Below are 115,343 nucleotides of genomic sequence, written 5' to 3' on the forward strand. Positions count from 1 at the left end.
AAATTCTGCGTTCAGCGAAAAAAACTTCTTCGTTGTAACCTAATATATGCATAAAACCATAGTTCATGCGGTATAAACCAGGAGCGCGGTTGGTTGCCATCAGGGCGGCTTCAATAGCTAAGGTTCCTGATCCGCACATGGGATTGATAAATGCCGATTTTTTATCCCACTTGGTTGCTAAAATAACCCCTGCTGCCAATGCTTCTAACATAGGGGCTTTTCCTGGGATTTTACGATAACCGTGTTTGGCAAGGGTTTCGCCTGAAGTATCCATAAAAACATCTGCATCAGCATCTTTCCAATATAAATGCACTACCGTTTTATTTGCGTCTGATCCAGAGTTAGGGCGGATGCCTTTTTTCTCTTTCATGCGGTCTACTATCGCATCCTTTACCTTTAAGTTGGCAAAAAGGGGTGTGGTAATATTGGGGTTATCAACATTTGAAGTTACAGAGAAATAACCCGAAAAATCAATCAATTCTTCCCATTCAATGGCTGCAATTTCATGATACAGATCATCTGGTGTAACGGCTTTGAAACTTTTTATGGCATATAGAATTTGACTGGCACAGCGTAGGTTCAGGTTTAGCTTAATGCACTCTGTAAGGGTAATATTGAGTTCAACGCCCGTAGCAAAAGACCGTTCGATGGTATAGCCTAAAGCTGTAACTTCTTCTTGTAGGTAGGGCGAAAGGCGCTTATTGCAGGTAATAATTACCTTGCTTTTATTGTGGAAAACTTGCATCATAATATATGCGAAGTTATCAATAAAATTATAGAGATTTGATGTTTATAGTACATTAAGTAGTATTAGTTATGGAAATTAAAGGAAAAGTACACGAAGTAGGTGCCACGCAACAAGTAAGTGAAACGTTTAAAAAACGTGATTTAATAGTAGAATACGCAGAAAATCCAACATACCCAGAATATATCCGTTTTGAGGCTTTACAAGATAAAACTGCATTATTAGATACATTTAAAGCAGGCGATGAGGTTGAGGTTTTCTTTAATTTACGTGGTCGCCCATGGACAGATAAAACGGGTAAAACATCATATTTTAACAGCTTGGTTATTTGGCGCATCAATGCCGTTGCAGCAGGTGCTCCGGCAGCTACGCCTGCTTATGCAGCGCCGGTTGATGTAAGCAATGCGCCGGGTGAAGATGATGATTTGCCTTTCTAAATAAAGAGTCTTTTTTAAGCAAACAATTTTGAACCATGCCGAGGCCTAGCCTCGGCATTTTTTTTGCCTCTCCGCCAGATTACCGAAGTTTCGCCGGGGCGCGGACCTGGTCAACTACAGAAGTCTGCTGTGGGCTGTTAAAATATGTTAAAAACAAATACTTCACTTAGCTAATCAGTATTTTTGGTATCTGTTTAAATTTAAGAAGATTATGCCCGGTTTTTTTAGTTTTAAAAACCAATCTAATTCATGAAAAAAAGAAGTTTTTGGTTAATTACGGTTTTAATGACGGTGGCGCTACTGGGCGTATTTGTAATGCAATTGTATTACATACGGGAATCGTACAAACTAAAATCCCAGCTTTTTGATGAACAGGTAAATCAAACACTTACATCGGTGGTAAATAAGTTGCAACGTAGAAATGTTGCCGATCACTTAAACCGGAAAGATGCTGAAAATAAGTTAAAACAGTTACAGGACTCCAGGCAGCGTGCATTGGATATTAAGGATTTAAGGCAGCAATATGTACAGGAAGCAGAGCTGCGGCAGGCCGAGCGCGAAAATCAGATTGAGCGCTACCTGAATCAACAGGATAGTATTATCCGGGTATCTTACCGGGCGCCAAATGTAATTTCTGAACGGGAATATACTTCATTAAGTTCGGAAAATGGTGATAAACTGGATTTGCAGATGGATGCCATTATTGATATTAAAAGTCTTATTTTAAAAGGTTATAGCATGCGCAGCAAACCTTTTACCGCACCACCCAAAACATTCGAATTTAAAAGTTTACAGAGTTTGCCGGATACATTAAGATATCTCGTTTTTGACCCCCGGGATGGTAGTCCGGGTTTTGCAAATGTTCCAAAGATTCCGAACGATTTACAGAAAAAATTTCAACGGGAGGATGAAATTGAACGGAAAAAATTGGCCCTTAAAATTGCTGCGCTCGGTAAAGATACTTTTTCCTATACCCGATCAAGCGTGGTTGAGGATGTATCTAAAGAATTGCAGGAAACCAATGTACCTATATATAAACGCATTAATTTTAGCTCTTTGGGGCGCTTATTGGAACAAGAACTCCTGGCCAATAACATTTCATTAGTGCCCTCTTACCGGATTTCGTTGGCCCGGAAAGATTCGACCATTTTCATGATGGCATCTCATGTTAAAGGAGCATTTTTACCGGAAAACACCTATAAAACACCTTTATTCGGAAATGATATTTTTCGCGATCCCGGAATGCTCTTTGTTAGTTTTCCAGATAAAAATTCGGCTATCATAGCTAATCTTAGTGCTACACTTGCATCTTCGATTGGTTTATTACTGGTGCTTGTTTTCATCTTCTCTTATACACTTTATGCTATTTTAAAACAGAAAAAGCTGTCGGAAATGAAAACCGATTTCATCAATAACATGACACATGAGTTTAAAACGCCGGTGGCCACAATCATGATTGCCAGCGAAGCGCTAAAGGATCCGGAGGTGACCGCAGATAAAGCCCGGTTAAAACGTTTGGCAGGAATCATTTATGATGAAAATGTTCGCCTGGGAAGCCATATTGAACGGGTCTTAAGTATCGCCCGCTTAGAGAAGGGAGAACTTAAAATGGAGAACACAGAGGTTGATGTGAACGATTTGATTGTGATTGTGCTGGATAGCATGGAATTGCAGCTGCAGAAAAGAAATGCCATAATCAATGTGCATACCGATGCAGAAAATGCTGTTATATATGGCGACGAACTTCACTTGTCTAATGTAATTTATAACCTGATTGATAATGCGAATAAATACAGCAGTGATACGCCTGAAATTACCATTACTACCCGAAATGCCGGTAAAAATTTAATTATTGAAATAGCGGATAAGGGTATAGGCATGACCAAAGAGCAATCTAAAAGGATTTTCGACCAGTTTTATAGGGTACCCACTGGTAATTTACATGATGTTAAAGGCTTTGGTCTTGGCTTAAATTATGTTCAGGATATTATTAAAAAACTGAACGGAACGGTAAAGGTAAGCAGCGAAAAAGATAAAGGAACAACATTCGAAATATCGTTACCTTTATAAAGGCTTAAACATTGCTACAAAAAGCTCGCTTATCGATGTGTTATTAAATTGAACGGTTTAATTGGCTCCTGATAGAATTAATTAATCTACAGCATGAATTAAACCGTCATATATATTCAGAATCAAAAGCTAATGTGGCTAAAGCCACCTATTGATAAAAACAAGAAAATGAAAAAAATACTTCTGGTAGAAGACGACCCAAATTTAGGTTTACTGTTACAAGACTATCTGCAGCTGAAAGGCAAGTTTGATGTGGTGCTTTGTAATGATGGGGAAGATGGATTAAAAGCATTTAACAAACAAAACTTCGATTTATGTATTTTAGATGTGATGATGCCCAAAAAAGATGGCTTTACCTTAGGTAAAGATATTAGAAAGGTAAACACACAGGTGCCCATTATTTTTGCAACGGCTAAAACCATGTTAGAAGATAAATCTGCTGCCTATGATTTAGGTGGAGATGATTATATTACCAAACCATTTCGTATAGAAGAGCTTTTACTGCGTATTAATGCCATGTTTAAGCGGATAGCGAATAAAACAGATAAAAATGATGAGGTTGCCGAAACGCAGTTTTCTATTGGCCGGTATCATTTCGACTATACTACCCAGATTATTACCGATAACGATCATCAGCAAAAACTATCGACCAAAGAAGCCGAACTGTTAAGGTTATTGTGTTTGAAAAAGAATACTGTTTTAACCCGAGAGGAGGCATTGTTAAGCATCTGGCATGATGATAATTACTTTAACGGAAGAAGTATGGATGTATTTTTAAGCAAGTTACGCAAGTACCTTAAGGCTGATCCTGCTGTTGAAATTATTAATGTGCACGGAAAAGGTTATAAGTTGTTGGTGGGGTAATGTTTTGAGTCAGAATGTTCTGCCGTATCATTCTTAAACTTATGATTTTCTGTAATTGTTAAAAGTTGCACTGTTATAAAGTTGAATGTTTTATGCGCCAAAATCAATATTTAAGTCTTTGCTTTAAAAGATGTCCATACGATTCGGAACTCCGCTACGGAGAAGACGGGGCGAATTAAATATACAGGTTCTCCTGGATAGCCGGAATAATTCCGCGCTCCCGGGCAAGTTTAAATAAAGTATCAACGGCTTTACGGCCTTCTTCGCCAAGGTTGAGGCTATATTTATTTACATATAATTCGATGTGTTTGTACATTACGCTTTCTTCCATGGCCTGCGCATGCTGGCGGATAAAATCAATCCCCGATTTTGGATGGGCAAAAGCAAATTCAACAGATTGGCGGATTAATCGGTTCACCTTTAACTGCACCTCCCGATCTAAATTACGGTTAATTACGATTCCCCCTAATGGAATGGCACATCCGGTGAGTTTTTCCCAATAATCGCCTAAATCAATAATTTTGGTTAAACCTTTATCCTGATAGGTAAACCTGTTTTCATGAATGATCAGGCCTAAATCAATCTCCTCATTAAGTAGGGCCGTTTCAATTTCCGAAAAAACCAGTTCTTGTTTGTTTAGTAAGTGCGGATAAGCGATTCCCAATAAAAAATTCGCAGTAGTGTATTTTCCGGGTATCCCAATTTTCAGATTAGCGTTGGGGGCTTGGAGTTGATGGTCATCCGGACCTTCAAAATGATTTTTGCTGATCAATAACGGGCCCACACCAAAGCCCAGGGCACTGCCTGCATCCAATAATGCATATTGATCGGCTACGTAGGCAAATGCGTGAAAACTTAACTTGGTAATGTCTAATTCACCCCTAAGTGCCTTTTGGTTTAAGGTCTCAACATCATCATATGAAACCTCAAATGTTAATCCTTCCGTATCAATTTTATGGTGAATAAGTGCGTCGAAAATAAAGGTATCGTTAGGGCAGGGAGAAAATCCTAGGGTAAGTTTCATCTATTTATTTTTTGTTTTCAGTTGTTAGATGGAGCCTTTGATAATTAAAATAATTATTTTAATTGTGCCGGGTTCATAAATCAAAATTAAGTACTGCCGCAAATTAATTGGTCATAATCAGTTCATTTCTCCAATAAAGGCAATGGCCCAATCGTTTAAGTTTTTAATGGCCAGTCCAATTTTCCAATTGTCCTTATTCCTCGGTTCTACATAATTAGAGATACTTCTGATCTGTAAACTAGCTATGTTTAGCTGTTTGCAGGCATAAAAAACAGCAGCGCCTTCCATGCTTTCGGTGGTTGGATTTAACCTGCTGATTAAATTTTTGATGCTTTTCTCGCTTCCAGTTACACAGTTCACCGTTATGCCTTTTGCTTTGGGGAGGTTAATACTTTTGTTTGTTTGCGAGGTATAATGGTTTTCGCCAAAACCTAAATCTCTTATGGTTAAAAATTCATCTCCGTTTTCGGCACCCAATTCGGCAAAAGTATCTTCAGTAATATTTAATACCGTACCCAGGGCCATATTCCGATCAAAGCATCCGGCGATGCCGAAATTTACCACAAGACTGTATTTAGATGAAAGATGTTTGCCCAGGGCAAAGGCTGTTGCTACCATTCCAACCCCGGTAATCAGTAGGTCGAAATTTTTACTTTCCACAAAATCGCTGTCAGGTAAATTAAAGTGCTGATAAAAGAAGGTAAGTTCGGCTTTTGTAGCCGCAACAACTAATATTTTCATTAAGTAAAGTTAAGAAAATAGGCGTAATGTAGGATAGCATATGAATGAGTAAAGCAGGATGAATATAAGCTATGAGAAAGCATGAAGCAACCTGATGTAAAATGGAATATGGATTGGGCATTTACATCATCCATTATCCCTCTTCCATCATCCATTTTATCCGTATATTTGCATTTTATTTTATAGTAATGATTTACATAACGAGAAAAGCATCGTTTAATGCGGCGCACAAACTGGCGCGTACCGATTGGGATGATGATAAAAACAATGAAGTTTATGGTAAATGTGCCAACCCCAACTGGCATGGCCATAACTATTGGTTATATGTTACCGTTAAGGGCGAAGTAAATCCGGAAACAGGTTTTCTGGTTGATCTGAAATGGCTTAAAGACGTCATGAATGACTATGTGGTGGATAAGGTTGATCATAAAAATTTAAATCTTGATGTAGATTTTATGAAAGGCAAACTGGCTTCTACCGAAAACCTGGCCATCGAAATCTGGAAACAACTTTGGGCTCCGATTGCAGAGAGCGGTGCAATTTTACACTGTGTAAAAATATACGAAACCGAAAATAATTTTGTTGAATACTTTGGTTAAAATTCTAAATTAATGAGCGATAAAGACGTATTAAAAGACGAATCAAGAGACGGTTACGTAAAAATAGATCGTTACAACGAAGATAAAATTGAAGCTGTAGCGGCACATTATAAAGATATTCTTGGTCAATTAGGTGAAAATCCAGCGCGAGAAGGTTTATTAAAAACACCAGAACGTGTGGCTAAAGCATTGCAGTATTTAACACATGGCTACGACTTAAAACCTGATGAAATCCTTAAGTCGGCCATGTTTGAAGAAGATTACAGCCAAATGGTGGTGGTTAAAGATATTGAAGTATATTCGATGTGCGAGCACCACATGCTGCCATTTTTTGGTAAAGCTCATATAGCCTATATTCCAAACGGGCATATTGTGGGTTTAAGTAAAATTCCGCGTGTAGTTGATGCTTTTGCCCGTCGTTTACAGGTACAGGAGCGTTTAACAAACGAAATCAGGGATTGTATCCAAAATACCCTGAGCCCCATGGGCGTTGCAGTAGTAATGGAGTGCAGGCACTTGTGCATGTCTATGCGAGGTGTGCAGAAACAAAATTCGGTAACCACAACATCAGCCTTCACAGGAACTTTTTTAAGTAATGATAAAACAAGAGCGGAGTTTTTAAGGTTGATTACCGCGAGTTTGGATTAATAGTATCAAGTAGAAAGTATTGAGGTAAGTGGTAGGATATGAAACGCTAACCGCCAGACCGGATACGCTAAACTAATTATAATGAAAGCATATATTTTTCCCGGACAGGGAGCGCAGTTTGTAGGCATGGGTAAGGATCTTTACGAAAACCCAAAAGCTGCAGCATTATTTGAACAAGCCAATGAAATTATCGGTTTCCGCATTAGCGATATTATGTTTAGCGGAACAGATGAAGAACTGAAACAAACCAATGTAACCCAACCGGCAATTTTTTTGCATTCGGTTATATTAGCGAAGGTTTTGGGAGATGATTTTAAACCAGATATGGTTGCGGGACACTCTTTAGGAGAGTTTTCGGCTTTAGTAGCAGCAAACGCATTAAGTTTTGAAGATGGTTTAAAGCTGGTTATTGCCCGGGCAAATGCCATGCAAAAGGCATGTGAGGCACAACCATCAACCATGGCGGCTATTTTAGGCCTGGCTGATGATGTTGTTGAAAAAATCTGTTCAGAAATTGATGCCATAGTGGTACCTGCAAACTACAACTGCCCGGGGCAACTGGTTATTTCGGGAAGTATAGAAGGTATTGATCTGGCTTGTGCCAAATTAACTGAAGCTGGAGCAAAAAGAGCATTAAAATTAAACGTGGGCGGTGCATTTCACTCCCCTTTAATGGAACCGGCAAAAATCGAATTGCAGGCAGCCATTGAAGCGACCAATATTGCATCGCCAATTTGTCCTGTTTATCAAAATGTTGATGCTAAGCCATATACAGATCCGGCTGAAATAAAAGCCAATTTAATTAAACAATTAACCGGTGCTGTGCGTTGGACACAGACAGTAGGTAATATGCTTGCAGATGGTGCAACTGAATTTGTAGAGGTTGGTCCGGGCAATGTGTTACAGGGATTGGTTAAAAAAGTGAGTCGTGAGGTACAGACAGGTAGTGCAGCTATAGCGTAATTTATTTAAATAGAATATTTAGTGCCAACGCCATAAACGCAAAGTTTATGGCGTTGTTTTTTATCAATATTTAATATCTTTATCCGTAGATGAAAATGAGCTTTGGTATAAAAATAAGATTTCTATTGCTTGTTTTGGGCTGCTGCCTTATTGCAACTTCTATTTCGTTGAGCAGGTTTACCACCAAAAGTGAACTGTTAGAACACGATGCAGCAGAAATCCAACAGAACCTTTTGCTGAAAGAAAAAGCCGTTCAAACATTTTTGGCCAATAAGAAGGAAGTGGCCAAAGCCAAGCAGTTTCATCTAAATCCTAAAGATGCCATCGATTTTATTACCGCCTATCGCGAGAGCAATGGGATAAACCTGTTAACCTTTCAAAATAATCAGCTTAAGTTTTGGAGCACTTATAAGGTTTCTGAAATAGATCCGACTACCATAAAAGAAGGTAGTTCGGTACTGTTCTTTTATAACGGCTGGTACGAGGTAATTAAAAGTACGCAGGGTAATTTCAGTCTTGTTTTCCTGATCTCCATTCAATCTCAATATCCTTTTAAAGAAACAAAGTACTTTAAGAATGATATTGACCCTATTTTATCCAAAACAAAAATATTAACCTTTGCCTCTTTTACAGATAAGGACGTTTATGTAATAAAAAACCTCGAAAATAAGTTTTTATTCGGGCTAAAAGTAAAACCTGGTTATGCAGAAACCCATTATTCGGGGACGCAATTATGGCTGTTTGTGGCTGGCATGTTGTGCATATGCATGTTTTTTAATTCCTTAAGTTCGTTTATTGCCAGGCGCGGACACATTGCCTGGGGTACTTTTTTGCTGTTGTTTTTCTTTTTAACGTTTCGGTTAACCGATCTGTATTATGGTTGGTTTAATCACAGGTTCATTTTAGATCTGTTTGATCCGAGGATATATGCAGATAATTTCCTGATGCCTTCTTTAGGCGATTTTCTGCTAAATGTAATCGCACTTACCTGGTTACTCCTGTTTATGTATAACCACAAGGAACAATATAAATTTCCTGAATGGATTAAGCGGAGTAAAATAATCGGTATGGTTATTCAGGCTGTCTTATTGGTGTTGATAGGCCGCATAGTTTGGGATACAGATGATATCTTCTTTGGATTGATCTTTAACTCAAAAATTAATTTCGATATTATTAATATCATTAAGCTTAGCGGAACCAGTTGGGTGGGGATTGTGATTTTATGTTTGGCCTGGTTCCAGATATACCTGATAACCACGATCTCTGCTACCGTAAGCAGTCAACTAAATGTAAGCAATAAAGAGCGGGTAATTATTTTCTTAATCGGCTTCGCAGGTGTTTTTGTTTACAAGTTAATGGTCGGGTTTAATGCTTTTTTTATCGTTTTTGCACTGGTATTATTTATAGTAGGAAGGGCTGTTTATTTAAAAGAGAAGAATTTTTCAATCGGCATGTTTGCCATCGTATTTTTCTGTTTGGCTTTTAATACTTCTATTAAGTACACCAAGTATAAAGATATTAAAGAAAGAAGTTTGCGCGAGCCTTTGGCCAGAAAAGTGCAATCATCAGAAGATCCGAATGCGATTGTTGCTTTAGGTGCTTTGGGTGATGAAATTGTTAAAGATAGATTCCTCACCAGCTATTTTAGTCAAAACCGGAAAGGTAGTTATGCAGTACTTAAAAATCATATCAAAGATTATGTGGATGGATATTTAAGCCGATATGATTATCAGATTTATCCCTATGATAAAATGGGCATTGCGATAGAAAATGCTGATACGCCGCCAATTAGTAAATATAAAAATCTGGTAGAAGCTGGCTCCGTAAAAATAGATGGATCTAACTTTTTTTATCAGGTAAACAATACATTCGGTTATCAGGATTACTTTGGGATCATTTCGGTAGTGGGTAATGGCAGTTTACTCGGTACCTTGGTTCTCGAACTCCGGTCTAAGCCATATAATTATAACAATCGGCTACCTGACCTTCTGGGTGATCAGAAATTGATCAAAGACGAAGATTTTAAGGGGTATTCCATCGCTTTATACAGCAACAATAAACTGCTTAATCAATCTGGAAATTATACTTATCCTTTAGATGGAAGTATGTTTAAGGGTAAAAAAGATGATTTTATAACCAGTAATGATGATGAACTTCATTACAGCCATTTAATTTACAAACCCACTAACAGCAAAATGGTTGTCATTAGCAAAGAAAAAGTGGGTTATGTAGAACGCCTGGCTGCGCTATCTTTTTTCTTTCTGATATTTATCATTTTCTCCCTATTGCTATACGGGTTGATATGGTTGATCAAAAACCTTGATGATGACAAGGTAGGCTGGTTTAGTATCAACAGGTCTTTAATGATCAATGCCAATAAGATTTTGTATAAAACGAGGATACAGGTATCTATTGTATTGGTGGTGGTAGCTACACTGGTTATTGTAGGTTGGGGAACATATTATTATATGAACTATGAGTACCGCGGGCAGCAAGATGCGATATTAAAAGATAAAATCAGGAAAGTACAGCAGAATTTTGAAAAGCAGGTTTTCAGGGATGGCATTATTGAAAACGATGAGAATGCGGTAGCAGATTTTAACAATTTTGCCGATATCAATAACGCTGACTTAAATTTATACGACCTGAGCGGCAACCTGGTCATGACGACCTATCCCAAGCTTTATAATTATAAAATTATAGGCAAAAAAATGGGTCCTAAAGCTTTCTTCTCATTAGATGGTTTGCACCGCTCAGAATATATTAACCTTAAAGAGAACATTGGGAGTTTAATTTATGCAGCTGCTTATGCTCCCATCAGAAATGCCCAGAACAAAACGATTGCCTATATTGGTTTGCCTAACTATTCTAACGAGGAGGAGTATAGCGATAAACTTGCACTTTTTGTAAGTAACCTGATCAATCTTTACGCACTGGTATTTGTGGCTGTTGGGGTATTAGCTGTATTTTTGGCCAACCAGATTACCAACCCTTTAACTTTTATTCAGGAAAGTATCAGTAAAACTAAAATAGGGCAAAAGAATGAACCTATTGTATGGCGCAGACATGATGAGATCGGTTCTTTAATCAGGGAATATAACCACATGATTTCGGCCCTGGAAGATAGTGCAATAAAACTGGCCAGGTCTGAACGGGAGAGTGCATGGCGCGAAATGGCAAAACAAGTGGCGCACGAAATCAAGAATCCGCTAACCCCTTTAAAGTTAGGCGTTCAGTTATTAGAAAAATCATGGAAAGAGAAAGATCCCAATTTCGAGCTCAAGTTTAACAAGTTCAGCAAATCATTTATAGAACAGATTGATAGCCTTTCGAAAATTGCTTCTGAGTTTTCTAATTTCGCTAAAATGCCTGATACCAACCTGGAACGACTTTCTTTACTTCCAATTATCGAACAGGCAAGAGAGGTATTTAAAAGTACCGAAAATGTGACCATTGATATACTGGACAAGAGCGGGAAAGATATCACCATCCTGGCAGACCATGATCAGCTGTTAAGGACATTTAATAACCTGCTTAAAAATGCCATAGAAGCTATAGATGAGGAATCGTTGTGCTGTATTACCATTATTGTTTATGCAGATGTGAAAAATGCCTATATAGAAATAAAAGATAATGGTAAAGGTATACCGCCTGCCCTTCAGGATAAAATATTCGTGCCCAATTTTACTACCAAAACATCAGGTACAGGTTTAGGTCTGGCTTTTGTTAAACAGGCTGTAGAAAATGCCGGGGGGTCAGTTAAGTTTACCTCAATAAGCGGTTTGGGAACAACATTCTATCTGGACTTTCCTCTGGCTTAGATTAAAATAAGGGTTATACGGATTGATCAGATGGCGGGTATTATCTCAACTCCACCTGTGCCTTGCCCAAGGTACTACCATCCGCATATAAAATTACAGTATATATGCCCTTAATAAATGGCTTAGGGTTTGCCCAGTCGATAACATAGGTACTGTCATCGTTATTGTAATTAATAAAAATAGAATGGCTAAACTGCATATCCTGCCCGTCAGCCTCAAAATGGTTTCCCTCATTAGCAAGCAGGTTTCCCGCCGGATCGAATACCCGGAGGTAAATGTTATGATGACCTTTTTCTGCTAACTGATTGGGTACAATGTTAAAACGTACGCTTAACTTTTCGGCAGTAGATGATTTGGTAACTTCAATTTTTTTACCGCTAGATTTTGTTCTGAAAGCAATAATTTCGGCCGATTGTAACTTTAGTGCTGCAGCCGTTTTAACTTTCGCATTTAAATTGGAATTTTCACTCTCCAGATTGGAGGCCTTATTACTTATATTTCTAAGTGTATTTTGTAAACTATCGCGGCTATTTTTTAGAAAAATATTGTCTTTCTGCAGTTGAATAATCTGATCATTGTAATTTTTTACAAATGTTTTCAGTTCATTGATCTTAGCATTAGCCTTATCGATTTCAGCCTGTGTAATCTGGTTTTTTTCTAAAGCCTTTTTTAGCTCTTCGATTTTTGTCCGGGCAACCCGCTGTTCTTCAGCAAGTTTATCATTTAAATCCAGGTTTAGTGCATTAACCTTATCCAGTTCAACCTCAATTTTTTCTACTTCAAGCCTTAGCTTATCCTTCTCCGCACTAACGGTAACAAATCTATCACTTTGCTTTCGATCTTTAAAAAACAAATAGGCATTTGTGCCAATTAATGCGGCAATAACGATGACCAGGAAGTAAATTTTGTTTCTATCACCCTTATTAATCTTTTGTGGTTCCATTTAATAACACTGTATCTTCTATAAATTAATATACTTTTGTTTTCCATAGGTAAATGGGGTACACAATTAATTTAGCAGGGCGTAAATTAAAATTTTTAAGAAACTTATAAGAGTTTTTAAAAAAAATCGTTTACTTGCTGATGTTCGATTTGTATTCAAATCTACACAAGCACACAACCTGAATAAAAAATAAGACAAGAAATAATGCTTAAAAACTTCCTATACGCACTTTTATTGCTAACTGTAATACCTAATATATTAAATGCACAACCTTTATCAAAAATTGCACCAAAAAGGGAGTTTAGAGGTGTTTGGGTAGCTACCGTTACCAATATAGACTGGCCATCGAGGCCGGGTTTAAGCATTGATCAGCAAAAGCAGGAGCTGATTGGTATTTTAGAACGGCACAAAAGCCAGGGGATGAATGCCATTATTTTGCAGGTTAGGCCTGCAGCTGATGCATTTTATGCAAAATCCAGGGAGCCCTGGAGCCAATGGTTAATGGGCAGGCAGGGTTTGGCACCAGCACCCGGTTATGATCCGCTGGCCTTTGCCATAAAAGAGGCCCATTTCAGGGGAATGGAACTGCATGCCTGGTTTAATCCTTATAGAGCCAGTATGAGCAGCTCGGCCGTATTAAGCGAAAACCATGCTTATCGTAAACACCCTGATTGGTTTTTTACTTATGGTGGTAAAAAGCAGTTTGATCCGGGCATTCCGGAGGTGAGGGAATATATTGTTCAGGTAATTTTAGATGTAGTCAAAGGCTATGATGTTGACGGGATCCACTTCGACGATTATTTTTATCCTTATAAATTAGAAGGGCAAACCATTAATGACAGTAATACTTTTAGCAAATACCCTAATAATTTTTCAGACATCAGGGACTGGAGGCGCAATAATGTTGATCTGCTCATCAAACAGCTTGACGACAGCATCCACCACTATAAAAAATGGGTTAAATTTGGTATCAGTCCTTTTGGTATCTGGAAAAATAAAAATGAAGATCCGGAAGGTTCTGCAACCAGTGGGCTATCTAATTATGCAGAACTTTTTGCCGATAGCCGTAAATGGGTTAGAGAAGGCTGGGTAGATTATATCAATCCTCAAATATATTTTACGTTTACCAGAAGAGTAGCGCCATACGGTGTTTTGGTTGATTGGTGGAGCAATAATAATTTTGGCAGACATGTTTACATTGGGCAAGGTGCTTACCTGGTCAATTCAAGGGCTGAAGCCGCCTGGAAAAACCTGAGCGAGATACCCAGGCAGATTAGATACCTCAGGGATAATAACCGGATTCAGGGGAGTGTATTTTTTAGTTCCAAATCATTAAGTACGGTTGCTAAAGCGGTTGGCGATTCGCTAAAAAACGATCTTTATAAATACCCTGCTTTGCCACCGCAGATGCCCTGGCTGGATGAAGTGCCGCCAAACGAGCCTCAGGCATTAACAGCTGATGCATTAAAAGATGGTGTACATTTAAAATGGCAGCTTCCTTTAAAAGCTAAAGATGGAGAAACCGCTTCGGGATTTGTCATTTACAGATTTAATGAAGGAGACAAAATTTCGATACTTGATCCTAAAAACATTGTGAAAATAAGCTTTGAAGATTATCTCTCGTTCATTGATACCAGTGTGGAAAGTGGAAAACGATACAGCTATCTGGTAACGGCATTAGATCGGTTAAAAAATGAAAGCGAGCCCAGTGGACCTGTTGGTGTTGAAGTTCCTTTAGCAAAGGAATAAAAGGTTTTAACTTTTTTTATTGGTCGATTCTCTTTCTACAACACCCGGATCAAGCACAATATGTTCCATGTTGGCATATGGGCTTTCCTGATTAATCATTTTCAAGAACATTTTGGCGCACTCTTGTCCCATTTGTGAGGCGTGTTGATCAATTGTAGATAGGTTAGGCGTAATGTAAGCAGAGAAGGCCTCATTCGCAAAACCGATTACACCTATTTCAGGTGGTGTTTCGTTGATCTCTTTTAACTTTTTAATTACGCCTAATGCGGTAAAATCATCACCGGCAATAATTGCATCCGGTTTATTGCTGCTGCGCATTAATTTGCCTGCACCAAATCGGCCATCTTTAATGGATAAGCCACCAAAAATAATATGATCCTCTATTACCGGAAAGCCATGATCTGCTAAAGCCGCTTTGTATCCTTCTAACCGATCGTTAAATATTTTAATCTGGTGAACAGTGGTTACAAATGCAATTTTTTGGTAACCCTGATCGATTAAGTGTTTTGTAGCAATATAACCGGCCTTAAAGTCATCAAGTGTAATGGTCGGGACTTTTAAATCTGTATTTACACGGTCAAATAAGATCAGGGGCTTATTTTGCTTAATAATTTCAGAAAAATGCGAAATATCTTCTGTTTCTAAAGACATTGAAGCCATAATCCCATCAACCTGTGCTTCTAACAAGGTTCTTACACCATTAATTTCATTTTCAACTGATTCATTGGATTGATAAATAATCACGCGGTAACCACTATCTTTCAGGCCATCTTCTATACAGTGGATAATAGATGCAAAAAAATGTGCCTGTACGCTTGGCACAATTACACCAATGATATGGGTTTTGCCAGATTTTAATGCTGATGCGAGTTTATTTGGGCTATAGTTTAATTTCTTCGCCATTTCAACAACAGCCTTTCTGGTGGTGTCGCTTATTGCCGGAAAGCCGCTAAGTGCCCTGGAAACAGTTGATACTGTAATGTTGAGCGCCTTGGCTATATCATATATGGTAGTTTTCTTTTTCAATTGTGAAGAGAGGGAATCAAGTATAGCATTTTTTTACTAAACCTTAATAATAATGTTTTTTTTGTACATAAAATATAATAATACATAAAAACCAAGTACATAGGTGATGGCCCAAACCAGTGATGCATTTATTGGGCTAAAAAATGGCGTATAACAGGTTTCGTAAAAACGAACCAGGAGTCCTGTTTTGGTGCTATCTGCTTTGGTAATCTGAATGAGGTTTAAGACCCTTGGCATTAATCCCGCCAGAAAGAAAACTGTAATGGCATTTACGCCATATACCACAAAAGGAGTTGTAAATTTTTTGTAGCCCTGTACATCAATAATCCAGTAGCAGAGTGCCAATCCGATGGATGCCAGGCCACCTGCATATAACACATAAGAGCTGGTCCATAGCGATTTATTAATCGGGAACTGCAAGTCCCACAACAGGCCCAAAATAACTGCTGTAATGCCTGTGGTAAATAACCAGGCTACCTTGGTGGGCTGGTCTACGTCTTTTCTGCGCATCCAAATGCCAACCAGAATACCGAATAAGCAGGTGCCTATTGCCGGTAAAGTGCTTAAAACTCCTTCAGGGTCCCAGGTTTTTGATGACGCCCAGGTATGGGCTTCTGTTAAAATTCCACGATCAATCCAGGCTGCTAAATTGGTTTCTTTTTCCATATTGGGATACCCAACTCCGGGAACTGGCACAAAGGTCATAAGCGCCCAGTAAACGGCGAGTATCACAATTAATGTCTTAAATATGGTTTTGGTTGAAAACTTAATGAAAATGATGCTGCTAATGATGAAAACAATGCCAATTCTTTGCAAAACACCTAGTAATCTAACAGTCTGAAAAGCTTCAATAATGGTACTACCGGTTGTTAATGCACTAATCATTTTCCCGAAAATAGCCAGAAAGAAACCGAGTAAATAAAGTATAATACCACGTTTAATAGCTTTAATGATTGTTTTTTGATGTGTAGCGGGATCTGCTTTACTGCTACTCATTGCAAAAGCTATAGAAACGCCAACAATCCATAAAAAGAACGGGAAAATTAAGTCGGTAGGTGTGCAGCCGTTCCATTCTGCGTGCTCCAAAGGCGCATAAATATGCCCCCAACTGCCCGGATTATTCACTAATATCATCGCCGCAACGGTTAATCCTCTAAAAAAATCGAGAGATAGCAAGCGTTGTTTAGGTTCGGTCATGATTAGCTGGGTTTGGGTTTAGCAAACTAATTTAAGCTATTGTTCTTAGAATGAGAAATTACCTGCTTACGAAGTTTGGGAAAAATGATTTGTCATCCTTGAATAAGGTGAAGAATTTTTAGTAGACATAATCTTTATTGTTCTTCTTTAAAGATGCTTCGCTGCGCTTAGCATGACAGTTTTGGGGAGATATTTATTTTTTGCCACGGAAGCTCAGCAACACGGAAACTACGGAAATCTATGGAAAAACCGGCCTTTAAGACTTCGCAGGTTGGCCAAAAAAAATCCTGCTTTGCGCTAACAAAGCAGGATTCGGTTATATTTTTAGTTAGTCTTCAAACTTCCAGCGAACAAAAGCTTCCATCGCTTCGTATTCTGCAAGCCCAAGCTCATCATAAGCTTTCGCCGTATCACGGTTACGGTCTTCAGCCCGCTGCCAGAATTCCCTGGAGTCATCACCCGGGAAAACCGCCCTGTCTTTCTGGCTCTGGTGTTTAAAGATGGCGTTTCTCTTGCGTTCCAGTTCTTGTGGAGAAATTGGCACCGCCATTTCAATTTCATAGGTTTCAAATTCGTGCCATGCGCCTCTGTACATCCATAACCAACAATCTTGTGCCCAGGCTTCAGTTTTACGTAAGCGTTTTAACGCTTCTAAAATAATTTTAAAACAAACAATATGCGTTCCATGAGGATCTTCAAAATCGCCGGCAGCATAAACCTGTTGAGGTTTTACTTGCTGTAACAGGGCTATTGTAAGTTCGATATCTGCATCAGTTACCGGATTTTTCTGAACCTTGCCGCTTTCGTAGAATGGAAGTGCCTGGAAATGGATATGATCATCTGCTAAACCGCAATATCTTGCACCGGCAATCGCTTCGCCTTTTCTGATAAGCCCTTTAACCGTTTGGATCTCAGGTGTATCGACCTGGTTTGGTTTTTTCTGCTCGATAAAGGCTCTCATCTTGTCGTAAAGATCCTTCAGGTGAGTATTATCCATCCCCATTTTCTCTGTAAAATCTACATTAAATTCTACAAAACGAAGGGCATCGTCATCCCACACCGCAGTATTGCCTGAGGTTTGATAAGCGACATGTACATTGTGTCCCTGATCAACCAACCGAAGGAAAGTACCGCCCATAGAAATCACATCATCATCCGGATGTGGAGAGAAGATAATCACATTTTTTTGAGCTGGTTCGGCTCTTTCCGGACGTTGAGAATCGTCAGCATTGGGTTTGCCGCCAGGCCAGCCAGTTATGGTATGTTGTAATTTATTAAAGATATGGATGTTGATATTGTAAACCGGTCCTTTTTCAGTAGCCAGTTGCGCCATACCGTTATTGTTGTAATCGTCTTCTGTTAATTTTAAGATCGGTTTTTTTAATGTATTGGCCAGCCAGATCACTGCCTTGCGGATCAGCGCTTCTGTCCAAACGCAATCTTTAACCAGCCATGGTGTATCGAAACGGGTAAGTTCTGAGGCTGCGGGTGCATCAAGGATAAATTCTACATGATCAGAAAGCTGAAGGTATGTTGCCGGAACCTCGCCTGAAATTTCACCTTCAACGGCTTTTTTAATAATGGAAGCTTTTTTACGGCTCCAGGCCATTAATATAATTTCTCTTGCTTTGAAAATTGTACCGATGCCCATGGTAATGGCCTTTGTTGGCACAAAAGTTTTTCCGCCGAAATCGCGTGCCGCATCACGGCGTGTCAAATCATCTAAAGTAACTAAACGGGTACCGGAATTTGGTGCGGAGCCCGGCTCGTTAAACCCGATGTGACCGGTACGGCCAATCCCTAAAATCTGGATGTCAAGACCACCAAGATCGCCGATTTTCTTTTCATATTCCACGCAGAAGGCCGGAATATCTTCCAGTGCAAGCGTACCATCAGGGATGTGGACATTTTTTTTGTCAATATCGATATGATTGAAAAGGTTTTCGTTCATAAACGTCACATAACTCTGTGCCGCAGTTGGCGCCATTGGATAATATTCATCCAGGTTAAAAGTAATTACGTTTTTAAAACTTAAGCCCTCTTCTTTGTGCAGTCTAACCAGTTCGGCATAAACGGCAATTGGGGTAACACCTGTTGCTAAGCCCAGTACTGCAGGTGCGTTGTTTGCTTGTTTTGATTTAATGAGCCCGGCAATGCGATGTGCCACATTAATTGAAGCAATTTTTGGATTTTCGAACACGCTTACGGGTAATTTCTCGAAACGTGTCTCCTCCAGTAGATTTAATCTAGCCATTTTTTTTATATGGATTTTAATGTACGGAGCAGTAAATATAGAGAGTTATGCCCAATTTCTAACAAAGGTTATTTACATTTATTGCAAGTATTTACATAAAATTCACCAAAAGGGGTAAACAAACGTTTGATCTTTTTAAGATAAAATTAATATGAACAGGCAAATCCAAGAGTTATATTCCAAAGCAGGCAAGTCAGAACGGTTGATTATCGGGTTGATGAGCGGAACTTCTATGGATGGACTGGATATTGCCCTGTGTGCGGTTAAGAAAAGTGGTGCCGAAACTGATATCAGGGTTTTAAAATTCAAAACCGGCGATTATACAGTTGATTTCAGGACCAAAATAAAAGCCGTATTCTCTAAAAAGGATGTTGATTTACAATTGGTTTGCGTCATGAACGAGCATATTGCAAACATTCATGCTCAATTGATTAACGAAGCCCTGAAAGAATGGGGATATAAAAACGATGAAATCGATTTTATTGCCAGCCACGGACAAACCATTTTTCATGCGCCAAAATCTTTGCACCAACTGGCCGATTACCCTAATGGAACACTCCAGATTGGCGATGGCGACCATATAGCTACTAAGACCGGGATTATTACGCTTTCCGATTTTAGGCAGAAACATTTGGCTGCAGGGGGCGAAGGCGCTCCTTTGGCCGTTTATGGAGATTATCTGATGTTTTCTAAGGCTGGAGAAGACCGGGTAATGTTGAATATTGGCGGCATAGCCAATTTTACCTACTTGCCAGGCAGTAAAAAAGCCAGCGAAATTTTTTCAACGGATGTTGGACCAGGTAATACCTTGATGGACCAGTACATGCAACAACATTTTAATCAATTCTATGATAAAAATGCAGCTGTTGCACTGAGCGGTCATTTAAATTCCAAACTATTGGCAGCCTTGCTTGACTGTGATTTCCTTACACTGGATTTTCCTAAAACCACAGGACCAGAATTATTTAACCTGGAATATTTATTAAAGGCACAGGAAAAATCTTCAACAGTTCATCTAAAAAAAGAAGATGTAATGGCCAGTTTGTGCCACTTTTCTGCAGAAACCATTGCCAGCGCGGTAAAACGTTGTTTTGGTCAGGATGCCAGGGTACAGGTATTTATGAGTGGTGGTGGCATGCACAATCCGTTGCTAGTTCAGCTTCTGCAAGCCAGACTACCTTCTTGTAAGTTCCTGAGTACCGCAGATCTCAATATTAATCCCGATGCCAAAGAAGCAGTTTTATTTGCTGTTTTAGCCAATGAAACGTTATGTGGTGAGCCGATTCATTTTGGCAACCGGCAAGGTGTGCCATCGGTTTGTATGGGTAAAATCAGTTTGCCGAAATAAGTTGTAGCTGAGCCCAGCCGAAAGTTTAGCACCGGAAGTTAAATTCCGGCAGAGCAAAAAAGATGAAATAGGAATTTATAAAATATTCAGTTCCTTTTCGCGGTAGTGCGAAAGCGATTCATGGTCCACGTCCAGTTCAGTAATCAAATAACTAATACTTTCTATCGGGCAAACCCTTAAACGTAAAGCAATATTTAATTTTTCAGAAATACAGAGTACTGCTGTTTTTTTTGCACAGGCCAACATGGCTTTTTTAAGCTGGTTAATTTCCCAATAGGTATCTGTCAAACCTTCTTCAGGGTGGATGGCGCTGGTTCCCATCAGGCATAAGTCGGCCTTAATTTCTGATAACTGCGTAATGACCTGCCCACCATAAGTAACCTGCGAATTTTTAGAAAATAAGCCGCCGATCAAAATCACTTCAATGTTGTTATATTTGGCCAATTCTACCGCCACCAGCGGACTAATGGTAAAAAAAGTTGCTGATAAGCCCTGGGGGAGCAGTTTTACAAATTCCAAAATCGTAGTTCCGCCACCAGTTAAAATAACCATGCCATCCTTTATTAGCCGAACAGCTTTTTTGCCAATGGCGATTTTACTGTCGCGCGCATATACCGTGCTGTCATCAAAAGAACTGTGATACGATTTGGATAAAGCACCTCCATGTACCTTATAAAGCAGGTTTTCATCAACAAGTTCCTGTAAATCTCTTCGGATGGTATCTTCCGAGACGTTAAGTAACTGCACCAGATCCGACGTTAACACGCGGTTGTGCAGATTAATCTGTCGCATGATGAATTCGTGGCGTTCTTTTTTCAGCATAGTAGATGTTTTGATTTCAACGAAAGTATAAAAGTTTTTCAGATTTTCGATAAGCTGCGCGTTTTTGCGTGTTGATGCGGTTTAATGTTGTTAGTCGCTGGTAAATAGTTTGTTAAAATGTTTTTTTATTCCAAAACATTTATGATATTAGCATTAAAATGCGTTATTGTGCGTGTTTTGGCAAACAACTATTAACTAACAACAATCATTTCCTTAACCAGGCAGTTTATGAAAAAAAAAATACTACTAATTTTTATTGGTACGTTTTTGTTGCTGGCTCATGCCTTTGCGCAACAAATAACGGTTACCGGTAAGGTAACCTCGGCCGATGGACCTATTCCCGGCGTATCTATCCGTGTAAAAGGGAGTACTGTGGTTGCACAAACCAATGCAGATGGAAATTATTCCATCAAAGCTTCACAGGCAGATGTGCTCATCTTTTCTTATGTTGGCTATATAACCAATGAAAGAACCATCGGTACAAATATGACCATTAATGTGATATTAAAGTCTGATGCAAAAGGCCTGGACGAAGTAGTTATCACAGCGTTGGGTAATACGGTTAAGAAACGCGAATTGGGGACTTCACAACAGACTGTGAGCGGTGCTGCAATAGCTGAGACACAGCGTGAAAACTTTATCAATGCTTTACAGGGAAGGGTTGCAGGAGTGGAAGTAACCAGCTCTTCTGGTGTTCCTGGGGCGTCGTCTTCAATAACTATCCGTGGGGTAAGTTCCATAAGCGGGAGTAACCAACCCTTAATGATTGTGGATGGATTGCCGATCGACAATAAAACTTTGAGTACCTCTGCCTTTGTATCTGATGCGAGTTCAAATACCGCTTTCAGTAACAGGGGTGTAGATTTTACCAACCGTTCAGCCGACATCAATCCTGAGGATATTGAAAGCCTTGTAGTTCTGAAAGGTCCGGAAGCTGCTGCGTTATATGGGATTGACGCTGCAAATGGAGCAATTGTAATTACAACCAAGCGTGCAAAAGCCGGAGCCGGAGCCATCAATTATAGCAACAGCTTTAGGGTAGAAACCACGCGGGCTTATCCCGAAATTCAAAAACAATATGGTTTGGGGGGCAGTGGTGTACCTGGTTCGGTATCTACCCTCAATAATATTTATCAATATTTTGGCCCTGCTTATCCTGAAGGCACGCAATTTTATGATAATGTAAAAGATTTCTTCCAAACTGGTTTTACTCAAAAGCATAACCTTTCGTTCGAAGGGGGATCTGATAAGGTTAATTATCGTATTTCAAGTGCCTACACCGATCAGAGTGGTGTGGTGCCAAATTCTGACTATCAGCGGATCAACCTGACAGGGGCTTCTCAGGGGCAGGTAAACAGCTGGCTGAAAACGGATCTATCAATGAATTACAGCTATGCTGTTAACGATCAGCCATTAAAAGGGAGCATTGGTCCTTTACTGGGTTTATTAGCTTGGCCACAAACAGATGATGCATCAAACTATTTAACGGCATCTGGAACCAGAAAGCTATTGGCTTTTGGATCGGCTGGTAATGCAGAGATTGATAACCCTTATTTTAACGTCAATAAGAATGTGATCAATTCTAAAACAAGCAGGATTATATCCAACCTGGGTTTAACCATTACACCTTTTAGCTGGGTGAACATTAAAACCAACATTGGAATGGATTCTTATACGAATCAGAACTTAATTGTGCGCCATCCGGAAAGCGCTGCCGCATTTAGCAGGGGCGGAACAATCGATGTTGCAAATGATATTACAAGAAATATTAACCTGCAGAACCTGATCAACTTTAATAAGCAAAAGCTTAGCCGCGATATCTCTTTCGATGCCACACTCGGTAATTCACTTCAGAATTTAAAATCGAATGTTGATGCCGGATATGGTGAAGGTTTCTTGGATCCTAACTTTAATTCGTTGAACAACGTGGCCACTAAACTGGTGCGTACAACAATAAGTCAGCGCCGTTTGGTCAGTTTCTTTGGTAGAGCTACTTTCGACTATAAAAACTATTTGTTTTTGACAGGAACCATTAGAAATGACCGTACTTCTACCATCCCGATAGACCGGTATTCTTTTTGGTACCCATCTGTTCAGGGAAGTTTTGTTTTTACAGACGTTCCAGCATTTAAAGGTCTTAAGAATATTTTCTATTACGGTAAGCTGAGGGCAGCTTATGCCAATGTCGGTAAAGATGCAAGACCTTATGCTTATGTGCCTACGCTAGAGAATAAAACAACCTCTGGCGGCGGGTATGGCTATGGGTTTACCGGACCTAATCCGGGTTTAAAACCAGAATTTGCAAAATCCTATGAATTTGGTGCTGAACTTGGTTTCTTAAATAATAGGTTAGGCCTTGATGTAACGGTTTACCGCAAAGAAACCACCGATCAGATCGTAAATGATATCAGGGGAAGTTATGCAACCGGCTTTATTTTACTGAATCTTAACGGTGGTTCTACAAGAAACCAGGGTATCGAATTAACGTTGCGAGGAAATCCTGTAAAGACTAAAGATTTTAACTGGGACGTTTTAGCTAATTTCGAATCAGCAAGAGGTAAAGTACTATCTCTTCCGAATGCTCTTCCTGAATCATATGTGTCTGATACTTGGTTATACGCTAATGTGCGTAATGGTAATACACCAGGAAATTCAACCAGATCGTTAACCGGATTGTTTTATTTGAGGAATAACCAGGGCCAGTTGTTAATCAACCCTACAACAGGAGTTCCGGTACGTTCTACAACCTTTATTGAAGGTGGTTATGACAGGCAACCTGATTTTACTATTGGTTTATCGAATACATTTACCTATAAAAACATGTCATTGTCATTCTTGCTTGATATTAGAAAAGGTGGTGATGTATTAAATGCAACCCAGCATTTCTTAACTACCATAGGTTTGGCCACCAATACCGTTGATAGGATGACACCACGGATTATTCCGGGGGTACTACAGGATGGTAAGGAGAATAGTGCAACTCCTACAACGAACAATATTGCTTTTGTTCCTTATTATCAGAATTCATTTTATTCTACAGCCAGTGAAGAGCTGTTTATCGAAAAGAATATCAATTGGATCAGGTTGAGGGACGTAACTTTTAGCTACAGATTGCCACAGAGCATGCTCAAGAAACAGAATTTTGTAAAAAGTGCAAGTGTTTTTGTTACCGGAACAGATCTGTTCCTGATTACAAACTATACCGGTTTAGATCCGGTTGTGAATGGAAATACCGCTGCTGTTGGTGGTTCTGGTGCTTCAGGCATCGACTATGGTAATTTTCCAATGCCTATTGGTTTAAACTTTGGAATTAAGATTGGATTATAATGGAAAAGATAATGAAAAATATATACATAATACTTTTGACAGGATTTTTATTTACCCTGAGCAGCTGTAAGAAATATCTGGATGTAAATACCAACCCCAATGCCCCGCAAACGGTGACAGCTAATTTATACCTGTCACCAATGCTGCACTGGATGGTAACGGCTCCACAATACGATGGAAGGTTTATTGGGCGATATACCCAAAACTGGACGTCAACATCATCCGGTACAACCTGGGATTTGCAGGGTTACGATCCGGCATCTGATAACGGTGCCGAGTTATGGAGGGATGTATATTGGAGTTTTGGCCAAAATTTAGTGGATATGAATACCAAAGCAGAAGCCGAACAGCGCTGGGATCTACTGGGCGTTGGCCAGATTTTGAAAGCCTGGGGGTGGCAATCCTTAACCGATGTACATGGAGAGATCATCATAAAAGAAGCAATAGATCCAACTAAATATGCGTTTAATTATGATAGCCAGGAATATGCTTATCAGGAAGTGCAACGCCTGCTTACCGCTGCAATAGCTAATTTAGCCAGGACGGATGGTGCAGTAGATGTAAATTTCCTGGCTAAAACAGATCTAATTTACAAAGGCGACAGGGCAAAATGGACTAAACTTGCCTATGCCATGCTGGCATTAAACTTAAACCATTATAGCAATAAAGCCAGTTACAGGCCTAATGATGTAATTGCTGCGGTTGATAAATCGTTTACCAGCAATGCAGATGATGCGCTGATGGCCTATCCGGGGGTTACAGGAAATGATGATCGGAATTTTTTGGGCCCAACCCGTGGAAACATGCAAACTTACAGGCAAACCCCTTTTATTGTTAACCTGATGAACGGAACACAATTTACAGGAGTAACCGACCCAAGGATGAGCCGCATGCTGGCTCCGGCACCAGATGGTGTTTATCGTGGAATTGTAACCGCTGCCGGAACAGGAGCGTTTACAGCAAGTCAGCTGCCTAATAACTTTTGGAACATAGCTTCTATTTCGGCTCCGCCAGCCAATACACAGGGAAGATACATTTTTTCTGATAAATGTAAACTTCCTGTAATGACCTATTCACAGCTGCAGTTTATTAAAGCAGAAGCTGCATACAAAAAAGGTGATAAGGAGACGGCTTTGGCTGCGTATAAAAATGGAATATCATCGCATATCGATTTCGTGAATGCCAGAAATTTAGAAGATAACCAATCTCCAACACAGATTACCAGTGCGGAAAAAACAACTTACATGAGTTCTACGGCAATTGTTCCGGCAGCAGCAGCAGATCTGACCTTAACGCAGATTATGTGCCAGAAATATATTGCACAGTGGGGCTGGGGCCATTTAGAAACGTGGATGGATATGAGAAGGTACCACTATACAGATGCAGACCCGGTAACAGGCAAACAGGTTTATTTAGGTTATGTTTTTCCGATAACCTTATATTCTGAAAATGCGGGCAAACCAGCTTACAGGATCCGTCCACGTTACAATTCAGAATATGTTTGGAACAGAGATGCCCTAAGTGTAATAGGTGGATTGGCTACTGATTACCACACAAAACAAACTTGGATTATTCAACCTTAATTAGCTCGTTATGAAAATAAAATATATAGGTTTACTCGCAGTTTTACTGGTAACGGCTTTTACCACTGCCTGTAAAAAAGATAAAAGCATACAGGTCATTGATGTACCTGTTGATGCGACAAATATTTCAAGGATTAAATACTTCAATTTTGCTGCAGGCGCACCTTCAGTAAATTTTTATGCTAATGGAGTAAAAGTTTCTGGTATATTAAGTTCAACCGGATCAGAAAGCGCAACAGGAACCGCTTATGGAGGGGTTTATCCGGCTTCTAACTACAGCATTATCAAACCGGGTACGTATAAGGTTAACGGAATTGTACCCTCAACAGCTGCTACTAATGCAAATGTTTCCATTTCGGAAATCAGTCAGAGTTTAACCAATGAGAAATATTATTCGCTGTACACCTGCGGCATATACAACAGTACCACTAAAACAGCAGAATCGTTTGTTCTAGAAGATGTACTGCCGGGACCAGCAGCCAGTAACGTGGTATCTTATGTCCGTTTTGTCAATACTATCCCAAACGGAACATCAGCAATGAACCTTATCATTAAAAACTCTGTATCTGGTTTAGAAACAGTTGTGGCAACAAATATCGCTTATAAAACAGGGTCTGCCTTTGTCGCAGTGCCTGTGGGCAGTTATGAATTATATGTGAGGTATCCTTCCTCATCCACCAATGTTATCTCCCGTAATGGAACTACAAACGGAGTGGTTAACTTTCTTGGTGGAAGGGCATTTACTGTAGGTGCCAGGGGCGATATGACAGTAACATCGGCTACAGCCTCCAACAGGCCTTTACTGGATAATACAGCCAATCAGTAATCTTGATATACAAATTTTTATTTAACAGGAAAAGCAGCTCTTGCGCAGCTTTTCCTGTTAATTAAGATAAACTACAAAATCTTAAAACCTAAACTCAATTGAAACAAATTAGGTTTTTGGCTGTATTTTTCACTTTTACTGATGTTTGATAAACCAGCTTCATAGCGTAAATCAACCGAAATGTTTCCCACATCTACACCTGCACCAGCCTGTAGGCCTAGCGCCTGGTTTTTGTAGTTATCGAAATCGGTAGCTTGTTGATAAGCAGAGCTAAACGAAGAATTTTCATCCAGAATAAATGAAATAACCGGACCGGCCATTAAGCGGAAGTTTAAATTTTTAGCACCAAATTTTGTTCCCAATAAAACAGGAACATCCAAGGTGGTGAACCTAACTTTTCCTTCAGCAGATACCTCATTGCCATTATCTTGTTGAATGCTGATAAATTTATTGCCTTTGCTGCCGATGTAAGCTTCTGGCTGCACATAAAAACTGGCACCGCCAATACGTGCCCATGCACCGATCTGATAACCCAAGCGGTTTTCTTCACTTGCAAAATCAGCATTTAACTTAGCCAGATTTACGCCTGCCTTAATCCCCAGGTTAAAAGTTTGTGCCTTTGATGTTGCCCAACCCAGGGTTAGGAAAACAATAGAGAAAATGATTTTTTTCATGTTGTTTAATTTGTTTTTTAGTGATGATACCAAAACAGCACTCAGGAGAATTTTATGTGTGTTTATGTTCTCTTGATTTCTTATTCAATACTTCTAGTGGTTTTCTGTTTCAGGATCTGGTTTAATAACGCGCATTTAACACAATTATCGTGCAAAAATTTTTTGCGAAAATCTACTTTTTTTATCCCATCGCATAAAAAGGCATCAACCTCAACAAATATTTTTTACTTTTGCATCAAATAAAATATGCCATGGCTAATTTTCAACTTACTTCTGAAACCGCATTTAAAGTTAAAACCAAGTTTTTAAGGAAATACCGCGATCTGGCAAATGAGCCTTTAGAATTTACGCCCGGCAAAGAAGATCAATTGGTTGAAGATTTAATGCGTTTGGTAAAACGCGACCGTACCTATATCGAATTTACGATCCAAAAAGCACTTGCCGATACTAAAGGAAACAGGCTTTAAGATATCTGTTTTTCAAAGCATATCATTTTTATTGGCAAGTTAAATACGCAAACCATCTCACATATTTCGCTCTGCTATGCAATGCACCGAGAGGAGCGAGCATTTATATTATGCCTTAAAAGGCAATCGCAATCTATTGTTTACCACTTATAATAAGCTTGATCATAACCTGATTACAATCTCGTTATTGCTTACACCTCAAATACCGGCCTGGTTGTTTTCCCGGCGTAAATAAAATCCAACTTTTCATGCTCAGCGCAGTGAAGCATCTATTAATGAAGAACTACTAAATTATAGCTGGTAAAAGATCCTTCATGTTATTCAGGATGACACTGCCTTAGGATTAAGCTAGTATTTAAATAGCCTATTGCGTAACGCTCAATTTACGCATGGCCTGCCAAAGGCCGTTTTTTATATTTACCGCTTTTTGTACATTTACATGGTATATAATCACTAAATAATTTTTCAAACAGCCGAAAATTTATTTTTCTGCAATTGGAATTAAAATAAAGGGTAATGAAGAAACTAAAATATAGTCTTTTAGCAGCAGGTTTTGGAGTGGCAGTTTTATCTTTTTCATTTAAAGAAGATTTATTCCTGGTATCTAAAAACCTCGATATTTTTGCTTCGCTCTATAAAGAAATTAATATCAACTACGTTGATGATACCAATGCCCCTCAATTGATGAAAACCGGTATCGATGCCATGTTGGATAGTTTAGATCCTTATACCGAATATGTTCCCGAATCTGAAATTGAAGATTATAAACTAAAATATGTAAGTACACAATACGGTGGTATTGGTGCCAGCACTGTTTTTATTGATGGAAAACTGTTTATTAACGATATCAGTGAAGGTTATCCGGCAAATAAAAGCGAACTTAAAGCAGGCGATCAGGTGGTGAGTATTAATGGAATCGCGGTAAAAGGAAAAAATCGCCAGGAAATTAGTCAGCTGCTGCGTGGCCCTAAAGGAACACCGGTAGATTTGCTGATGGTTAGAGATGGTAAGGAAATGACCAAAAAACTGGTGCGCGAGGAAATTAAACAACCAAATGTTTCTTATTCAGGAATGGTGGGCGATGGGATCGGGTATATTAAACTCGATAAATTTTTGGAAAACTCCGGGCAGGAGGTTAAAGATGCTTTGTTGGCCATTCAAAAAGAAAATCCAAAAGGTGTGGTTTTAGATTTAAGGAACAATGGCGGAGGCATTCTGCAGGAAGCAGTTAAAATTGTGAACCTTTTTGTGGATAAAGATCAGCTTATTGTAACCCAAAAAGGCAAAAATGCAGAGAAAACCATTGCTTATAAAACACTTTCAACCCCGGTTTCTACTTCAGTTCCTTTGGTGGTGCTTGTAAATGCTAATTCGGCTTCAGCATCAGAAATTGTGGCAGGTTCTCTGCAGGATTTAGACCGGGCTATTGTGATTGGTCAAAGGAGCTACGGTAAAGGCCTGGTTCAGCAAACCTTCAATCTGCCTTATAACAGCCTCGTTAAAGTAACCGTTGCCAAATATTATACACCTTCAGGTAGGTGCATCCAAAAACTGGACTATGCACACAAAAATGCAGACGGTGTAGCTGAGCGTTTTGCCGATTCTACCATGGTAATGTACCCCACCAAAGCAGGCCGGAATGTATATAGCGGTAACGGCGTTTACCCGGATATTGTAGTAGATGTGGCCAAGTTAAGCCCAATTACGATTTCGATGATCAATAAAAGCCTTTTCTTTAATTATGCAAATCAATACAGGAAAGAAAAACCAACATTATCTTCGGCCAAAACCTTCCAGTTGTCGGATGCAGATTATGCCGCATTTTCAAGTAGCCTTGCTGATAAAGACCTGTCCTATCAAAGCCGTACCGAGCGGCTACTTTCTGATCTGCGGGCAGAGGCTGAAAAGGAAAATAAATCTGCTGAAGTAAAAACCGACCTCGAAAACCTTAAATATAAACTTACTTCTTCCAAAAAAACCGACCTCGTTAGCCATAAAGCAGAAATTAAAAGGGTTTTGGAAACACAGATCGTAAGCCGTTATTTTTACGAAAAAGGAAGGATTGAGCAGAGCTTTCAATACGATAAAGAATTGGCTGCCGCAAAAAACCTTTTTGCCAATCAAACACAAATTTTGGCCATTTTAAAGGGGGATGGAAATTATAAAGTAATTGGAAAACCAACCAAAGCCACTGCATCAATAGACTAAAACCTAACCAAACAATACCATTATTCTTATGAAAAAACTCATCCTAATAGGCCTTGTGCTATTAATTGCTTTGCAATTAAAGGCGCAGGATTACACACCTACAGCCGCTAATTTAAAACAAAGAGCATGGTTTAATGATGCACGGTTTGGGTTATTTATCCACTGGGGACCTTTTAGCATACCAGGAAGTGGCGAATGGGTAATGAACGATAGAAAGCTGACTGTTCATAATTATACCAATCTTAAAGATTTTTTTAACCCTGTTGAGTTTAATGCGGAACAATGGGTAACTATGGCAAAGAATGCCGGTATGAAATACATTACGTTAATTACCAGGCACCATGATGGCTTTAGCATGTGGGACACTAAATATTCTGATTTCAACATTATGAATACCCCATATAAAAAAGATATTGTAAAAATGATGGCTGACGAATGCCATAAGCAAGGTATACCGTTATACTTATATTACTCCCTACTGGATTGGCGAAGGGAAGATTATCCGCATGAAACCGGGCGTACCGGGCAGCACTCAGGTCGGACAGGTAAAGGCGATTATGCCAGTTATTTGCAGTTTATGAAAAACCAGTTGACCGAGTTATTGACTAATTACGGCGAAATAGGCGGCATCTGGTTCGATGGACATTGGGATCAAACTGAACCGGAAGGATCAAAAGACAGAACCTCGCGGATAGATTGGAAATACAATGAGATTTATGGTTTGATCCACAAATTGCAACCACAGTGTATGATTGGTAATAACCACCACTTAACTCCATTTGCAGGTGAAGATTTCCAGATGTTTGAACGCGATCTTCCCGGAGAAAATAAGTCAGGTTTAAGTTTTCAGAAAGCATCAGATAAGCTCCCATTAGAAACGTGTGAAACCATTTCAAACTCCTGGGGATATAATCTGAGTGATACCGATTACAAATCGGATAAAGAACTGGTTCATATGCTGGTTAAAGCAGCAAGCCTGGGTTCCAATCTTTTACTGAACATTGGTCCGATGCCAAGTGGTAAAATCCAGCAGGAGTTTCAGGATCGTTTGGCGGGTTTGGGCAATTGGCTTAAAATTTACGGCGAAAGCATTTACGGTACAAAGGCAGGATTTATTAAACCACAGGCCTGGGGAAGCATTACCCAAAAAGATAATAGAATTTATATCCATATTGTAGATGGAAAAACGACATCTCTTGAGCTGGAGAATGTACCGGTAAAGAAAATTAAAAAGGCATATTTACTAAAAGACAATAGTGCAGTTAACTATACCCTTAAAAAATCGAAATTAACCATTACTACGACCTTAAATGGTATAGACCCCGATCAGGTGATTGTTTTGGAGATTGGATAGGTCAAGCTGTCATATTGATTACAGCGAAGGATTTTTTATCGTGTTTTAAGAAGGAAACATCTTATACTTTATCCGTTGAGTGAACATCATCCCGACTGGAACGCAGTGGAATACCCTCCTGTGCAGACAGGCCTGCCCGTACAGGCGGAGAGAGCTGAATTGATAGATCTCTCAACTACGCTGCACTTCGCTCGAGATAAGGGTACTTTTCCTTAATTTCACCAAAATTCTTCCCCTATTAAGAGAAAATACACATAAAACGTTTTACTTTTAGATTTTTAAATCTATTGTAGGAAATTATAAATACCATGCAGTTCAGGAAAACCTTTGTCGTTCTATTTTTAACAACTTCTCTTTTTATCAGTAATACCTTTGCACAGCAAAAGGCAAATTTAACCCAATATGTAGATCCGTTAATCGGATCGGCAAAACACGGTCACGTTTTTGTGGGCGCCAATGTTCCCTTTGGGGCGGTGCAACTTGGGCCTAACAATATTTTTGAGGGCTGGGACTGGTGCAGTGGTTACAATTATGCCAGTAATACCATTACCGGTTTTGCACATACCCATTTAAGTGGCACTGGTATTGGCGACTTAGGCGATATTTCCATTATGCCTGCAACCGGTAAATTGCTCCTGGAAAAACGTAAAAAGGCCGATGACCAGAATGGTTATCTTTCTACATTTTCTCATCAAAATGAAATTGCAAAAGCTGGTTATTACAGTGTATGGTTAGATAAATATAGCATTAAAGCCGAGTTAACGGCTACCGAAAGGGTAGGTTTTCATCAATACACTTTTAAAAAAGGTGCCGCAAATCCCCATATCATTATCGATTTAATTGAAGGCATTGGCTGGGATGCGCCAGTATCTGCTTCTTTCAAGCAGTTAGATGCCACAACCTTGGTAGGGCATCGTAACTCGACAGGCTGGGCCCACGATCAAAGATTATACTTTGTCATTAAGCTTTCGCAACCGCTTAAGAGCATTGCACTTTACGATAGTACCGTTGTTAAAAGCGGTACAACGTTATCCGGTAAAAAACTTAAGGCGGCGGTTAGTTTTGAGGCCATTTATAACAACAAACTGCAGATTAAAGTGGCCCTGTCTCCTGTAAGTATCGAAAATGCCATTTTAAACCTCAAAACAGAATTGCCAGGCTGGGATTTTGTATCGACCACTAAAAGTGCTGATGCAAAATGGGAGAAAGAACTATCAAAGGTTAAAATTGAAGCTTCTACCGTTACCAAAAAAGTTTTTTACACGGCTTTATACCATACCATGATTGCACCCTCTTTATTTAATGATGTAAATAAAGATTATTTGGGAACCGATAAAAAGATCTATAAAAAGGCTAATTTTAACAATTTAACTACCTTTTCACTTTGGGACACGTATCGTGCAGCAAATCCATTGTTCACTATTCTCCATTCAGATAAAGTAAGCGATGTAGTGAATACCATGTTGGCTATATACAAACAGCAAGGTAAATTACCTGTATGGCATTTAATGGGTAACGAAACCAATACCATGGTCGGCTACCATGCTGTTCCGGTTATTGTAGATGCCTATTTAAAAGGATACCGTGGCTTCGATGTAAACCTGGCTTACGAAGCCATAAAACAATCGGCCATGCAGAAAACAGATGGCATCGAATATATTCAGGAGCTTAAATATATTCCGGCCGATAAAATAAACGAATCAGTTGGTAAGGCTTTGGAGTATGCTATTGACGATTATTGTATTGCACAAATGGCGAAGGCCCTGAACAAAACAGCAGATTACACGTACTTTAGCAAAAGATCGAAGCTGTATATTTTATATTTCGATCCAAACGTTCAGTTTATGCGGGGTAAATTGGCCAATGGAAACTGGAGAAGTCCTTTCGATCCTTTTTCGTCTAAACACCGTGAAGATGATTACGTGGAAGGGAATGCCTGGCAGTATACCTGGTTAGTGCCCCAGGATGTTGAAGGATTGATTAAACTTTTCGGCGGCGATAAACCTTTTGCCAACAAACTCGATTCGCTATTTACCCTGCCTTTAGATTTGGGAACCAACGGTTCGCCGGATATTAGCGGCTTAATTGGTAATTATGCACAGGGAAATGAGCCTAACCACCATATTACCTATTTGTATACTTATGCTGGTCAGCCCTGGAAAACTGCCGATCTGATCCGTAAAATCGACAAAGATTTTTACTCAGCTAAGCCTGATGGTTTGTGTGGCAATGAGGATGTGGGCCAAATGAGCGCCTGGTATATTTTTACAGCAATGGGGTTTTATCCGGTAAATCCGGCAAACGGTGCCTATGTTTTCGGCACACCTTTAATTAACAGCGCTACCATCTCGTTGGCTGGGAATAAGAAATTCGATATCAGGGCTGTAAATAATAGTGCAGAGAATAAATATATCCAGAAAATTGTATTGAACGGCAAACCGTACACCAAATCGTATATTTTGCATAAAACCATCACTGCCGGAGGGAATATGCAGATTTACATGGGCAATAAACCATCGGCAAGCTGGGGTATAAAACCAGAAGACAGGCCTGTTTCAGATAAATAATTATAAAATATAAAAATGATTGAATGAGAGAATGATGAAATTTGTCACAATGACCAATATTTCATTCACTCATTCAATAAATCACTCATTCTATCACTCAATAATAATGAAGAAAATAATACTCATTTTGTTATGCTGTTCAGCCTTCTTCGTAAATGCGCAGCAACGATATGAACTAAACTCGGGCTGGGTTTGTACCAATATCAAAAACACACCAGCTAGCGGTCCGGAAATTTCTAAAACCGGTTTTTCGCTTAACAGCTGGATGCCCGCAACAGTGCCCGGAACGGTTTTAACCACTTTGCTGAACAATAAAAAAGTTCCCGATCCATTTTATGGAATGAATAACGAAAAAATTCCTGATGTATATAAAACGGGCAATGACTACTATACCTATTGGTTTGTGAAAGATTTTGAAGAACATGCTACAGGTAACGAACAGGTTTGGCTACAGTTTAGGGGGATAAATTATAAAGCCGAAATTTATTTAAACGGGAAAAAGGTTAATCCAAAAACGCAGGTGGGCATGCACCTAAGGGCGCAGTATAACGTTACGAAGTTATTATCTCCCAATGGGAAAAACAGATTGGCCGTAATTGTTTATCCGCCAGATTTTCCGGGAAACCCAAATGGTGGCCAGGGTGGCGATGGAACCATTGCCAAAGGTTTAACTACGCAATATACTGCCGGTTGGGACTGGATTCAGCCCACGCGCGACCGTAATACGGGTATCTGGGATAAAGTAACCATCGAGAAAACCAAAAGCATCAACATTCAAAATCCGCAGGTAATCACTTTGGTGCCGGGTAAACGTTTACCGGAAGGCAAGCAGAACCCAGCTACGGTTAAAGTTTCGGTCGAAGTAGAAAACCCGACCAATCAGCCTGTTTCAGGTGTTTTACAATATCAGATTGCCGGAAAGTTGGTTAAACAATCAACCACTATTGCCGCCCATAAAACCTCGACAGTTAAACTTCCCGATTTACAACTCGAAAACCCTAAATTATGGTGGCCAAGCGGTTATGGTGCGCAAAACCTGTATGACCTGAAAATTGAATTTGTAGCTGCCAACCAGGTATTAGATCAGGAGCAGCTTAAAGTAGGTGTGCGCCAGATCGATAACATCTGGAATGAGCATACCAAAAGTATGGGCGCTTTTGTGAACGGACAAAAGATTTTTATTAAAGGCGGTAACTGGATCATTTCTGATGCGATGTTACGCTTTAGTGATGCCCGCTATGATGCAGAAATCCGTTACCATAAAGATATGAACCTCAACCTGATCCGGATCTGGGGTGGGGCAATACTGGAAAGACCTGAGTTTTACAATGCCTGCGATAAATATGGTTTATTGGTGTTTCAGGATTTCTGGTTTAGTGGCGATTGTAATGGCCGTTGGGTAGACCCGATGAAGAAAGAAGACCAATGGACACGCAGAAATTATCCAGATGACCATAACCTTACTTTAATTGCCATTGAAGATCAGATCAAAATGATCAGAAACCACGCCTCACTGGCTTTTTGGTGCGGAGGAAATGAAATTACCCCGCCAGAAGATATTTTGGAGCCTTTAAAGAACGATATCCTGCCGCGTTTAGATGGTACCAGAAAATTTTTCGATTTTTCTAACAGTGATGAAATGTCGTATAATTCCATTGGCGGAAACGGTGATGGTCCATATGGCATTCAGGACATTAAAACTTTTTGGGGGACCAGAACATTTCCGTATAACTCGGAAGTGGGATCAGTAGGGGTAGGTGATTATGCTTCCTTGCTCCGTTTTATTCCGAAAGAAAACCTGGTTGCACCGCAATACAAATCAAAACCCGATTCCGTATGGGATTACCATAAATATATCTCTTACGAGCAATACCTGAATCCATACGGTAAACCAAAAAACGCGGAAGATTTTGCGATGAAGGCTCAACTGGCCAATTATGATCAGTACAGGGCATTGATGGAAGGTTTTTCTAATAAAATGTGGGATTGGTACACCGGCTCCATCATCTGGAAAACGCAAAACCCCTGGACAGCCATGCGTGGGCAGATGTATGATTATTATCTTGATCCTAATGCCTGTTTATATGGTTTAAGAAAGGGGAGTGAGCCGTTGCATGTGATGATGAATCCTTTGGATAGCATGGTTACCATTGTAAACAACGGATTTACCACCAAAAATAACCTGATGGTGCAGGCTAAGGCTTATGATATGGAGGGCAAAGATTATTTCTATTCTCAGGCATTCAATTCGGTTGGCCCATCTTCGGTGAGGAGACTTTTTCCTATGAATGAGTTTTTAACCAAACTGGATAAAAAAGAAGGGGTTTTTGTTTCGTTAAGAATTTTAGATCAGAAGCAAAACATTTTAAGCGAGAATTTATATTGGCTACCCGGAAAAGATGGCGAATATTCGGGGCTGAAAAACATTAAACAGATACCTTTAAAAGTTGAAGCTGTTGATCAGAAAAATGGAAAAGTTGCTGTGACCTTAAGTAATGCCGCCGGAAATCCTGTTGCATTTTTTAACCGTGTTGCTTTAATCAATGCGAATAGCAATGAGCGGATATTGCCAAGCTTTTATGATGATAATTATGTGAGTATTTTGCCTGGCGAAAGTAAAATGGTGACGGTAGAGTATACCGGTAAACAGAGCAATTTAGCCGTCGAAGTTTACGGCTGGAATGTAGCAAAGCAGAAGGTAAATATTAGATAGATAAATTTCCAGACCTCGCAGGTTTTAAAAACCTGCGAGGTCTGGAACAAAAGAAAGATACTCCGTTAGGCAGGATTTGTAATCCCGTCTTTACATCCAAGGATTTCAAACCTTTATAAAATAAATTATGCTGACACGAAGGTTTTGGAAATGTATGGTTCTGCTTCAATGGCGGGCTTAGTCCTGCTATCGCTGCAAGTCCTCGCTACGCTGTGGGCTTTACGCTTTATCAGGTTTAGGAACATGGGGCGTTGCATAAAATTCTAAAATCACCATAAATCCGCGTTAGGGATTGTAAGGGTTCAGTACCGATCCTTCATCGGTACCGGAGCGAAGCGAAGCCCTGAAAGGCCCGACCTTTGCGCAGCTTAGGGAACGCCCAAATTAGTTTGCAATTTTCGGTTAGCCGTTTGCAATTCAGATCTATGGGAGACAAAAAAAGGCGACACTTTACGTATCGCCTTTCTCCTTAATATGTTTTACCACCTAGCTTACACCGTGTAATTTTACTTTTAATCCATCCATATTGTTGTTTAACTGCAGTTGGCAGGCTAAACGCGAATTTGGTAAAAGATCAGGCAAAGTATCTAACATGGCATACTCATCGTCAGTCATTTCGTTAAGTTTTTCTTCGCCTTCCAGCACATCAACACAGCAGGTAGCACATAAAGCCATTCCGCCGCAAGTAGCCAGAATATCGTACTCTGATGCTTTTAAAAACTCCATCAGGCTTAAGCCCATGTCGGTTGGTGCAACGTGTTCCGTTACTGAGCCATCCGGCTCCTGCATATATATATTAATGTTGTTTTCCATTTTGCTCTCTTTATTATCGCAAATATAACAGAAAGCTTAAAATTCTGAAACTCCGTTTACCGTTGTATATTTCATGGTATATTTCACGCCAGGATTCATGTAAGAATAAGCGCTATGGCTCATTAATGCCGCCTCGTGGAAACCGCAAAGAATTAATTTCAGCTTGTTGGTGTAAGTATTGATATCGCCAATAGCATAAATGCCGGGGATGTTTGTTGAATAATCATCAACATTTACTTCAATTGCGCTTTTACTAATGTTTAAGTTCCAGTCTTCAATAGGGCCTAATTTAGGGCTCAAACCAAATAAGGGAATTAAATGATCAGCTTCAACAACTGTTTTTTCCATGGTACGGTTCTGAACAATTTCAACTTGCTCCAACTTATCCGTTCCGTGTACGGCCTGTAGATTGCTATTTAAAATCAAATTGATTTTTCCGCTTTCTGCCAATGCCATTACTTTTGCAACCGAATCAGGAGCACCACGGAAACTTTCGCTTCTGTGTACCAAAGTCAGTTCAGAGCAGACTTCTGCCAGGTAAATGGTCCAGTCTAAGGCAGAGTCACCACCACCGGCAATCACCATTTTCTGGTCGCGGTATTTCTCCGGATCAAGGATCATGTAGTTTACACCTTTACCATTTTCAAAGTTTTCTAAATTTTCTACAGCTGGTTTACGTGGCTCAAAACAGCCTAAACCACCTGCAATAACCACAACTTTAGCTTCGATAACGGTACCCATATTGGTGGTTAAAACGAAATCAGCTTCACCACGTTTTTCTAAACCTTCAATACGCTCGCCTAAAGTAAACGTTGGGTGGAAAGGTTTGGCCTGCTCCATTAAGTTATCAATAAGTTCCTGAGCCAATACAGAAGGATAACCAGGAATATCGTAAATCGGTTTTTTAGGGTAAATTTCAGACAGCTGACCACCAACCTGAGGAAGGTAATCAATTAAATGACAACGCATTTTTAATAAACCGGCTTCAAAAATGGCAAATAAACCAACCGGACCAGCGCCTATAACGGCTATATCAGTAGTGATCATTAAAGAAAAATTTGATGCAAAGTTACGAAATAAAGTCTTATCAAATCTGCTATTTAGAAATATTCTAGATAATTTTGCAATCTCATTATATTCAGTATATTGTATGTTATTTAGGGGTTAAAAACAAAAAATTGGCTTTTTAATGTCTTAAAAATAAAATATAATTGGTCTATAGGCTTAATAGTATTTATTTGTAATGGCTCATGCCGATAATTTTTATATAATTTACGCATCTGATTAACTCATGAATCTATTATGTTAGATGCAGATTATATATTGCTTCTTTTTGTTGTTTTAGCGGTGATTTGGGCTATAATCTTTATTATCGCAGGGCAAAGCTGGCAACTATTCGGAGCTTTTGCGCCAGCGGCAATAGTCGCTTATTTTTTCTTTGACTACCATCCCATGAACTGTTTGTTATTCCTTACCGTTCCCTCTGCTTTGGTATTTAATGTGAGTGCTGTATTAAGTAAACCTAAATTTAAGGGCTTTGTATTCTATTTGAATTATTTACTCATCCTGCCCCTTTTCGCTTTATATCTTTATTATGTGCCTGGTATGGGGAAAGAAGCAAGTTGGTTGGAATCAATTTTCTATGGTTTTTTGCAGTTGTTTTTCGTTTTCTTTGTTGGAAAACTTTGGATTTCGGATCCTTTACTGTTGCTGATTAATCAGTTAATGAGCAGAAAAAATGATCACTTTGAGACTCAAATCATTAACCGGGTTATTAAAGGAGCTGGCAAATCCAGATCATTTTATGTTAATATCCGATATTTAGGGGCAATCGAAGTATCGGGTTTCTTTTATTGGTACATCAGATTTAAAGATATAGGGCCTAATGATAAAGTGCTGGTCAGGGTAAAAACTGGTTGGCTGGGCACTGAGTATATTGCAGGTTTCCCTAAATTAATATCCAGAGGGTAAGACTTTCGTAATTCCTCTGCTAAGATATTTTCGTTAGCAGAGGAATTGTATTTACCAGCTCATCCCTAAATTCTGAAATACAAAGCTCCATACATCGGTTGCTTCTTCAATCACTTTGGTAGTGGGTTTACCGGCACCATGACCTGCATTAGTTTCTATTCGGATTAAAACCGGGTTTTCGCCTTTATATTTCTCCTGTAGTGTTGCTGCAAATTTAAATGAATGTGCCGGTACTACGCGGTCATCATGATCGGCAGTCGTAATTAAAGTAGCGGGATAATTAACACCACTTTTGATGTTATGGAGCGGTGAATATTTGATCAGGTAATCGAAATCTTCTTTTTTATCGCTGGTGCCGTATTCAACTGCCCATCCCCAGCCAACAGTAAATTTGTGGTAGCGGAGCATATCTAAAACGCCTACAGCTGGTAAGGCTACTTTAAATAAATCGGGACGTTGAGTCATGCAGGCACCTACCAGCAGACCACCATTTGAGCCGCCCGAAATCGCAATTTTAGCGGGACTGGTGTATTTTTCTTTAACCAGATACTCTGCTGCGGCAATAAAATCATCGAAAACATTTTGTTTTTTGGCTAACATGCCGCCTTTGTGCCAGGCTTCGCCATATTCGCTTCCACCGCGTAAGCTGGGTTGAACGTAGATGCCACCGCGTTCCAGAAACAGCATCCTGGAAAGACTGAATCCTGGCGTTAAACTCACCTGGAAACCGCCATATGCATAAAGGTAAACCGGGTTATTGCCATCCAGTTTGATTCCTTTTTTGTGTACGATAAACATGGGTACTTTGGTGCCATCTTTTGACGGATAAAATACCTGTTTAGTCTCATAATCGTCCGTATTGAGTTTCAATTCTGATTTTTTATACAAAATCGATTCGGCCTTGTCCACATCGTAGCGGTAGATGGTGCCCGGAGTGGTGAAATTGGAAAAGGTGTAAAAAAATTCTTTATCTTCTTTGTAGCCTCCAAAGCCTCCAACGGTTCCAATTGCCGGTAGTTTTACCTCGCCGATTTTCTTTCCTGTTAAATCAAACTGAATAATACTGGTGCTGGCATCTTTTAGATAGGTAGCCCAAAGAAATCCTCCGCCAGTCCCGATACCCTCTAAAGCCAATTTCGATTCAGGAATAATTTTCTGCCAGTTTTTCGGATCTGCATTTTTGGGATCGATTAAAACCACCTGTTTGTTTTCTGCTCCTAAATCAGTGTTCACCAATAATTTATCGCCTACATTATCAATAACACTGTGGTTGTGCTCAAAGCCTTTAATTAATAAGTCGATTTTGCTGCCCGGTACTTTTAAATCCTGGTAGTATAGCGCATTGCCCGAAGTGCCGGCACTGGCATAAACCACCAGAAAGCGTTCATCTTCTGTAACGGTGGCACCCAAATATAGATTCGGATTGGTTTTGTCTTCAAAAACTAACTGATCATGCTGTTGCTGATCGCCCAATTTGTGGAAATATACCTTTTGCGATTTGTTGGCTGCGGAAAGATCGGTTCCTTTGGCAGGCTCATCAAATTTACTGTAGTAAAAACCATCGCCTTTCCAGGCTGCGCCCGAAAATTTAGTCCATTTGAGCTCGTCGGCCAATTTCGTTTTGCTGGCAATATCCATTACGTAAATATTGCTCCAGTCTGATCCGGCCTGCGCCACAGAATACGCCAGATATTTTTTATCATGCGAGAAGCCGAGCAGCGAAACCGCCGCTGTTCCATCTGTGGTAAGCGTATTTGGATCGAGGAAAACCTCCTCTTTGCCATCAAGGCCTTTTTTTATAAACCAGATGCTTTGGTTTTGCAATCCATCATTTTTGGTAAAGAAATAATATTCGCCAACTTTAAACGGGGCACTTTCCTTTGGGTAATTCCATAATTCGGTCAGGCGTTTTTTAATAGCTGCGCGGTAGGGAATTTGTTCAAGATAATTCTGGGTAACTTTGTTTTCGGCTATCACCCAGGCTTTTGTCTCTGCAGAGGTGTCGTTTTCCAGCCATCGGTATGGGTCGGAAATGGTTGTACCGAAATAATTATCTTTTGTGCTGTCTTTTTTCGTTTCCGGGTATCTCATCAATGTTATTTTTGCTGCAGGTTTTTTGCCCTGGTTACAGGCAAAAAGGCTTAGTGCAAATAAGGATAATAGAATTTGTTTTTTCATAGTGAAACAGATTTATTTACTAATATATGTCTTTTTTTGCCTTCTGGTTGATTACACTGGTTTTAAGATTACACCGATTATCGATTAATAGATTGTGTTTAAAGTGATTTTGTTTGATGGTTTTTTGCCACGGAAACACAGATTTAAGCACGGAACATTAGTTTTCTCCTTCGGGTTGATTGCGCCGGTTTGTTAAGTGATTTTAGTTTTAATGGTTGTACTAAACAGCGTTCTTGCTTTAGTCTTTAAGCTTTAGTCTTTGTACTTTAGTCTTTAAGCTTTTTGAGTTACCTTTGAATCCCATGGCAAAAAATATTTACTTCGCTTCTGATTTTCATCTCGGTACACCGAATTATGCCGAAAGCCGTGCCCGTGAAGCGCGTATTGTAAGTTGGTTAGATTTAATAGAACCAAATTGTGGCGAATTGTTTTTGATGGGCGATATTTTCGATTTCTGGTTCGAGTATGCCAAAGTGATTCCCAAAGGGTTTATCCGTTTACAGGGCAAATTGGCTGCCATGGCCGATGCGGGAATAAAAATCTACTTTTTTAAAGGCAATCATGACATGTGGGTGCGCGATTATTTTACCAAGGAAATCGGAATGGAAATTATCAGTGATGAACTGATTATTGAACGCGGTGAAAAGAAATTTTACCTGCACCATGGCGATGGCTTGGGTCCGGGAGATCATAAGTACAAATTTTTAAGAAAGATTTTTAGAAGTAAAGTTTGCCAATGGTTGTTTGCGCGTTTACACCCTAACTTAGGTATTGGTATCGCGAATGGGTGGAGCCAGGGTAGCAGGGCTGCACAAACGGAGAAAGAGGTGTTTTTAGGGGAGGATAAAGAATGGCTGGCCATTTATGCCAAAGAGCAATTACAGAAAACACATTTCGATTATTTTATTTTCGGGCATAGACACCTGCCACTCAATATTGATTTAGGTAACGGTAGCCGATATATAAATATTGGTGAATGGCTTAATTATAATTCTTATGGGGTGTTTGATGGTGTAGATTTGAAATTGGAATATTATAAGCCAGATGCTTAATTTTTGAGTCTTTTAGCTATTTGAGGTTGCATTGCGCCTATTTGCGCCGCCCTTTGTTCCTAAACCCGATAAAACGAAAAGCCCGGAGCGCAGCGAGGACTTGGAGAGATAGCGGGACTGCCGGCTGCCATAGGATCGGGACTGCTCATTTCCAATGACCGCTAAAATAATACCTCATTGTTAAATCTATTGGAAGTCTGTTTTTAGGAAAGCAATGTCTGTTGCATTGTTTAATGTTCGTCTGGCTTTCCGTTATAGTCCCGATGAAAAATCGGGAGCTGCCACTACAATCCCGTTTAGTTAGGCAGGTTAGTGGTGCTATTTGGGGTTGCATGGTGCCTGGATGCACCGCCCTTTGTTCCTAAACCCGATAAAACGAAAAGCCCGGAGCGCAGCGAGGACTTGAAGAGATAGCGGGGCTGTTGGCCGCCATAGAATCGGAACCGTTCATTTCCTGGACCTTTTAATAGTAAAATAACTTTCATTTTTTCCTTATTCCCTTGCTTCATGCATGTACAATTAACCAATTTGAACAGTTGGCCAATTAACCATTCTCCAAACAAACTAATTCAGCTTTTTTCCTTATTTTTGCATTTCCTGAATTTTTGGGCCTATACCAACCGTCAGGAAATTTCAACAAGAATAAATATGTTAGATAAATTAGAAGCTATAAAGCTGCGTTGGGAAGATGTGGAAGAATCGTTGAGCAATCCGGATGTTATTCAGGATATGAAACGTTTTGCGGCTTTAAATAAAGAATATAAAGACTTGGGCAAGATTGTAGACGAATATAAAATCTACAAAAATGTGATGAGTAACATTGATGCCAATAAAGAGATATTAGCTACTGAAAAAGACCCCGAAATGCGTGAAATGGCAAAGGAGGAACTTGACCTGCTGTTGAAGCAGCAGGAAGAAATGGAAAGCAATATCCGTTTGATGTTGATTCCTAAAGATCCGGAAGATGCCAAAAATGCGGTTTTTGAGATCCGTGGTGGTACGGGTGGCGATGAAGCGGCTTTATTTGCAGGCGATTTGTACCGCATGTATACCCGTTACTTCGAAACCAAAGGCTGGAAGGTTGAAACGGTTGATGTAACCGAAGGTACTGCGGGAGGTTATAAAGAGGTAATTCTGAAAGTGAGCGGTGAGGATGTTTATGGGCAGTTGAAATACGAAAGTGGTGTACACCGTGTACAACGGGTACCAGATACCGAAACGCAGGGCCGTGTGCATACTTCAGCTGCATCTGTAGCAGTTTTGCCAGAAGCAGAAGAAATTGACCTTTATATTAATCCTGCTGATATTGAGCTGCAGACATCGCGATCGGGCGGTGCCGGCGGACAGAACGTAAACAAGGTAGAAACCAAAGTACAATTAACGCACAAGCCATCGGGTATTGTGGTGGTTTGTCAGCAGGAACGTTCGCAGTTGGGTAACCGTATAATTGCGATGGAAATGTTGCGGAGCAAACTTTATGATATCGAATTGCAGAAAAAAAACGGAGATATTGCCGCTAAGCGTAAAACCATGGTATCAACAGGAGATCGTTCTGCTAAGATCAGAACTTATAATTATCCTCAGGGCCGCGTAACAGAACATCGCATCGGCTTAACGATGTATAACCTGCCATCGATTATGGATGGAGATATCCAGGAAATTATTGATGCACTTCAATTTGCAGAAAATGCAGAGAAGATGCAGGAAGGTGCTGTGGGTTAAGGGGTTAAATATTTTTTAAAAAAAAGTTTGCGAATTAAGATATAGTCTCTATATTTGCAACCTCGAAAGAGACAAGAGGTTCGAACTTTAAAGAAGAACAAAAGGAGTGGTAGTTCAGCTGGTTAGAATGCCTGCCTGTCACGCAGGAGGTCGCGGGTTCGAGTCCCGTCCATTCCGCAACAAAAGCCTTAACTTGCAAAAGTTGAGGCTTTTGTTTGATCTATAAACTTCTCCACTCCCGGATCAAGTGGAAACTGTTTAAGGCTGCACGATAAGCAACTGCCAGGCGATGCCTTTAATCCTGAAGGATTATAGGCAGAAAAGGCTATGATGAAGCTTTGGATGACCTACAGAAATCTTCTGGTAAGAAAGTAGAGAATTAGGGATAATCTAAATATTCAAAGCCCAAAAAAGTCCAACTCGTTTTTTAGATCTGGTGGATAAAAATAATACAAGAAATCTTAATTTAGACTGATCATTTTTTGCTGGATAAATGTTTCAACCATCTGTTCAAGTTCTGGATTTATTGATAAGTTTAACACTCTAGCAATATGATGAGAGATGTTCTGATATATTTTAATTGTCTTTTGAACAGAAATCTTCATTTCCTGAACTTTGCTGTGGGGATAAATTCCTGTTGCAATTATTGCCGCAACCTCGATCAGATCATGGTCACCCGAAAAAGTTTTAATATCATTGGCCCAACTGATCATCTCACTTAGCCTTTTTTTTATATTGTTATCCAAAATAAAAATGGCATAATAAAAATCATTCCTAGTTAGTTTCGCCATCATTTTATAGCAATACTGCCAAAACTGATTGTAATTATTATCAAAAAGATCACTAAATTCATTGCTTTTATAAAATGATAATTCTTTCCCTTTAATTGCAGAAAAATCAGAATACTTTAAAAATTTCGGCTCAACGTAAAAAACTTTCTCATTTCTGATACTTTTAATGATTTCCATTTCAAAATCTGGGTCGATTTTAAACCCCTTGATACGCGCTATCGTATGAGATAATTCCTGATAGATCAAAATTGATTCATATAAAGCGTCTTTCATATGTGTCAGATCCTGATGAGGAAATATTTTATATAACCTCTGGATTAATGACTGATCACACCAGTCGTTAATTTTTGCCCCTTTATAAAATACGTCCAGTTCATTATTATTGGCACTAATAAGTGTAATCCAGTGTACCATTTGAATTAAAAACTTCTTGATGTCATGATCATGAACATTTAGCGCAGTAAAATAATTACCGCTTTCCAATTCAGTGTTCATTTTTTGGCATGATTGCCAAAAGTGTTGATAATTCCGCTCAAAGATAACTGCGTTAATCAGATAATTTCTGTCGTTGAACAACTCACTTTCGTAGGCATCAAAAATATTTTTAATTAGCAGATCGATATTTACCTGATCATAAAGAATGCGGTAGCCCCTTTTCAAATAATAATGAAAAGTGTATAATTTGTCATCTATTGCAGTATATTTTCTTTTTGGAATAACGCGCGATAGCCCAAACTTTTTTAACCATAAAAAGTATTTGGCAGCCCCAAATTCACCAATATCTACTGTAATGATATCTAAACTGAAGTGGTTTTCCAGGATGATCCGGTTAAATAAGATACGATCCATTAATTCTTCTACAATCACTCTCGAAAGTACCTTGCCGAAGCTGTCTGTCAGCCATTTTGACTCTTGCTTATTGATATAATACGAACTGTTCGTCGTGAAAATAAAAAGATCCAGATCAGAATGTTCATCAGAATTTTTCCTATTCGTAGATCCAAACGACACAATTGCTTTAATGTCTGTATATTTTTGTGCCAGCCAGATCGTTCCATCTATGGCATCATTTAACCTGCTTGTCATATTATTTAATTACGCGTTCTTCGATTTCATCAATTGCCTTATTGCTCTTTCTTTGTGCTTTCAATTTGGTATTTCCAAAAGTGTGCGAATAAGCTAACCTTATAATTCTTGATTCGTACTTATAATCCGTTAGCGCATAGAAACCCGGAGCATCATCACTGATTGAGCTTACGTAATAGCGATCTGAAAAAATATTATTGATACTCAACTGCAAACGATCGTTTGAGGCAGGCCATTTTTTATCAATTGCAAAATCAACCTTATTTGAAGAACTTGTTCTTGAAGCTCCTGTAAGTCTAGAAGATTGATAGGAAGCAAATACCTGAATAAAATATTGTTTAGGCAAGGAAAAATTTTGAGTGCTTCTAATTCTATAATATGAATCAGATAAGCGTTTTTCATTTAAGAACTGGTTAGATTGTAATACACCCTGTATAAAATTATCCATCTGCCAAAAATCTGCTAGCTTGAACGGAGCAGACAATAAACCTGAAAATATTTTATTGCTTTTAAGGTTAATTGGCATAAAAACTTGTTTATTATTCTCTGCAAGAACGGGCTGGAACCTGAATATTGGATCAGCGGTATCAATAAATTCAGTTGATAAAGAATATTTTTTAAAATTATAGGTTAGTGTGTAAATATTACTCAGTGAAGGCTTTAGTGATATATTTCCATTGTAAAGTGTTGTAGGATCAAGAAATAATATGAATGGAGCTAAATCATTGTATGTTGGCCTGTTTATTCTTCGCCCATAGGATAATATTAAAGTGCTACTGGGACTTAACGTTTTCGACAAAAACAGCGAAGGAAATAGTTTTGATAAGTTACGGTTTACAGCCTGTTTTTGTTGTGGAATGGTCAATTTGGTTACAGAGTTTTCGTAACGCAACCCTGCATGGAGAGACATTTTTTCATTAATGCGCCATTTGGATGTAGCATAAACTGCCAAGATCACTTCATTCAGATTAGAGCGCTCCCCCAAAGGGAGGCCTATACCGTTTCCGCGCTCAACCATATCCGAAATATTGATCTGATTATCAAGAGAGGTGAAAGTAGATTTATATCCGGTTTCAAGCTGTACAGACGCTGAAATCTGCGTGCTATAATCAACTTTGCCCGCCCAGATGTTTACAGGGGTTCTTTTTTCTGAAGTAAAAACATCTTTGAGAAATTGATGGTTAGTATAGGTATAAGTATTCTCATATAGATTCGGATTTTTATTGAAAAAATATAAATAATCCACATCCAAATACAAATTTGACTTTTTATTAATCTGATAAGATAGATCTATATTCCCGGTAAGCATGGTTTTACTGCTATTTTCAGCATTGAATATAGAGAGGTTTATTATAGAATCGGGTGGTAAGAAAATCTCTCCTCTACTATTTACATGCTGATCCCAGGTATTGACCAATCCATAAACACTACTTCCAATCGTTACCTTATCGTTCAGATAAAGGTCTAAACCAAATCTAGCTGAATAATTTTTACTTATAGGGAATCTGCTCGATAAGGTTGAAGTTGAATAATTACTTTCAGGAGTTGCAATAGTCTTATAATTTTCGAAACGCCTGTAAGATTTATCCTTGTTATAAGAAATATCTCCAAAAAAACTAATCCTCTTTTGTCTAATACTTAAATTCATCGCAAGTTTCTCTTTATCAAAATCACCATATCCTAATGCGGCTGTATATGCCCCATTATAACCATCTGTTGTTCTTTTATTCATGATAATATTAATCAACCCACCGGCATTACCGGCTTCATATTTTGCCGGGGGGGTCGTAATTAATTCAATTTGTTTAATGTTTCCGGCTTCCATTGTACCGAGGGTTTGAATAAAAGAGCTTAAAGGTATATTTACTATTTTTCCTTCCTGCATAATCCCAACCTCTTCTTTTCCATTTAATGAAATTGAAGAAGTTTCCCGATTTACCTTTACGCCAGGGAGTTTTTCCAAAACATCTAAAACACTTCCTGAAACTAACGTTTGTTGGTTTCCCAGATTTACCACAATCCGGTCAATTTCCCGCTGGTAAAGTGGCCTGTTTGAACTTACATTAACTCCTCTTAAATTAACTGCAACAGGAATTAAATAAATGGGGGGCACATCTGTAATTGCTTTTTTAACTTGTATTGCTAATTTAAGATGCTGATAAAAAGCTGATTTAACAGAAATCACATAGTTTCCTGTATCCTTAACCCCTAATTTATATTTACCATCCAAAGTGGTGCTTGAGGATGTAATTATGGAGGAATCTGAAGGTTTGATAATAGACACCTGCAAATGGGCAACCGGCAAATGCCCATCACTCAATACTTCACCAATAACGTTATACTGTGCAGAAACATGACCAAGCCAAATCAGGAGATTGATTAAAATGACCGGTAAGGATTTTGATATAATGGAGAACGACATAAACGATGTTTTTGGCTAATAGTTATTGAGCAGGTTTTAGAAACTTATTCAGCAGGAAAACAATAGGCCTTTTAAAAACTTTGGTTAGTATTGGCGTTTTAAACAACACTGATATATAGACATTTTCATGAGCAGCCATAAATTTACTTTTCATCGATGCTGAAGATGATCCAAGATCAATATATTGGCATCTGCGTTCTACCGCAAACCGGATAGAGCCAAGCATAATCTGATACCACAGGTTATATTCTTTAGTAAATTTATAATCAAAGCCTGTAAATAAACATTTTACTTCATGAAAATTAAAAAACATTAAACCAAACGCGATCACTTTATTTTTTAATCTATACGTAATCACCTTTGCCTTAATGCTGCTTTCAGATAGAGCAATAAACACCGAACGCCCTACGGCCGCTGTCTGATTTTCTTTTGCCCTGGCATTGGTTTCAAAATAAAGCGGATAAATCTCATCAACAAGATCGGCTGTTAAATCAACAATATCAATGTTGATATCGGGGTCTTGGTTACATTTGATTACACTTCTGAAATAATTGCGTTTTTTTGAGGGCAGGGAATTAAAATAACTGTCAAATGAATTAAACAGTGAAATATCCAGATAGCTCTTTATCATAGCATGATGAACGATAAAACCCATCTTCTCACTTTCTATAATCTGCGACCGATCGCCTGTACCATAAAATTCTCGCAAAACAATAAACTGAAATTTATATTGTTTTTTTAACAGGTATAGGAGCTTGGTTACAAAACTATGGTATGAAAGTCGATCTTCATCGTACCAAAAAGCTTTCCCATTTGTTTTTGGGCCACCAAACATTACTATAGTGATGGGTATTCCATAAACCTTTACTGTGATCAGCGATATTAAGCAAACAAAAACAATTTCAGTTTTAGTTCGCCCGGTATAAAAAAAAGTAGCATCATTTTCTGATTGATAGAGGTGAAGATACTCAAATGCTAATGTAAAGTTGCCTGGCGCTACATAACGAGACCAACATTCACTTTTATCCTGGTCTTGGCTAAATTCAGATAGCCTGTTATTTTCAATCTCTATATTTATCATATTGCCCCAGAAAATAGCTTTATTTTTAATCTAGATAATTTAAATACTGATATTTAATGATTTCGTTTCTGACATTGGAATAGGGAGGCTTAGTGCAGCTCTGGCTTAACTACATTGCCTGACTGAAAAATTTAAATTACTTTTTAACATAAATTATATTACCCATGGGCCCAAGCGAATAGCTAAATGCCGCAACAAAACCATAGGTATCCAGAAACGAATCAAATTCCTGCCTTGTGGGGTTATCTTCGTACCTCGATTCAATATTTGTTTCCAAATCAACTACTGATACAGATTGTAAAAATTTATCTGCTCCTTTTAAAGCCTTCAGTTCCGCACCTTGTACATTCATCCGCAGATAACTGAAATCGTTGGCTTTCCATGAATTGGGCAATTCTGCAATAACTTGATCCAATGTTTTACATGGCACCACAACTTCCTGGTAAGAAACTGCACGACGTCTTTTAACCCGATAAATAAGACGTTGATACCAGGGCATATAAGCGCCAAAAGAATCCCACATTGTTGAAAAACCCTGCGCTATAGGTTTAGACATGGAAGAAAGCGAAGTAACCCCGGTTTTATAAAAACTGATTGTTCCTGTTGTATCGGAAACGGCACACCTTACCGCATGTGCTTTCATCAGGCTTTTTTCACCTAGAAAATTGCCTACATTCTCAAAAACCTGATTATATTTTGATATCCTGTCCTCCAGTATCTGGTATTCTTCCTCAAGAGGCTCAACCATCACAACATTTTGAAACCCCAATGCGGCATACATTGGAAGTTCCTGTCCGATATGCCCTCCTAAATGAACAACACCCGTTTTTGGAATGTTAAACTTATCAAATAAGATCTGATATCCGCATAGCATCGGATCTAGGTTTGCCATGGGATTTCGTTCAGCAGCCACACCCAGCAAATCAGTGGGAATATGCTTATAGTCTGTATTTTGGTTCATACTATTTTTGTTTTATTTTTAACTTACATACATTAATGCCACAAATAGGCGGTTAAAAGATTCTGCAATGCTAACGTCTACTAATTGGCCAAAGAAATTGGAACAACCATGTTGAATATGTTCAGTTCAAGGTTTTTTATGCCCTGGCTACCAAACCTATAGTTAACAAATGCTTCCTGACCTAAGCCGATCAGGGCAAGCTTATCTTCAGTAACCGGCAAAACCTTCAGAAGGGGCTGATCATTAACAAAAAGGCTAAGTTCGTTGCCAACTACTTTTATACTGCCGTTAAGTTCTTCCTGAAGTTCCGAATAATTCAGGCCCGGCAGCGAGAACCCAGAAGGCAAAGTGAAATTACACCTGAAACGTTCAAGTATAACAGGATCAAACTGGCTATCCGCTCCTGTGTTATGCTGGTTTGCTTTTAATTTTTCTGTGACCTCGTGGGGCGGAAAAAGTTTCAATAGATTTTCGTCTACGGTTACATCTATAACCAAATGTACCCTGCTGACATTGCTATTATTTATGCCATAATGCTCCAATGAAAAATCACCGTACCATAGTTCTCCTGGAAACCAATTGCATCGCTCATGGTTTAAATAAAATTCTACGTCCGGATGAGTAATTACCGGGATATGCAGTCTTACAATGCTGTTCGACAAAAATGAATCCTGATGCTTTTGAATAATGCCTCCGGGTTCTAAAATCATGAATCTTAATAACCGTATGTTTAAGTTTAATGCTTTAAATGTGGCAGAAAGGAATGGCAGCTTCGATAATAAACTGGCCTCTTCATTACCCAAAGAAAAAAGTGTGATCGCATCCCAGCTCACATTGCCTTCACCGGGATATCCCGCTGGCGCTTTATTGAACTCTTTTACGGACTCGAAAGAGCGTATAAGCTCATCCTGATCGAAGTGTTTGTTAAGTTTTATGTTCATGTTTATTGGTTTATTAATTATCACTATATTAATTCAGCGCATTTTTGTAAATCCGTTCAGCAACATTCTTGAAAAGCCATGAAAAAACCTTCCATCTTAAAGAAGTAAATCCTTTAAGATGCTTGAAATACACAATGTCATACTCAACATTGGGTATTCCGCCTCTTTTCCTTTTAAAATAATCGCCCCCCGAACTTAAATTGATTTTCTTATCGCGCAGATTCGCATCAACAACCCTATTTGCAAAATTTAATACATAGAGGTTAAAACTATCTACCGCACCCTGGTTGTATGCCCCAATCGAACTAACGATAATATCCGGATCTGATAAGGTTACGATAAATGACTGAATCAGTTCTTGTTCATCCCTTACCAGATGAATATTAAAAACCGGAAATTTTGAAATCAGCTCAATCCACTCTTCATTATATTTTAAACTATAATCAGAAAACTTATCAATATAAAGTTTATTATAAAGTGCAATCATGCGCTGATGATCATTTTTTACGATACCATTGCGATCATCAATTTTATATTTTGTGTTTTTCAAAGTGCGCAGTGCATTTTTTATATTTTTTGTCTTTAATATTTCCTTTATGTTCTCGATTTGGTAATAAACCCTGCTCAATAGTAGCACATCCGGCGCTATCTGCTCACCAGATATTTTAAAAAAATTAGTAAAACCTCGAAAAACCAATGCATGATCCGGAAAATGATTTCTAAGAAAAACCACAACTTCATCATACTCTCCTTTTTCCAGGGTAACCAATGGTCCGGTGGGCATCAACCAGCAATTAATAAAAATTGTCCGGTCAAGCTTGGAAAAACTGAAAATGGTTTGCATCATAGATGCAAAAGAAGAAACAACCAGGCCAGATAACTTGCTTTTTAGTTTATGTTTAATGGAATCGATACCAAAAGAAATATAATATGTATTGATAGAAGTTAAATGCGAATTATTTGCAGCAGCATTATTTTGTGCAATTGGAATTAACTTGTCGTTGATCTGGAGCAATAAAAAATCGCAGTTAAAATTTTCGACATAATGCGAAGGACCATTTTGTAAGAGCAAAATCAAAAACTCAACCCAATCGGGTAAAGTGGAAAAATCACTTTTATTAATGGAAGAAATTGTCTTGCGATCAAATAATTTTATCATTTAACAAGGATTAATAATATAGATGGAAATGTCTTAACTTAAATATTCCTTAAATCTGCTTTGGTTATAAATGAAAGGAAGTGTAAAGAGGTTTCTGGAAAAAATGTTATACTTTCGCTGCCTGATATTGTTAAAAATGCCAGCATTTTCCTTTCCAAGTAAGATATTGGCAACTTTTACACCTAAAAGCGTAGAAAAAGGAATTCCTTTCGCACTATATCCGATACAATAATAAAGGTCTTTATGCTTGCCAATATGTGGCATCTTATCTCGTGTGAAACCTAGTTTGCCCGACCATGAATATTCGATTTCAAGATTTTCAAGCATGGGAAAATAGGAAAGCATTTTCTCTTTTAATATATCTCTACTTAATTTTAAATCAACATCTGCTGTAAAATTATGTCTTCCTCCAAAAAGAAAACGGCCATCAGGAGTTATCCGGAAATAGTTTGAAAGCAATCCGGAAGTATATAAAAGTCTGTTATTGACATTAATGGATGCTTTAAGTTTTTCCGTTAATTTTTCAGTTGCAATTAGATAACTGCCTCTTGGCATGATTCTATTTTGAATATCAGAAATTTTAAGATCTCCGGAATATCCATTTGTTGCGATGATGATTTCTTTAGCCCTTAAAATACCTTTATTTGTAAAAACAATCCAGCCATTTGTTTCCTTTTTTACACCTTTCACATGCGTGTAGGTATAGATTTTCGCACCAGCTTTTATAGCTGTCTCTGCCAGTCCGGATAAATACTTAACAGGATGAATTGAACAGCTTTCAATATCTAAAAGCCCGCCGTAAAAAGATGATGAACCCGTCTCGGCAAAGGTGTCCGTTGCCGTTAATAGCTCCAGTTTATGATCCAGTTCGGATTGAGATATACGTGCGGTTTCTCTGAATTGCTTGAAATGACTTTCTTTGCTTGCTAAAACAATGTTGCCATTATTAACCATATCACAATCGATGTTTTCAACTGTTGTAACATTTTTTAGTAAGCGGATTGCATCCAGTGACAAATTAAAAAATTCTTTTGCCAGTTCTTTCCCGTATTTTGCCACTAATTCCGGGTAGCTCATGGCGCAACCAGTGGTAGCAAATCCACCGTTCCTGGAACTTGCCCCGTTACCCAGCGCATATTGTTCAAGCAATATGGTACTAATGTTGTTCTTAGCAATTGTTAAAGCTGCATTCAAACCTGTAAATCCACCTCCAATAATTAAAACATCGGCTTCTGAATTTTTAATTGCTGTATCATATTCGTTGCTGTCAAAGCCTTCCATCCATACTGATCCAAATTTTGTGTCCATATTAAAGAGCTATTAGAGAATAGATTTAGTAGTGGCCACGGCACAATACTCATATAAAGTACTTTTGGTAACATGATATTGTTTATACCTTTCTAAAAAGCTATTATACAACCTTTGGGCGGTATGATTAGATTCATCAGTTGTACCGCATACTTTATGGTACCCGTTTTGAATAGCATAGTTAAATGAATGCAGAACAAGTTTATTACCTACACTTCTGATGCTTGAAAAACTTACGCCAGGAATTACATAAAGATCATTCAGTACACAAAGCCCCGAAGCACTTACGGAAGAGAAAGAAAAATAAAGTGTGGAAAATCCAATTGCCTGACCATTTTCATCAATCATTATAAAAAGTATGCCACGTGAATGATCGTCTAAAAACTGAGAAAAAAAAGCTCTGTTATTGTCTAAATTTGGTTCAGCTTTGTAGAATCGCTGGTATGCGGCTATCAAAGGTAAAACCTGTTCAAAATTATCTTTATTAACGGTATAAATAGTCATAATCGTTATAGATTGAATGTATAAAACTTGAAAGCACTTTCAGAGAAACCTATCCGTTCATAAAGCTTTTGGGCAGGGTTATCTTTTGCCGTACTCAATGTTATCCGGGTATAACCTTCTAACCGTGCAAATTCAAGCGCATGCTTAATAAGCCACTCTCCAATGCCTTTAGATCGGCTACTAGGTTCTACAAAAAGATCATTTAAAACAAGAACTTTAGACATGCTAACTGAAGAAAACATGGGATATAACTGCATAAACCCTACGGCTTTTTCATTTTTCTTTGCGATAAACAGAGTAGAATCACTTTTTTCAATACGTTCACGGATAAATTGTATTGAACGGATCAAGCTGGGTTCTGCCCCATAAAATACTCTATAGGCATCAAAAAGAATAGCAAGGCCACTTATTTCATTTGCTAATGCTTTTGTTATATTAATATTGTTCATAAATTAATTTTGTTTAGTTGGATGATTTCCCAGTTTATTCCTTCAATCTCTCCATCGGCCAGATATGACAGGTTGCCGATAACGGTATTTTTTGAGGAGCTCTTAATCTTACTACTCAATAAGTTCACATCATTTTTAGCGTTAAGTGCATCAAGTAAGATGTTCATTGCGGTATAGCTGGTGTAAAAATATGCTCCTGCATGTTTCCCGGTTAAATTAGAATACTGATGATCCAAACCGACTATAACATCTGAAAATTTTTCCTGAAGTTGCATCTTTGAAACGTAAATATCATTAGGCAGACCTTTTACCGCGTTAATAAACGGCAGGATTAAACAATCATCACTCATGATCATATTACCAGTAAAGCCGCGGACTATTAATTCTCTAACAACTTCTGCTCCTTGTTCATATCGGCCTACAAATAATACTGTTGAAGTTTGAGCTGCCGTTTCATCATATATATGCTCCCGTTCGAATAAATTTTCATCCAGGAAATAATGACTATAACTTAGATCAAAGTTGTTCAGCTTACCCGCAATTAAGCCAGATAATGCCCGTCCGTATTCAATATTTTCTGACAGCATGGTTACATGGCTACAGTTGAGCTCGAGTATCTTTGATACGATAGCCTGAGCCTGATGATCATCACGCCCGCAAACTCTAAAAACAAATTTATAATCCTTTTTTATAAGGCTAGGATGTGATGTTCCGGGGGCAAAAAATAAAATGTTGCGCGCATTATAATATTCTGCTGCATAAATGGCTGTAGTGGCACTAAGATGGCCTATAACATAAGAAACATCTAAAGCATGAAAATATGCAGCAGCTTCCAAACCACCCTCTTTTGATCGCTCCTCCATTTTCCAGACCAGCTCTACCGCGGTGCAGTTATTTCTATTTTTAACCGCAAGCACTATGCCTCCAAGTAATTCTGCAGTATGACCACCGGCATTTGCAACAATCCCAATTTTTTCTCCACCATTTGTCGATATCTCTTCCAGCAGGTGAAGCGGGAAGATATCCCCAATGCTATTCAACTGTTCCATTCGCAGAAACCAATTGGATCATTTTGTCTTTCGAGAACTTAGCGCATATTTCATCCAGAATCCAATTTGCCTTAATTGCCATCAGTGTAAAACTCTGGGTATCACTTATTCCATGGGTACGTTCTGATCCACCATATATATAGATGTTCAGATCGTGTTCACTCTTATGCTCAACTTTATAATTTCTGTTTAAACAAAGCATTTCTTCATTATCATTTAGCAGATGGTGACTAATTTCTTTTAAGATTACAGGATACTTTTCCTCGTAATATCCCGTACAAAGAACAATCAGGTCATAATTTTCTATGGTAAAATGATCTTTATAAATTTCCCTTATAGTAACTTGATACTGTTCTCCTTCCTGTTCAATCGCATGGACCGTACTTCGGTCTATCATTTTAATTTTGTTAATGCCGAGCACCTTATCCTCGTATATCCTATTAAATAATTGCTCGCTGGTAGCATTATTAACATTACCATAGTCTGCTGTAGTCATATCCTGAAGTACAATCGCTTTTTTATGCGCTTCGAGCCCATAAAAATAATCCGTCTCTTCAGGGTGATATATTATATTGCTTAAATGGCCTGACTCTTTAATTTTAAAGCCAACAGCACTGTGAAGTGAATCAATATCCCAGTTGCTAAATCTGTTTCTTAAGTATAAAACTGCTTCTGCAGCGCTTTGTCCGGAACCCACTACCAAAACTTTCTTCTCACTGGCGGGGCTAAAATTATTAGCCTTAAGCATTTCAATGAATTTGCTGGAGTGAAAGAGGGTTTTAGAAAGTAAAGGATAGTATCGCTGATGAATGCGCATCTTTAATCCTGTTGCCAGCACCAGGTGCCGGGCCAAAAATGTACCTTTCGAAGTACTGATCTCTAATAAATTAAAGGCATTGTTCCATTCAACATGGTAAGCCTCAGTATCGTATTGAACATAGGAATCCAATTTATTGGCGGCCCAGCTCAGGTAATCATTCCACTCCACCCGGGTGGGGTATCCAGAAAAATGACCAAATTCAAATAGCCTGCCTTTTTCCTTTAAATATTTTATAAAAGTAAATTTACTGGAAGGATCTCTTGGCGTTGCCAAATCTCTAAAATAATGATGGTTGATTGTAGTTCCTGGAAGCAGAAAATTACTGTGCCAGGAAAATGATGATGCCTTTTCAATAAACTTTACAGATAAATCTAACTCACCATCCCTGGTTTTATCCTCTACTGCAGCAGCAAGCCCCAGCGCGGCTGGTCCAAAACCTATAACCAGGACGTCATAAACTGGAGCTTTCATAGTAAGATGTTTTTTTTATTGATAAAATACTTTGCATTAATAAATCCAGCCCCTCCGCAAGATCATCTATCCCAATGTTAAGCGGAGGCAACAATTTAATAACATTATCTTCCTTTCCACACACCTCTATCACTAAACCTTTTTTAAAGGCGATCCTTGCTATTTCTGTTGCAGTTTCGCCCTTATCAAATTCAAGACCAACAATTAATCCTTTACCTTTAATAGCAATTGTCTCATCCAGAAGGTTATCATTAATGAAATGCTTGATAAACATAGCGCGTTGGCTTATACCTTCTATGAATGCCTTGTTCTCCCAGTATTTTAAGGCTTCTGTTGCAGTGATAAAGGCAAGGTTATTGCCTCTGAAGGTGCCATTATGCTCGCCAGGTTCCCAAATATCCATATCAGGATTAATTAAAAGCATTGACATCGGAAGCCCGTAACCACTTAAAGATTTAGATAAACAGATCAGGTCTGGTACTATCCCCGAATCTTCAAAGCTAAAAAAATTACCAGTTCTGCCACAACCTACCTGTATATCGTCAACGATGGTAACAATGCCATAATTTTTTGCAAGATCAAAAAGCTGCAACAGCCAATTAGTATCTGCTACATTTATTCCTCCATCGGCTTGTATGGTCTCTAGTATAACTGCAGCAGGCAATTCTTCAGCAGATAAATTTGCCAGATATTCTTTCAAAGCCTGTATACCAAATGTCCCATCATTAAACGGTATTTCCTTGGTATAACCCACCGGAATTCCTATAGATCTTTTTTTATTCGGATTTCCTGCAATAGAGAGTGCCCCCATTGACATCCCATGAAATGAATTGGTAAAGTGGATAATCTCTTTGCGCTTCGTAAATTTCCGTGCAAGTTTTAGGGCTGCTTCTACAGCATTAGTACCTGTTGGTCCTGTAAATTGAATTTTATAATTATAATTTCTGCTACTCAAGATAACCCGGTTAAACTCCCTTATGAATTTTTCTCTAGCGCTTGTAGCCATATCAAGAGAATGGGTGATTCCATCAGCATGCAGATAATTGATCACTTTGCTTTTCATCCCATCAGGATTATGACCATAGTTTAATGCTCCCGCACCCGAAAAAAAATCTATGTACCTGTTGCCTTTGTCGTCAAATAGATAACTATTTTTTGCTTTGTCAAATTTAACGGGGAATGAACGTGAATAATACCTGACGTTCGACTCCAGTTCTGATAATATATTTGTCATAAGTCTTAAAAAAGTGAAGTAATAGGATTAAGATCCCCAATTTTTGTATCTGCATGCATTTTCCAGACTATCGGTGACTGAATATTCAGTCCACTTTTCAAACGATATGAAAAATCTGGTAATAGCGGGTGACTGAATGAAACCAAAGCCAATAAGCCGTAAATAAATTCATTAGCAAAACCCACTTCTTGGGTCTCCTCTTTCACCCGGGCATAATCTACCAGCCATTGCAGGTATAACGTTAATGTATTTACACCCTTTTTAACACTGAAAGAGTCCTCATGATATGCCTGCTCAAATTCTTCATAAAACCACTCCAAATTCTGCTTAAATGCTTCTGACAAATCAGGAAAGGCTTGTGTTATATCATATTCTTTATAGATTTTATTATAAATGACAATTAAGTTGTCGACGTGGCTTGTTAGATAGTTTTTAACCACAACTTTGAGGTCAGATGCGTTAAAATTAGATTGAAACAGTTCGGGATTGGTATATGAAACAAAAAACCGCAATTCATCGTTAGTAATTGTTTCTACAATATCCCGTGCCCAGATTACATGGTTCTGACTGGTTGAAAATTTGAAATTATCTAATAGATAAAATTCATTTGTTATAAAATTTGATGGCAGTATATAATCTTCATTGCAGGCCATTAAAAGTGCCGGATGCAGAACTGTAAAAAAGTATGAATTATCAAACCCTAGAAACTGTACTAATTTTGTTGTCGATTTATTTTTCCAGAGCTTATCGATATCAACTGGATTTCTATCTTTATCTATTACAGAAGCGCCCATAAGGCCGGGAACCATTTCGGCCCAAACATTGATTACCTGATCTTCATATCCGTGAATATTAACAGGAATTCCATAGGAACTAGGATAGGAGATTGGAAAATCAGCAAGCGGTTTAGAAAGAAGATCTTTTAGTAATTTTTGTAAATGGGGCCTCATCGTTTGATAAATCGGCTCTAGATAACGTTTAAGTGCCTCACGATAGTTCTCAATTTCAAAATATAAACCCTTTACTTTTTTAGATACGATAGTTGATTTAGAGCCGGTTGCAGATGCAAGAGGCAGGTTGAATGAATCATTCGGATGTCCACAACTCTCACATATCCCACCTTTGGTTTCAGCATAACAGTTGTTACAAAAGCCATTAATATATGCTTCAAATAAATATCGGCCAAGCTCTTCTGAATACCAATATTCCTTTTCTTTTTCTTTGATCACGCCAAGCTTATATAGCTTAAAGATAAACTGCTGTACGAGATCAGCGTGTTGGTCGTCAGGCAAAAGAAATCCGTTAATGTTGATACTGCATTTATCTAAACTTTCACGGATTTTGTAGTGATATTTAATGCCCAGTTCTTTGGGATTCGTCTTTAATCTTTCAGCTGTTGTAACTACATAGGTTTGATTCTGATCGCTACCTGATGCATATACTACATCATGTCCTCTGACTGTTTGATATCTCGCAAATACATCTGCTGCAAAATAAGGACCGGAGATATGTCCAACATGAAGATCTCCGTTAGGAGTAGGGGGAGGAGCAGTAATTAGATAGTTTTTCTTCATTTATTTAGTTTAAATTATGGATTCTTCTTTTTTCAGTTTATCCGGATCAGTTCCATTCATACCTTCATCCCAATAGATGGTTAGGAATGTTAGTTCTTCTGTTTCTGAAATATTCTTTATAGTATGTGATGACATTGGAGGGAGATAAATTACATCACCTGTTTGTACCATTTCCCGCTCATCATCAATAGTTATTTCTCCATAGCCATGAAGAATGATGAAAGTTTCCTTTTCATCATGATGATGTATGGTGGTAGAGCAATTGATATCTACTTTAGCGATAGCGCTTCCCCAAGCAGGCTGTACAACTCCATTCCACGGATAAATTCTTCTTAGTCTGCAATTGTACTCGAAGTTGTAGATAGCATTACTTTCTTTTTGTATTTTCATTACTGTATTATATGTATATCAAATAAGCCTGTTTCACTAATTAGATTAAGATTTGGTTTTAGAAATCAATCTTAATAAAAGGTTTTATCTGTGGCAAGATATTAAGATTTTCAACTGAAAGAAAGAATTAGTTTTATTGTGTGAATTTTTAGTTGATTAATAAAATTCAGTATTCTTTTCTATTAAAATTGTAAATATTATACTTTTTTAAGCCAAAATATTATTACAATTTAATTATACAATTGAATAATATTTTTGTAGTTTCAATTTATACATAAAAGTAGTCTTGTTCTTAGTAAAAAAGTATATGTTGAAATTAAATATACCTATTGATTTTAAGACATCATTACTCCTTTTATAGATAACCTTTAAGCAATAAGTTATTTTTAGGATCTAAAATGTTATAAAAAGTTCAAATTAACCTAAACAGTTTAGCCAACACTGCTGGATACTTAAATCAACAAATTAACTTTTTTTTCGAGAAAGGTTCATCATAATTAAATGCCAAAAAATTGGTGTACCTAAATAGATTAAGGTTAGCAGAGACAGCATAATATTAACCACTACCTAAACCTAAACAGCATACCGATAAGACGGCAGGCTTTCCCATATCTATTTTTATAGATCAGCGGTAAAAGTATTGGGCTCATAAAGTCTTATAAGAGGTGAAAAAGTTTAGAATAAAACGCTTGCCACGATATGTAGTGTAACCCAAATTTATCACCAGCTACTTAATTGTACGATAGCGCAAGTACAAAAATGTATTAATGAATCTTTATGGTTATATAAGGTGTATTTAAGATATATTAAATTCTATATCTTATCAGAATTAATGTTAAGTATCCGAAAAATCAATGCAATAAAAATATGTTACCCGATTGTTTACCGCAGATTAAGACATCATCTGATGGCGATTTTCTGGTAACCGAGGATATGATTGACCTGGTGATTCATAAACATCAAAAACATCGATGAGGAGGCATATATAAATTTGCTTTCCAAAAAAGTCGAAGAGGTCAATAATGCGATCATGGATGCTGTAATCGTTGCTAAATAGCATTATCGTTCTATATCCTAAAAAGGAGATTGCGTATAAATTTTATGAATTAAATTTTGGGGGCGTCAACATTTTCACTCCAAACTGTGCAGCCCACTTTACCATCTGTTTTTGGTGGTGTTGTAGAATCCATTAGCATATTTACTGGTAAACGTTACGGATATTTATTGAAACCCAACAAATATCAAACGTGCTTTGTATTACCACGTGGTTATGTTCAACTTTAAAATAAATTATAGTGGTAGTGCTAGCAAATTAAATTTCTACCGCAGTAGTTAGCTATTTATATTAATGTTTTTTGTAGACGTATATCTGATGTTTTTATAACGAGCATATTAACCAAACCTAAACGCCAGGGTTAAGTTGGCGCTTATCAATCAAATATTAAACTTCAAAAGAAAATGATAAAGTTAAAAGGGATGCAAAAAAGCTTGTCTTCATTGGAAAATAAGAAGCTGGATTTCGAAAGCTCTAAAGCTATATTAGGTGGTTTAGCTGGGGGGCCTAAGTATATCGTGTCTAACCTTAGAGACGAAAACGGATGTCAATTGGTAGATTACTATCATAATGGCAAATGGTGTGCTAGATTTAGCGATTGTAAAAACGAATATTGCTAGTAATCAATTCAACGAAATAAAACATTAAGTCTGCAAGTTTTTCTTTTTACAATGAAAAACCTGTAGATTTAATTTTATCAGCGATGAATAATCAGTAGTACGGTCTAATATTAGCTACCTTCTATTGCGCAATAGAAATCATAACTTGCAAAAATGTTTGATCGCTGCTCCTGATTAAAATATTTAGAATCAATACCAAAAGTTGTAGCCTGGTTATTCCGATAACTATCATATCTCCGTATTAGACGGCGTTTTAAATCACATAGCTGCCATATTTAACGGTCGATTTTTATATTTGCTCCACAAAGAAGATAACAATTAGAATTACGCTGTAAAACCTAGTGAAAAAAATTACTATTCTGCTGCTGTTACTTACAACAGGTTTATTGCGCGCCAATGCGCAGGAAAAAGCAAACTTTGACCAAGCCTTCCAAAAGGCCAACAACGGTAAATCCCGCATAGAGATACCTCCTCTTAAAGAACTGTTACACATCATGCTGGCCATTACCAAAACCGGGCTTAACAATGATGATATGGTGAATCAAAGTGGTACATATTATCAGGATGTACTTAAACATTTTAAGCCGTATGCAAACGAGCCCGTCATCAAAATCTTTGATTCTTTGCTGAACGTTTCGCTTTATAATTATATTTTCATTTCCGGGAATGCGATGTCTTATGATTTTTCGGGGACTACATTAAAGCGTAACCCTAACTATATTTTTCCTGCTCGGGGCGTGGCTAATATGGAGATCAAGACCAATCCGTTAGATACCTACAGAAAAGATATCGAAGCGTTCGCGAAAAAATCACGGTTTCTGGATTTTTATCGCCAGCACAGATCTTATTATGCCAAAATAATTGCAGATTATAAGTCGGGTGCAGATCTGGACAAACAGTGGAAATGGCTGGAAAAGAATTTTAAAACCAGCATCAACAGCTACCTGATTCTGTGTTCGCCTCTCATTAACGGGCTTAATTATACCACTGAGTTTAAAGATAAAGGCTTTAGGCAGATCGTTATGGTACTTCCCATGCTTGATCATGATCCTAAACTTTCGGCTATTCAAAACGAACTTTTCAATACAAGGGTGATGTTTTCAGAAATAGATCATAACTATGTTGGTACGCCTTCAGATGCCAATAAGACTGCTATAGATAGTGTATTTAAGAACAGGGCCGCCTGGGTGAATGAGAAAGCCGATGGCAGCTATGCTTACCCCAATCCTATCAAGGTTTTTAACGAGTACATGACCTTCGGTACTTTTTTGATGTATGCCCAGGACAATTATAATAAAGCACTTTATGCTGAAACCCGAAATAATGTGATCAGTTTGATGACAGCGCGTGGCTTTCCGAAAATGGAGCTGTTTGTATCATGTTTAGAGCAGGCAAGATCGGGAGCTCCCGATAAAAAGATCGATGATTTGTATCCAAAACTACTGGATCTGTTGAGCAAGTAGGTTTTATGGACGAAGCTTTATTTTAGTAGTGTGATAAGGGACTATATTATCTTATCGGTTTAAAAATAAGTGTTTGTGATCTGATTGGCTACGAAAAGGTTATTGTCCCATCAAAGCTTAACTTACAAAAGTTAGGCTTTTCGCTTTATAGCAGTTCTGATTAAAATATTTAGAATGATGCTCAGTGTGTTACGTAATTATTGACTAAAAATTAGAATGTTATAGTGATAAACTGAATATAGTGCATATATTTGCAATCCTGAAAAGGGAAAGATGTTCAAACTTTAAAGGGAACAAAAGGAGTGGTAGTTCAGCTGGTTAGAATGCCTGCCTGTCACGCAGGAGGTCGCGGGTTCGAGTCCCGTCCATTCCGCGAAAAAAAAGTTTTTCAAATAAAATCCTGTAAATTAAGTGTTTACGGGATTTTTTGTTTTTGTGGAGTCCAAACAGTTAGTTTTTGCAAAAAAATGTGCAAACGATACGAAAGTTTACCAATGATAGAAATAGGGTAGGGAGATAGCATTCAACCAATATAAATTATCAAAATAGTTAAAAATCTCTCTACCTATTTGCTGCTTTCTTTTTTAACAGTTCTTCATATGCAGTGCCCTCAGGTTTTTCCATAGCATTAGAAATCTTGATTCCTGCTTTCTCAAACGCACCTATTAATCTTTTATCAAAATCAGCAATGTATAATGCAAAAGATGAAGAATCTTTTTCTTCAGGGATTGTTTTAAAAGGAATGTTCGGTTCTTTAAATCGATGTAAAACGGCTTGAGTACTATCATTTCCTTCTAAGAGAACAGAGTCGCCATGGTTTGTAATCTTAGCAACATAATCTTTGGTGAGGTATTTTAAGGAATCATTTTCTATTTTATACGGCAGTTTGAACCGGCCAACTTTCTGGTTATAAAAAACTACATATTGCGAATCAATATCAAATTCGCTATAGCCATTCGTTGTGGAAAACCGATGCCATTTTCCGATCAGTGAGTTTTTATTTCCATCTATATTTTTAGGATTTGGCGAATCGCAGGCAGAAAGGATAAAAATGAAAAAGGCGAAGAAATAAAAGATAGGTCTCATGGTAACTAATTGTTGAATAATATTAAAAGTATTTTTAATCCAGATAGGTAATCAGAGAGTACCTGCAGGTATATACTGCCCGGCTTATCGCCAGGCAGTAATGTTGTTGTGAACGGTTTAAAAAATGTTTACTGTGCCCAAATGGTACAATTAATATTACCATTCGTATTAGAGCCCCATGTTTCCGAAACCATAATGGCAGGAATATTTAACTGGCCAAGCGTATACCCGAAACTTTGCCATTTGTTGTAGTGGTTGGCAAAAGTAATGACATGATTTTGCCCGGTAGACGTTTTGGTAACCCGCGAGCTGTAAATCTGCCTAAAACCGTCGCCGCCATCTATATTTTTGCCTGTCATCCAACGGGTCCATACATTATAGCCTGCACCGTCAGTTTCAAATGTGCCCAGGTAAGTACCGGTATGCGGTGAAACTGCACCCCAGGTCTCATTCACATAATACTCATAATAAGGGCTTCTGCTCCATCCGTACCAGCCAAAAGTACCGCCTCCTGAGTTTGAATACGTACTCAGGTTATACCCTATCTTATAATTTTGTGATCCTACCGAATAACCTTTACCACAAGTAAAATTGCCGTTAAAACCGTTCCAGTTAACGCTGTAATTTCCACCAGTACCATTGGCGTAATTAACGGTACCGGTTGCACCGTCGCTTTTCCAAAGCGACCAAAAAAAGCCATTATGCGTACCCGATTGATAGGTTTCTACTGTGGCGACTGCTTTGTTGGAAGGAGGAGGAGTAGTGGCCGTTTCCGGCGCCATCTTCTCGTCTTTTTTACAGCCGGTTAAACCTGTAGCGCCTGCAAACACCATGGTTGCAGCTACAACAAAAGTAACTTTCCTGGTTACATTTGTTAGTAAGTTGTGTTTTTTCATAACGATATATAAATTGGTTAGGGAAGCAAAATAAATGTATTTAGAACCGATAGATGGCTAATAATTAGCAAATTTGTTATACAAATGTTTATACTAATATTGTATACTTTATATTATAGCGTTGTATTTATTTGTCATGTTTACCTGCGCAGGCAGTTCTGAAAACAAAAAGCAGAATACCTGCTAAAAACCGTTGGTTAGGGAGAAAAATTAAGGCCAATGCGTAACGTAGTTGAGATTTCTTACACACGATAGCGCTTGCGCTGGAATGAGGACCACTCTGTTTGAATCAGTGGTAACCTGTTGAAGGATCAACTTTCACTATCTGGCGTTTCAATACTTGTTTAAGCAAAATAAACTAGGACACAAGATTATTAAGTCCAAAAAATTACTCTTTGATTTTAAATCAATAAAAAAGCTGTACCCATTTTTTAGGTACAGCTCCATTATAAATTTATTCCGAGAAATACTTTAATCCAGCAATGTCCAGGTTTTTCTGGCTTGTACCTGTTGTACAACCTGCTGTTCGGCGACTACAATATTTTCTTTGCGCTGGCCGATGTATTCTAACCCACTTAATTTATTCCATAGGGCTACCAATACGTTCATAAATTCGCTGGCCATTACCATGCTGTTGTTAATCTGTTTATGGTCGTAAACCAATTCGATGGTTTTAGCTAACAGCTCTTCGAAATTTCCTGGCGTAACATCTTTCCACTCGTAAAAATATTTGAGCAGCTCTTCCCGCTCACGCGGATCAATCAGTTTGATGGCTGTAAAAAAGATATGGGCCAAACTCGAAAAATAACCGGTTAAAACAACGGGCGATTCGCGGTGCGCGATATTTCTGTATTCGTAAAATAAGCCTGCAATATAATCCACAATCTTTTCTGAAATCAGGCGGATATTCTTGCCTAATGGCGTAATATTATCGCGTCCTCCTGTTTTATCAATGATTTTGAAAGCAGCCAGTTGCAGATCGTTTAATAATACGCTGAAAGATTCGTAATATCTGATCAATGCCGGATGGCTTGTTATGGTAGAGCTTGGCGGGATATAACTGTTGTTGATCGATAATCTTCCATTTTCGTAGTAAACCTGTCCGATTGTTAAAAAATAGCTGTCGGCCGTTTGCGAACTCACTTCACTTTCCGGCAAAACAGCAATAGAATAGTTTTTAGTCAGTTCAGGATAACGGATCGGGCTTTCTTCAGGGTTTGGAGTACCTGTTGGTACGCGGTTAAACGGGCTTACAACCAACAAAATAACATAGTTACGCGGTTCTGATTGTCCGAAGTAATGGTTATGAACCAGGCTATCCATATTGTCAGACTGTGTAATATCAATATGACAGCCCTCTGGGGTAACGGCATTACAGTACCTTACCCTAATTTCGATGTGATTGGTTGCTTTTTCGATAATTTCGATCTCGTGAGAGCTTTTATAACCCGCAAAGGGAGGTAGAAATCCGTAATTGCTGTTATTTAACTGTAGTGATACGGCATCTCTGACAAAATCCTGCAAATAGAGATCGCTTACCGTAAAATGATCACTGGAAAGCTTCATGCCATTAATCCAATTGATGGATTTGTATTTAAGCGGCTTTATCATGGTAAATGTTTTTTATAGATTAGATAAAGATAGCACTTTCTCCAACTTCGTTGGGCTTATTTACATTTTCTGATACGCGTTTTGCGTAAATGGTCATTTTCTCTGTAATGCCATTTTCAATAATATCCAGATCGGGATCTATGAAAATATTACGTTTAAAAAAAGAAGTTTTAATAAAGAAAATCCATTTATAATTTTCGTGGTCATCGCTCCTGAATTCTACAGGGCTTTTCGCAAATTTCAGGTTGTAATCGTCAATAAACTTATGGAACCAGATACCAAAATTCATGTTTTCTACCGCTTTAACCTTTACTTTTAATGGCTCAGGATCGGTGCTCCTTTTATAAAGTTCCAACTCCAGCACCAAAAGCCTGTTGAAATCTACGTGGTCCATGTTAATGTCTAACGGTGTATCAGGATACCTCCAGATTTTGTAAATTTCTGAAGGAATACTTAACAGGGATACATAAGCCCACCAGAAAAGAAGCGGAACAAAGAAGCAGGCAATACTGCCCGCGCCAAACCAGCCGAAGTTTACCGAACTTAACCAATTAAAGGCGAGTTGGTATAAATATACCGATAAAATGGCCGCTACCAGGGTGGCAAAAAAGATAAATACTTTACGCTCCAGCAAATCTTTAGGGTAATACTTGGTTAGTAAATAAACAAACACTATGCCCATCAGAATGTAAAAAGTACAGCAGATAATGTAGCCCCATGGCATAAAATTAAAATTGAGGAAGCCCAGAAAACCTGGAATGGCTAAAATAATCCCGATGATCAGAACACTTACAATAAGTTTTTTGTTGTTTAAAAACTGGTTCTTCTTGTTAATGATGGAGAGTATTGCCGTTGAGACCATAAAGATCAGCGGAAACAAGAGAAAGCGAATAAAAAATGATTTAACGTCCATTAATTTTTATAGATGTGATGTACTACAAATATAGTATCTTTAGTATTTGATATGATTCTTATTTTTTTTCGATAATAAAAATTTAATCCTATAACAAAAATGCAAGCTTAAAGTTTACATGAAAAAAGAAACTTTCATTAATAACGAACTCTTTACAGATTACAAGGCAGTGGCTCATGCTGCTGATTTGATAGAACGTGATATTATAGCGGCAGATCGCATCGAAATTATTCCGTTAGGGCCAGATAAGCGTGCTTTTGCAAAGGACATTGAAGATACGAGTGTTTATTATTCTGAAAAAAGAAGGCAGGACCGTATCCGTATCAGTACCAATAGAGAGGGTTTATACGATATGCTTCCCGAAGGACTTTTCCACCGGCCACCAACAGGTAGCGCTGGTATGGATGAAGAATCGATGATTAAGGATATCAGAGAACGGAGGGAGGAGGAAAAGCAGGCCCGGTTATTTTTTATCCCATTTGATGCCGAAATTAATCATGTAAGAATTATGACCGAGCTGTATGAAAATATGCTCGATAAAAAAACAACCTATTCTCATTTAAGCCGGATTTTCGAATTTGGATGGGACGAATTTAACCTTCTAAACAAGGAGCAGAGCATTATCTGGATGCACCTGCTGCCTGAAATTCAGCAGAAAAGAAATGATGTCGATTTCGTGTCTAAAGTGCTTACTGCGTTGTTTAACCTGCCAATTAAAATTGTAGCTGCTACAGCTAATGTTAAGCCCATAAAAATTGCAGACGACCTGCAGATCCAGTTGGGCTCGGGTGCACTGGGTATTGATACCATTATAGGAGATAGTTTTATGCCGGAACATGAATCGTTCAATATCAATATTGGTCCAACTTCCCCCCAGGAGTTGATCAATTTTATTCCGGGGCAGAAGAACAGGGCCATTTTAGATATGGCCATCAGCTACTTGATGCCTGTAGATGCTGAAGTTAATGTTGAACTCCTTACCGCACCCGATTTGCAGGAAACGGTATTGAGTGCAGATGGTGAACATGCCTATTTAGGTTATACGGTTTATCTTTAAATTATACTGAAACTGCAATGCCATCATTTCGAACAGATGGTAAGATTGTAATGCCGCCGCGAAATCCTATCCGGGCAGACCTCTCCATTCCATTGCGTTTCATCCTTTTGCTATCGGACCGGGATGACGACATTTTATAGGTGAAGCCGCCATTGTAATGATGAAACCTGTTATTACAATGCCCTGTATAAAGCTGGTTTCAACAGTAACCGATAATGCACATTCATGGTGCTTCTTAAATTCAGTTTCGCCAGGGTAAGACTTAAAAGTTCTTCCCAATCTTGCGCACTGAGTTGAAGATTGTCTGCAGGTTCGATGATGATATCCGTCGTTTTAATAAAGCCTGCATTTGGTTTGTTGTCCATAATAATACCTTTAGCCAGGGTAACGCCTTTTAACTTATTCCCCAGTTCGTAGCGGCAAAAATTTATGACGTCGGCTTTGGTAATAATCCGGTCTGCCGTGGTTAACCCGTATTTGTAAGCCTGTACACTGTTCGTGGCATTTAACTTCGATCGGCCCCCCTTCGTTTGGCTCAGCAAAAAGATACTTTCGGCATTTACCTTATTGTTATCGTATAGCGCTAACCGGCTGCCTGCATTAATGTGGTTGGCCTCTTCCGCCTGTGTAACCCAGATATCTAAAAACAGAATATCTGCATCGTCAATCGGTTTTAATACAATATAGCTGGGTAATTCTTTAATGTCTTTTAATGCCGATCGGCTCTTTTGTTCAATAAGGGCTATATTTTGTTCTAAATTTTTAAGAATGGTACTTAAAAAATCCGGGCCGTATGCCGAAAATGAAGCTTTTTCATCCCTGAGCAGTTCAAACAGATAATCGACCAGTTCTTTTGCATTTCTGGTGTCGAAACGCTCGGTTCCACCATATCTGATGGAGAACGAACCATCACCTTTATCGTTCTCATTCGTGTAAGGGATTTCGTTATAACTTTTGCCTTTATTGTCTTTCAGATTTTCTACCGCCAGCATCTGGTCCATCGCTTCCGTTTTAATCGGAATGATATTGTTCATCGTTTTAAACCGGTGCTTAATCTGACTTAGCTTTTTATTCACCACTGGAAAAGCATTGATATATACATGAAGCTCATTCAGCATTTCCTGGTTAATGGATGCCGGGAATACTACCTTTAACCATTTCACGTTTGGATCAATCTGGTTTAAGGCATTTGGTTGGAAAATGTTAGCGAAAGCGGCTGGTAATTCTTGGCTGTCATCAATGTTAAAATCATTAAGATCACCAAGTGTAATGAATCTATTGCTGTAGAACTGTAATACATCGGCCTTAATTAGATTAAGCAACTGTTTATGATGAAACGGGGCTTCAATTTTACCCGTTAAAGGCTCATCCATAAACCTTTCTGTATAAGCCGTAATTTCGTTGTCTTTATAGAACCATTTTCCCAACGATAAAAGATCGTAAGTATTTTCAGGTACAGAATAATTTTTCCAGTCGAAAAATAAGTTCAGTTTATTAAAGTCCATCCAGTTTTTTAATCCGCTAAAACCCATATAAAGGGTATTCTTTTCAATAGAAAAACCTGGTAATGTATTCAGCACCGGCTGTTTACCCAATTGTTCTACATTAAAAAGTGTGTTTCCCGTGGCGAGGTATTTTATTGATGCATTATGAACTTTTACCGTGTGCAAAGGGCTAAAAAAAATGTCTGCTTTTTTAGCCTTATCATTTTCCTGCAGGATATTTTTTTTAAAGGCGAACTGGGTATATGGCGAAAGGTAATCTTCCTCTTCTATTGGCCTGGCATGGATAATGGCATGGGCGGGTAATGATGAGGTTAAATGATCGGGGGCTAAAATGCGGCTAATTTTGTCGAATATCCTGTTCTCCAGGTTTTTTACATCATTGGATACGTTAAAAAGTTCGTTGCTTAGGGCATCAATAATCAGCTTTACAAGCGGATCAAAATCGTTACTGTCTTTAACATTCCAAAAATCTTCGGCATTTTTTAGAATTCTATTTCTGATTTCATCTTTTGATGAATAAAAAACTGGTTTCATGTGTAGAATATTTTGAGCGTTTTAATTTTAGGTTGATAGTGGGCTAAGAAATAAGGCAGTATTAAAAAAATATTTTTCTCCTGTGGTTTTTATTAGCGCCCTCACGCTGATATCTACCTTTTTTTTGATCTCGGTTATCTTACGTAGCGGATATACGTTTTCTACCTCGGTAATGTGCACTTCAACTGAAGTATTATATATCCTAAATTCATAGTCGGTAATTGATTTTAGTAAAGATTTGCGGAATTTTTCTTCCCAGATGCTTTCACTTACAATTAATTCAAAATCAAGATCCCATATTTCGCAACCAAAATCGTTATGGAACCTGTGTTCCCCAAAACGGGTAAAAATAATCAGTTCTATGTGGTTAGAAATCGATTTACCCAGGTCAGTTGGCTGAAGTCCGTTACCTGAAAAAATGGACTTAAATCTGAATGGTTTATGATAAAAATTTTCAGACATTGACGGTTTGGCTTAAAGTTTGTTAAAAGTAAAGGAAATAAAATCGTTTTTATAACCAAACAACAAATATTAAAAATTGTTATAGTACGGTGATAATTTGAAAAGAAATGTGTGATTTTCAGTGAAAGTTGATGTCAGATTAATCATCAGGCTATTGTTATGTGAAACTATTAACCCCTCTATGAAACCTATTAACGCCATCGAAATCAGGAGTGCTTATACCAAGTTTATCTTAGACTTCGTACTGCTTACATTATTCTCTATTTTGTGCATTTATCTCTTTTTTGCGGCTTCCGGTTACGAATACAGCTTACTTGATAAAAAAGTAAAGGAAACAGAAAAACTTTCTTACCTCAGAAAAGATATCAATACGAATTTTGATCTTATTCAGGTCCGCTTTAAAGAACTTGCCCAGTATCGCGATTATAATGCAAACGAAATGAGCAAACAAAGTATCCTGCTCAGTGATATTCAGAGCGCCAATAACAGGATAAAAGATTTGATCTCTAAAAAAACCGACCCAAGTCCAAGTTTTGATCTGTACGAAAAACTGAACAAAAATGTCGGTGCAATGGCCGATTTACAAGATTCGCTTTTCCAATCAAGGAGTGATATTCAGCGATATAAAGAAAGGATAAACGAATGCCAGAAGGCAAACCAATCAGCAGCACAAAAAATCAGGAACGGTAGATACGGCAGGTAATTTAAAACGATATGATAAAATTAAGCATAAAAGAAAGACGCGAACAATTCTTGTTTTTTATAGCGTTGTTCGTTTTTACCGTTGGGCTTTTGAGCTTTGGGATTTTTTACAGCGATAAATCGCAGTACGAAATTTCTAAAGAAGAGCTTGAAGTTAAAATCAATGAGAATGAAGCATTCGAAAATATGGTAAAAGAAACCATGCCCACCATTGATACTACTTTTAAACAGATTACCCGTTACAATCCAAATGTACAGGCCGTTTTTTTAAAAAACGATATCCAGCTTTCATTAGGTTCAATCAAAGCTGCGTTTGATCGCAAGGCCTCAGATTCACGATATAAAATCTTTGTGCATACTGCACAGTTATACGATCGGTTATTTTACGATAGGCAAGAACAAAACAGAAATATTTCTGATATCGAACTGCATAAAAGACAGTTAGATGATTGCATTACCAACAGGCGTCAATTACAGCAAACCATATCTGCACGATAAACATCTTAAAAACAACCTATAAAAACGCTACCTATGTCTGATACAAACACCAAGCAAGTTAATTCAAATTCGCAGGGTTATGTTATTCTTTACATCCTGCTGGCTGTACTGCTCTTAACAGGCCTGATTTTCTTATTTAAAAGTTCATTGTTCGAAAAAAGGGCAATTGATGCGAGAATCCTTAAGGATGAAATTTATTTAAATGAGGATCTGGTTTTTACCGATAATACCCCGAAGGCCTCAAAATGGTTATGGGAATTTGGTAATGGCGAAAAAGCCACCACAAAAACAGGAACTTATCATTATACCAAGCCCGACACTTATATTGTGCGCCTAACCGTTGATGGTGAACTCCGCCAGGAATTCCCGGTTACGGTACGCGATACCGTGCATACACCGGTTGTAGATAGTGTACTCACCATTAGCGGCCCAACAGCCGGTTTGGTTAATGAAGAGATCAGGCTTGAGGGGGATGGCGCAGGAAAAGATTTTGAATGGTCTTTTGGTGAAACCGGCCGCGTTGATGTGAAAGGAAAAACCGCCTTATATACTTACCGTACACCTGGAAAATATGTAGTCCGTCTTCGGTCAGATAAAGCCCGTAAGCCTGCTTTTTTAACGGTTTTGATTACCGATCCCAATGCCGAAATCGTAGAAGATTTAGTTGCCCCTGGCGATGGAGAACGTAAAACCATTGATGATATCAGGGCCCGCTTACAAGCCATAGCTAACGGTGCAGATTTTAATTCCAATTATTATTACCTCATTAACAAATACATGTGCAACAATGAAAAAGTAACTGTAAATGTAGAGATGAACGGTAAGAAAAAACAGACTGATATTTATTCGTACTGTATGGGCTTAACCTTTGGGGGTGAAATAGCGGTAGACGAAGCACAATTAACCATTAAGCCAAATTCAACCTGTGCCAGTTTATTAAATATCAAACAACATTCCGGAACAGCTCAGCCTGCAGCAACAGCAACTACTGATGCTCCTGCGTTAAAAACAAAATAGATTAACATCTTAACCTAATTTTAAGCTCATCTACAATCAATATGAAAAAATATTATGCCTTAACTATCCTATTTTTAGGAATATCGTTTGCCCATGCACAATCACCGGCATCGTTTGGCAAAAAAGTGAAATACATGCCTAAATCATATGAAAGGCCAGCTGAAACCATAAATATTAACGATAATACCAGCAGAAGCAGCCTGCCGTGGATAGTTTTTTCCGATCGTGAAGATAATTATACCACAACAGCGCCAGGCGGAAGCCTGATAATGAAAAAGATCAGCTTCATGGAGCCTTTTTATGTTTCTAAAGAAGAAAACGGCTACCTGAAACTGATCAAGTATAAAGCGGGAATGATCAGGGGTAGAAAAATCAATGATAAAAAAAGTGCCATCAGTTACGGATGGATTGCAAAATCTAAACTGCTTTTATGGCAACGCGCATTTTCTAATCAAAAAACAGGTTATGCAGAGAAAGCCATTGGTATCGTAAATGGAAAAAATGCCTTAACCGAACCGAAATTTTATTTCGATACTACCGATTCTATTTTGGTTTATAACACGCCTGAACTTAAAGACAGAAGGGCCAAAGTGAGGTTGCACGAAATTGCTTACATCTACAAAAAATCAGAAGATGGTAATAAATATCTGATCGGTTCTGATGATCAGCTGGTTGCAGATAGTGCCCTGAAAAGTATTTACGGGTGGGTTTCTGCTGAGGCAGTTCACCACTGGGGCGATCGTTTATACATCACCTCCATTAAACCTGGCGATTACGACAAGGATGATTCTACGGCAATGGCTATTAAAAACGGAATCAATAACGGAACTGGTTTTGTCATAGATCCACTGTTGCCAAGGGAAAACCTGATCCTGCGTAGTGTGCCTGTTGTTTCAAACGAGGAAGGAACCAACACGGTAGGTATTGCGACAGATGTTTACAATAAAAAGGGTAATAAACTATTGACCATTAATGGTTCATCACTTTCTTATCAGGATTACCTGATGTTGCGTAAAAATAAAACAAAGGTAAATGTTGTTTTTGTAATAGATGGTGGAAGCCCGATGACCAAGTATCTTTCTGGAATGACCAACACCATTGGTTCATTTGAAAATATGATGGGCGATTTTGGCAAAGGTACAAAGGTAAATTATGGTGGTGTGGTATACCGGGGCGAAACCGGCTGTGGACAGCAGGGTATTTTTGTGAGTCCCATTCAGGATGATTACAGGAAATTCATGAACTTCCTGTCAAACCAGGCAAAAAATACCATGAGGTGTAACGGAGAGATTACTGAAAGCCCTGTTTTTAGCGCTTTAAAAGCAGGAATAAATCTATTTAAAGCGAAAAAGAACGAAACAAATTTAATTATTCTGGTAGGTAGTACCGGAAATACAGGCGGTACCAATAATTACCTCATTAATGAATTGAGCGAGCAGGTGGCCCTTGCCGATGCCCGCATTTTAGCCTTACAAGTGTATAGCGACTTTAACCAGTCGTTTAACGATTTTGTTATCCAGTCACGTAAACTGGTTTCAGAATCAGCCATCCGTGCGGCCGAGTATAGAAAAAATATAATGGTGAAAGGTGAAGGCTTAAAAAGTTTTCAGCCTTACAACACCAGCCTGCAAGATTCTATTTCTTACTACCTGGATTATCCTAAAAACAGTTTGATCCAGGGTGGTGTGGTTTTCCCGACCAAAGGATCGGTAAATTCCAACCAGAGCATGACGATTGCCTTGCGCCGTTTTATAAAAGAAACCAATATGGATATCAACAATCAGATCAGCTCTTTGGATAGTGCTTTCCGCTTAACGGGTATTTCACGTAAAAACCTATCAGCTGATGTTGAAGCTTTATTGCCTCAACCTGTTGGTATGGAAGTGGCCGATCGTATGCCGCATAATGCTTTTAAATACTATACCACTGCCAATGTATCTACCGATGTGGTGAAAAATAACCCGTCCACCTTGCAATATGCTATTGTACTGAACAACATGGAGTATAAACAGATTATAGATGTTTTTACGATCATGCTAGGGCAAAACCTGCAGGCAGATCAATCTTCTTTCAGAAGCAAGTTGGTTAAAAACTATGTAAGAATGCCTAAGCAGTTGTTGGGTATGAAAATATCATCTGGTGATATTAAGGCCATGACATTAACAAACTACATCAAGTTGGTTACGGGTTTGCCGCTAAACAATGAGTTTTTATCTAAATATACTGTAAGCGACTTGAAGAATACTTCTAAAATGCCGCTGGATCAGTTTGAAGCCTATATTAAATTATTGGATCAGTCCGTTCAGCAGATTAAAAGAGCTACTCAGATAGAACAGCAGTTTATTTCAAACGGTAAGATATACTACTACATTACCGAAAATAATTTTAACCCGGCAGTATTGCCTACAACCAACTAGGCTATGGCAGTTACAAATTTAAGCGAATCGGTAAAAACCGCGCTGCATATTGCACAGTCGCTGGCAAAAGAATACAGAAACGAAGTGTTTTCTGCAGCTCATTTGCTCAAAGGGTTAATGCATAAAGATGTAGGTTTAAGATCATTTATTGTGTCCATCGGGAAAGATGAGGAATACATCAGCGAATGGGCCGAAGTCCGGATTGATGAACAGGAGAAATCGGCAAGCCTTAGCGATACCGTTAGCGGTGGGCCAGAAATTGCTGTTATTTTTGAAGAAGCAGATCATGTACGCATTAAACTTGGACTTGATTTAATCACGCCGGTTTGTGTATTAACCGCGCTTGCAAAACCTGGCATTGGTTTCCGGCCCGATCAGTTAAAATCCTTCCCGATCAAAGAACGCGAAATTTTGGATCTTTATGTAAAAGACGAAGAAATTTCAAAGGTAGTTTCGCCGGATAAAACAATTGCTGGTCCGGAAAATAAAAGTACAGGCAATGCGCTGTATAAATATTGCTTGGACCGCTTGCAAATGGTTAGAGATGGCAAAACAGACCCCATAATTGGTCGTGACAAGGAAACCCGGCAAATGATGGAAATCCTTTGCCGCAGAACCAAACCCAATGTTATTTTAACTGGCGATGCCGGTGTAGGCAAAACAGCATTGGTTGATGGATTTGCGATTGATATTGTAAACCAGAACGTGCCTGATCGTCTAAAACCGGTTCAGCTTTTCGAATTGGATTTAGGATCGTTAATTGCAGGTGCATCTTATAAGGGAGAAATTGAGGACCGTTTAAAAAACATCATTAAAGAAATAAAACAGTTTGAAAAAGCGGTACTCTTTATTGATGAAATCCATACCCTATTAGATAGTAAAGGTCCTTTGGGGGCTGGGATTGGTAATTTACTGAAACCAGAACTTGCCCGTGGCGAAATCACTGTGATCGGGGCGACCACTATTGATGAATATCGTAAGATTATTGAGCCTGAGCAGGCTTTTAGCAGGCGTTTTGAAGTGCTTCAGGTAAATGAACCAAATGAAGAAACTACCATAAAAATGTTGCAGAGACTGGCTGTTAAATATGAAGAACACCATGATTTAACCATTGAGCCGGATGCTCTGGGCGAATGTGTACGGCTGGCCAAACGTTATATGAAAGACAGAAGGCTACCTGATTCGGCTTTTGATCTGTTAGACAGGACTATGGCGGCCATGAAAATGATGAACGATACTTCCGATCAGGCCATTGATAGTTTAGAAACGGAACTGGAAACCTTGAATGCAGATACGGAGCAATCTGAAGCTGATCAATTTGCAGATTATAAATGGCTTTATTCATTACTCCAAAATAAACTAAGTCCGGTTTTATTGGGGCGTTTAACGGATGAAACACAGACTGACGCCTTTGAAACCGCTGATGAATACCAGGGTTATATCAACAGCAGCCTGCAAGAATTAAAAAAATATGCTGCAGAAAAAAGTGACCGCATCTCTAAACAGGATATCGCTTCGATAGTGGCCTATAAAACAGGTATCCCAATGGGAAAACTGCAGGCTGGTGAAAAAGAAAAACTGCTCAATATGGAACAATACCTTAAAAAACGGGTAGTAGGTCAGGATCAGGCTTTAAAAGCTGTTTCTGATGCCATATTGGAATCGCGTAGTGGCTTAAACAAAAAAGGACAGCCAATTGGGTCTTTCTTTTTATTGGGCCCAACGGGTACAGGTAAAACCGAACTGGCCAAATCAATTGCTGAGTTTTTATTTAATGATGAAAAGGCAATGATCAGGTTCGATATGTCAGAATTTAAAGAAGAACACAGTGCCGCCCTGCTTTATGGAGCGCCCCCGGGCTATGTGGGCTATGAAGAAGGTGGTTTGTTGGTGAATAAGATCAGGCAGCAGCCTTACTCGGTACTATTGTTCGATGAGATTGAAAAAGCACACCCTTCAGTTTTCGATACTTTTCTGCAGATTCTGGATGAAGGCCATATGCACGATCGTTTAGGTAAAGAGGGAGATTTTAGTAATTCGCTTATTCTTTTTACCTCAAATATTGGCAGCGAATGGATCGCAGAACAGATAGGAAAAGGCGTGGTTCCGGCTTCAAACCAATTAATGGAGGTTATGGCCGGGCATTTCCGTCCTGAATTTTTAGCGCGGATCTCTGAAATTGTTCCATTTGCACCAATTAGCGAAAGTAATGTGGTGCGCATTTTTGAAATTCAGTTAAACAGTTTGGTACAGTCGCTGAACAAAATGGGTATCGAATTTGAAATAGCAGAAGATGCGAAGAAAATGATTGCTTTAGATGGCTTTACGCCCAAATATGGAGCAAGACAATTATCAGCAGTGATCAGAAATCTATTGCGCAGGCCGATTTCCAAATACATCATTTCTGGCGAGCTTAAAAAAGGATCGAAGATTAAAGTAAGCAAACATGCTGAAGAAGATAAAATAGAGTGGAATATTATTCAGCCATAAGCCATTATATTGGAACAAAAATTGAGTTAAAATGTTAACTATTATATTATTAGTATAAATTAATCGTAAATCTAAATCTACATATTATGTTTAACTATGAAATTGGAGGTAACGAGCGGAAAATTGATACCTCAGAAGCCTTCGCAGAGATTGCCCATAATAAAACGCTTTTTGTACAAAAACTTACCGATAACGAACCCATAAAACCAGAAAAGGTAGAAGGACTAAAAACCGTTAAGGAAGTATTTGCCCATTATAAACCAAATGTAAAAGTAGCTTTTGAAAAGCAGGATGGATCTACCGTTGGCGAAACCTTAAATTTTAATGATCTGAGCGATTTCGGCGTCAAAAATATCATCAATCAAAGCAACTACCTCACCAATGTGAATATCGAGCGGGATATGTCGCTTAATGTGATTAAACAGTTAAAATCGAACAAAACCTTAAAAGCTACATTGGATGATGAAGAAACTAAATCGGCCTTCATCAGTGCTTTGAAGAACTTTGTTGATGAATTGGAGCAAAATAAATAATCTTAACGCTGAGAAAACATGTCAAATCCTCAAGAATTAAAAGCAGACCAAAATATATCCGAAGCAGGTTTTAAACCGGCAGAAGGTAATACCATAGAAAAAACATCACTTAAAGATAACTTAGAAAAACTGGCCAGGGTTGGCGGTTTCGATTTGTTGGAAGCAACAGTTGATGGCCTTCAGAATTTAAATCCGGAAAGAAAAGCACGGAAACAGATTTTTTTAACCGGCGACGAAAAGAAGAAAGAACGCGAAGAGCTGAAAAAGAAAATCCAGCTTTGGATAGAAGTTCTTGAGTCTTCCGGCTCGGTGTCCGATATGGTTGAAAAAAGTACTGAAAAACTGAACGCTGCAGAAGAAAACTTAAATAAGAACATTGCTACTGCGTTAGAAAGTACCAGGGAACTGGAACAGGCTTATCGTTCGGTGCATTTATTTTATAAAAATACAGAGTCAGACAAACTGAAAAATGTGGTGTTATTAAATGCATCAATGGATCAGATCAAAGATCTTGATAATCCCCGTTTTATCGAATATGTAGATGATGAGTTGAAACAAAATTACGATCGCCTGGATCTCCGCAATAACTATTCGCTAATGGTTGTTCCGGGTTACATGGGTTCTAATAAAGTATTGGAACGGTGGGGTAAGATCGCACACAACAATAAAGCGATGCTGGTAACCGATTTTGCCGATTTGGATCAGCCGGATGATGTACTTGATTTATTTACCGCCGCCAACTTCACCGGCGGAGATGCCTTTAGATCGAACGTAATCATGACCTGTAACTGGCTGGTAGGCCGTGGTAAAGTAGCTGAGGTAGGAGAGGAAGATGATCTTACCGTGCCAGGATCGGCAGCTTTAGCCGGTAAAATGTACTATACCCTGATGTCGCAGGTTACGGCGGGTAAAAAACATGGTGCTATCAATGAAGTTGATGGTGTGAAATTCGATTTAAAGAAAAGTGAAATCTCTCATTTAGAGCGGGTAGGTTTAGTGCCAATGGTTAATGAGTACGGTAAAGTAATGGCTTTCTCAGCTAAAACACTATTCAACGGCGATAATATTGGTTTACAAACCTATTCAGTAGTGCGTGTATTCGATTATATTACCAAAGTATTGTTTGATTTCCTGAACAGAAGGGCTTTCGAAAACTGGACTTCCAAAACCGAACAGGATCTTCGCGGACAGATTGTTAAATTTTTGGATGGCATCCAGGGCGCTGACCGTTTGATTGAGCGTTTTAAGATTATGCGTTTTGAAAGGGATGAGCAACAAAAAGACAGAATCCACCTTGATATCCACATTACACCATATTTCCCGGCCAAAAGTTTTGTGGTAAAACTAGACGGACATAAAGGTGAAGATGAAAGTACCACCTGGAGTTCAGAATATAATCAGCAATAGTTTTTGATAGCTGAAATAAAAACCCAACCCTGGCGTTGGGTTTTTTTATGGGGTATGCATAACACTTAACAAATTCTTTATAATTTTGTAATGCATCAGCCCAATCAGATTAATCAAAAAAAATGAAGCAAGTACTTATCCTGAATGGGGATATCGAAAAAAACGCGTCTACAAATTTCCTGATTAACGCTTATAAGCAAGGTGCAGAAAGTGCTGGTGCTACCGTTAGGGAATTGGCCATTATCGATCTGATATTTAACTCGAACAAGCTATTTAACAATAGACAGATTGCCGAGCTAGAGCCTGATTTGCAGAGAGCCTTAACCGCAATCAGGCAAAGCAACCATATTGTACTTTTTTGTCCGGTGTATGTGGATCATATTCCGGCAAAGATTAAAGGCTTTTTTGACCGTTTGTTTATGCCTGATCAGGTTTTTGCTACGCAGCAACAAAACGTAAATAATAACTTCAGTGGCCGCTCGGCGAGAATTGTATCCATTTTAGATGGAGCCACTTTTAAGGAGTGGAAAGCAAATAAAAAAACTACTTACCTTTCTATCAAAAAAGTGGTTTTTGAAAAATGCAAAATGAGCCCGGTATTGACCAACACTATAGGCGAACTACATTCGCTTGAAAATCACTACAGCCAGAAATGGTTGGCTAAAATGGAGAAATTTGGGTCGCAGCTGATTTAAGATACTATAGTCTATTTCTAATAAGTTTAGCCTTTAATTTTGGCAACAAATTGTCCTAAAACGCTACACTTTGTGTATAATCGCTACATTTTTGTTGTGCGTTTAACTACTCTAATGTATTTGTTACAATAGATATAGTTTAGGTTTTTCCATAGTTTTTCCACAAAACACGATTCATAACTGCGTTTTTAGGCGATAAACGCCAATCCGGTATGTTAAAAAATTGCTTGCTTATAACTGATAGGCAATATATGGCACGTTTGGCCTGATATTTGGTAAATATTAAACAGTAGCGGAGGCTGCTGATAATCAAATTTTTAACCTTTAAATTTTAAAACTATGGCTTTCAAAGCTAGATTAAATTTTTCGGGCAAGGAGTACGATGTGCTTCACTGTGCCTATGCGTTAAACCGTGATGTAGATGCAAAAGGAAGACCCTCTTCTGGAGTTTACGGCGGTACCATCGACATTGAGATCGAATCAACCGAAGATACCTCAATTATCGAGGCGATGGTGAACAACCAGTACAAACCTATTACAGGAACCCTTCTGATCAAGAAAACAGAGGAAGATGCCAAAATGAAAGAAGTTCATTTCGAAGATGGTTACATTGTTAAATATTCCGAAGGGATAAACATTGTGGGCGATCATCCGATGACGCTTAAGTTCCAGATTTCGGCCCGCAAGCTAAAATTAGGAAATGCAGAACACCTTAACGACTGGCCGAAGGCCTAATTGAGGTTGAGGGTAGGAAGGTAGAAGGTGTAAGGTTTAAACGCCTAACGCCACGCGCTAAACGCTAAACAGTTTAACTAGAAGGTTTCAATCGCTTAACGCGATACGCCGAACCCCATGCTCTTAAGAATTCATTCATTTTAAAACATTTAAATTTTACTACAATGGCATTCAAAACCCGTTTAAACTTAGGATCAAAAGAATTTGATGTACTACAGTGCAGCTTTTCATTAAATAGAGATGTGGACGCAAAAGGCCGTCCATCTTCAGGTGTTTATGGTGGTACCATCCACATCGAAATCGAATCTACCGAAGATACTTCGGTGATCGAATCAATGGTTAACAACCAGTACAAGCCGCTTTCAGGCAACATCATTTTCAAAAAAGGCGAAGAAGATGCAAAGATGAAGGAACTGTCTTTCGAAGATGGTTACATCATTCAATATAATGAAGGTATTGCGGTAAACGACAATACACCGATGACTTTAAGTTTTGTGGTATCGGCACGTAAGCTAAAACTAGGCAACGCCGAACACGAAAATGATTGGCCAAAGGCATAATCATTTTATGTATATCAATTAAATTGATACGCCCCGTTTTTGTCGGGGCGTATTAGTTCACTAGCGCTTCATCTGCTATAGCAATCTAAATTATCATCGCAAGGTTGTAGGTTTATCCCGTCAGCTATTTTTACATTAAAGCTCAATGATGTCTGGCCAACGCAAAAATATTGCAGTAAAAAACACTCGCCACCCCGGTAAAATGTTTGGTTTGGCATCCGCACACAAAGATCATCAGAACAGTCCCTTTATAAAAATGGAATCATTTTTATTAGAAAAGTTATGCACTAAAACCCGGCAGCCGGATTTAGCTTAGGGTAATTTTTGTGATCAAGATTAATCAATATGGAAAAGAAACTCATTGCAGAAATCAACATAGAGGATAAGGAAATTACCCATTTTGCTTCCTTTAGTCTTACACAGGCTTTTAACGAACACCATTATTTTGAGCTGCGGTTTAACCACGATCAGATGGGCGCACCCGGGCTGATCACTTTGGATGATAGTCGCGATTTTGTGGGTAAAACTTTAACCGCATCTTTTGGCCATTCGCCAGAAAGTATGCAGAATTTTAAAGGTTTGGTTTCTAAAGTCGAACTATCACAAAACCATGGTTACCATGGTGTTTTAATCGTTAGTGGTTATAGCCCGACTATTTTAATTGATCGTGGGCCCGATCTGGGTTCTTATCTGGATAAAGATCTGAATGAGATCGTAAAACTGGCTACGAAAGATACCCCCGCTAACGATTTAAAAGTTGTGGCGAACGCTGCCAGAAGTACATCTATTGACTATATTATTCAATATAGGGAAAGCGATTTTGCTTTTTTAAACCGTCTTTCTGGCGAATACCATGAGTGGTTTTTTTACGATGGTAAACAGCTTAATTTTGGTAAACCCAACATTCAGAAAGAAATATCGCTTTTTTATGGTCGGGACGTGCAGGAAATGCAGTATGCCATGGAAATTGCACCGATCAAAAATAAGCGGTTTTCTTACAATCCTAAACAGAACGAAATGCTGCAAGGCGAAAGTACAGGAAAGGTAGAAGGTACTCCAGATTTGTCACATGCCGTTAAAGCTTCCAATTTAACATTTAGCAAAACTTTTAATCAACCTGCTTTAATCAGGGTTGATAATAGCAACGACATCAAAAATCTCGTTGAAAATGAAGAAAAGGCCAATACCAGCGAACTTCTAAAAGTTACGGCAAGAGGTGATAACGCAGGATTGAGTATTGGAAGTATTGCCGAAATTACGATGAGCCTGAGAAAAGAAATGGCCTTCACTACCGAAAGTTTAGGTAAGTTTCTGATTACCAGTATTAAACATCACATCGATGAGAATGGTAAATACCATAATAAATTCGAGGGAAGAATATCGACTACCGAACGGTTATTAGTGAAAAATTTTGAAAAACCACAACCTGATATGCAGTTGGCAGATGTGATCGATAATAATGATCCACAGGGCCAGGGCAGAATTAAGGTGAAATTTAAATGGGAATGTTTAACCAACGATGTTACCGAGTGGCTGCGCGTAGTTACCCCAAGTGCAGGTATTGGAGATAGGGGCAATAACAGGGGTTACTTTGCCATCCCGGAAATAGATGATCAGGTCATGGTTGCTTTCGAAGAAGGCAATATTGCACGTCCGGTAGTAATGGGAAGTGTTTACCATAGTTCCAGCGTAGACAGTAGCCCTTTAATTAAAAACCACCTTAAAAGTATTATTACCCGGAGCGGTCACCTGGTTGAGTTTGATGATGATGCAGCCACACAGGGGATAAAAATTACCGATATCCATAATAATATCATCCATATCGATACCAAAGGCAATAATATCACCATTACTGCATTGGAGAACATGACCCTGAACTGTAAAAATATGCAGATTAATGTTCAGGAGAATATGGATGTAAGTGTGGGGCAAGATCAGAGTACAAGTGTTGGAAATAATCAAAGCACTTCTGTTAACAAAGATATTTCAACTGTTGCAGGTAGTAATTATTTATTGAGCGCTACTGGCGAAATCCGTGAAAACTCAGATGTTCGCACGGAGTTTGTCACCAAAGATTTTGTCAGACAGGCCGAAGTATCTAATGAACTGGCTGGTGAAATTACACTATTTAGCCAAAAAGAAAACATGACTTTACAAAGTGGTAAAACCGTCGAGGTTAACAGTGCGGAGAAATCAAAACTCTTTTAAATAATGGCGATTAAAAAACAATGCACCAATATGAGGATTTACGTAAGCAAAGATTATAATCTTTTAGTTGGAAGTAGCTTAAAAAAAATTGCTGAACGGATAAATGTTGAAGCAAAGAGCAATAACCTTTCTTTGGTTAGTAATAAAAAAGTAGTTGGAGAGGGTGGTAAATCAAGTTAATTATGGCAAAGGTCACATTTGGAAACTATACTCCACAGGAAGATCCCAAAGATACTTTACAATACGTTTATTATACACGTGAGGGAGAATATCTTGGCGGGATTGCAGGGAGTGCTAAAATATTTACGACAACAAAGGATAAATATGATCAGGCTGTAGCTGCAAAAAATTGGGAGTCTTTAAATGTGGATGCAAACCTGGTTAAGTATGATGGTAAAGCACTTTTACATTCAGATTTCCGCTACATTGCTTATATCGTCAGTCATGAATCTGGTAATGCTGATATCAAAGAGCTCAGGTGCGTAGCTTTCACCAGTCGCAATAGGGCTGTTTCCACCAAAAAAACATGGCGTTCACTACTTGCTTCAGGTTACTCTTCCGTGCCTAATAAGAAAGAGCTACCTGATAAAAATGATGAAAAATCAAAATTGGCTAGATATGCCGTACTGGATGTTTGTTTCGGTGTAAAAGATATTACAGATGGAGCCGAATTTTGGGATGGAACCGATTTTCTTGCCTGGGGCAATTCTGAAACAAACCCATATAACAAATTGGGGCAAAATAAATTTGATGAATATAAATTCGTTGAAATTCCAAAAGCCATATACGATGATTTTGTTGCTGCCAATGGCACTTCAGCCAGATATAAAGATAAGGGTAACCATGATGCCAATACAGATCAGGGTACGCATGAACATTTGAAAAAGAAAGCTAAAAAGCCTGTACTTGGGCCTGATGGCAAGCAAATAAAAGGCGCCGACGGAAAACTACAATTTAAAGAAGTTGAAGTGCCTGACAGAATTAAATATGCCGTTCCATCAGCCGATTTTCAAGACCAACAATACTGGACAAGTGGAAATTTTTATTACGAAACTAATGTAAAGGCTACAAACGGTATTTCTGCTACCATTACTGCCGGGAAAAGTATATTCTGGAAATTAACACCTAACCGTTTAACTGCTGAAACTGCAAAATAAAATATGAATAATATTATATTAGTATTTATACTCCATTTTTTTATTGTTTTTTCTGTAACTGCACAGCAATCACAGAAGAAAGAAAATTCCTATGACGGAACTTTATTAACGCGAGTAACGGAAGTTAAATCTGAGGATGGCAATGAAAGAGATATAAGTAGGATATTATACCTGCAAAACAGTTCAAAAGACAGTCTTTTTGTATATAAAATTGCTGATGGTGTAATCTCTGAAGCTACTGCATATTTTTTAACAAGTAGTAATAAAGGACTTTATCTAACAGCTAAGCCTATATTAAGTGATGCGGAGGTCCCTAATAAACTGCAAATTAAGTTTTCTGACACCGAACATGCTATGCTTATTAATCAACAAGATAAATATGTATTATATCCAAAATTCTATACATCGATTAAACATGAAATAAATACGACACGTACTGTTATTGGTTTATTTGATCTTTTAGAAGATTATTTGGAGGATTATTCAATCCGTGATATTTATCCGACGTTATTATCTGAGAATAGGATAAGATGGGATAAAACTATTCAGCATGCAAAAATTACAACACAACGTAACCAGTCAGATTTAAAAGATACCTGGGATTACAAATATCAGTATAACAACCAAAGCAAACTGGTATCAGTTAAAGCTACATCAGGGGAGGAAATACATTTTAGTAAGAAAATGAGTTACATCAATTCGAGCGTAATCAAAATGGATGTTTACCGGAATACAGAAGATCGTCAGATTCTATCAAGAAAGGTTGTCTATAATCCTTTGAAAAATAATCAGCTTGATATAAGCGATCAGGTTGAAGAAACGGGTCAAAACAAAGAGACTATGCTGATTACAAAAATCCATAGTAAAAACATAGGAAAGGTAAAATCTTTATATCTATCTCGTGAGGAGATAAACAAGTTAATAAAGCAATTAAAATGAATATAAGTGATTTGATGTAAATTGATCTGTGACAAGAATTACCTCCACTTAGAAGCATGTCTTTTAAATCTAATCAGTTTATAACGGCGACAAAATGGACATCTCAAATAAAAAAATATATTACTCAGGTGTAAATGCACTTCGTTTAGAGTGGCCTGCTGATTTGTCTGCACATTATGGGGTTTTGATCACTTTCAACGAAGGGGAGGGAAATGCTAACGAAGTAAAGTATGAAGTTCGGGTAACGCGCCTAAAACCCGGTAAGACAGGGCAACCTTTGTTTCAGATTGATAGAATAAGTGATGTTTTTATTAATGAAATACCGCCCGACCTTATAGCCGATAAACTGGCATATGAACTAGGGAAAGTATTTTATCCCTTGGTAATAACGGTTAATCAAAATGGAGGCTTCCAAAGTATTTATAATCATGAGGAGATTTTAAAGAGATGGCAATCGGTTAAAAAAAATGTGCTTGATAATTTTGAAGGTCAGCTGGTAGAAGATTATGTCTGCCGTATGGAAAAACAGCTTTCCAATCCTGATCAAATTACACTTGCGTTTGTTAACAACGACTGGTTTATACATACTTTTTTTAAACCTGTTTATAAAGAATATGGACCTCATCATGCTACAGAAAGCTTGTACAAGTTTCCAATCGCAAGAAATTTTGATGTAGAGGGTTATTTAACTCAAGAGGAGATAAGCAGCGAAACCAATCATTTTGGTGCAATAGAATTAGTGCATAATGGTATCATCAAACCCTTAGAAGATGAATTATTCATCACTTATAGGCATACAGGCGATTATGTAGGGAATTATTTTTTACACCCTAAAAATAGGAGGATCTTATCAGTCGTTTCGGATTTCAGTTATAGGGCGCAAGAAGAATCAAAAGTAAAAATAAGGATTACTGTGATCCCTGAAAATGGATTCGAGTTCGATCACGATTTTGAATTGGATACCAATGTTAAAGGCTTGCCGGTAACAGAAATGGTGATAATTGATGGACAATCGCCGAGAAAAGGGTTTTGGGATCGTTTACTAAATAAGTAAAATATGGCAGAGAAACATGTTGTAGTTCAGGGTGCACAATGTATGTGCAAATTTGGATCGGCGCCAGATAAATTAAAGGTGCTGACACATAACAAAGAGTATGCGAACGACAGAGATGGCAGTAAGAAATTGATAGCGACCACTGTAGATATTGGCACAACCTTCGAGAAAAACATATTTGGTTCATGTTCAAAAATGAACAATAAACCTTGCTCTGTAACGGTGACGAAATGGTCGGGTTTTTATGAAGACACGGTATTGACAAACGGAGGGAAAATTTTGCTCGAAGATAGTAAAGCTACCTGTCCGATAGGAGGCGCCGATTGCATTGAGATTATTCAACATGGTCAAAAAGCAGAGGCCTCAAAACAAAACTTTGATAATGCAAATAAAGATGTACAATCACAGCTCAACCCCTTGTCAGAATCTTTAGATGAATCTGCAAATAATTTTAACGGTTTAGAAGCGAGTGTCAAAGCATAACGTATGGCAAAGGGAATAAAGAAAATTGTTTGGACCGGCGAAGGTAAAGTATATAATGCTAAGAAAGGATCTATCCCCGGTCAGTTATTGGTAATTGCTCCTGATCAGTATGTTTGGTTCAAAATAGGCGAATGGCAGGCGGGCACTACCGATCAAGATAAAAAGAAAGATATTAAATGGGCCGTTTTTAATAACAGAAGTATTATTGATCTTCAGAAAACAATACCAAGCCATTTTAGTTATGGTTACCGGATACCTAGAAGATTATGCGGACCATATCTTTGGTATATTGAAGCAACATGGAGCGGAAATTTCGATAGTAAATCCGGGTTAAAGATCAGGGGTGAATCGCCGGCAAAAATAGTAGACAGCCGATGGAGCCAAAATGAAGGTGGACCCGATGTACGCAAAACTTACCAGTTTTCTTATGGAGAACTTATTTGGCTCAGGCTTTTTACCGAAGGTTTAAATGGCTATGAAAACGTAGAAGTAAGGGTTTTCAGAAGACTGAGGTCGGCCATGGGTTTATGGCCAAAAGATGATGAGGTAACCCGTAAAATTTACAGGGTTAGTGTAATCAATGGAGAAATTAATTTAAAAATTCCCAATACCTATGCCTGGTACCAATCTATGAACGATAGGGCTGAAGTGGAGGAATTTTATGTTCGTGTGGTACATCCGGTAACTGGTAAATATATAGAAGATACCAGAGAAAAACCCGATACGGCCCATGCCCGTTTTTTAAGGATAAAAGACAAGGTGAAATCGCAGGTAGTGGAAAAGCCTCAAAACAGAACACCTGTTACCATTTACCAACCGGATAAAAATGAAGCAAGGTTTGAATTATGTAAGTTTGAGCAGATCCTTTTAACCGAAGAGGGAGGGAAACCTGAACTTATTTTTGATAATGGAAAAGGAATGAAGAATACTGTCGATAGAAGAGAAAAAATAGTTGAATCTATTCATTTTAAGTTTGATAGTACAGAATTATTACCTGAAAGTTTAAAACAGCTCAATAACATTTTGAGGTTTTTATTGGAGCATCGTCATAGCACCATTCATCTCGATGGTTTTGCCTGTGTAATTGGGAAACAAAATCACAATAATGTATTGTCGCAGAATAGAGCAATAACCGTTAGGGAATTTTTTATAAAGGGAAAGTTAGATGCTAACCGGATTAAAACCACTGGACATGGAGAGGTTAGTCCTACTGATGATAAAATGGGTCGGGATAATATCAAATATAAAAATGAATACGAATACGTAAATAACAGACGGGTAGATATTGCATTTGAATATTATGGTCATAATGCCGAAACTATTATTTATGAAACAATAGCGGGCAATAAACCCAAAAAAATTACAATAGAACCAATAAATTTTGATACCAAAGCTTGTTTCGAACGCAAAAAACATAGCAAAACCATCAAGTTGGTCAATGTTGATGTAAATGCTGAAAGCGAAGGTAAAATTACGGTGCCGGCAGTATCTACAATGAGTAAATTTAACGTTGTACCTTTGAATTATATCTGGCCGAGACGGGATGGTATAATGAATATCTATTCCGTTCATATTCATACCTGCAGATATTATTCTGTGTTAAATAACGCAACACTTGCCATACATGTTTACTCAGACATTAAATGGACGTTAGAATTTAAATGGTCTCATACGCAGCCTTTCGCCTATTCATATGGTAATAAACTATACGGTTATGAGTTAAAAAATGCCCAAGATAAAGCCATTGGGTCCGCTATTGATGCAGAGTGGTCTAAACGATACGGGGAAATGGCGCAAAAGTTTGAGTTATCTCTAATAGGAGAATGGACTTCGGCAAGTGGCAGCAAACAGAAGATAGAATTTGGGAAGGAGTGGGCAGAGCGTATTGCAAAAACATTGAAAGTTATCAATCAGGTTAAGCAGATGGCTGATCGTGTATCAAATTCCAGTTTAGCCAAAGGACGTTTTATGTTTGAAGTTAAAGCACCTGTTTTGGCCGTTTCTGCTCAGTGGTACCTTAAAAAAGCAAATCGTGTCGTCGGCGAGATCGTTGAGATTGGAGCAGATACTAGTCCTTTGATTGAGGCAGATATAAGTATCGATCTCATAGATATTGTGCTTAAATATGGTGGTAATGCAATATGCCCGGGAGCTGGAGAAGTGCTGGCATGGGTAAAAGATAAAATGAACAAATATGTCAAAATTACGTTTATAGTAACACTTGGCGGTGCAATTAACGTTTCGGGCAAGACGATAATTAATATCCGGTTTCCAAAAGAAACAACTGGTGAAGTAAAAATCACTGGCGAAATAAAAGTGAGTATTGAATTTAAAGCTACTGCAAAAGCCGAAACAGCAAGTATGGGTATTTCAGGAATTTTAAAGGCTGATGCTAAAACCAGTGTTACTGGTGGTGTAAAAGTTGGCGCAGATAATGATGGTGTATATGTTGCTCCTGTAGCAGAATTTGGAGGGATCAAAGCAACTTTTGTTGCTGCGACAACTATTAAGTTTGGCTTTATTAAGCGAACTTTCAGTTATGATGGAGAAGCAGTGCTTGTAGAAAAGGATGAGGTTAATTTTAAAAAGCATTATCTAATTTAATTTTTATTTATGAAAAAAATTACGGTCATTTTATTTTGTTTGGCTCTGTGGAGTTGTAGTCAAAAGAAAATCGATTTAAAAGATCTTATAGTAGGTCAAAAGCCAAATATTGATCTTTCAGCTTTTACCGATAATATCAAAGAACAGCGTGGACGTTTTGAAATGCCAACAGAAAATGGTGTTCAACTAGTTGATACAGGCGAAAAAGTAGTATATTATTATTTTGCAGGTAAAAAAAACATAACTTTCTATAAGGCTAAAATTGCAGATGTTTTAGAAACCAAAGTTGTGACCTATAATGGTTTAGTGAGCTTTATAAGCGTGCATCCAGATAACAGAGATGCTGTAAGTTTGCTTAAAGATTTGCTTAAAACTTACGGCGCCCCCGATTCGATTTCCTATGATACAAGAAAATTCATAGGCTCAGATAGCGAAACCGCTAATGTTTTAAAAAATGCATTACCACGCTATGTAAAGGAGGTAGCAGATGAATTTGATAATAAGTCAACACAATATCCTCAGCAGTTTTTTTGGAGCAAAAATGATATACTTACCCACATAACAATAGATCCGACAAATGCAAATCTCAATATGTCTGTTAAGATTGTAACCAAACGAGCTTATATGGACCACATTGTTCAAGAATATGCAAAACCACTATTAAAAGAATATGATAGTCCCTTTGCCCACCTTTTTAAAAAATAGTGGATCACCCAATTTGGGTATCCGACGAACAAAGACTAATAGTTAGTTTGTACATAAATTACTAATGATGAAAGAACCTTATTACTTAGTAGACTTTAATGTCTCACTAGCAAATTTTGATATTTTGATCAATGATGTGCTTGCCTTTTCTTATAACGATGGGGGAGGCATTTACTCAAATTATCCTATTAACCATTTTATCCTAAGCAGTGGTGTACAGCAGGTTAAAGTGAGGTTCAAACCTTTAAAAAATTCACAAACCATACATCATGAAGCCGAAGCCATTATCAAAATCCAATACCTTGATGCTTCTACAATGGATCAGGAGCAGCTGACAACCGTATATGAGTATAAAATGCCAAAGGCTAAAAGGGATACATTACCGATGTTAGAATCAACAGGCGAATTTAAGGCAGAAGTACCCTATCGGTTAATAGGCTGGAGTGATGCCGGTATAATCGATATTAAAAATGAAGCTGCTCTTGAACGGATACATAACTATTACCGCCGTATTTATACACTTTTTAAAGATAAGGATGTAAACAGTCTTACCTTGCTCTTAAAAAAAAGATATGAAGAAACAGATGCATCCATGTACCTCGACGAAGATAATATAGCTGGATTAAATAATATCTTTAAGATGCTGGAAGCTGAGGGCTATATCATGCAGGATTTTCCTGAAACACCACAGATATCTTGGTATGCGAAAAATAGAATAGTGAATTTAGTTAGGGAGAATACATCACCTGTTATTTTTTATCTAAAAAAGGAGACGAATGAAGAATTTGGGTTTCCTTTCTACATTCATCTGCCTAAAGGCAAAAATTCTTTTGAAATTATCCGATAGATAGCTTGTATTAACGCATATCCAGCGTATAAAACGTCGTTTGTAGTTGATGAGAAAGATGTTAACTGGAAAATTTTGGGCTGGAGCAAAAGTAAAAAGTTAAATAACGATCCAAACCTTCGCAAAGAAGTTGATGAATTTTATAACAATTACAAAAAGGTATTGGAAGAGGGTGATAGAAATAAATTTCTTTCATTAGTAAGAACTGCAATTGATGAAGAAGCAGCATCAAAACCCTTGGACAAAGAGATTGAAAATAAGCTTACCAAGAATATGATTGATTATGCTGCTGAAAAAAGAAATTTTATATATCCCTGTACAAAAGCAGAATTAAAATTTTTTGGAGATGGGAGAGTGGTAACTTTGGTATGTGCAGATACACTTACATTCGGATATGCTCCGCTGATTTCTAAGACTGCTAAAAGTATGGTGCCAAAATCTCACACCTTTTATCTTCACAAACCAGCAGGTACCAATAAACTCGAAATTATCAGATGATAAAAGAAAGGTTGTTTTATCTTTTTCTTAAAATAGGCCCTTAACTTTTTATTTCTGGTATCGAACTTAAATAATAAGACTTTGGAAGCACTTTTAATAAGATAATTTATATTGTAAAATATGTTTTATAAAATCTATTTAGAAAATAACGAGCTGATTATTCAAACATTCTTTTTAAAGGAGAAAATTGCTATTGATTCAATTGATGACATCATTATTTTCTATAATCGAAGTTTTAATAAGCATAAACTATTTACTTACTTTAATAAGCCAGTACAATATGAACTAACCAGGAAATCCTGGTTTTATCAAATGTTATTTCAAATATTTTTAGTTTTTAATACAGAAAAGTTTAGAATTTACCGGGTTTATGAAAACGAAATCATTACCCTAATGTTAAGCTTGTTAAAGCCGTACTTTCCTACGCTCATTGAAACCAAAGATCTGGATTTAGACAATAGTTTTATATGGATGACTGAGGATGAGGGTGGCCACTTTAAGAAAACGAAACTTGTTTATAGTAGGGAAGGCTTAGGTTTAAAAAGAGTAATGTTGAAGCATAAGATATTGACGCAGAAATAGCTAAGTATTATCTTTCAACAGCAATTTAATCACATTTTTTAAAGCAGGGTTTCGGTTAGATTCTTTCCAGATCATATAGAGTTCTGTTCGTTGCGGAATATGGGTGAGTTCTACAAATTTTACGTTTTCCCGGTAGCCATATTGCAGGCCGGTAGGCACAATGGCGATACCCAAACCTTCTTCTACCAGTTTGAAAATGGTTAACGCATTAACCGATTTATGATAGGTTTTAGGTTTAAAGCCATGATCTTCGCAAATGCTCATCATCAGGTCGTAATAAAATGGACTATCGTCACTCGAGAAAAAGATAAAAGGTTCATCGCCCAGCTTTTTTACCGCTTCAGAGCTGGCCTTTTTTATCGGGTGATTTTTAGGTAATACCAGCGAAAAGGTATCCTGGTGGATCATGTATTTAGAAATGCCAGGATTAAACTGCTGCATTCTTACAAAACCCAAATCAAGCATATCTTTTTCCAATAGTTCGATCTGTAACTTGTTGGGCATTTCATCCAGATTGGTGCTGATCTCCGGAAAATCTTTGTTCAGTTTAAAAATTACTTCAGGTACAATTTTTTGCGCCGCAGACCCTAAAAAGCCGATGCGAAGTTCGCCCTGTTTACCCTCATTAATATTGCTGATCTGTTTTTTAATGTTTTCGATATGGCTGAATAGAAAATCTACCTCCGCTTTAAGGTAAACACCTGCTTCGGTTAGGGTTACTTTTTTCTTGTTCCGGTCAAATAGTGGTGCATTAAAAATCTCTTCCATTTGCTTAATCTGCCGGCTTAGTCCAGGTTGCGAAATAAATAAGCGGTCTGCAGCCTTTCTAAACTTCAGTTCCTCAGCCAAAACCTGAAAATATTTGAAATGCCTAAGCTCTATCTGATAACTCATGGTTATTACATGATGATGTAATTGGTATTTATAGGTATCAAATATAGCGCTTATTTTTGTTTAAAACCTTCATCATATGAGCGTACAACAGATTTTTAACTACGGAACAGATCATTTAACCGCTAAATTGGCTTTGGCCATTAGTAAAGGTGAAGTGAAAGGCATATTAAGCGAAAGTTCAAGGGCGAAAGTGCTCGAAAGCAGTCAGGCGGTAGAGCGGATAGCTATATCAGGTAAGGCGGTTTATGGTATTAATACAGGATTCGGCCCGCTTTGTACTTCCATGATTTCGGCTGTTGACACCCGGAAACTGCAGGAAAACATTCTGAAAAGCCACGCTGTTGGTGTTGGTGAGCCGATAGATAGTGAAATATCAAAACTGATGCTGGTGTTAAAGCTCCAGGCATTGGCACAGGGCTTTTCAGGGATTAAAATCGAAACGCTCGACCGAATGATCTGGTTTTTAGAAATTGGGGCTACGCCTGTAGTGCCTAAGCAAGGCTCTGTTGGTGCTTCTGGCGATCTTGCTCCCCTTTCTCATTTGTTTTTGCCACTGATTGGTTTAGGCAAGGTTCATTATCATGGCGAAATTATAGCCACGGCCGAACTGTTAAAGCAACATCGTATAGAGCCGATACAACTTGGCCCCAAAGAAGGTTTGGCTTTAATTAATGGAACGCAGTTTATTGCTGCGCATGCCGTTAAAGTGGTACAACGTTTGGAAAATGTACTTTCATCTGCTGATATTATCGCTGCATTGATGATTGAAGGTTTACAGGGATCAGAAAAACCTTTTCATGCAAAGCTCCACCAGTTGCGGCCATATCCGGCAAACATCGCCGTGGCAGAACAGGTGCGTAAACTATTGGAGGGTTCTGAAATCATGAAATCGCATGCCAATTGTGCCAAAGTACAGGATCCGTATTCTTTAAGGTGTATTCCACAGGTGCATGGCGCTTCCAGAACGGCGTGGCTGCATTTAAAAGAAGCTTTGGAAATAGAACTGAACTCGGTAACCGATAACCCGGTTATAATGGATGATGACTTAACTATCAGTGGGGGGAATTTTCACGGTCAGCCACTGGCTTTGCCACTCGATTACGCCTGTTTGGCTGCCGCTGAAATTGGGAATATCAGCGATCGGAGGATTTATCTTTCCTTGGAAGGTAATACCCCTGGTGTGCCAAAATTACTGATGAAAGAGACTGGATTAAATTCGGGTTTCATGATCGTTCAATATACTTCTGCGGCGCTGGCCAGCGAAAACAAAGGTCTGTGTTTCCCCGCCAGTGCCGATAGCATCCCCACGTCTTTAGGCCAGGAAGATCATGTAAGCATGGGCTCCATTAGTGGACGTAAAGCATTGCAGGTGATTGAAAACGTGGAGAAAATCCTGGGTGTTGAATTATTCTGTGCCGCACAGGCGGTTGATTACCATCAGCCATTAAAACCTGGAAAAATTTTGGCTGCTGTACATGATTTTGTGCGTACTGAGATTGATCATTTTGAGGAAGACCAGATTATGTACGATCGGATGGAAAATGCCATCGAAATGGTGCAGCATGGTAAGATTGTTGCCGTTGCCAACAAAGCATCTACAATAAATTAAGAATTTAATTTTCAGATTATGGATTTTAAAGCAAAGGTACTGGCAGGTATTCCTTCAACATTGCCAGCAAAGAGGGATAGAAATCCCATGTTCAACCATGCGCCGGTAAGGAGATCGGTCTTAAATACCGAAGAGAAAAAACTGAGTATTAAAAATGCTTTACGTTATTTCCCGAAGGCCTGGCATCCGGATCTGGCGCATGAATTTCTGGCCGAACTGGAAAATTACGGACATATTTATATGTACCGTTTTATGCCCGATTATGCCATTCATGCAAGACCGATTGCTGAATACCCTTGCCGTACACCACATGCGGCAGCCATTATGCTCATGATCCAGAACAATCTGGATCCGGCCATAGCGCAGCATCCCGAAGAGCTGATTACCTACGGGGGTAATGGTAGCGTGTTCCAAAACTGGGCCCAATATCTTTTAACAATGCAGTACCTTGCTACCATGACCGATGAGCAAACGCTGAATATCTGCAGTGGGCATCCGCAGGGATTATTCCCCTCCAATGCCGCGGCACCACGTGTTGTGGTGACCAATGGCATGATGATTCCTAATTATTCCTCGCCCGAAGATCTTGAAAAATTTAATGCTTTAGGCGTAACCCAATATGGACAAATGACAGCGGGTTCGTATATGTATATTGGCCCTCAGGGCATTGTACATGGTACTGCTATTACTTTGATGAATGCTTTCCGTAAAAAAGGGTTTCATGGAAAAGAAGTTGCCGGAAAAATCTTTTTAACGGCTGGTTTGGGGGGGATGAGTGGTGCTCAAACCAAAGCAGGTAACATTGTTGGCTGTATTACGGTGTGTGCTGAAGTAAATCCGAAAGCTGCAATAAAAAGGCATGAACAAGGTTGGGTAGATGAGCTGGTTGAGCATTTGGATGAACTCGTAAAACGGGTTTTGTTGGCCCAAAATGAAAAACAAACGGTTTCATTGGCCTATATCGGTAATGTGGTGGATGTTTGGGAACGTTTTGATCAGGAAAATATTGAAGTGACCATTGGTTCTGACCAAACTTCTCTGCACAATCCATATGCTGGGGGGTATTATCCGGTAGGTTTAAACTTTGCTGAGGCTAATGAAATGATGGCCGATGCGCCAGGCAAATTTAAAGTTTATATACAGGAATCGTTAAAAAGACAAGCAAAAAGCATTAACAACCATACGGCTAAGGGAACTTATTTTTTTGATTATGGAAATGCCTTTTTGTTGGAGTGCAGTAGGGCAGGTGCCGATGTAATGGCACCAAATGGAATAGATTTCAGATATCCATCCTATGTGGAGGATATTTTAGGCCCCCTATGTTTCGATTATGGTTTTGGCCCATTTAGATGGGTTTGTGCTTCAGGCGATGAAAAGGATCTTGATTTAACCGATCGCATAGCGAAGGAAGTGATGGAAGAAATAAAGCTTACTGCACCCTCAGCAATACAGCAACAACTGCAGGACAACATCAACTGGATTACAGCAGCTAAAGAAAACAGGTTGGTAGTAGGGTCAAAAGCCCGGATTTTATATGCCGATGCCGAAGGAAGGGCAAAAATTGCCGGGAGATTTAATGAAGCGATTAAAACAGGTAAATTATCAGCATCCGTAATCCTGGGGAGAGATCATCACGACGTAAGCGGAACGGATTCTCCTTTTAGAGAAACGAGCAATATTTATGATGGCAGCAGGTTTACAGCCGATATGGCTATTCATAACGTGATAGGTGATAGCTTTAGGGGGGCAACCTGGGTTTCGATCCATAATGGGGGAGGCGTAGGCTGGGGTGAGGTGATAAACGGTGGTTTCGGGTTGGTATTGGATGGAACTGATGAAGCCAAAGACAAATTGCAGAACATGCTTTTTTATGATGTAAACAATGGTATTGCCAGAAGGAGCTGGGCACGTAATAAAGAAGCCCGTTTTGCTATCGAACGTGAAATGGCACGTACAGCTAATTTGAAAATTACGCTGCCAAATTTGGTTGATGATGAAGTGCTGGATGGCTTGGAAATAGAGTAGGCTTTTAAGCGAAATGCCATTATTGTCATGCTGAACGCAGTGAAGAATCTTTCCTGCCTAGAGAGAAAGATTCTTAGTTTCACTCAGAATGACAGGCTAAAAATTTAACTCGCGCTTGCGAGCACCTTTATGATCTTTGCGGTAAAAAGCTCGGTTAACTAACGCAATGGCAAAGTAAAATGAAAAACAGAACCCTTACCTTCTTCACTTTCAGCCCATATTCTGCCACCATGTCTTTCTATAATTTCTGCACTTAAATAAAGTCCGATGCCAAAACCAGAGATGGTATGGTTGCCTTGTACACGGTAATAACGTTCGAAAAGTTTCTCGATATCTTCCGGCTTTATCCCTATGCCCTCATCCTTAATCTGCACTTCAACTTCATTCTCAGTTGATTTACAAGTGATCTCTATACGCGTGCCATTATCCGAATATTTTATTCCGTTACTGATCAGGTTGGAAATTACATTGCCGATTTTATCCCGGTCTGCATTAATGTCTACCCCACAGGTCGGGTGTAATATAATCTGATGAGAAGATTGCGAAATATAGGTTTCCTCAATGGTTTCTTTCAACAGCTCATCTAAATTAAAGTTTGTTTTTTCGATCAGTAACTTGCTGGATTCCAAACGTGATACATTTAAGAAACCATTGATCATGGTCGTCATTTTTCTGATCTGGCTATTTGTTTTTTCCAGCGCGATCATCTCATAATTGTCTCCATCTTTTTTAGCCTTACGCTGCAAAACCTGGACAAAGCCGTTGATGGCTGTTAATGGTGTTTTTAGTTCGTGACTAACCATCCCGATGAAATCATTTTTGCGGAGCTCATCTAGTTTTTGCTCCGTGATATCGATAAAGAGCCCGGAATACTCTGTCATATGGCCATGCTGATCTACAAATACCCTCCCGGTTGCCCTAACCCATTTTTCTTCACCCGTAATTAAATTCGTTATCGGATATTCATTGTCGCTTGAAGAATGACTATTCAGTGCGTTAGCCAAAGACTTATTCAACATATCATGATAATCGGAATGGATTGCGCTCATCATATCATCCATTTTAGCAGGCTCATCAAGTGGCAGGCCAAGTAAATTTTTGACAAATCCAGATACCGTAATTTCGAGGGTTTTAGGGTCGATGCTCCAGGTACCCATTCTTCCGGTATCAATGGCCTGGAGTAATCTTTCCTCACTATCAGCTAACTTTTTGGTGTATTGGATGAGGTCTTCATGTGTCTGGGCAAGTTCTTCGTTTGTAGCAGCCAATTCCTCATTTGCAGCTGCCATTTCGATGTTGATATCCTGCAACTCTTCCTGGTAAAGTTTTCGTTCGGTAATATCCGGACTTACTGAAGCAATGGCAGTTATTTTATCTGTTTCCTGATCTTTTATGGCAAAACCATTCCATTCAATCCAAAAAGGATTTCCAGTTATTTCATTCCAGAAACGGATTTCCTGTTTGAAGTTAATACCCTGCAAAACTCCAGGTAAAAGTTTTTCAGCAGCAGGCCTGTCTGCCGGGAAAATAACCTCCAGTATATTTCGGTTGGTAATATTTACCCAACCTAATTTTCTTAATGCTGCAGGGTTTAAGTATTGGATGGACATATCTAAACCAACCAAAGCAATAAATTCTGAACTGGCTTCGATGAGTTTATTGAGATTTAAACGCTCCAGTTCAACTAATTTTCTTTCGGTTATATCAATACAAGAACTGATATAACCTGCAAAAGATCCATCTGCGTGGAAACGTGGCGGACCATTGGCAAGAAGCCATCGGTAATCGCCTTTTCTGGTCAGGATCCTAAATTCGCCGGTAAATGCTATTTTATCCTGAAGGGCTGAAAGGTAAATATTCAAATACCGATCGTGGTCTTCAGGATGGATCAGATCGGCCCAGCCAAAAGCAAGCAGATCTTTCATCGATCTGCCAGTTAAGGTTGTCCAGGGTTTGTTAAAATAGATCGCATTTCCATGTTCATCACCAACGGCAATAAAAATATCGGTACCTTCAGCCATAGTTTTGAAGCGTTTTTCGCTTTCAGACAGTTGGTTAAACCGTTCTAAAACCCTCAATTCGAGTTCGTTATTTAAAACATGTAACGTTTCCTGTGTTTCCTGTAATTCTTCGTTTGTGGCCACCAGTTCTTCATTCGTTGCCGCAAGTTCTTCAACTGTGGCCGCGAGCTCCTCGTTCAGTACCTGTTCCCGCTGTAATGCTTCTTCCTTTTCTTTCTCTCTTTCTAATGCCTCACGTCTCAGCACCCGCTCGCTTACATCAACCGCAGTATGTAAAATACAAGTGGTCTTACCTTCATCATTTTTGATGGCCCGGTATTCAAAATCAAAATAAAAGGTCTTTAGCTCCCCGTCGATAATCAGGTCGGCAGCGGTATCTTTTCCCGAAATCACAAGGCCTTCCAGCCAAACCCTTCTAAACATCTCAATAAAAGGCTGTCCTTTTAACTCAGGCAGGGCATCTTCAAGCGATTTTCCGATCACCGTCCTGTCTTTCCCCCAAATTCTGAGCATGGCATTATTTGCAGTCTGTATAATGGCCGTTTCTCCAACATGAATGGCCGTTGCAGTATGGGTATAGTTAAAAACTTCTAATAATTGATCATTACTTAAAAAGGGACTGGACTGACTCATTCTGAAATTTTACGACGTGATCTAAAATAGTTATTTTACTTAAGTTTCAAAATAAAAACAGACTTAAGAAGGATTTTTTCAATAGAAACTATATACTAACCATAACCTCTTTAAAAAGGTTTTTGATTAAATTAATTTCTGATGCATATTGCGTATTTTTTCTACAACCAAAGTATAAAGTATTGGTGAGTTTCGATGTGCCCTCCCAAATTATCTTTATTTTTTCATCTTCAACTTCTTTTTTGCAAAGAAAATCGGGGATGATCGCCAGGCCCTTTCCTCCAGATAAGCAGCGGATAATCGAATTGAGATTAGGTACAATGTAGTTTGGACGGAAATCGGCACGCTTGCCAAAGTTAAGCTGCCAAAAACGTAAGAGGTGCTCCATATCGCCAGCAGTACCATACCATTTTTGCTGTTTTAACCAGGTCTCCATTCCTGATAGGTCTTTATTTTTAACCAATGCATCAAAAGTTTGTACATCGGTACCTATTCCGCTAACTAAAACGATGGTTTCGGAAGAAAAGGCATCATGTTCTACATTTGGCGAACTGCCTTTTTGCGGGGTAATAATGAGGTCTAAAATGCCTTTGTCCAGTTGATCCAACATCTCCGGATATTCGCCAAAACGAATAATGACATTAAACGGAAGGGTAGAAATATATTGCTCAAGCGTAATCTGAAAAGTTTCGAAACACATACCTACGCTAATGGTCGGGGTGTGCTGCTCTGTACTTTTCTGAAAATGTTTTTCTGCATCCTCCAGTTTGATCAAAGGTTCTATAATAAAATTGTATAATACTTTTCCTTTTTCGGTAGGAATCATTTTCCTGCCTGTTCGTTCGAACAGTTTATAACCTACGTAACTTTCCAAAGAACTTAAATGCAAACTTACTCCAGGCTGTGAAATAAACAGGTTTTCAGCTGCACCAGTTAAAGTTCCTGTTTTATAAATTGCCTTAAAACTTCTATACCATTCTAAATTAACCATATCGCCAACTATTATAATTCTGATGCAAAGCTATGAATTAACTTATTTTAATGATGCATAATGTTGCTATAATTTTGTCTCAACAAATAGTAAAGAACAAAATGACAAAAATATTTATAATCAATGCAGGACAAAAATTTGGTCATTCCGGCGGCCGGTTCAATGAAACGATAGCGAATGCTACGCTAGATTTCTTCTCTTCTCAGAAAGGATTTGAGGTAAAAACAACCAATATCAATCACAAATACGATCCAAAGGAAGAAGTAGAAAAGTATGTTTGGGCAGATGTTGTCATTTACCACACCCCAATCTGGTGGTTCCAGTTGCCACATGGATTTAAAAAATATATAGATGTGGTATTTACTGAAGGGCATAAAAATGGGATTTACATTAGCGACGGGCGCAAAGCTGAAAATCCAACCCGGAATTATGGTACCGGTGGCATGTTGCAAGGTAAGAAATATATGGTCACATCATCATGGAATGCGCCTAAAGAAGCATTTACCTTGCCAGGAGAATTTTTTATGGAAACCAGTGTGGATGAAGGTGTTTTGTTCGGTTTCCACAGGATGAATGCCTTTACCGGAATGGAACAAATACCAGGAATTCATTTTCATGATGTAGAAAAGAATGCAGATATTAGGACTGCACTTAAATTGTACCAGGAACATTTAACCCAAAATTTTTTAAATACAGCAATATATGAGCATTCATTTAACAGCAATAGTTAAAAGCAAAGCGGAAACCGTAACGGAATTAAGAACCATGCTGCTGGATATGGTCGCAAATTCGCGCCAGGAGGAAGCCTGCATTCAGTACGATCTGCATGAGTCGGCGAGTGATTACATTTTTATTTTTCACGAGGAGTGGAAAGATCAGGCAGGTTTGGATCTCCACAACGAGCAGCCCTATCTCGTAAATTTTGTGGCGCAAGCTGACCGGTTAACTGATGAGATCATCATCCATAAAACAGAAAAATTAGCCTGATTATCGTTTGGTATACTTAGTGGTTAAGGAGGAACCTGCAGAAGCAATGACAACAAAGGCCACTGCAAAACACTCTTTTAAGCTGAGGTATTCCTGTAAAAAAACAAGTGCAGCTAATGAAGCCATAGCAGGTTCCAGGCTCATTAAAATACTAAAGGTTCGGGCGGGAAGCTGCTTAAATGCTTTCATTTCCAAGGTGAAGGGTATGGCGCTTGATAATAGTGCAAGTGCCGCTCCCAACCCAGTTAATTTAGGAGTTAGCGAGCTTAAACCGCCACCAAAAATGCCAAAAGGCAAAATGACTATGGTGGCAAATAACATTCCAATGGCAACGGCATCACCTCCTTTCATAATTTTGGAAATTCTACCGCCCAAAATGATATAAAACGCCCAGAAAACACCAGCCAAAAGCGCCAGCAGTACGCCCGCTAAATTAAGTCCTGTGCCCGTCCATGGGGTGATTAATACAATGCCTGTTGCAGCAAGTACCACCCATAGAAAATCAATAGGTTTTTTCGAACCAAAAATAGCAAGTCCCAGTGGGCCAACAAATTCTAAAGTTACCCCTAAACCGATCGGAATCCGGGCGATGGCCATATAAAAAACCATATTCATTACCCCTAAACAAACACCATATAGGATCACGTATTTCCATTGTTTGGCATTAAGTTTAAATAGGTTTGGTCTAAAGGCAATTAGTAAGATTACAGCAGATAAGCCGATCCGTAAAGATGCTGTTGCGGCAGCCCCGATTTGTGGAAAAAGCCCTTTTGCAATTGCCGCCCCACATTGCACACTAATAATGGATAGTAAAACAGCAGGTATGGGCGGAATATTAATTTTGCTTTTCATCTGGGGCTCGTAAATGAGGCGCAAAATTAGGGAATTATAGACCGATACTCATTTAAAATAAAAAAAGGAGAATCAGATTACGCTGCTTCCCCTTTATATTATAAGCTGAAGTTATTAAGAGAACAGTTCCTGTTCGTCCCTGTTTTCTGTTGGAATTTTCTTTAAAAAATCATCAAATGCCGGACCTTCATTATCAGAATATGTTCCGTAAGCATCTAATACATATCCAATATTTTTTTCTTTATCTTCTATCAGATACAATACTGAATTGTCTGCAGGGTCTGAATCTCCTTCAAAGCGGTAGGTTTTAACAATAGTTAAATCCTCTGGTTTGTAAATCTTACCCAACGATTTACTTTGCATCTTACCGTGATCAGATATTTTTAGTTCGTTATCTTTTCCTTTCAGCCTCAATTTTTCTAAAATTTGACTTAAAGTGTTCATTTCATTTGGCTGTTCCATAGTTATACTATTTTATACTGTTTAAACAAGTGGCATTCGAAATGGTTTTGCCATCATTCTTTTTAAAGCAAACTAAATGATTGCCAATGTGTTCTTGTTTAAACTAAATTTTAATCATATGAAAAAATATCTTTTAAGCCTGGCAATTGCAGGTGTTGCGCTTGTAAGTGCCTGTACAAAAACGGAGAAGGAAATTGCAATGGCTACCTTAACCGAAACAGCTGACAATACGAAAACCATTGGAACGGCAAAGTTTTATCAATTAAGCGATGGGAAAATTAAAATGGATATTGAAATGAACTTTGCAGCAAGGGCAGATAGCAATGTTGCGGTACACTTTCATGAACATGGCGATTGTGGCAATATGGGCGAGAACACTCACGGTCACTGGAATCCTACAAAAGAAGCCCATGGAAAATGGGGATCGGCAGCTTACCACAGTGGCGATATTGGCAATATCATGTTAGATGGTAAAGGACATGCCACACTTTCGGTTACTACCGATAGGTGGAGCATTAAAGATGGTGATATTAAAAATATTATTGGCAGGGGAATTATTGTACATGGCGGTAAAGATGATTATACCACGCAACCTACGGGTAACTCAGGGCCAAGAGTGGGCTGTGGCGTTATTGAAGCCGTGAAGTAGTTATATTGATATAATCGTCATTGCTGACGATTTTTTTGAGCGGTTAAATTTTTAGCCGCTTTTTTATGCAATTTCATAAGGGTTATCATCATCATTAAAAAATCTAAATCATTATGGCAACTCTAAACGAATCTCAAGGCGGCAAGGCCGTAAAAGGAAGAACCAAAAAAGCAACACCAAGGGTAGATCTTACTGCAATGGTAGACCTGATGTTTTTATTAACTACATTTTTTATGCTCACCACAACGCTGAGCCAGTTAAATGCTGCTGATATTGCTAAGCCAGATAAGACGGATATTAACATGGTAGAAAACTATCCCGAATCACGCACCATGACCATTGTACTGGGTAAAAATAACAAGGCCGTTTCTTATATGGGGACTATTGAAAAAGCCAACATGAAAGTGACCCCTGTGGCAAGTCTCCAAAAGGAAATTGCCTCGAATAAGCTATTGGTGGCAGCTACCCATCAGCATAATCCATCCAAGTATATGATTGTGATCATTAAACCAGGCAAAATGGCCAAGTTTCAAAATTTTGTAGATGTGGTTGATGAAATGAAAATTGCAGATATTAAGTCTTATAGCATCGATGATGATCATTTCGCCGAAAAAGAATTGTCGTTTATGAAAAATAATAGGCTTTAAGACATTTATTCCTAAGAACCACCTGTCCAAATTTTTTGTGGTGTTGGATGTTACCATCCGGTACAAAACCGAAAGTTAAATATGTATGTTGTTTTTTGGAAAGCAAATACAGTAGCTTCTTTTAATGCCCGTCCTGCTTTTTGCTTCAATCTTTTTTGCCTTCACGCTAACTGCGGTAAAAGCTCATTGAGGGAGGCAAAAAAGGATTTTCGCGCCAATCAGGTTTAGACAGGTGATGTTTTTGCTGCTATTGCCGGAAAACTACAGTGCTTCAAGTATCTGCTTTTGAGGGGAGATGTTCTTCCTAAGGACCACCTGCCTAACTTAAATAAACCTGACAGGAGCGAACGCGGAGCGCAGCGAAGTAAAGCGGATGGCGGGGCGGTCGGAACCAAAGCATGACGAACCCTGCTTTTCAAAAAACAGTTTTACTGCGGTTTGTAAACCACTAAACTTACAGCTGGGAAAATTTAGATGTAAGTTGGCAAAATAAAACAGGCGTTCTGCCATGTTGCAAAACGCCTGTTTTTATGATTTATTAGAAAATTAAATACCGAAAGCAGCTTTAACCTGATCTACGTAATCTAATTTCTCCCAGGTAAACAAATCAACTGAAACGGTTTTTTTTTCACCGTTTGGAGTTCTGAAAGTTTTGGTAACGGTTTCTGGTGTACGGCCCATGTGTCCGTAAGCAGCAGTTTCGCTATAAATTGGGTTTCTTAATTTTAAGCGTTGCTCAATAAAGTAAGGACGCATATCGAAAATCGATTCTACAATTTTAGCAATCTCGCCATCCGTTTTACCTACTTTACCCGTTCCGTAAGTATTGATATAAATACCCATTGGCTTTGCAACACCGATAGCGTATGATACCTGAACCAAAATTTCGTCGGCAATACCGGCAGCCACTAAGTTTTTAGCGATGTGGCGGGTAGCATAAGCCGCACTTCTGTCTACTTTACTTGGATCTTTACCAGAGAAAGCTCCACCGCCGTGAGCGCCTTTGCCACCGTAAGTATCAACAATAATTTTTCTACCGGTTAAACCCGTATCGCCATGCGGACCGCCGATTACAAATTTACCGGTTGGATTAATGTGGTACTCAATTTTATCGTTAAATAAATGTGCATAAGCCGGGTTGTTTTTGATGATTCTTGGAATCAGGATGTTTACCAGATCAGTTTTGATTTTGGCCAACATTGCAGCTTCTTCATCAAAATCGTCATGCTGTGTAGAAATTACAATGGCATCGATGCGAACCGGTTTGTTGTTATCATCATACTCTAATGTAACCTGGCTTTTTGCATCCGGGCGTAAATAGGTAATTTCGTTATTTTCGCGGCGTAAAACAGCCAGTTCCTGTAATAATTTATGAGAAAGGTTTAATGCCAGGGGCATGTAATCTTCAGTTTCGTTGGTTGCATAACCAAACATCATACCTTGATCGCCTGCACCTTGTTCTTCTTTACTGCTTCTATCTACACCCTGGTTAATATCCTGCGACTGCTCGTGTATAGCTGATAAAATACCGCAAGAGTTGGCCTCGAACATGTATTCGCTTTTGGTGTAACCAATTTTCTTGATTACATCACGTGCAATCTGCTGTACATCTAAATATGTTTTAGATTTTACCTCACCTGCTAAAATAACCTGACCCGTAGTTACCAATGTTTCGCAAGCTACTTTTGATTCCGGATCGAAAGCCAAAAAGTTGTCAATTAATGCATCCGAAATTTGATCGGCGATTTTATCTGGGTGACCTTCAGAAACAGATTCTGATGTAAATAAATATGACATTTATTAAATAATTAATGATAAATAAACAAATTTATGATTGCCAAACCCCTTGGAAACAGGTATTGAAATGATTGAAAGGAGGCATTAGCAATTTTTTTAAGTGGTTGCAATCCGGTCCCGAGGTATCGGGATAGCAAATCAATCCACTTTTTACTGTCGCAAAATTAGCATATTTTCTTTATTTCAAAAATTATAGATTATTTTGTGCACTCAATCTTACACTTTGCACACAAAGATCAATATCCTCTTTATCATAAACCCTATCTCTGGTGGGAGAGGGAAACTGCGTATTCCAGATTTTATCGACAAATACCTGGATAAGGAAAAGTTTAGCCCCAATTTCGTTTTTAGCGAATATGTGGGGCATGCCGGCGAACTGGCAGACGAAGCCGCCACCAAAAATTTTGATGTAATTGTTGCTGCAGGTGGCGATGGCACCATAAACGAAGTTGCTACAAAAGTATTAAAGCACCATAAAATTTTAGGAATTTTGCCGCTGGGATCAGGCAATGGTCTTGCCCGCTTTTTGAATATTTCTAAAAACTTAAGGTATGCGCTGTCCATCATCAATGATTTTAAGATTGATGAAATTGATACAGCCGAGTTTAATAAAAAATGTTTTTTCAACCTGGCCGGAATGGGATTTGATGCCCATCTGAGTGCTGTTTTTTCTAAAGACAAAAAACGAGGGCTATCAGGTTATGTAAAACTGGGTTTTAAGGAGGTTTTTAATTATAAGGCGCAAACTTATCATTTGAATATCGACGGTACAGAATATACCAGAAAAGCCTTCGCCATCAGCGTTGCCAACTCATCGCAGTATGGAAATGATGTTTACATCGCACCAAATGCTTCGGTAAAAGACGGGTTGCTGGATATTTGCATTATTAAACCTTTTCCAATAATAAAATTGCCACTATTGGGTTATGTAATGTTAAGAGGAAAGGCCGAAACATCAGATATGATTGAAATTATTAAGGGTAAAAATATTAAGATTACAAGAGAAGCTGCGGGAGCGGTGCATGTAGATGGAGAGCCTTTGCAAATGGGCGTGGAGATTCAAGCTTTGGTGAATCCACTCTCGTTAAAAGTAATTGTTCCATAGTTTAGTTTGGAGTTGAGGGCTTGGAGTTTTGAGCCGGACTGAAGATTAATCATGAGCCATAAAACTATCAACCATTGATGAATAAACCAATGGCTAATGAACAGGTGAACTAGTTTGGAGTTACGCGTCAATAACCGATTTAAACCATTAACCATCATCCATTTCCCATATAACATGATAAACATGAAACCAAAGAAAAACAGTTTAAGCGATCTTGGCGGAATTATGTATTCTACCAATCCTGAATTCGAATACGAAGAAGAAGTTGATGATACGGTTACCTCGCCAAACAACCAGCAGGATTTGCGGGTAATGCTGGATAAAAAGAACCGTGGTGGTAAAGCGGTAACGTTAATTACTGGTTTTCGAGGCCGTTCGGAAGATTTAGAGGTGTTGGGCAAAATGTTGAAGACCAAATGTGGTGTAGGCGGATCGGTTAAAGATGGCGAAATCATGATTCAGGGTGATGTTCGCGATAAAGTGATGGGTATTTTGCAAAAAGATGGTTATAAAGTGAAAAAGGCCGGGGGATAACAGAAAAAGCTGTCATCCTGAGTGCAACGAAGGATCTTTATTTGATATGCTTGTGCAGGAGTCTTCGACTACGCCCAGAGGGCGATGCCTATAATCTTTGCGTCATTCCCAACTCAATTGGGAATCGTAATGTCTTATTAAAGTCTTTATCTTGCATTAAGATTCCCGCCTGCGCGGGAATGACGACCGTTCTTTTGAATCTTTTTGTATCGATATTATGGTGTACAATTCTATGATTAAATGTGGCGCTCAAATTTAAATACTGGTTCAACAAACTCTTTTACTAGTTTATCCAGACTATATCCTGTTTTAATATTTCTTAAGCAGATTTTTTGCAAGATGTTTATGAAAAATTAAACGCATGAAAAAAATAATATGTTTCCTCCTGTTTTTTGCCCCACTAGTATTATTCGGCCAAGTAAAAAAGAATGTTTTCTTAAGTAATGCGAATGGGAATTCAATGTTATATGGCATTACTGTTCCCTATTCTAGTTGTAATGTATTACTTCGTGTAGATGATAGGACCAAGTGGATTTCGTTCAGCAATCCTGATCTTGGAGACTCATTGAAGAATAACGTTTTTCTTGGCCAGTCAGAGAAGATACATCTGGAGACCAGAATACATAAAGATAGCTTAAAATACTACAGATATTCTGTCATAGAGAACGATAGTGTTTTTCTTGTGGATGATGCCATTCCGAGGAAGATAGACTTTAGATGGCCCAAAGAGAGTGATTTTCCAAATTATTTTACAATGAGTTTGGGTGATTATAATGTTGTTGGTAAGAAGATTATTGTTAAAATATATAAACTGCCTCAGAAGTTTAAAGTAAATACAATTGTAATTTATAATCATCCTCTTTTACCTCCGAAAGTATTGATTAAGAATCTGTTTTCAGAATCAATCAATACAAAAGGATTATCTGTTAGTGAAATGACCAGACTAGTGATAAAAAAGGGGCAGAAATCCTTTTTTCTAAAACGGCATCCTTTAAATAATGGCGAAACTATTATTGTAAGTGATAGTATAAAACTAATGTCGATTGGTATAGAAAATACAGGTGTTAATTTTATTTACAAAGCAAAAATAACCCGACATGGTGGTGATTACCCTGAAGAAACTGTTCTAACAACCAGTGATTGGGATAATTCGTACATCTCAGTTGATGCTGAATATTTTAAGAAACCGGGAACATATCAGGTTTCAATTGCACCAGAAATATACCGATCGCTTGATTTGCCTCGTAGTGTAAGCTGGACATTACCCCAAACATCTTTTGAGTTTACAGTAATTGAAAAGAAAGAAAATTTTTTTACATCTAAAGATTTTTTAAAAGGGATTATAATTGGGGGCTTTTTCGGTCTTGTAGGAGTTTTAATTCTCAATAACCGTAAAAAAAGAGCTGCCGAAATAATTGCTCAGAAATTGCAGGAAAAAGAAATTGCCAAACTCCAGTTAGATTCTGTTCGTTCGCAGTTAAACCCACACTTTTTGTTTAATGCACTTGCTGGCATCCAAAACCTGATGAACAAAAATGAAATCGACAATGCCAACCGTTACCTTAGCAAATTTGCACGATTAACGCGTAATGTTTTAGACCATAAGGAACTCATCAGCTTAACAGCAGAAAAAATGTTATTAGATGATTATCTGCAGATGGAGCAGTTACGTTTTGGCTTTCAGTATATTATTACTGCTTCGTCTGATCTGGAAGTGGAGAATATCGAAATTCCGGCGATGCTTTTACAGCCTTTTGTAGAAAATGCGGTGAAACATGGCATTGCCGGAAAAGGGAATAACGGAAAGATTGAAATCAGTTTTATAAAACAAGAAACGGATTTGATACTAAGTGTAAAAGATAACGGCAATGGTTTCGATGTAGAAAAAGATTATGCCGGATTGGGTTTGGCTTTGACCAAAAACAGAATATCTTTACTGAATTCGATTTACAAAGAAACCACCTTTTTGTTGGAGATGAAAGCAGATGCAAATGGAACTTTAATCCGGATCACAATTAATCAATGGTTATAAAATGCGGACAATTTTAGTAGATGATGAAGTCGCCAATTTAGAAAATCTAAAGATATTACTGGATAAACACTGTCCCGATATCAAAGTGGTAGCCAGTGCATCCAATATTGACGATGCTTTTGCACAGGTTAACCTGCATCATCCTGATCTGCTTTTCCTGGATATCCAGATGGGTAAAACAACAGGTTTTGATCTGTTGAACCTGCTCAATGAGAAAACTTTTGAGGTTGTTTTTGTAACCGCTTACGATCATTATGGCATCCAGGCAGTAAAATTTGCGGCCCTTGATTATCTGCTCAAACCAGTTGATCCTGAAGAGCTGAAAGCTGCGGTAGAAAAGGCTGAAATCAGGTTCAGGAATAAAATAAATGGTGAGCAGCTTAATTTTTTGTTGAGCCAGATTAAAAAAAGTGAATCGAGCAGCCCGAAAATTGCCTTGCCTCAACAGCACGAAATCCGGTATGTTCCTGTTGATGATATTATCCGTTGCGTGGCCGATAATACCTATACTTTTTTCTTTTTAAGCAATGGTGATAAAATCCTGATTTCGAAACCACTGAAAGAGTACTCAGATCTGCTAAAACCGCATGGCTTTGTACGGGCACACCAAAGTCACCTGGTGAATCCGAAATTTGTAAAAAGCTGGCTGAAAGAAGATGGCGGGACGCTTTTGATGAATAATGGTGATAAAATCCCGGTATCTAAGCCAAACAGGGAAATGGTTAAAGAGGTATTGGGGAAATGATTTTTCAGACCTCGCAGGTTTCACAAAACGGCGAGGTCTCATAAGCAAAGTTCGCGTTAGGGATTGTAAGGGTTCAGTACCGATCCTTCATCGGTACCGGAGCGAAGCGCAGCCCTGAAAGAGCCCGACCCTTGCGTAGCTTGGGGAACGCCCAAATCAGTTGGCAGTTTGCAATTAACACCTATGTATTTATATAACTTATCGTTTTTTAATAAGGCCATTAAAAACCTGCAAGGTTTAAACCTTACATTTTTGTACTTTTGCGGCTATGTCAGTTATTAAACCCTCATTAGCAAAAGGTACCCGCGATTTTACCCCGGTTGAAATGGTTAAACGCAACTTTATTTACGATACCATTAAAACGGTTTTCAGAAAATATGGTTATGCCGAAATCCAGACGCCAAGTTTTGAGAATCTTTCAACCTTAACCGGAAAATACGGCGATGAAGGCGATAAGCTGATTTTTAAAATTTTAAACAGCGGGGATTATCTTAAAGATCCAAAAAAGAAATCGTTCAATTTTGCTGAAGAAGATAATAGTAACAAGCTGATTCCTTTAATTTCCGAAAAAGCGCTTCGTTACGATTTGACTGTGCCTTTCGCCCGTTATGTGGTGATGCACCAGCACGAAATTACCTTGCCTTTTAAACGTTTTCAGGTACAGCCGGTATGGCGTGCCGATCGTCCGCAAAAAGGCAGGTACCGTGAATTTTACCAGTGTGATGTGGATGTGGTGGGTTCTGAAAGTCTATTGAACGAAGCCGAGTTTATTTTGATCTATAACGAAGCTTTGAGCAAACTAGGCTTAAAGGATTTCACCATCAAAATTAATAACCGTAAAATTTTATCCGGTATTGCCGAAATTATCGGTAAGCCTGATTTGATTATCGATATGACGGTAGCCATTGATAAACTAGATAAAATCGGTTTAGATGGGGTAAGTAAAGAATTGTTGGAACGCGGTTTTACCGAACAGGATTTGGAAAAACTCCGTCCGGTAATTTTATTGGAAGGTTTTAACGAGGAAAAACTGGCCAGCCTGAAAGAAGTTTTAGGGCAATCTGAAACGGGTTTAAAAGGTATTGCAGAAATAGAACAGGTTTTTGATTATGTAGAAAGCCTGAATGCTTATGGTTTACCTTTAACAGGTAAATTAGAGTTAGACATTACTTTAGCACGTGGATTAAATTATTATACCGGCTGTATTTTCGAGGTTAAAACCAATGAAGTGGTCATGGGCAGCATTGGCGGTGGTGGCCGTTACGATGACTTAACGGGTATGTTTGGCTTAAAAGGCTTAACCGGTGTGGGCGTTTCTTTTGGTGCCGACCGTATTTATGATGTATTGGAAGAACTTAACCTTTTCCCTGCCTCAGCAGAAGTAGGAACAAAAGTTTTGATCAGTAATTTCGATGCAGAAGCCGAAAAATATGCCTTGCCGATTGTTCAGCAGCTTAGAAATGCTGGGATTTCGGCAGAATTATATCCAACTTCGGCGAAACTGAAAAAACAAATGGCTTATGCCGATGCCAAAAACATACCTTATGTTATTTTAGTTGGTGGAGATGAAATTTCCAGCGGAGAGCTGACCTTAAAAGATATGAAAAGCGGTGAGCAGAAAAAGCTAACTGTTTTAGGGATACTGGAGTTGTTGAAATAGAAGTTTAATTAACCACAGAGATCTCTGAGTTTTCACAGAGTAAACAGAGCAACTTTAGTCGCTTAAAAATTTACTCAGTGTGCTCTGTGCCTTTTCTCTGTTGACTCTGTGGTTAAATTTATCGCCCAACCCGCAATAAAATCGGGAAATGGACATCCTTTTCTGCATCATCCCCCCAGGCTTCTTTTAGTTCGGTAAAGAGGTACTCCAGGGGATTGCGATCGTTGGCTTTTTTGTAGTGCTGCAAGGAAGACCAGGTATTTAAATAGCCAATTAGCTGGTTAAAATTCCAGGTGGTTTTGATCTGGAAATGTGGTGCAATCATTTCTTCAAAAGGAAAGGGTATGGTTTTGTAGCCTTCTTCAATATAACGGCGTTCACTGTCCCAGTATTTGCCTAATATATCTTCGTAAAGCTTATGGATAACTTTGTTTACTTTTTTATCGACAGACATAATCCCATAACCAATTACTGCAAAAAGTCCGTCTGGTTTTAGTGTTCTTCTTACTTCGGCATAAAATGCTTCGAAATTAAACCAGTGGATGGCCTGTGCTACCGTAATCAGATCAAAACTGGCATTACCAACCGATATTTGTTCTGCTGGCTCCACTTTATAAGTGATATTGGGCAATTGTAAAGCGTTTTTCAATTGATTTTCACTAATGTCTGTTGCATAAACCGACCCGAAATGCTGCGCCAGTACCCGGGCAACCTGACCATTACCTGTGGCACAATCCCATGCCGTTTCCTTGTTTTTTACCAGGGCAAACAGATAATCGTATAGTTCCTGCGGATATGTTGGCCGGTATATGGCGTAATCGGCAGATTGGGTAGAAAAGTTATCTTTCATTGTTTTAATGATTGAATGTTGGAAGGAGTGAATGGGTAAGGTTGAATATAACTCCGCGCTTTCTTTATAAAATTATTATATTTTTGATAAACAACTGGTATTAATTTAAGTTTCACATCCGGCATTCAATCACTCATTTAAAATTCTCTCAATCAATAATTCTACACTATGGAAAAAACAATACAAAAAGAAGAAATTAAGGATGTAGAATACCGGTTGAAATCTATTTTGGGTGGTTCCGTAGGCAATCTGGTTGAATGGTACGATTGGTATACTTATTCTGCTTTCGCACTTTATTTTTCGCCTGCCTTTTTTCCGGACAGCAATCCAACTGCACAGTTGTTAAACACAGCCGGAATTTTTGCGGTAGGGTTTTTAATGCGCCCCATTGGTGGCTGGTTGTTTGGCAGCATTGCTGATAAATTAGGAAGGAAACGCTCGATGACGCTTTCTATCTTAATAATGGCCATTGGCTCCCTGATTATCGGTTTAACTCCAGGCTATAAAAGGATTGGCATTGCCGCCCCGTTATTGCTCGTTTTTGCCAGATTGATTCAGGGTTTGAGTACTGG

96 protein-coding genes and 2 tRNA genes (2 of these 98 only partly in view) are annotated in these 115,343 nt (G+C 38.5%); 58 read left to right on the forward strand and 40 right to left on the reverse strand.

The features are described 5' to 3' along the window. A protein-coding gene (locus ABEG20_RS18965) for a class I SAM-dependent RNA methyltransferase (protein ID WP_406827403.1) crosses the window boundary here: on the reverse strand, positions 1 to 745 show its 5' portion. It extends 434 nt beyond the left edge of the window; only the first 745 of its 1,179 coding nucleotides appear in the window; the start codon lies at positions 743 to 745; its stop codon lies beyond the left edge, outside the window. A 71-nt stretch (positions 746 to 816) separates the two neighbouring features. Here ABEG20_RS18965 and ABEG20_RS18970 point away from each other — a divergent pair, with 71 nt between their 5' ends. From ABEG20_RS18970 to ABEG20_RS18980, 3 genes are all read left to right on the forward strand, one after another. Next, positions 817 to 1,182 carry a DUF3127 domain-containing protein gene (locus tag ABEG20_RS18970; RefSeq protein WP_090501562.1) on the forward strand — a complete coding sequence of 122 codons (366 nt, stop codon included), beginning with the start codon at positions 817 to 819 and terminating at the stop codon, positions 1,180 to 1,182. Positions 1,183 to 1,431: 249 nt separating this feature from the next. After that, on the forward strand, positions 1,432 to 3,252 hold the full coding sequence (locus ABEG20_RS18975; RefSeq protein WP_406824808.1) for a sensor histidine kinase: 1,821 nt from the start codon (positions 1,432 to 1,434) through the stop codon (positions 3,250 to 3,252). A 168-nt stretch (positions 3,253 to 3,420) separates the two neighbouring features. Continuing rightward, a complete protein-coding gene (locus tag ABEG20_RS18980) occupies positions 3,421 to 4,116 on the forward strand; it encodes a response regulator transcription factor (protein WP_406824809.1) in 696 nt (231 codons plus the stop codon). 175 nt (positions 4,117 to 4,291) lie between these two features. On the opposite strand, the gene ABEG20_RS18985 is transcribed toward ABEG20_RS18980, so the two are convergent. Both ABEG20_RS18985 and mqnB read right to left on the reverse strand, forming a co-directional pair. Next, on the reverse strand, positions 4,292 to 5,140 hold the full coding sequence (locus ABEG20_RS18985) for a menaquinone biosynthesis family protein (RefSeq protein ID WP_406824810.1): 849 nt from the start codon (positions 5,138 to 5,140) through the stop codon (positions 4,292 to 4,294). Positions 5,141 to 5,257: 117 nt separating this feature from the next. Beyond that, a complete protein-coding gene (gene mqnB / locus ABEG20_RS18990) occupies positions 5,258 to 5,881 on the reverse strand; it encodes a futalosine hydrolase (RefSeq protein WP_406824811.1) in 624 nt (207 codons plus the stop codon). A 188-nt stretch (positions 5,882 to 6,069) separates the two neighbouring features. Here mqnB and ABEG20_RS18995 point away from each other — a divergent pair, with 188 nt between their 5' ends. The 4 genes from ABEG20_RS18995 to ABEG20_RS19010 all read left to right on the forward strand — a co-directional run bounded on the left by ABEG20_RS18995 (position 6,070) and on the right by ABEG20_RS19010 (position 11,912). Beyond that, positions 6,070 to 6,480: a 6-carboxytetrahydropterin synthase gene (locus tag ABEG20_RS18995; RefSeq protein ID WP_090501570.1), complete on the forward strand. Its 411-nt coding sequence runs from the start codon at positions 6,070 to 6,072 to the stop codon at positions 6,478 to 6,480. A gap of 12 nt (positions 6,481 to 6,492) precedes the next feature. Continuing rightward, positions 6,493 to 7,128 carry a GTP cyclohydrolase I FolE gene (gene folE, locus ABEG20_RS19000; RefSeq protein WP_406824812.1) on the forward strand — a complete coding sequence of 212 codons (636 nt, stop codon included), beginning with the start codon at positions 6,493 to 6,495 and terminating at the stop codon, positions 7,126 to 7,128. Positions 7,129 to 7,209: 81 nt separating this feature from the next. Beyond that, complete coding sequence (fabD, locus tag ABEG20_RS19005; RefSeq protein ID WP_406824813.1) at positions 7,210 to 8,091, forward strand: ACP S-malonyltransferase; 882 nt, start codon at positions 7,210 to 7,212, stop codon at positions 8,089 to 8,091. Positions 8,092 to 8,180: 89 nt separating this feature from the next. Further along, positions 8,181 to 11,912: an ATP-binding protein gene (locus tag ABEG20_RS19010; protein ID WP_406824814.1), complete on the forward strand. Its 3,732-nt coding sequence runs from the start codon at positions 8,181 to 8,183 to the stop codon at positions 11,910 to 11,912. 40 nt (positions 11,913 to 11,952) lie between these two features. Here the strand turns inward: ABEG20_RS19010 and ABEG20_RS19015 are convergent, their stop codons facing one another. Continuing rightward, complete coding sequence (locus ABEG20_RS19015) at positions 11,953 to 12,855, reverse strand: coiled-coil domain-containing protein (protein WP_406824815.1); 903 nt, start codon at positions 12,853 to 12,855, stop codon at positions 11,953 to 11,955. 204 nt (positions 12,856 to 13,059) lie between these two features. Between ABEG20_RS19015 and ABEG20_RS19020 the strand changes: the two genes are divergently transcribed. Beyond that, entirely contained in the window at positions 13,060 to 14,604 is a 1,545-nt protein-coding gene (locus ABEG20_RS19020) for a glycoside hydrolase family 10 protein (RefSeq protein WP_406824816.1), read from the forward strand. 6 nt (positions 14,605 to 14,610) lie between these two features. Here ABEG20_RS19020 and ABEG20_RS19025 read toward each other — a convergent pair whose 3' ends face one another. From ABEG20_RS19025 to nagB, 3 genes are all read right to left on the reverse strand, one after another. Next, entirely contained in the window at positions 14,611 to 15,630 is a 1,020-nt protein-coding gene (locus ABEG20_RS19025; protein ID WP_406824817.1) for a LacI family DNA-binding transcriptional regulator, read from the reverse strand. Positions 15,631 to 15,666: 36 nt separating this feature from the next. Then, on the reverse strand, positions 15,667 to 16,827 hold the full coding sequence (locus tag ABEG20_RS19030; RefSeq protein WP_406824818.1) for an acyltransferase family protein: 1,161 nt from the start codon (positions 16,825 to 16,827) through the stop codon (positions 15,667 to 15,669). Between the two features lie 328 nt (positions 16,828 to 17,155). Then, positions 17,156 to 19,081, reverse strand: a complete 1,926-nt coding sequence (gene nagB / locus ABEG20_RS19035) for a glucosamine-6-phosphate deaminase (protein ID WP_406824819.1) — start codon at positions 19,079 to 19,081, stop codon at positions 17,156 to 17,158. 151 nt (positions 19,082 to 19,232) lie between these two features. Here nagB and ABEG20_RS19040 point away from each other — a divergent pair, with 151 nt between their 5' ends. Next, positions 19,233 to 20,429 carry an anhydro-N-acetylmuramic acid kinase gene (locus ABEG20_RS19040; RefSeq protein WP_406824820.1) on the forward strand — a complete coding sequence of 399 codons (1,197 nt, stop codon included), beginning with the start codon at positions 19,233 to 19,235 and terminating at the stop codon, positions 20,427 to 20,429. 75 nt (positions 20,430 to 20,504) lie between these two features. Here ABEG20_RS19040 and ABEG20_RS19045 read toward each other — a convergent pair whose 3' ends face one another. Next, positions 20,505 to 21,251, reverse strand: coding sequence for a DeoR/GlpR family DNA-binding transcription regulator (locus ABEG20_RS19045; RefSeq protein WP_406824821.1), 747 nt, complete (start codon positions 21,249 to 21,251; stop codon positions 20,505 to 20,507). 228 nt (positions 21,252 to 21,479) lie between these two features. On the opposite strand from ABEG20_RS19045, the gene ABEG20_RS19050 reads away from it, so the two are divergent. Genes ABEG20_RS19050 through ABEG20_RS19060 form a run of 3 tightly spaced genes read left to right on the forward strand, consistent with a single transcriptional unit; the run spans position 21,480 to position 26,987 of the window. Further along, entirely contained in the window at positions 21,480 to 24,578 is a 3,099-nt protein-coding gene (locus ABEG20_RS19050; protein ID WP_406824822.1) for a SusC/RagA family TonB-linked outer membrane protein, read from the forward strand. A gap of 11 nt (positions 24,579 to 24,589) precedes the next feature. Further along, a complete protein-coding gene (locus ABEG20_RS19055) occupies positions 24,590 to 26,161 on the forward strand; it encodes a RagB/SusD family nutrient uptake outer membrane protein (RefSeq protein WP_406824823.1) in 1,572 nt (523 codons plus the stop codon). 10 nt (positions 26,162 to 26,171) lie between these two features. Continuing rightward, complete coding sequence (locus tag ABEG20_RS19060) at positions 26,172 to 26,987, forward strand: DUF4397 domain-containing protein (protein ID WP_406824824.1); 816 nt, start codon at positions 26,172 to 26,174, stop codon at positions 26,985 to 26,987. A gap of 71 nt (positions 26,988 to 27,058) precedes the next feature. On the opposite strand, the gene ABEG20_RS19065 is transcribed toward ABEG20_RS19060, so the two are convergent. Continuing rightward, positions 27,059 to 27,661, reverse strand: coding sequence for a porin family protein (locus tag ABEG20_RS19065; RefSeq protein ID WP_406824825.1), 603 nt, complete (start codon positions 27,659 to 27,661; stop codon positions 27,059 to 27,061). Between the two features lie 251 nt (positions 27,662 to 27,912). Between ABEG20_RS19065 and ABEG20_RS19070 the strand changes: the two genes are divergently transcribed. From ABEG20_RS19070 to ABEG20_RS19090, 5 genes are all read left to right on the forward strand, one after another. Next, complete coding sequence (locus tag ABEG20_RS19070) at positions 27,913 to 28,128, forward strand: hypothetical protein (RefSeq protein WP_010599278.1); 216 nt, start codon at positions 27,913 to 27,915, stop codon at positions 28,126 to 28,128. 516 nt (positions 28,129 to 28,644) lie between these two features. After that, entirely contained in the window at positions 28,645 to 30,336 is a 1,692-nt protein-coding gene (locus tag ABEG20_RS19075; RefSeq protein WP_406824826.1) for a S41 family peptidase, read from the forward strand. 28 nt (positions 30,337 to 30,364) lie between these two features. Then, positions 30,365 to 31,690, forward strand: coding sequence for an alpha-L-fucosidase (locus tag ABEG20_RS19080; protein ID WP_406824827.1), 1,326 nt, complete (start codon positions 30,365 to 30,367; stop codon positions 31,688 to 31,690). Positions 31,691 to 31,998: 308 nt separating this feature from the next. Continuing rightward, complete coding sequence (locus ABEG20_RS19085) at positions 31,999 to 34,257, forward strand: GH92 family glycosyl hydrolase (protein WP_406824828.1); 2,259 nt, start codon at positions 31,999 to 32,001, stop codon at positions 34,255 to 34,257. Positions 34,258 to 34,363: 106 nt separating this feature from the next. After that, entirely contained in the window at positions 34,364 to 36,970 is a 2,607-nt protein-coding gene (locus ABEG20_RS19090; protein WP_406824829.1) for a glycosyl hydrolase 2 galactose-binding domain-containing protein, read from the forward strand. Between the two features lie 486 nt (positions 36,971 to 37,456). Here the strand turns inward: ABEG20_RS19090 and ABEG20_RS19095 are convergent, their stop codons facing one another. Both ABEG20_RS19095 and ABEG20_RS19100 read right to left on the reverse strand, forming a co-directional pair. After that, positions 37,457 to 37,783 (reverse strand): 2Fe-2S iron-sulfur cluster-binding protein, encoded by a 327-nt coding sequence (locus ABEG20_RS19095; protein WP_025141835.1) that lies wholly within the window; start codon positions 37,781 to 37,783, stop codon positions 37,457 to 37,459. Between the two features lie 36 nt (positions 37,784 to 37,819). Continuing rightward, complete coding sequence (locus ABEG20_RS19100; protein WP_113951684.1) at positions 37,820 to 38,830, reverse strand: NAD(P)/FAD-dependent oxidoreductase; 1,011 nt, start codon at positions 38,828 to 38,830, stop codon at positions 37,820 to 37,822. A 255-nt stretch (positions 38,831 to 39,085) separates the two neighbouring features. Between ABEG20_RS19100 and ABEG20_RS19105 the strand changes: the two genes are divergently transcribed. After that, entirely contained in the window at positions 39,086 to 39,754 is a 669-nt protein-coding gene (locus ABEG20_RS19105) for a hypothetical protein (RefSeq protein ID WP_406824830.1), read from the forward strand. A gap of 51 nt (positions 39,755 to 39,805) precedes the next feature. Here the strand turns inward: ABEG20_RS19105 and ABEG20_RS19110 are convergent, their stop codons facing one another. Further along, complete coding sequence (locus ABEG20_RS19110; RefSeq protein ID WP_406824831.1) at positions 39,806 to 41,932, reverse strand: prolyl oligopeptidase family protein; 2,127 nt, start codon at positions 41,930 to 41,932, stop codon at positions 39,806 to 39,808. Between the two features lie 302 nt (positions 41,933 to 42,234). On the opposite strand from ABEG20_RS19110, the gene ABEG20_RS19115 reads away from it, so the two are divergent. The 3 genes from ABEG20_RS19115 (at position 42,235) to ABEG20_RS19125 (ending at position 44,883) form a co-directional block, all read left to right on the forward strand. Further along, positions 42,235 to 42,984, forward strand: a complete 750-nt coding sequence (locus ABEG20_RS19115) for a UDP-2,3-diacylglucosamine diphosphatase (RefSeq protein WP_406824832.1) — start codon at positions 42,235 to 42,237, stop codon at positions 42,982 to 42,984. Positions 42,985 to 43,632: 648 nt separating this feature from the next. Next, positions 43,633 to 44,706: a peptide chain release factor 1 gene (gene prfA, locus ABEG20_RS19120; protein WP_406824833.1), complete on the forward strand. Its 1,074-nt coding sequence runs from the start codon at positions 43,633 to 43,635 to the stop codon at positions 44,704 to 44,706. 103 nt (positions 44,707 to 44,809) lie between these two features. Then, positions 44,810 to 44,883: transfer RNA gene (locus ABEG20_RS19125), tRNA-Asp, on the forward strand. Positions 44,884 to 45,167: 284 nt separating this feature from the next. On the opposite strand, the gene ABEG20_RS19130 is transcribed toward ABEG20_RS19125, so the two are convergent. The 14 genes from ABEG20_RS19130 to ABEG20_RS19195 form a co-directional block, all read right to left on the reverse strand. Next, the gene (locus ABEG20_RS19130; RefSeq protein ID WP_406824834.1) at positions 45,168 to 46,583 is read right to left on the reverse strand and encodes an aminoglycoside 6-adenylyltransferase; all 1,416 of its coding nucleotides are present in this window, start codon (positions 46,581 to 46,583) and stop codon (positions 45,168 to 45,170) included. Position 46,584: 1 nt separating this feature from the next. Beyond that, positions 46,585 to 49,005 (reverse strand): TonB-dependent receptor domain-containing protein, encoded by a 2,421-nt coding sequence (locus ABEG20_RS19135; protein ID WP_406824835.1) that lies wholly within the window; start codon positions 49,003 to 49,005, stop codon positions 46,585 to 46,587. Between the two features lie 22 nt (positions 49,006 to 49,027). Next, entirely contained in the window at positions 49,028 to 50,086 is a 1,059-nt protein-coding gene (locus ABEG20_RS19140) for a GNAT family N-acetyltransferase (protein ID WP_406824836.1), read from the reverse strand. A 136-nt stretch (positions 50,087 to 50,222) separates the two neighbouring features. Further along, complete coding sequence (locus ABEG20_RS19145) at positions 50,223 to 51,047, reverse strand: FkbM family methyltransferase (protein ID WP_406824837.1); 825 nt, start codon at positions 51,045 to 51,047, stop codon at positions 50,223 to 50,225. Positions 51,048 to 51,127: 80 nt separating this feature from the next. Continuing rightward, a complete protein-coding gene (locus tag ABEG20_RS19150; RefSeq protein ID WP_406824838.1) occupies positions 51,128 to 51,988 on the reverse strand; it encodes an aspartyl/asparaginyl beta-hydroxylase domain-containing protein in 861 nt (286 codons plus the stop codon). Positions 51,989 to 52,016: 28 nt separating this feature from the next. Then, the gene (locus tag ABEG20_RS19155) at positions 52,017 to 53,147 is read right to left on the reverse strand and encodes a hypothetical protein (protein WP_406824839.1); all 1,131 of its coding nucleotides are present in this window, start codon (positions 53,145 to 53,147) and stop codon (positions 52,017 to 52,019) included. Between the two features lie 33 nt (positions 53,148 to 53,180). Then, positions 53,181 to 54,455, reverse strand: a complete 1,275-nt coding sequence (locus ABEG20_RS19160) for an NAD(P)/FAD-dependent oxidoreductase (protein ID WP_406824840.1) — start codon at positions 54,453 to 54,455, stop codon at positions 53,181 to 53,183. Between the two features lie 12 nt (positions 54,456 to 54,467). Then, positions 54,468 to 54,959, reverse strand: a complete 492-nt coding sequence (locus ABEG20_RS19165; protein ID WP_406824841.1) for an N-acetyltransferase family protein — start codon at positions 54,957 to 54,959, stop codon at positions 54,468 to 54,470. 5 nt (positions 54,960 to 54,964) lie between these two features. Beyond that, positions 54,965 to 55,408 carry a GNAT family N-acetyltransferase gene (locus tag ABEG20_RS19170; RefSeq protein WP_406824842.1) on the reverse strand — a complete coding sequence of 148 codons (444 nt, stop codon included), beginning with the start codon at positions 55,406 to 55,408 and terminating at the stop codon, positions 54,965 to 54,967. Then, positions 55,405 to 56,457, reverse strand: coding sequence for a hypothetical protein (locus tag ABEG20_RS19175; protein WP_406824843.1), 1,053 nt, complete (start codon positions 56,455 to 56,457; stop codon positions 55,405 to 55,407). Before ABEG20_RS19175 ends, ABEG20_RS19170 begins: the two co-directional genes overlap by 4 nt. Further along, positions 56,441 to 57,748 carry a SidA/IucD/PvdA family monooxygenase gene (locus ABEG20_RS19180; RefSeq protein WP_406824844.1) on the reverse strand — a complete coding sequence of 436 codons (1,308 nt, stop codon included), beginning with the start codon at positions 57,746 to 57,748 and terminating at the stop codon, positions 56,441 to 56,443. Before ABEG20_RS19180 ends, ABEG20_RS19175 begins: the two co-directional genes overlap by 17 nt. Further along, positions 57,729 to 58,982 carry a diaminobutyrate--2-oxoglutarate transaminase gene (locus tag ABEG20_RS19185; RefSeq protein WP_406824845.1) on the reverse strand — a complete coding sequence of 418 codons (1,254 nt, stop codon included), beginning with the start codon at positions 58,980 to 58,982 and terminating at the stop codon, positions 57,729 to 57,731. The genes ABEG20_RS19180 and ABEG20_RS19185 overlap by 20 nt, the downstream gene beginning before the upstream one ends. 5 nt (positions 58,983 to 58,987) lie before the next feature. Continuing rightward, positions 58,988 to 60,556 (reverse strand): class I tRNA ligase family protein, encoded by a 1,569-nt coding sequence (locus ABEG20_RS19190; protein ID WP_406824846.1) that lies wholly within the window; start codon positions 60,554 to 60,556, stop codon positions 58,988 to 58,990. A 9-nt stretch (positions 60,557 to 60,565) separates the two neighbouring features. Then, positions 60,566 to 60,946, reverse strand: a complete 381-nt coding sequence (locus tag ABEG20_RS19195) for a cupin domain-containing protein (protein ID WP_406824847.1) — start codon at positions 60,944 to 60,946, stop codon at positions 60,566 to 60,568. 1,458 nt (positions 60,947 to 62,404) lie between these two features. On the opposite strand from ABEG20_RS19195, the gene ABEG20_RS19200 reads away from it, so the two are divergent. The 3 genes from ABEG20_RS19200 (at position 62,405) to ABEG20_RS19210 (ending at position 64,456) form a co-directional block, all read left to right on the forward strand. Next, the gene (locus tag ABEG20_RS19200; protein ID WP_406824848.1) at positions 62,405 to 62,620 is read left to right on the forward strand and encodes a TIGR04139 family peptide modification target; all 216 of its coding nucleotides are present in this window, start codon (positions 62,405 to 62,407) and stop codon (positions 62,618 to 62,620) included. A 341-nt stretch (positions 62,621 to 62,961) separates the two neighbouring features. Further along, positions 62,962 to 64,083: a DUF4932 domain-containing protein gene (locus ABEG20_RS19205; RefSeq protein WP_406824849.1), complete on the forward strand. Its 1,122-nt coding sequence runs from the start codon at positions 62,962 to 62,964 to the stop codon at positions 64,081 to 64,083. A 299-nt stretch (positions 64,084 to 64,382) separates the two neighbouring features. Next, a tRNA-Asp gene (locus tag ABEG20_RS19210) sits at positions 64,383 to 64,456 on the forward strand. Between the two features lie 188 nt (positions 64,457 to 64,644). Here the strand turns inward: ABEG20_RS19210 and ABEG20_RS19215 are convergent. From ABEG20_RS19215 to ABEG20_RS19230, 4 genes are all read right to left on the reverse strand, one after another. Further along, positions 64,645 to 65,169: a hypothetical protein gene (locus ABEG20_RS19215; protein WP_406824850.1), complete on the reverse strand. Its 525-nt coding sequence runs from the start codon at positions 65,167 to 65,169 to the stop codon at positions 64,645 to 64,647. Positions 65,170 to 65,297: 128 nt separating this feature from the next. Beyond that, a complete protein-coding gene (locus ABEG20_RS19220; RefSeq protein WP_406824851.1) occupies positions 65,298 to 66,065 on the reverse strand; it encodes a glycoside hydrolase family 11 protein in 768 nt (255 codons plus the stop codon). A 471-nt stretch (positions 66,066 to 66,536) separates the two neighbouring features. After that, entirely contained in the window at positions 66,537 to 67,676 is a 1,140-nt protein-coding gene (locus ABEG20_RS19225) for a hypothetical protein (protein WP_406824852.1), read from the reverse strand. Positions 67,677 to 67,695: 19 nt separating this feature from the next. Continuing rightward, positions 67,696 to 68,589, reverse strand: a complete 894-nt coding sequence (locus tag ABEG20_RS19230) for a TssN family type VI secretion system protein (RefSeq protein ID WP_406824853.1) — start codon at positions 68,587 to 68,589, stop codon at positions 67,696 to 67,698. A 118-nt stretch (positions 68,590 to 68,707) separates the two neighbouring features. Between ABEG20_RS19230 and ABEG20_RS19235 the strand changes: the two genes are divergently transcribed. Continuing rightward, positions 68,708 to 69,646 carry a type VI secretion system baseplate subunit TssG gene (locus ABEG20_RS19235; RefSeq protein ID WP_406824854.1) on the forward strand — a complete coding sequence of 313 codons (939 nt, stop codon included), beginning with the start codon at positions 68,708 to 68,710 and terminating at the stop codon, positions 69,644 to 69,646. Between the two features lie 173 nt (positions 69,647 to 69,819). Here ABEG20_RS19235 and ABEG20_RS19240 read toward each other — a convergent pair whose 3' ends face one another. Both ABEG20_RS19240 and ABEG20_RS19245 read right to left on the reverse strand, forming a co-directional pair. Beyond that, entirely contained in the window at positions 69,820 to 71,685 is a 1,866-nt protein-coding gene (locus tag ABEG20_RS19240; protein ID WP_406824855.1) for a hypothetical protein, read from the reverse strand. Positions 71,686 to 71,712: 27 nt separating this feature from the next. After that, on the reverse strand, positions 71,713 to 72,147 hold the full coding sequence (locus tag ABEG20_RS19245) for a GPW/gp25 family protein (RefSeq protein ID WP_406824856.1): 435 nt from the start codon (positions 72,145 to 72,147) through the stop codon (positions 71,713 to 71,715). A 181-nt stretch (positions 72,148 to 72,328) separates the two neighbouring features. Between ABEG20_RS19245 and tssO the strand changes: the two genes are divergently transcribed. The 21 genes from tssO (at position 72,329) to ABEG20_RS19350 (ending at position 94,278) form a co-directional block, all read left to right on the forward strand. Continuing rightward, positions 72,329 to 72,850 carry a type VI secretion system TssO gene (tssO, locus tag ABEG20_RS19250; protein ID WP_406824857.1) on the forward strand — a complete coding sequence of 174 codons (522 nt, stop codon included), beginning with the start codon at positions 72,329 to 72,331 and terminating at the stop codon, positions 72,848 to 72,850. 11 nt (positions 72,851 to 72,861) lie between these two features. Further along, a complete protein-coding gene (locus ABEG20_RS19255; RefSeq protein WP_406824858.1) occupies positions 72,862 to 73,347 on the forward strand; it encodes a type VI secretion system transmembrane protein TssO in 486 nt (161 codons plus the stop codon). A 33-nt stretch (positions 73,348 to 73,380) separates the two neighbouring features. Further along, positions 73,381 to 74,364 carry a PKD domain-containing protein gene (locus tag ABEG20_RS19260; RefSeq protein WP_406824859.1) on the forward strand — a complete coding sequence of 328 codons (984 nt, stop codon included), beginning with the start codon at positions 73,381 to 73,383 and terminating at the stop codon, positions 74,362 to 74,364. Positions 74,365 to 74,405: 41 nt separating this feature from the next. Beyond that, complete coding sequence (gene tssR / locus ABEG20_RS19265; protein ID WP_406824860.1) at positions 74,406 to 76,781, forward strand: type VI secretion system protein TssR domain-containing protein; 2,376 nt, start codon at positions 74,406 to 74,408, stop codon at positions 76,779 to 76,781. 3 nt (positions 76,782 to 76,784) lie between these two features. Next, complete coding sequence (locus ABEG20_RS19270) at positions 76,785 to 79,271, forward strand: ATP-dependent Clp protease ATP-binding subunit (RefSeq protein WP_406824861.1); 2,487 nt, start codon at positions 76,785 to 76,787, stop codon at positions 79,269 to 79,271. 86 nt (positions 79,272 to 79,357) lie between these two features. Next, positions 79,358 to 79,804 (forward strand): hypothetical protein, encoded by a 447-nt coding sequence (locus tag ABEG20_RS19275; RefSeq protein WP_406824862.1) that lies wholly within the window; start codon positions 79,358 to 79,360, stop codon positions 79,802 to 79,804. Between the two features lie 18 nt (positions 79,805 to 79,822). Next, complete coding sequence (locus ABEG20_RS19280; protein WP_406824863.1) at positions 79,823 to 81,211, forward strand: DUF5458 family protein; 1,389 nt, start codon at positions 79,823 to 79,825, stop codon at positions 81,209 to 81,211. A gap of 122 nt (positions 81,212 to 81,333) precedes the next feature. Next, positions 81,334 to 81,906: an NAD(P)H-dependent oxidoreductase gene (locus ABEG20_RS19285; protein ID WP_406824864.1), complete on the forward strand. Its 573-nt coding sequence runs from the start codon at positions 81,334 to 81,336 to the stop codon at positions 81,904 to 81,906. A gap of 339 nt (positions 81,907 to 82,245) precedes the next feature. Then, positions 82,246 to 82,641, forward strand: a complete 396-nt coding sequence (gene tssD, locus ABEG20_RS19290) for a type VI secretion system tube protein TssD (RefSeq protein ID WP_090496868.1) — start codon at positions 82,246 to 82,248, stop codon at positions 82,639 to 82,641. 164 nt (positions 82,642 to 82,805) lie between these two features. Then, on the forward strand, positions 82,806 to 83,201 hold the full coding sequence (tssD, locus tag ABEG20_RS19295) for a type VI secretion system tube protein TssD (protein WP_090983662.1): 396 nt from the start codon (positions 82,806 to 82,808) through the stop codon (positions 83,199 to 83,201). Between the two features lie 345 nt (positions 83,202 to 83,546). Then, the gene (locus ABEG20_RS19300) at positions 83,547 to 85,409 is read left to right on the forward strand and encodes a type VI secretion system Vgr family protein (RefSeq protein WP_406824865.1); all 1,863 of its coding nucleotides are present in this window, start codon (positions 83,547 to 83,549) and stop codon (positions 85,407 to 85,409) included. Positions 85,410 to 85,439: 30 nt separating this feature from the next. Continuing rightward, positions 85,440 to 85,589, forward strand: coding sequence for a hypothetical protein (locus ABEG20_RS19305; protein WP_406824866.1), 150 nt, complete (start codon positions 85,440 to 85,442; stop codon positions 85,587 to 85,589). A 2-nt stretch (positions 85,590 to 85,591) separates the two neighbouring features. Further along, positions 85,592 to 86,566: a hypothetical protein gene (locus ABEG20_RS19310; RefSeq protein WP_406824867.1), complete on the forward strand. Its 975-nt coding sequence runs from the start codon at positions 85,592 to 85,594 to the stop codon at positions 86,564 to 86,566. Positions 86,567 to 86,569: 3 nt separating this feature from the next. Then, positions 86,570 to 87,505, forward strand: a complete 936-nt coding sequence (locus ABEG20_RS19315; protein ID WP_406824868.1) for a hypothetical protein — start codon at positions 86,570 to 86,572, stop codon at positions 87,503 to 87,505. A gap of 94 nt (positions 87,506 to 87,599) precedes the next feature. Then, positions 87,600 to 88,559 carry a hypothetical protein gene (locus tag ABEG20_RS19320; protein ID WP_406824869.1) on the forward strand — a complete coding sequence of 320 codons (960 nt, stop codon included), beginning with the start codon at positions 87,600 to 87,602 and terminating at the stop codon, positions 88,557 to 88,559. Between the two features lie 3 nt (positions 88,560 to 88,562). Beyond that, positions 88,563 to 89,042, forward strand: a complete 480-nt coding sequence (locus ABEG20_RS19325; protein WP_406824870.1) for a DUF4280 domain-containing protein — start codon at positions 88,563 to 88,565, stop codon at positions 89,040 to 89,042. Between the two features lie 3 nt (positions 89,043 to 89,045). Further along, positions 89,046 to 91,646, forward strand: a complete 2,601-nt coding sequence (locus ABEG20_RS19330; protein WP_406824871.1) for an OmpA family protein — start codon at positions 89,046 to 89,048, stop codon at positions 91,644 to 91,646. A 9-nt stretch (positions 91,647 to 91,655) separates the two neighbouring features. Beyond that, entirely contained in the window at positions 91,656 to 92,351 is a 696-nt protein-coding gene (locus ABEG20_RS19335) for a hypothetical protein (protein WP_406824872.1), read from the forward strand. Between the two features lie 64 nt (positions 92,352 to 92,415). Then, on the forward strand, positions 92,416 to 93,198 hold the full coding sequence (locus ABEG20_RS19340; RefSeq protein ID WP_293742404.1) for a hypothetical protein: 783 nt from the start codon (positions 92,416 to 92,418) through the stop codon (positions 93,196 to 93,198). A 75-nt stretch (positions 93,199 to 93,273) separates the two neighbouring features. Further along, the gene (locus ABEG20_RS19345; RefSeq protein ID WP_406824873.1) at positions 93,274 to 93,696 is read left to right on the forward strand and encodes a hypothetical protein; all 423 of its coding nucleotides are present in this window, start codon (positions 93,274 to 93,276) and stop codon (positions 93,694 to 93,696) included. Positions 93,697 to 93,816: 120 nt separating this feature from the next. Continuing rightward, entirely contained in the window at positions 93,817 to 94,278 is a 462-nt protein-coding gene (locus tag ABEG20_RS19350) for a hypothetical protein (RefSeq protein WP_293742406.1), read from the forward strand. Here the strand turns inward: ABEG20_RS19350 and ABEG20_RS19355 are convergent, their stop codons facing one another. Beyond that, positions 94,279 to 95,172, reverse strand: coding sequence for a LysR family transcriptional regulator (locus tag ABEG20_RS19355; RefSeq protein WP_406824874.1), 894 nt, complete (start codon positions 95,170 to 95,172; stop codon positions 94,279 to 94,281). Positions 95,173 to 95,248: 76 nt separating this feature from the next. Between ABEG20_RS19355 and hutH the strand changes: the two genes are divergently transcribed. Next, the gene (gene hutH / locus ABEG20_RS19360) at positions 95,249 to 96,781 is read left to right on the forward strand and encodes a histidine ammonia-lyase (protein ID WP_406824875.1); all 1,533 of its coding nucleotides are present in this window, start codon (positions 95,249 to 95,251) and stop codon (positions 96,779 to 96,781) included. A gap of 18 nt (positions 96,782 to 96,799) precedes the next feature. Next, complete coding sequence (locus ABEG20_RS19365) at positions 96,800 to 98,806, forward strand: urocanate hydratase (RefSeq protein ID WP_406824876.1); 2,007 nt, start codon at positions 96,800 to 96,802, stop codon at positions 98,804 to 98,806. Between the two features lie 158 nt (positions 98,807 to 98,964). Here ABEG20_RS19365 and ABEG20_RS19370 read toward each other — a convergent pair whose 3' ends face one another. Beyond that, on the reverse strand, positions 98,965 to 101,460 hold the full coding sequence (locus ABEG20_RS19370) for a PAS domain S-box protein (RefSeq protein WP_406824877.1): 2,496 nt from the start codon (positions 101,458 to 101,460) through the stop codon (positions 98,965 to 98,967). Positions 101,461 to 101,548: 88 nt separating this feature from the next. Then, entirely contained in the window at positions 101,549 to 102,451 is a 903-nt protein-coding gene (locus tag ABEG20_RS19375) for a LysR family transcriptional regulator (RefSeq protein WP_406824878.1), read from the reverse strand. 101 nt (positions 102,452 to 102,552) lie between these two features. On the opposite strand from ABEG20_RS19375, the gene ABEG20_RS19380 reads away from it, so the two are divergent. Both ABEG20_RS19380 and ABEG20_RS19385 read left to right on the forward strand, forming a co-directional pair. Next, entirely contained in the window at positions 102,553 to 103,182 is a 630-nt protein-coding gene (locus ABEG20_RS19380; RefSeq protein ID WP_406824879.1) for an NAD(P)H-dependent oxidoreductase, read from the forward strand. Next, positions 103,154 to 103,438, forward strand: a complete 285-nt coding sequence (locus ABEG20_RS19385) for a putative quinol monooxygenase (protein WP_406824880.1) — start codon at positions 103,154 to 103,156, stop codon at positions 103,436 to 103,438. Before ABEG20_RS19380 ends, ABEG20_RS19385 begins: the two co-directional genes overlap by 29 nt. Here the strand turns inward: ABEG20_RS19385 and ABEG20_RS19390 are convergent, their stop codons facing one another. Together ABEG20_RS19390 and ABEG20_RS19395 are read right to left on the reverse strand one after the other, a co-directional pair. After that, the gene (locus tag ABEG20_RS19390) at positions 103,439 to 104,290 is read right to left on the reverse strand and encodes an EamA family transporter (protein WP_406824881.1); all 852 of its coding nucleotides are present in this window, start codon (positions 104,288 to 104,290) and stop codon (positions 103,439 to 103,441) included. Positions 104,291 to 104,404: 114 nt separating this feature from the next. Further along, entirely contained in the window at positions 104,405 to 104,752 is a 348-nt protein-coding gene (locus tag ABEG20_RS19395; protein WP_387506625.1) for a hypothetical protein, read from the reverse strand. Between the two features lie 118 nt (positions 104,753 to 104,870). Here ABEG20_RS19395 and ABEG20_RS19400 point away from each other — a divergent pair, with 118 nt between their 5' ends. Together ABEG20_RS19400 and ABEG20_RS19405 are read left to right on the forward strand one after the other, a co-directional pair. Next, entirely contained in the window at positions 104,871 to 105,401 is a 531-nt protein-coding gene (locus ABEG20_RS19400; protein WP_406824882.1) for a superoxide dismutase family protein, read from the forward strand. Between the two features lie 113 nt (positions 105,402 to 105,514). After that, positions 105,515 to 106,048, forward strand: a complete 534-nt coding sequence (locus ABEG20_RS19405) for a biopolymer transporter ExbD (protein WP_406824883.1) — start codon at positions 105,515 to 105,517, stop codon at positions 106,046 to 106,048. Positions 106,049 to 106,594: 546 nt separating this feature from the next. On the opposite strand, the gene metK is transcribed toward ABEG20_RS19405, so the two are convergent. Then, positions 106,595 to 107,845 (reverse strand): methionine adenosyltransferase, encoded by a 1,251-nt coding sequence (gene metK / locus ABEG20_RS19410; protein ID WP_406824884.1) that lies wholly within the window; start codon positions 107,843 to 107,845, stop codon positions 106,595 to 106,597. A gap of 223 nt (positions 107,846 to 108,068) precedes the next feature. Here metK and ABEG20_RS19415 point away from each other — a divergent pair, with 223 nt between their 5' ends. The 4 genes from ABEG20_RS19415 (at position 108,069) to ABEG20_RS19430 (ending at position 112,261) form a co-directional block, all read left to right on the forward strand. Then, a complete protein-coding gene (locus ABEG20_RS19415; RefSeq protein ID WP_406824885.1) occupies positions 108,069 to 108,950 on the forward strand; it encodes a diacylglycerol/lipid kinase family protein in 882 nt (293 codons plus the stop codon). A 183-nt stretch (positions 108,951 to 109,133) separates the two neighbouring features. Next, positions 109,134 to 109,484: a translation initiation factor gene (locus tag ABEG20_RS19420; protein WP_090504011.1), complete on the forward strand. Its 351-nt coding sequence runs from the start codon at positions 109,134 to 109,136 to the stop codon at positions 109,482 to 109,484. 361 nt (positions 109,485 to 109,845) lie between these two features. Next, positions 109,846 to 111,516, forward strand: a complete 1,671-nt coding sequence (locus ABEG20_RS19425) for a sensor histidine kinase (protein ID WP_406824886.1) — start codon at positions 109,846 to 109,848, stop codon at positions 111,514 to 111,516. Position 111,517: 1 nt separating this feature from the next. Continuing rightward, positions 111,518 to 112,261, forward strand: coding sequence for a LytR/AlgR family response regulator transcription factor (locus tag ABEG20_RS19430; RefSeq protein ID WP_406824887.1), 744 nt, complete (start codon positions 111,518 to 111,520; stop codon positions 112,259 to 112,261). 56 nt (positions 112,262 to 112,317) lie between these two features. Here the strand turns inward: ABEG20_RS19430 and ABEG20_RS19435 are convergent, their stop codons facing one another. Next, on the reverse strand, positions 112,318 to 112,482 hold the full coding sequence (locus ABEG20_RS19435; RefSeq protein ID WP_406824888.1) for a hypothetical protein: 165 nt from the start codon (positions 112,480 to 112,482) through the stop codon (positions 112,318 to 112,320). A 47-nt stretch (positions 112,483 to 112,529) separates the two neighbouring features. Here ABEG20_RS19435 and hisS point away from each other — a divergent pair, with 47 nt between their 5' ends. After that, entirely contained in the window at positions 112,530 to 113,921 is a 1,392-nt protein-coding gene (hisS, locus tag ABEG20_RS19440) for a histidine--tRNA ligase (protein ID WP_406824889.1), read from the forward strand. 118 nt (positions 113,922 to 114,039) lie between these two features. Here the strand turns inward: hisS and ABEG20_RS19445 are convergent, their stop codons facing one another. Further along, positions 114,040 to 114,771: a class I SAM-dependent methyltransferase gene (locus ABEG20_RS19445; protein ID WP_406824890.1), complete on the reverse strand. Its 732-nt coding sequence runs from the start codon at positions 114,769 to 114,771 to the stop codon at positions 114,040 to 114,042. A 168-nt stretch (positions 114,772 to 114,939) separates the two neighbouring features. Between ABEG20_RS19445 and ABEG20_RS19450 the strand changes: the two genes are divergently transcribed. Continuing rightward, a protein-coding gene (locus tag ABEG20_RS19450; RefSeq protein WP_406824891.1) for an MFS transporter crosses the window boundary here: on the forward strand, positions 114,940 to 115,343 show its beginning. The gene runs 895 nt beyond the window's last position; only the first 404 of its 1,299 coding nucleotides appear in the window; the start codon lies at positions 114,940 to 114,942; its stop codon lies beyond the right edge, outside the window.

The organism is Pedobacter sp. KACC 23697, from assembly GCF_045348445.1.
Classification (GTDB): Bacteria; Bacteroidota; Bacteroidia; order Sphingobacteriales; family Sphingobacteriaceae; genus Pedobacter.

What these genes read in the sequence shown, in the direction of transcription:
- ABEG20_RS18970 (WP_090501562.1), top strand. Translation starts at nt 817, where the DNA reads ATGGAAATTAAAGGAAAAGTACACGAAGTAGGTGCCACGCAACAAGTA.
- ABEG20_RS18975 (WP_406824808.1), top strand. Translation starts at nt 1,432, where the DNA reads ATGAAAAAAAGAAGTTTTTGGTTAATTACGGTTTTAATGACGGTGGCG.
- ABEG20_RS18980 (WP_406824809.1), top strand. Translation starts at nt 3,421, where the DNA reads ATGAAAAAAATACTTCTGGTAGAAGACGACCCAAATTTAGGTTTACTG.
- ABEG20_RS18985 (WP_406824810.1), bottom strand. Translation starts at nt 5,140, where the DNA reads ATGAAACTTACCCTAGGATTTTCTCCCTGCCCTAACGATACCTTTATT.
- mqnB (WP_406824811.1), bottom strand. Translation starts at nt 5,881, where the DNA reads ATGAAAATATTAGTTGTTGCGGCTACAAAAGCCGAACTTACCTTCTTT.
- ABEG20_RS18995 (WP_090501570.1), top strand. Translation starts at nt 6,070, where the DNA reads ATGATTTACATAACGAGAAAAGCATCGTTTAATGCGGCGCACAAACTG.
- folE (WP_406824812.1), top strand. Translation starts at nt 6,493, where the DNA reads ATGAGCGATAAAGACGTATTAAAAGACGAATCAAGAGACGGTTACGTA.
- fabD (WP_406824813.1), top strand. Translation starts at nt 7,210, where the DNA reads ATGAAAGCATATATTTTTCCCGGACAGGGAGCGCAGTTTGTAGGCATG.
- ABEG20_RS19010 (WP_406824814.1), top strand. Translation starts at nt 8,181, where the DNA reads ATGAAAATGAGCTTTGGTATAAAAATAAGATTTCTATTGCTTGTTTTG.
- ABEG20_RS19015 (WP_406824815.1), bottom strand. Translation starts at nt 12,855, where the DNA reads ATGGAACCACAAAAGATTAATAAGGGTGATAGAAACAAAATTTACTTC.
- ABEG20_RS19020 (WP_406824816.1), top strand. Translation starts at nt 13,060, where the DNA reads ATGCTTAAAAACTTCCTATACGCACTTTTATTGCTAACTGTAATACCT.
- ABEG20_RS19030 (WP_406824818.1), bottom strand. Translation starts at nt 16,827, where the DNA reads ATGACCGAACCTAAACAACGCTTGCTATCTCTCGATTTTTTTAGAGGA.
- nagB (WP_406824819.1), bottom strand. Translation starts at nt 19,081, where the DNA reads ATGGCTAGATTAAATCTACTGGAGGAGACACGTTTCGAGAAATTACCC.
- ABEG20_RS19040 (WP_406824820.1), top strand. Translation starts at nt 19,233, where the DNA reads ATGAACAGGCAAATCCAAGAGTTATATTCCAAAGCAGGCAAGTCAGAA.
- ABEG20_RS19045 (WP_406824821.1), bottom strand. Translation starts at nt 21,251, where the DNA reads ATGCTGAAAAAAGAACGCCACGAATTCATCATGCGACAGATTAATCTG.
- ABEG20_RS19050 (WP_406824822.1), top strand. Translation starts at nt 21,480, where the DNA reads ATGAAAAAAAAAATACTACTAATTTTTATTGGTACGTTTTTGTTGCTG.
- ABEG20_RS19055 (WP_406824823.1), top strand. Translation starts at nt 24,590, where the DNA reads ATGAAAAATATATACATAATACTTTTGACAGGATTTTTATTTACCCTG.
- ABEG20_RS19060 (WP_406824824.1), top strand. Translation starts at nt 26,172, where the DNA reads ATGAAAATAAAATATATAGGTTTACTCGCAGTTTTACTGGTAACGGCT.
- ABEG20_RS19065 (WP_406824825.1), bottom strand. Translation starts at nt 27,661, where the DNA reads ATGAAAAAAATCATTTTCTCTATTGTTTTCCTAACCCTGGGTTGGGCA.
- ABEG20_RS19070 (WP_010599278.1), top strand. Translation starts at nt 27,913, where the DNA reads ATGGCTAATTTTCAACTTACTTCTGAAACCGCATTTAAAGTTAAAACC.
- ABEG20_RS19075 (WP_406824826.1), top strand. Translation starts at nt 28,645, where the DNA reads ATGAAGAAACTAAAATATAGTCTTTTAGCAGCAGGTTTTGGAGTGGCA.
- ABEG20_RS19080 (WP_406824827.1), top strand. Translation starts at nt 30,365, where the DNA reads ATGAAAAAACTCATCCTAATAGGCCTTGTGCTATTAATTGCTTTGCAA.
- ABEG20_RS19085 (WP_406824828.1), top strand. Translation starts at nt 31,999, where the DNA reads ATGCAGTTCAGGAAAACCTTTGTCGTTCTATTTTTAACAACTTCTCTT.
- ABEG20_RS19090 (WP_406824829.1), top strand. Translation starts at nt 34,364, where the DNA reads ATGAAGAAAATAATACTCATTTTGTTATGCTGTTCAGCCTTCTTCGTA.
- ABEG20_RS19095 (WP_025141835.1), bottom strand. Translation starts at nt 37,783, where the DNA reads ATGGAAAACAACATTAATATATATATGCAGGAGCCGGATGGCTCAGTA.
- ABEG20_RS19100 (WP_113951684.1), bottom strand. Translation starts at nt 38,830, where the DNA reads ATGATCACTACTGATATAGCCGTTATAGGCGCTGGTCCGGTTGGTTTA.
- ABEG20_RS19105 (WP_406824830.1), top strand. Translation starts at nt 39,086, where the DNA reads ATGTTAGATGCAGATTATATATTGCTTCTTTTTGTTGTTTTAGCGGTG.
- ABEG20_RS19110 (WP_406824831.1), bottom strand. Translation starts at nt 41,932, where the DNA reads ATGAAAAAACAAATTCTATTATCCTTATTTGCACTAAGCCTTTTTGCC.
- ABEG20_RS19115 (WP_406824832.1), top strand. Translation starts at nt 42,235, where the DNA reads ATGGCAAAAAATATTTACTTCGCTTCTGATTTTCATCTCGGTACACCG.
- prfA (WP_406824833.1), top strand. Translation starts at nt 43,633, where the DNA reads ATGTTAGATAAATTAGAAGCTATAAAGCTGCGTTGGGAAGATGTGGAA.
- ABEG20_RS19130 (WP_406824834.1), bottom strand. Translation starts at nt 46,583, where the DNA reads ATGACAAGCAGGTTAAATGATGCCATAGATGGAACGATCTGGCTGGCA.
- ABEG20_RS19135 (WP_406824835.1), bottom strand. Translation starts at nt 49,005, where the DNA reads ATGTCGTTCTCCATTATATCAAAATCCTTACCGGTCATTTTAATCAAT.
- ABEG20_RS19140 (WP_406824836.1), bottom strand. Translation starts at nt 50,086, where the DNA reads ATGATAAATATAGAGATTGAAAATAACAGGCTATCTGAATTTAGCCAA.
- ABEG20_RS19145 (WP_406824837.1), bottom strand. Translation starts at nt 51,047, where the DNA reads ATGAACCAAAATACAGACTATAAGCATATTCCCACTGATTTGCTGGGT.
- ABEG20_RS19150 (WP_406824838.1), bottom strand. Translation starts at nt 51,988, where the DNA reads ATGAACATAAAACTTAACAAACACTTCGATCAGGATGAGCTTATACGC.
- ABEG20_RS19155 (WP_406824839.1), bottom strand. Translation starts at nt 53,147, where the DNA reads ATGATAAAATTATTTGATCGCAAGACAATTTCTTCCATTAATAAAAGT.
- ABEG20_RS19160 (WP_406824840.1), bottom strand. Translation starts at nt 54,455, where the DNA reads ATGGACACAAAATTTGGATCAGTATGGATGGAAGGCTTTGACAGCAAC.
- ABEG20_RS19165 (WP_406824841.1), bottom strand. Translation starts at nt 54,959, where the DNA reads ATGACTATTTATACCGTTAATAAAGATAATTTTGAACAGGTTTTACCT.
- ABEG20_RS19170 (WP_406824842.1), bottom strand. Translation starts at nt 55,408, where the DNA reads ATGAACAATATTAATATAACAAAAGCATTAGCAAATGAAATAAGTGGC.
- ABEG20_RS19175 (WP_406824843.1), bottom strand. Translation starts at nt 56,457, where the DNA reads ATGGAACAGTTGAATAGCATTGGGGATATCTTCCCGCTTCACCTGCTG.
- ABEG20_RS19180 (WP_406824844.1), bottom strand. Translation starts at nt 57,748, where the DNA reads ATGAAAGCTCCAGTTTATGACGTCCTGGTTATAGGTTTTGGACCAGCC.
- ABEG20_RS19185 (WP_406824845.1), bottom strand. Translation starts at nt 58,982, where the DNA reads ATGACAAATATATTATCAGAACTGGAGTCGAACGTCAGGTATTATTCA.
- ABEG20_RS19190 (WP_406824846.1), bottom strand. Translation starts at nt 60,556, where the DNA reads ATGAAGAAAAACTATCTAATTACTGCTCCTCCCCCTACTCCTAACGGA.
- ABEG20_RS19195 (WP_406824847.1), bottom strand. Translation starts at nt 60,946, where the DNA reads ATGAAAATACAAAAAGAAAGTAATGCTATCTACAACTTCGAGTACAAT.
- ABEG20_RS19200 (WP_406824848.1), top strand. Translation starts at nt 62,405, where the DNA reads ATGATAAAGTTAAAAGGGATGCAAAAAAGCTTGTCTTCATTGGAAAAT.
- ABEG20_RS19215 (WP_406824850.1), bottom strand. Translation starts at nt 65,169, where the DNA reads ATGAGACCTATCTTTTATTTCTTCGCCTTTTTCATTTTTATCCTTTCT.
- ABEG20_RS19220 (WP_406824851.1), bottom strand. Translation starts at nt 66,065, where the DNA reads ATGAAAAAACACAACTTACTAACAAATGTAACCAGGAAAGTTACTTTT.
- ABEG20_RS19225 (WP_406824852.1), bottom strand. Translation starts at nt 67,676, where the DNA reads ATGATAAAGCCGCTTAAATACAAATCCATCAATTGGATTAATGGCATG.
- ABEG20_RS19230 (WP_406824853.1), bottom strand. Translation starts at nt 68,589, where the DNA reads ATGGACGTTAAATCATTTTTTATTCGCTTTCTCTTGTTTCCGCTGATC.
- ABEG20_RS19235 (WP_406824854.1), top strand. Translation starts at nt 68,708, where the DNA reads ATGAAAAAAGAAACTTTCATTAATAACGAACTCTTTACAGATTACAAG.
- ABEG20_RS19240 (WP_406824855.1), bottom strand. Translation starts at nt 71,685, where the DNA reads ATGAAACCAGTTTTTTATTCATCAAAAGATGAAATCAGAAATAGAATT.
- ABEG20_RS19245 (WP_406824856.1), bottom strand. Translation starts at nt 72,147, where the DNA reads ATGTCTGAAAATTTTTATCATAAACCATTCAGATTTAAGTCCATTTTT.
- tssO (WP_406824857.1), top strand. Translation starts at nt 72,329, where the DNA reads ATGAAACCTATTAACGCCATCGAAATCAGGAGTGCTTATACCAAGTTT.
- ABEG20_RS19255 (WP_406824858.1), top strand. Translation starts at nt 72,862, where the DNA reads ATGATAAAATTAAGCATAAAAGAAAGACGCGAACAATTCTTGTTTTTT.
- ABEG20_RS19260 (WP_406824859.1), top strand. Translation starts at nt 73,381, where the DNA reads ATGTCTGATACAAACACCAAGCAAGTTAATTCAAATTCGCAGGGTTAT.
- tssR (WP_406824860.1), top strand. Translation starts at nt 74,406, where the DNA reads ATGAAAAAATATTATGCCTTAACTATCCTATTTTTAGGAATATCGTTT.
- ABEG20_RS19270 (WP_406824861.1), top strand. Translation starts at nt 76,785, where the DNA reads ATGGCAGTTACAAATTTAAGCGAATCGGTAAAAACCGCGCTGCATATT.
- ABEG20_RS19275 (WP_406824862.1), top strand. Translation starts at nt 79,358, where the DNA reads ATGTTTAACTATGAAATTGGAGGTAACGAGCGGAAAATTGATACCTCA.
- ABEG20_RS19280 (WP_406824863.1), top strand. Translation starts at nt 79,823, where the DNA reads ATGTCAAATCCTCAAGAATTAAAAGCAGACCAAAATATATCCGAAGCA.
- ABEG20_RS19285 (WP_406824864.1), top strand. Translation starts at nt 81,334, where the DNA reads ATGAAGCAAGTACTTATCCTGAATGGGGATATCGAAAAAAACGCGTCT.
- tssD (WP_090496868.1), top strand. Translation starts at nt 82,246, where the DNA reads ATGGCTTTCAAAGCTAGATTAAATTTTTCGGGCAAGGAGTACGATGTG.
- tssD (WP_090983662.1), top strand. Translation starts at nt 82,806, where the DNA reads ATGGCATTCAAAACCCGTTTAAACTTAGGATCAAAAGAATTTGATGTA.
- ABEG20_RS19300 (WP_406824865.1), top strand. Translation starts at nt 83,547, where the DNA reads ATGGAAAAGAAACTCATTGCAGAAATCAACATAGAGGATAAGGAAATT.
- ABEG20_RS19305 (WP_406824866.1), top strand. Translation starts at nt 85,440, where the DNA reads ATGAGGATTTACGTAAGCAAAGATTATAATCTTTTAGTTGGAAGTAGC.
- ABEG20_RS19310 (WP_406824867.1), top strand. Translation starts at nt 85,592, where the DNA reads ATGGCAAAGGTCACATTTGGAAACTATACTCCACAGGAAGATCCCAAA.
- ABEG20_RS19315 (WP_406824868.1), top strand. Translation starts at nt 86,570, where the DNA reads ATGAATAATATTATATTAGTATTTATACTCCATTTTTTTATTGTTTTT.
- ABEG20_RS19320 (WP_406824869.1), top strand. Translation starts at nt 87,600, where the DNA reads ATGGACATCTCAAATAAAAAAATATATTACTCAGGTGTAAATGCACTT.
- ABEG20_RS19325 (WP_406824870.1), top strand. Translation starts at nt 88,563, where the DNA reads ATGGCAGAGAAACATGTTGTAGTTCAGGGTGCACAATGTATGTGCAAA.
- ABEG20_RS19330 (WP_406824871.1), top strand. Translation starts at nt 89,046, where the DNA reads ATGGCAAAGGGAATAAAGAAAATTGTTTGGACCGGCGAAGGTAAAGTA.
- ABEG20_RS19335 (WP_406824872.1), top strand. Translation starts at nt 91,656, where the DNA reads ATGAAAAAAATTACGGTCATTTTATTTTGTTTGGCTCTGTGGAGTTGT.
- ABEG20_RS19340 (WP_293742404.1), top strand. Translation starts at nt 92,416, where the DNA reads ATGATGAAAGAACCTTATTACTTAGTAGACTTTAATGTCTCACTAGCA.
- ABEG20_RS19350 (WP_293742406.1), top strand. Translation starts at nt 93,817, where the DNA reads ATGTTTTATAAAATCTATTTAGAAAATAACGAGCTGATTATTCAAACA.
- ABEG20_RS19355 (WP_406824874.1), bottom strand. Translation starts at nt 95,172, where the DNA reads ATGAGTTATCAGATAGAGCTTAGGCATTTCAAATATTTTCAGGTTTTG.
- hutH (WP_406824875.1), top strand. Translation starts at nt 95,249, where the DNA reads ATGAGCGTACAACAGATTTTTAACTACGGAACAGATCATTTAACCGCT.
- ABEG20_RS19365 (WP_406824876.1), top strand. Translation starts at nt 96,800, where the DNA reads ATGGATTTTAAAGCAAAGGTACTGGCAGGTATTCCTTCAACATTGCCA.
- ABEG20_RS19370 (WP_406824877.1), bottom strand. Translation starts at nt 101,460, where the DNA reads ATGAGTCAGTCCAGTCCCTTTTTAAGTAATGATCAATTATTAGAAGTT.
- ABEG20_RS19375 (WP_406824878.1), bottom strand. Translation starts at nt 102,451, where the DNA reads ATGGTTAATTTAGAATGGTATAGAAGTTTTAAGGCAATTTATAAAACA.
- ABEG20_RS19380 (WP_406824879.1), top strand. Translation starts at nt 102,553, where the DNA reads ATGACAAAAATATTTATAATCAATGCAGGACAAAAATTTGGTCATTCC.
- ABEG20_RS19385 (WP_406824880.1), top strand. Translation starts at nt 103,154, where the DNA reads ATGAGCATTCATTTAACAGCAATAGTTAAAAGCAAAGCGGAAACCGTA.
- ABEG20_RS19390 (WP_406824881.1), bottom strand. Translation starts at nt 104,290, where the DNA reads ATGAAAAGCAAAATTAATATTCCGCCCATACCTGCTGTTTTACTATCC.
- ABEG20_RS19395 (WP_387506625.1), bottom strand. Translation starts at nt 104,752, where the DNA reads ATGGAACAGCCAAATGAAATGAACACTTTAAGTCAAATTTTAGAAAAA.
- ABEG20_RS19400 (WP_406824882.1), top strand. Translation starts at nt 104,871, where the DNA reads ATGAAAAAATATCTTTTAAGCCTGGCAATTGCAGGTGTTGCGCTTGTA.
- ABEG20_RS19405 (WP_406824883.1), top strand. Translation starts at nt 105,515, where the DNA reads ATGGCAACTCTAAACGAATCTCAAGGCGGCAAGGCCGTAAAAGGAAGA.
- metK (WP_406824884.1), bottom strand. Translation starts at nt 107,845, where the DNA reads ATGTCATATTTATTTACATCAGAATCTGTTTCTGAAGGTCACCCAGAT.
- ABEG20_RS19420 (WP_090504011.1), top strand. Translation starts at nt 109,134, where the DNA reads ATGAAACCAAAGAAAAACAGTTTAAGCGATCTTGGCGGAATTATGTAT.
- ABEG20_RS19425 (WP_406824886.1), top strand. Translation starts at nt 109,846, where the DNA reads ATGAAAAAAATAATATGTTTCCTCCTGTTTTTTGCCCCACTAGTATTA.
- ABEG20_RS19430 (WP_406824887.1), top strand. Translation starts at nt 111,518, where the DNA reads ATGCGGACAATTTTAGTAGATGATGAAGTCGCCAATTTAGAAAATCTA.
- ABEG20_RS19435 (WP_406824888.1), bottom strand. Translation starts at nt 112,482, where the DNA reads ATGGCCTTATTAAAAAACGATAAGTTATATAAATACATAGGTGTTAAT.
- hisS (WP_406824889.1), top strand. Translation starts at nt 112,530, where the DNA reads ATGTCAGTTATTAAACCCTCATTAGCAAAAGGTACCCGCGATTTTACC.
- ABEG20_RS19445 (WP_406824890.1), bottom strand. Translation starts at nt 114,771, where the DNA reads ATGAAAGATAACTTTTCTACCCAATCTGCCGATTACGCCATATACCGG.